This is a genomic window from Alkalinema sp. FACHB-956, from assembly GCF_014697025.1.
In the GTDB taxonomy this organism is placed as follows: Bacteria; Cyanobacteriota; Cyanobacteriia; order Leptolyngbyales; family Leptolyngbyaceae; genus Alkalinema.
Genome location: NZ_JACJRC010000019.1, coordinates 1 through 110,707 on the forward strand (window position 1 = coordinate 1; position 110,707 = coordinate 110,707).

At 50.2% G+C, this 110,707-nt stretch carries 93 protein-coding genes, 4 pseudogenes and 1 riboswitch; of the genes and pseudogenes, 48 read left to right on the plus strand and 49 right to left on the minus strand.

Features of this window, described 5'->3' with window-relative positions:
• The 8 genes and pseudogenes from H6G21_RS17950 to H6G21_RS17985 form a co-directional block, all read right to left on the minus strand.
• Nucleotides 1-114: pseudogene (locus H6G21_RS17950) on the minus strand (photosystem II q(b) protein); the annotation flags it as partial.
• Nucleotides 115-467: 353 nt separating this feature from the next.
• Complete coding sequence (locus tag H6G21_RS17955) at nucleotides 468-1,673, minus strand: pentapeptide repeat-containing protein (RefSeq protein ID WP_242041910.1); 1,206 nt, start codon at nucleotides 1,671-1,673, stop codon at nucleotides 468-470.
• Between the two features lie 252 nt (nucleotides 1,674-1,925).
• The gene (locus H6G21_RS17960; RefSeq protein ID WP_190574786.1) at nucleotides 1,926-2,120 is read right to left on the minus strand and encodes a DUF2949 domain-containing protein; all 195 of its coding nucleotides are present in this window, start codon (nucleotides 2,118-2,120) and stop codon (nucleotides 1,926-1,928) included.
• Between the two features lie 633 nt (nucleotides 2,121-2,753).
• Nucleotides 2,754-3,284 (minus strand): DUF192 domain-containing protein, encoded by a 531-nt coding sequence (locus H6G21_RS17965; RefSeq protein ID WP_190574787.1) that lies wholly within the window; start codon nucleotides 3,282-3,284, stop codon nucleotides 2,754-2,756.
• A 16-nt stretch (nucleotides 3,285-3,300) separates the two neighbouring features.
• Nucleotides 3,301-3,996, minus strand: a complete 696-nt coding sequence (gene nblR, locus H6G21_RS17970; protein WP_190574788.1) for a response regulator transcription factor NblR — start codon at nucleotides 3,994-3,996, stop codon at nucleotides 3,301-3,303.
• Nucleotides 3,997-4,287: 291 nt separating this feature from the next.
• Nucleotides 4,288-5,214 (minus strand): NAD(+) kinase, encoded by a 927-nt coding sequence (locus H6G21_RS17975; protein WP_190574876.1) that lies wholly within the window; start codon nucleotides 5,212-5,214, stop codon nucleotides 4,288-4,290.
• 128 nt (nucleotides 5,215-5,342) lie between these two features.
• The gene (locus tag H6G21_RS17980) at nucleotides 5,343-6,323 is read right to left on the minus strand and encodes an SDR family oxidoreductase (RefSeq protein WP_190574789.1); all 981 of its coding nucleotides are present in this window, start codon (nucleotides 6,321-6,323) and stop codon (nucleotides 5,343-5,345) included.
• Between the two features lie 180 nt (nucleotides 6,324-6,503).
• The gene (locus H6G21_RS17985) at nucleotides 6,504-6,605 is read right to left on the minus strand and encodes a PetM family cytochrome b6-f complex subunit 7 (RefSeq protein ID WP_190574790.1); all 102 of its coding nucleotides are present in this window, start codon (nucleotides 6,603-6,605) and stop codon (nucleotides 6,504-6,506) included.
• Nucleotides 6,606-6,719: 114 nt separating this feature from the next.
• Between H6G21_RS17985 and pdxA the strand changes: the two genes are divergently transcribed.
• Both pdxA and H6G21_RS17995 read left to right on the plus strand, forming a co-directional pair.
• On the plus strand, nucleotides 6,720-7,772 hold the full coding sequence (gene pdxA, locus H6G21_RS17990) for a 4-hydroxythreonine-4-phosphate dehydrogenase PdxA (protein ID WP_190574791.1): 1,053 nt from the start codon (nucleotides 6,720-6,722) through the stop codon (nucleotides 7,770-7,772).
• 66 nt (nucleotides 7,773-7,838) lie between these two features.
• Nucleotides 7,839-8,522: a tetratricopeptide repeat protein gene (locus H6G21_RS17995; RefSeq protein ID WP_190574792.1), complete on the plus strand. Its 684-nt coding sequence runs from the start codon at nucleotides 7,839-7,841 to the stop codon at nucleotides 8,520-8,522.
• A 59-nt stretch (nucleotides 8,523-8,581) separates the two neighbouring features.
• On the opposite strand, the gene H6G21_RS18000 is transcribed toward H6G21_RS17995, so the two are convergent.
• Genes H6G21_RS18000 through gpmI form a run of 3 tightly spaced genes read right to left on the minus strand, consistent with a single transcriptional unit; the run spans nucleotide 8,582 to nucleotide 11,300 of the window.
• Nucleotides 8,582-9,415, minus strand: a complete 834-nt coding sequence (locus H6G21_RS18000; RefSeq protein WP_199307297.1) for a peptidase — start codon at nucleotides 9,413-9,415, stop codon at nucleotides 8,582-8,584.
• Complete coding sequence (gene secG / locus H6G21_RS18005; RefSeq protein ID WP_190574793.1) at nucleotides 9,416-9,649, minus strand: preprotein translocase subunit SecG; 234 nt, start codon at nucleotides 9,647-9,649, stop codon at nucleotides 9,416-9,418.
• A 52-nt stretch (nucleotides 9,650-9,701) separates the two neighbouring features.
• The gene (gene gpmI, locus H6G21_RS18010) at nucleotides 9,702-11,300 is read right to left on the minus strand and encodes a 2,3-bisphosphoglycerate-independent phosphoglycerate mutase (RefSeq protein WP_190574794.1); all 1,599 of its coding nucleotides are present in this window, start codon (nucleotides 11,298-11,300) and stop codon (nucleotides 9,702-9,704) included.
• Between the two features lie 546 nt (nucleotides 11,301-11,846).
• Here gpmI and H6G21_RS18015 point away from each other — a divergent pair.
• Both H6G21_RS18015 and H6G21_RS18020 read left to right on the plus strand, forming a co-directional pair.
• Nucleotides 11,847-13,247 carry a potassium transporter TrkG gene (locus H6G21_RS18015; protein ID WP_190574795.1) on the plus strand — a complete coding sequence of 467 codons (1,401 nt, stop codon included), beginning with the start codon at nucleotides 11,847-11,849 and terminating at the stop codon, nucleotides 13,245-13,247.
• Nucleotides 13,248-13,535: 288 nt separating this feature from the next.
• Entirely contained in the window at nucleotides 13,536-14,237 is a 702-nt protein-coding gene (locus H6G21_RS18020) for an NAD-binding protein (RefSeq protein ID WP_190574796.1), read from the plus strand.
• Nucleotides 14,238-14,405: 168 nt separating this feature from the next.
• Here H6G21_RS18020 and H6G21_RS18025 read toward each other — a convergent pair whose 3' ends face one another.
• Entirely contained in the window at nucleotides 14,406-15,911 is a 1,506-nt protein-coding gene (locus H6G21_RS18025) for a glycosyltransferase family 2 protein (RefSeq protein ID WP_190574797.1), read from the minus strand.
• Nucleotides 15,912-16,459: 548 nt separating this feature from the next.
• On the opposite strand from H6G21_RS18025, the pseudogene H6G21_RS26295 reads away from it, so the two are divergent.
• The 4 genes and pseudogenes from H6G21_RS26295 to H6G21_RS18045 all read left to right on the plus strand — a co-directional run bounded on the left by H6G21_RS26295 (nucleotide 16,460) and on the right by H6G21_RS18045 (nucleotide 21,133).
• Nucleotides 16,460-17,967: pseudogene (locus tag H6G21_RS26295) on the plus strand (NAD(P)/FAD-dependent oxidoreductase).
• Between the two features lie 94 nt (nucleotides 17,968-18,061).
• On the plus strand, nucleotides 18,062-18,967 hold the full coding sequence (locus H6G21_RS18035) for a DMT family transporter (protein ID WP_190574798.1): 906 nt from the start codon (nucleotides 18,062-18,064) through the stop codon (nucleotides 18,965-18,967).
• Nucleotides 18,968-19,427: 460 nt separating this feature from the next.
• Nucleotides 19,428-19,697, plus strand: coding sequence for a hypothetical protein (locus H6G21_RS18040; RefSeq protein ID WP_190574799.1), 270 nt, complete (start codon nucleotides 19,428-19,430; stop codon nucleotides 19,695-19,697).
• 576 nt (nucleotides 19,698-20,273) lie between these two features.
• Nucleotides 20,274-20,403: riboswitch (cyclic di-AMP (ydaO/yuaA leader) on the plus strand.
• Between the two features lie 76 nt (nucleotides 20,404-20,479).
• The gene (locus H6G21_RS18045) at nucleotides 20,480-21,133 is read left to right on the plus strand and encodes a universal stress protein (RefSeq protein WP_190574800.1); all 654 of its coding nucleotides are present in this window, start codon (nucleotides 20,480-20,482) and stop codon (nucleotides 21,131-21,133) included.
• A gap of 250 nt (nucleotides 21,134-21,383) precedes the next feature.
• On the opposite strand, the gene H6G21_RS18050 is transcribed toward H6G21_RS18045, so the two are convergent.
• From H6G21_RS18050 to H6G21_RS18060, 3 genes are all read right to left on the minus strand, one after another.
• Entirely contained in the window at nucleotides 21,384-23,567 is a 2,184-nt protein-coding gene (locus H6G21_RS18050) for a hypothetical protein (RefSeq protein WP_190574801.1), read from the minus strand.
• A gap of 395 nt (nucleotides 23,568-23,962) precedes the next feature.
• Nucleotides 23,963-24,133: a ssl1498 family light-harvesting-like protein gene (locus H6G21_RS18055; protein ID WP_190574802.1), complete on the minus strand. Its 171-nt coding sequence runs from the start codon at nucleotides 24,131-24,133 to the stop codon at nucleotides 23,963-23,965.
• 301 nt (nucleotides 24,134-24,434) lie between these two features.
• Nucleotides 24,435-25,286, minus strand: coding sequence for a thiazole synthase (locus tag H6G21_RS18060; RefSeq protein WP_190574803.1), 852 nt, complete (start codon nucleotides 25,284-25,286; stop codon nucleotides 24,435-24,437).
• A 208-nt stretch (nucleotides 25,287-25,494) separates the two neighbouring features.
• On the opposite strand from H6G21_RS18060, the gene H6G21_RS18065 reads away from it, so the two are divergent.
• Entirely contained in the window at nucleotides 25,495-26,025 is a 531-nt protein-coding gene (locus H6G21_RS18065; RefSeq protein ID WP_190574804.1) for a GNAT family N-acetyltransferase, read from the plus strand.
• Here H6G21_RS18065 and thiO read toward each other — a convergent pair.
• The 6 genes from thiO to H6G21_RS18095 form a co-directional block, all read right to left on the minus strand.
• Complete coding sequence (thiO, locus tag H6G21_RS18070) at nucleotides 25,971-27,038, minus strand: glycine oxidase ThiO (RefSeq protein ID WP_190574805.1); 1,068 nt, start codon at nucleotides 27,036-27,038, stop codon at nucleotides 25,971-25,973. The genes H6G21_RS18065 and thiO overlap by 55 nt on opposite strands.
• A gap of 121 nt (nucleotides 27,039-27,159) precedes the next feature.
• A complete protein-coding gene (locus tag H6G21_RS18075) occupies nucleotides 27,160-27,585 on the minus strand; it encodes a hypothetical protein (RefSeq protein WP_190574806.1) in 426 nt (141 codons plus the stop codon).
• Nucleotides 27,586-27,888: 303 nt separating this feature from the next.
• Nucleotides 27,889-29,481 (minus strand): NAD(P)H-quinone oxidoreductase subunit 4, encoded by a 1,593-nt coding sequence (locus H6G21_RS18080; protein WP_190574807.1) that lies wholly within the window; start codon nucleotides 29,479-29,481, stop codon nucleotides 27,889-27,891.
• 637 nt (nucleotides 29,482-30,118) lie between these two features.
• Entirely contained in the window at nucleotides 30,119-31,612 is a 1,494-nt protein-coding gene (locus H6G21_RS18085) for a PilT/PilU family type 4a pilus ATPase (RefSeq protein WP_190574808.1), read from the minus strand.
• A gap of 331 nt (nucleotides 31,613-31,943) precedes the next feature.
• Nucleotides 31,944-32,930: a glycosyltransferase family 2 protein gene (locus tag H6G21_RS18090; protein WP_190574809.1), complete on the minus strand. Its 987-nt coding sequence runs from the start codon at nucleotides 32,928-32,930 to the stop codon at nucleotides 31,944-31,946.
• 104 nt (nucleotides 32,931-33,034) lie between these two features.
• Complete coding sequence (locus H6G21_RS18095) at nucleotides 33,035-34,060, minus strand: hypothetical protein (RefSeq protein ID WP_190574810.1); 1,026 nt, start codon at nucleotides 34,058-34,060, stop codon at nucleotides 33,035-33,037.
• Nucleotides 34,061-34,137: 77 nt separating this feature from the next.
• On the opposite strand from H6G21_RS18095, the gene cobU reads away from it, so the two are divergent.
• Complete coding sequence (cobU, locus tag H6G21_RS18100; protein WP_190574811.1) at nucleotides 34,138-34,701, plus strand: bifunctional adenosylcobinamide kinase/adenosylcobinamide-phosphate guanylyltransferase; 564 nt, start codon at nucleotides 34,138-34,140, stop codon at nucleotides 34,699-34,701.
• Nucleotides 34,702-34,916: 215 nt separating this feature from the next.
• A complete protein-coding gene (locus H6G21_RS18105) occupies nucleotides 34,917-35,357 on the plus strand; it encodes a hypothetical protein (protein WP_190574812.1) in 441 nt (146 codons plus the stop codon).
• A 96-nt stretch (nucleotides 35,358-35,453) separates the two neighbouring features.
• On the opposite strand, the gene H6G21_RS18110 is transcribed toward H6G21_RS18105, so the two are convergent.
• Nucleotides 35,454-36,494 carry a ribonuclease Z gene (locus H6G21_RS18110; protein ID WP_190574813.1) on the minus strand — a complete coding sequence of 347 codons (1,041 nt, stop codon included), beginning with the start codon at nucleotides 36,492-36,494 and terminating at the stop codon, nucleotides 35,454-35,456.
• 812 nt (nucleotides 36,495-37,306) lie between these two features.
• On the opposite strand from H6G21_RS18110, the gene H6G21_RS18115 reads away from it, so the two are divergent.
• The 3 genes and pseudogenes from H6G21_RS18115 (at nucleotide 37,307) to H6G21_RS18125 (ending at nucleotide 41,597) form a co-directional block, all read left to right on the plus strand.
• Nucleotides 37,307-38,491 carry a SpoIID/LytB domain-containing protein gene (locus tag H6G21_RS18115; RefSeq protein ID WP_190574814.1) on the plus strand — a complete coding sequence of 395 codons (1,185 nt, stop codon included), beginning with the start codon at nucleotides 37,307-37,309 and terminating at the stop codon, nucleotides 38,489-38,491.
• Nucleotides 38,492-38,511: 20 nt separating this feature from the next.
• A pseudogene (locus H6G21_RS26300) lies at nucleotides 38,512-38,937 on the plus strand (hypothetical protein); the annotation flags it as partial.
• Between the two features lie 464 nt (nucleotides 38,938-39,401).
• The gene (locus tag H6G21_RS18125; RefSeq protein WP_190574816.1) at nucleotides 39,402-41,597 is read left to right on the plus strand and encodes a hypothetical protein; all 2,196 of its coding nucleotides are present in this window, start codon (nucleotides 39,402-39,404) and stop codon (nucleotides 41,595-41,597) included.
• Here H6G21_RS18125 and H6G21_RS18130 read toward each other — a convergent pair.
• Nucleotides 41,594-45,913 (minus strand): PAS domain S-box protein, encoded by a 4,320-nt coding sequence (locus tag H6G21_RS18130; RefSeq protein WP_190574817.1) that lies wholly within the window; start codon nucleotides 45,911-45,913, stop codon nucleotides 41,594-41,596. The genes H6G21_RS18125 and H6G21_RS18130 overlap by 4 nt on opposite strands.
• Before the next feature lie 409 nt (nucleotides 45,914-46,322).
• Between H6G21_RS18130 and H6G21_RS18135 the strand changes: the two genes are divergently transcribed.
• From H6G21_RS18135 to H6G21_RS18150, 4 genes are all read left to right on the plus strand, one after another.
• A complete protein-coding gene (locus H6G21_RS18135) occupies nucleotides 46,323-46,886 on the plus strand; it encodes a PAS domain-containing protein (protein WP_190574818.1) in 564 nt (187 codons plus the stop codon).
• A 689-nt stretch (nucleotides 46,887-47,575) separates the two neighbouring features.
• Nucleotides 47,576-50,305 carry a cation-translocating P-type ATPase gene (locus tag H6G21_RS18140; protein ID WP_190574819.1) on the plus strand — a complete coding sequence of 910 codons (2,730 nt, stop codon included), beginning with the start codon at nucleotides 47,576-47,578 and terminating at the stop codon, nucleotides 50,303-50,305.
• A gap of 207 nt (nucleotides 50,306-50,512) precedes the next feature.
• Nucleotides 50,513-51,103, plus strand: coding sequence for a DnaJ domain-containing protein (locus tag H6G21_RS18145; RefSeq protein ID WP_190574820.1), 591 nt, complete (start codon nucleotides 50,513-50,515; stop codon nucleotides 51,101-51,103).
• A 2-nt stretch (nucleotides 51,104-51,105) separates the two neighbouring features.
• On the plus strand, nucleotides 51,106-52,152 hold the full coding sequence (locus H6G21_RS18150; protein WP_190574821.1) for a hypothetical protein: 1,047 nt from the start codon (nucleotides 51,106-51,108) through the stop codon (nucleotides 52,150-52,152).
• A 134-nt stretch (nucleotides 52,153-52,286) separates the two neighbouring features.
• Here H6G21_RS18150 and H6G21_RS18155 read toward each other — a convergent pair whose 3' ends face one another.
• Nucleotides 52,287-52,499: a hypothetical protein gene (locus tag H6G21_RS18155; protein WP_190574822.1), complete on the minus strand. Its 213-nt coding sequence runs from the start codon at nucleotides 52,497-52,499 to the stop codon at nucleotides 52,287-52,289.
• 750 nt (nucleotides 52,500-53,249) lie between these two features.
• On the opposite strand from H6G21_RS18155, the gene H6G21_RS18160 reads away from it, so the two are divergent.
• On the plus strand, nucleotides 53,250-54,668 hold the full coding sequence (locus H6G21_RS18160; protein WP_190574823.1) for a hypothetical protein: 1,419 nt from the start codon (nucleotides 53,250-53,252) through the stop codon (nucleotides 54,666-54,668).
• 94 nt (nucleotides 54,669-54,762) lie between these two features.
• Here H6G21_RS18160 and H6G21_RS18165 read toward each other — a convergent pair whose 3' ends face one another.
• Together H6G21_RS18165 and H6G21_RS18170 are read right to left on the minus strand one after the other, a co-directional pair.
• Nucleotides 54,763-55,983: a geranylgeranyl reductase family protein gene (locus tag H6G21_RS18165; RefSeq protein ID WP_190574824.1), complete on the minus strand. Its 1,221-nt coding sequence runs from the start codon at nucleotides 55,981-55,983 to the stop codon at nucleotides 54,763-54,765.
• Between the two features lie 165 nt (nucleotides 55,984-56,148).
• The gene (locus H6G21_RS18170; protein WP_190574825.1) at nucleotides 56,149-56,433 is read right to left on the minus strand and encodes a hypothetical protein; all 285 of its coding nucleotides are present in this window, start codon (nucleotides 56,431-56,433) and stop codon (nucleotides 56,149-56,151) included.
• Nucleotides 56,434-57,726: 1,293 nt separating this feature from the next.
• Between H6G21_RS18170 and H6G21_RS18175 the strand changes: the two genes are divergently transcribed.
• A complete protein-coding gene (locus tag H6G21_RS18175) occupies nucleotides 57,727-58,878 on the plus strand; it encodes a response regulator (protein WP_190574826.1) in 1,152 nt (383 codons plus the stop codon).
• Nucleotides 58,879-59,200: 322 nt separating this feature from the next.
• Nucleotides 59,201-61,723 carry a PAS domain S-box protein gene (locus tag H6G21_RS18180; RefSeq protein WP_190574827.1) on the plus strand — a complete coding sequence of 841 codons (2,523 nt, stop codon included), beginning with the start codon at nucleotides 59,201-59,203 and terminating at the stop codon, nucleotides 61,721-61,723.
• A 78-nt stretch (nucleotides 61,724-61,801) separates the two neighbouring features.
• Here the strand turns inward: H6G21_RS18180 and H6G21_RS18185 are convergent, their stop codons facing one another.
• The 4 genes from H6G21_RS18185 to H6G21_RS18200 all read right to left on the minus strand — a co-directional run bounded on the left by H6G21_RS18185 (nucleotide 61,802) and on the right by H6G21_RS18200 (nucleotide 66,767).
• Entirely contained in the window at nucleotides 61,802-62,248 is a 447-nt protein-coding gene (locus H6G21_RS18185; RefSeq protein ID WP_190574828.1) for a hypothetical protein, read from the minus strand.
• A 45-nt stretch (nucleotides 62,249-62,293) separates the two neighbouring features.
• On the minus strand, nucleotides 62,294-63,460 hold the full coding sequence (locus tag H6G21_RS18190) for an anhydro-N-acetylmuramic acid kinase (protein WP_190574829.1): 1,167 nt from the start codon (nucleotides 63,458-63,460) through the stop codon (nucleotides 62,294-62,296).
• A 49-nt stretch (nucleotides 63,461-63,509) separates the two neighbouring features.
• On the minus strand, nucleotides 63,510-65,312 hold the full coding sequence (thrS, locus tag H6G21_RS18195; protein ID WP_190574830.1) for a threonine--tRNA ligase: 1,803 nt from the start codon (nucleotides 65,310-65,312) through the stop codon (nucleotides 63,510-63,512).
• Nucleotides 65,313-65,633: 321 nt separating this feature from the next.
• Nucleotides 65,634-66,767 carry a Gfo/Idh/MocA family oxidoreductase gene (locus tag H6G21_RS18200; protein ID WP_242041913.1) on the minus strand — a complete coding sequence of 378 codons (1,134 nt, stop codon included), beginning with the start codon at nucleotides 66,765-66,767 and terminating at the stop codon, nucleotides 65,634-65,636.
• A gap of 304 nt (nucleotides 66,768-67,071) precedes the next feature.
• Between H6G21_RS18200 and H6G21_RS18205 the strand changes: the two genes are divergently transcribed.
• Together H6G21_RS18205 and H6G21_RS18210 are read left to right on the plus strand one after the other, a co-directional pair.
• A complete protein-coding gene (locus H6G21_RS18205; RefSeq protein WP_190574831.1) occupies nucleotides 67,072-68,106 on the plus strand; it encodes a ParM/StbA family protein in 1,035 nt (344 codons plus the stop codon).
• Entirely contained in the window at nucleotides 68,088-68,432 is a 345-nt protein-coding gene (locus H6G21_RS18210) for a hypothetical protein (RefSeq protein WP_190574880.1), read from the plus strand. Before H6G21_RS18205 ends, H6G21_RS18210 begins: the two co-directional genes overlap by 19 nt.
• A gap of 55 nt (nucleotides 68,433-68,487) precedes the next feature.
• On the opposite strand, the gene radC is transcribed toward H6G21_RS18210, so the two are convergent.
• Complete coding sequence (gene radC / locus H6G21_RS18215; RefSeq protein ID WP_190574832.1) at nucleotides 68,488-69,219, minus strand: DNA repair protein RadC; 732 nt, start codon at nucleotides 69,217-69,219, stop codon at nucleotides 68,488-68,490.
• A gap of 207 nt (nucleotides 69,220-69,426) precedes the next feature.
• Here radC and H6G21_RS18220 point away from each other — a divergent pair, with 207 nt between their 5' ends.
• Nucleotides 69,427-70,092 (plus strand): TIGR04282 family arsenosugar biosynthesis glycosyltransferase, encoded by a 666-nt coding sequence (locus H6G21_RS18220; protein WP_242041914.1) that lies wholly within the window; start codon nucleotides 69,427-69,429, stop codon nucleotides 70,090-70,092.
• Nucleotides 70,093-70,232: 140 nt separating this feature from the next.
• Here H6G21_RS18220 and H6G21_RS18225 read toward each other — a convergent pair whose 3' ends face one another.
• From H6G21_RS18225 to H6G21_RS18255, 7 genes and pseudogenes are all read right to left on the minus strand, one after another.
• Nucleotides 70,233-70,817 carry an SMI1/KNR4 family protein gene (locus H6G21_RS18225; protein ID WP_190574833.1) on the minus strand — a complete coding sequence of 195 codons (585 nt, stop codon included), beginning with the start codon at nucleotides 70,815-70,817 and terminating at the stop codon, nucleotides 70,233-70,235.
• 174 nt (nucleotides 70,818-70,991) lie between these two features.
• Nucleotides 70,992-71,201: pseudogene (locus H6G21_RS18230) on the minus strand (DUF3574 domain-containing protein); the annotation flags it as partial.
• Between the two features lie 467 nt (nucleotides 71,202-71,668).
• Entirely contained in the window at nucleotides 71,669-73,414 is a 1,746-nt protein-coding gene (gene mutL, locus H6G21_RS18235; protein WP_190574835.1) for a DNA mismatch repair endonuclease MutL, read from the minus strand.
• A gap of 82 nt (nucleotides 73,415-73,496) precedes the next feature.
• Nucleotides 73,497-74,921 carry a phosphoglucosamine mutase gene (glmM, locus tag H6G21_RS18240; protein WP_190574836.1) on the minus strand — a complete coding sequence of 475 codons (1,425 nt, stop codon included), beginning with the start codon at nucleotides 74,919-74,921 and terminating at the stop codon, nucleotides 73,497-73,499.
• A gap of 303 nt (nucleotides 74,922-75,224) precedes the next feature.
• Nucleotides 75,225-75,524, minus strand: coding sequence for a hypothetical protein (locus tag H6G21_RS18245; protein WP_190574837.1), 300 nt, complete (start codon nucleotides 75,522-75,524; stop codon nucleotides 75,225-75,227).
• 119 nt (nucleotides 75,525-75,643) lie between these two features.
• On the minus strand, nucleotides 75,644-76,249 hold the full coding sequence (locus H6G21_RS18250) for a DUF3177 family protein (RefSeq protein WP_190574838.1): 606 nt from the start codon (nucleotides 76,247-76,249) through the stop codon (nucleotides 75,644-75,646).
• Nucleotides 76,250-76,552: 303 nt separating this feature from the next.
• Nucleotides 76,553-76,774: a Calvin cycle protein CP12 gene (locus H6G21_RS18255; protein WP_190574839.1), complete on the minus strand. Its 222-nt coding sequence runs from the start codon at nucleotides 76,772-76,774 to the stop codon at nucleotides 76,553-76,555.
• A gap of 428 nt (nucleotides 76,775-77,202) precedes the next feature.
• On the opposite strand from H6G21_RS18255, the gene H6G21_RS18260 reads away from it, so the two are divergent.
• On the plus strand, nucleotides 77,203-78,423 hold the full coding sequence (locus H6G21_RS18260) for an FIST N-terminal domain-containing protein (protein ID WP_190574840.1): 1,221 nt from the start codon (nucleotides 77,203-77,205) through the stop codon (nucleotides 78,421-78,423).
• Between the two features lie 118 nt (nucleotides 78,424-78,541).
• Here H6G21_RS18260 and lepB read toward each other — a convergent pair whose 3' ends face one another.
• On the minus strand, nucleotides 78,542-79,195 hold the full coding sequence (lepB, locus tag H6G21_RS18265) for a signal peptidase I (protein ID WP_190574841.1): 654 nt from the start codon (nucleotides 79,193-79,195) through the stop codon (nucleotides 78,542-78,544).
• 407 nt (nucleotides 79,196-79,602) lie between these two features.
• Between lepB and H6G21_RS18270 the strand changes: the two genes are divergently transcribed.
• Nucleotides 79,603-80,226 carry a peptidoglycan-binding domain-containing protein gene (locus H6G21_RS18270; protein WP_190574842.1) on the plus strand — a complete coding sequence of 208 codons (624 nt, stop codon included), beginning with the start codon at nucleotides 79,603-79,605 and terminating at the stop codon, nucleotides 80,224-80,226.
• Nucleotides 80,227-80,366: 140 nt separating this feature from the next.
• Here the strand turns inward: H6G21_RS18270 and H6G21_RS18275 are convergent, their stop codons facing one another.
• On the minus strand, nucleotides 80,367-81,461 hold the full coding sequence (locus H6G21_RS18275) for a cysteine peptidase family C39 domain-containing protein (RefSeq protein WP_190574843.1): 1,095 nt from the start codon (nucleotides 81,459-81,461) through the stop codon (nucleotides 80,367-80,369).
• A gap of 172 nt (nucleotides 81,462-81,633) precedes the next feature.
• Between H6G21_RS18275 and H6G21_RS18280 the strand changes: the two genes are divergently transcribed.
• From H6G21_RS18280 to H6G21_RS18320, 9 genes are all read left to right on the plus strand, one after another.
• Nucleotides 81,634-82,692 carry a molybdopterin-dependent oxidoreductase gene (locus H6G21_RS18280; RefSeq protein ID WP_190574844.1) on the plus strand — a complete coding sequence of 353 codons (1,059 nt, stop codon included), beginning with the start codon at nucleotides 81,634-81,636 and terminating at the stop codon, nucleotides 82,690-82,692.
• A 401-nt stretch (nucleotides 82,693-83,093) separates the two neighbouring features.
• Entirely contained in the window at nucleotides 83,094-85,349 is a 2,256-nt protein-coding gene (locus tag H6G21_RS18285) for a transglycosylase SLT domain-containing protein (RefSeq protein WP_190574845.1), read from the plus strand.
• An 11-nt stretch (nucleotides 85,350-85,360) separates the two neighbouring features.
• Complete coding sequence (locus H6G21_RS18290; RefSeq protein ID WP_190574846.1) at nucleotides 85,361-86,551, plus strand: MFS transporter; 1,191 nt, start codon at nucleotides 85,361-85,363, stop codon at nucleotides 86,549-86,551.
• 173 nt (nucleotides 86,552-86,724) lie between these two features.
• On the plus strand, nucleotides 86,725-88,119 hold the full coding sequence (locus tag H6G21_RS18295; protein WP_190574847.1) for a tetratricopeptide repeat protein: 1,395 nt from the start codon (nucleotides 86,725-86,727) through the stop codon (nucleotides 88,117-88,119).
• Between the two features lie 49 nt (nucleotides 88,120-88,168).
• Entirely contained in the window at nucleotides 88,169-88,837 is a 669-nt protein-coding gene (locus H6G21_RS18300) for an ElyC/SanA/YdcF family protein (protein WP_190574848.1), read from the plus strand.
• 76 nt (nucleotides 88,838-88,913) lie between these two features.
• Nucleotides 88,914-89,255, plus strand: coding sequence for an element excision factor XisI family protein (locus tag H6G21_RS18305; RefSeq protein WP_190574849.1), 342 nt, complete (start codon nucleotides 88,914-88,916; stop codon nucleotides 89,253-89,255).
• Between the two features lie 87 nt (nucleotides 89,256-89,342).
• The gene (locus H6G21_RS18310; RefSeq protein WP_190574850.1) at nucleotides 89,343-89,825 is read left to right on the plus strand and encodes a hypothetical protein; all 483 of its coding nucleotides are present in this window, start codon (nucleotides 89,343-89,345) and stop codon (nucleotides 89,823-89,825) included.
• Between the two features lie 98 nt (nucleotides 89,826-89,923).
• Nucleotides 89,924-93,319 (plus strand): NB-ARC domain-containing protein, encoded by a 3,396-nt coding sequence (locus H6G21_RS18315; RefSeq protein ID WP_190574851.1) that lies wholly within the window; start codon nucleotides 89,924-89,926, stop codon nucleotides 93,317-93,319.
• A gap of 48 nt (nucleotides 93,320-93,367) precedes the next feature.
• Nucleotides 93,368-93,514: a hypothetical protein gene (locus tag H6G21_RS18320; protein WP_190574852.1), complete on the plus strand. Its 147-nt coding sequence runs from the start codon at nucleotides 93,368-93,370 to the stop codon at nucleotides 93,512-93,514.
• A 42-nt stretch (nucleotides 93,515-93,556) separates the two neighbouring features.
• Here the strand turns inward: H6G21_RS18320 and H6G21_RS18325 are convergent, their stop codons facing one another.
• From H6G21_RS18325 to H6G21_RS18335, 3 genes are all read right to left on the minus strand, one after another.
• Entirely contained in the window at nucleotides 93,557-93,892 is a 336-nt protein-coding gene (locus H6G21_RS18325; RefSeq protein WP_190574853.1) for a XisI protein, read from the minus strand.
• A complete protein-coding gene (locus tag H6G21_RS18330; RefSeq protein ID WP_190574854.1) occupies nucleotides 93,880-94,299 on the minus strand; it encodes a XisH family protein in 420 nt (139 codons plus the stop codon). Before H6G21_RS18330 ends, H6G21_RS18325 begins: the two co-directional genes overlap by 13 nt.
• 149 nt (nucleotides 94,300-94,448) lie before the next feature.
• Entirely contained in the window at nucleotides 94,449-94,676 is a 228-nt protein-coding gene (locus H6G21_RS18335) for a hypothetical protein (RefSeq protein WP_190574855.1), read from the minus strand.
• On the opposite strand from H6G21_RS18335, the gene H6G21_RS18340 reads away from it, so the two are divergent.
• From H6G21_RS18340 to H6G21_RS18360, 5 genes are all read left to right on the plus strand, one after another.
• Nucleotides 94,675-94,941, plus strand: a complete 267-nt coding sequence (locus H6G21_RS18340) for a DUF2281 domain-containing protein (RefSeq protein WP_190574856.1) — start codon at nucleotides 94,675-94,677, stop codon at nucleotides 94,939-94,941. The genes H6G21_RS18335 and H6G21_RS18340 overlap by 2 nt on opposite strands.
• A 2-nt stretch (nucleotides 94,942-94,943) precedes the next feature.
• Complete coding sequence (locus H6G21_RS18345; protein ID WP_190574857.1) at nucleotides 94,944-95,390, plus strand: type II toxin-antitoxin system VapC family toxin; 447 nt, start codon at nucleotides 94,944-94,946, stop codon at nucleotides 95,388-95,390.
• 139 nt (nucleotides 95,391-95,529) lie between these two features.
• On the plus strand, nucleotides 95,530-95,778 hold the full coding sequence (locus H6G21_RS18350; RefSeq protein WP_190574858.1) for a type II toxin-antitoxin system ParD family antitoxin: 249 nt from the start codon (nucleotides 95,530-95,532) through the stop codon (nucleotides 95,776-95,778).
• Entirely contained in the window at nucleotides 95,775-96,062 is a 288-nt protein-coding gene (locus tag H6G21_RS18355) for a type II toxin-antitoxin system RelE/ParE family toxin (protein ID WP_190574859.1), read from the plus strand. The genes H6G21_RS18350 and H6G21_RS18355 overlap by 4 nt, the downstream gene beginning before the upstream one ends.
• A gap of 143 nt (nucleotides 96,063-96,205) precedes the next feature.
• Nucleotides 96,206-96,463 (plus strand): hypothetical protein, encoded by a 258-nt coding sequence (locus H6G21_RS18360; protein ID WP_190574860.1) that lies wholly within the window; start codon nucleotides 96,206-96,208, stop codon nucleotides 96,461-96,463.
• 101 nt (nucleotides 96,464-96,564) lie between these two features.
• Here the strand turns inward: H6G21_RS18360 and H6G21_RS18365 are convergent, their stop codons facing one another.
• Nucleotides 96,565-96,918, minus strand: a complete 354-nt coding sequence (locus H6G21_RS18365) for a hypothetical protein (RefSeq protein ID WP_190574861.1) — start codon at nucleotides 96,916-96,918, stop codon at nucleotides 96,565-96,567.
• Complete coding sequence (locus H6G21_RS18370; RefSeq protein ID WP_190574862.1) at nucleotides 96,909-97,253, minus strand: DUF5674 family protein; 345 nt, start codon at nucleotides 97,251-97,253, stop codon at nucleotides 96,909-96,911. The genes H6G21_RS18365 and H6G21_RS18370 overlap by 10 nt, the downstream gene beginning before the upstream one ends.
• A 410-nt stretch (nucleotides 97,254-97,663) precedes the next feature.
• Between H6G21_RS18370 and H6G21_RS18375 the strand changes: the two genes are divergently transcribed.
• Entirely contained in the window at nucleotides 97,664-97,882 is a 219-nt protein-coding gene (locus H6G21_RS18375; RefSeq protein WP_190574863.1) for a hypothetical protein, read from the plus strand.
• Nucleotides 97,883-97,973: 91 nt separating this feature from the next.
• Here H6G21_RS18375 and H6G21_RS18380 read toward each other — a convergent pair whose 3' ends face one another.
• Both H6G21_RS18380 and glnA read right to left on the minus strand, forming a co-directional pair.
• Nucleotides 97,974-99,581 carry a radical SAM protein gene (locus H6G21_RS18380; protein WP_190574864.1) on the minus strand — a complete coding sequence of 536 codons (1,608 nt, stop codon included), beginning with the start codon at nucleotides 99,579-99,581 and terminating at the stop codon, nucleotides 97,974-97,976.
• 198 nt (nucleotides 99,582-99,779) lie between these two features.
• Nucleotides 99,780-101,198, minus strand: coding sequence for a type I glutamate--ammonia ligase (gene glnA / locus H6G21_RS18385; RefSeq protein ID WP_190574865.1), 1,419 nt, complete (start codon nucleotides 101,196-101,198; stop codon nucleotides 99,780-99,782).
• Between the two features lie 1,049 nt (nucleotides 101,199-102,247).
• Here glnA and apcB point away from each other — a divergent pair.
• Nucleotides 102,248-102,757, plus strand: coding sequence for an allophycocyanin subunit beta (gene apcB, locus H6G21_RS18390; protein ID WP_190574866.1), 510 nt, complete (start codon nucleotides 102,248-102,250; stop codon nucleotides 102,755-102,757).
• A gap of 256 nt (nucleotides 102,758-103,013) precedes the next feature.
• Here the strand turns inward: apcB and H6G21_RS18395 are convergent, their stop codons facing one another.
• Both H6G21_RS18395 and H6G21_RS18400 read right to left on the minus strand, forming a co-directional pair.
• Complete coding sequence (locus H6G21_RS18395; RefSeq protein ID WP_190574867.1) at nucleotides 103,014-103,613, minus strand: hypothetical protein; 600 nt, start codon at nucleotides 103,611-103,613, stop codon at nucleotides 103,014-103,016.
• Between the two features lie 81 nt (nucleotides 103,614-103,694).
• A complete protein-coding gene (locus H6G21_RS18400) occupies nucleotides 103,695-104,909 on the minus strand; it encodes a DUF2252 family protein (protein WP_190574868.1) in 1,215 nt (404 codons plus the stop codon).
• A 158-nt stretch (nucleotides 104,910-105,067) separates the two neighbouring features.
• On the opposite strand from H6G21_RS18400, the gene ffh reads away from it, so the two are divergent.
• The 6 genes from ffh (at nucleotide 105,068) to H6G21_RS18430 (ending at nucleotide 110,200) form a co-directional block, all read left to right on the plus strand.
• Nucleotides 105,068-106,540: a signal recognition particle protein gene (gene ffh / locus H6G21_RS18405; RefSeq protein ID WP_190574869.1), complete on the plus strand. Its 1,473-nt coding sequence runs from the start codon at nucleotides 105,068-105,070 to the stop codon at nucleotides 106,538-106,540.
• 181 nt (nucleotides 106,541-106,721) lie between these two features.
• Complete coding sequence (gene rpsP, locus H6G21_RS18410) at nucleotides 106,722-106,961, plus strand: 30S ribosomal protein S16 (RefSeq protein WP_190574870.1); 240 nt, start codon at nucleotides 106,722-106,724, stop codon at nucleotides 106,959-106,961.
• Between the two features lie 43 nt (nucleotides 106,962-107,004).
• Nucleotides 107,005-107,358 carry a KH domain-containing protein gene (locus H6G21_RS18415; RefSeq protein WP_190574871.1) on the plus strand — a complete coding sequence of 118 codons (354 nt, stop codon included), beginning with the start codon at nucleotides 107,005-107,007 and terminating at the stop codon, nucleotides 107,356-107,358.
• 198 nt (nucleotides 107,359-107,556) lie between these two features.
• Nucleotides 107,557-107,730 carry a 30S ribosomal protein S21 gene (rpsU, locus tag H6G21_RS18420; RefSeq protein ID WP_190574872.1) on the plus strand — a complete coding sequence of 58 codons (174 nt, stop codon included), beginning with the start codon at nucleotides 107,557-107,559 and terminating at the stop codon, nucleotides 107,728-107,730.
• A gap of 221 nt (nucleotides 107,731-107,951) precedes the next feature.
• Nucleotides 107,952-108,908: a PhoH family protein gene (locus tag H6G21_RS18425; RefSeq protein ID WP_190574873.1), complete on the plus strand. Its 957-nt coding sequence runs from the start codon at nucleotides 107,952-107,954 to the stop codon at nucleotides 108,906-108,908.
• Nucleotides 108,909-109,072: 164 nt separating this feature from the next.
• Nucleotides 109,073-110,200 carry a class I SAM-dependent methyltransferase gene (locus H6G21_RS18430; RefSeq protein WP_190574874.1) on the plus strand — a complete coding sequence of 376 codons (1,128 nt, stop codon included), beginning with the start codon at nucleotides 109,073-109,075 and terminating at the stop codon, nucleotides 110,198-110,200.
• Nucleotides 110,201-110,707: the final 507 nt, after the last annotated feature.

Consider the following 110,707-nt stretch of genomic DNA (forward strand, 5'->3'; position numbering starts at 1 on the left):
GATCATCAGGACGCCGAACCAACCGACATAAATCCGGTTGTTGGTGCTGGTCACCCAGTTGCAGAATTGCTCCCACAGATTCGCGCTTTCGCGACGCTGTAGTACTGTTGTCATGGTTCTGTAATGATTGCGGAAATCAAGTATGTATATGTGGTGTTAACCACACTTCATATAGTAGCGGATTAATTAAGGAATGTAAAGACTGTTAAGAAAGTTTTCTTAATTTGTTTCAAACCGCACCCAATCCGCCGCCAGCAAGTCTTTCACCCCTATCTAGGGCGTTGCTTCTGAAGAAGAGCGATCGTAATTCGCCCAAGCTAGCAACATATTTCTTAATAAATTAGTGCTTCTGTAATTGCCACAAAATATCCTGGAGCCCACTCTAGCAAGCACTTCAGCCCAAGGATAATGAATTAAAGGAGGAAGGAATATTACGCTTTGTAAACTTGTTGCTCTTTGTAAACTTGTTACCCTTCGTAAACTTTACCGTGGGGCATGGTGGCTCCTTGCAAGAGGGCTCCGGTCATCTTCACCATGACCCGATCGTCAAAGCCTACCTTCGCCCCTTCTAAATTCGCCCCTCGCAGATCGGATCCACTCAAATCCGCTCCAATGAGGTTGGCTCCCCGCAGATCAGCATTTCTCAAATTGGCTTCCAAGAGATTGGCTCGAAAGAGATTGGCATTCTGAAGACTGGCCCCCTCTAAATTCACCCGATGCAAAAAGGCATCACTTAGATTGGCTTGACTCAGATTCGCACGAGCTAAATTACGGTTGGACAAATCTTTTTCCCGCAAATCTCTTCCCCGCAGATCAACACCGGATAGATCAGGCCCATGGGTTTTATAGGGGGTTTGGGGACTGCGGTAGTCCCGAGGAGAACCATAGGCACGGGCTGTATTTCCCGGTGGCGTATAGGCATGGGGGGGCTTTGGCGTCGGATCGACCGATCGTGCCTCGGAAGACTTGGCTTCAGACTGACGTGGATCAGACGCAGGGCGTTGATGCGACTGGTTAGTGCCAGCTTGGGATTGAGTCGATCGGTGATACTCAGCCCGGTAACGGGACTGTGCATAATAGTCCTGAGCTCTCGTAGCGCTGTTATTTGCCTCTTGACCCGACTGTCGCCCCTGGCCTCCAGCCGATCCTGTTCCGTGACCATTAGCTCCGTGACCATTAGCTCCGTGACCATTTGCGCCATGACCATTAGCTCCGTGACCATTTGCGCCATAGCCGTTAGCGTGATGCCCATGGTGTTGTGCCCCTGTGCCATGACCGCCATGACTACCTGAGCTGTGGTGATGGGATTGGCCTTGACTGGATTTGCCGCTTTGGTAGTAGTAATAGGACTGATAGCCCGTATAGGACTGGTGATTCGGACGAGCTTGCCCTTCAGAACGATGGGCCTGGTGGGAGGTCGCCGATCCAGAATGATGTTGCCCCGATGACGCAGCTCCCGATCGACCGCTTTTAGCCTGTTCTCGCAAAATATCGCGAGCGTGGTTCAATTCCTTAATTTTCTCTTCTGCCATTTGCAGAAGGCGCTGATTATCCTTAGGGAGCCGATCGGGATGCCAAACTAAGGCCAAATCTTTATAGGCTCGATTAATTTCTGCCAGGGTCGCGCTCGGCTTGATGCCCAAAAGTTGATAGCAGTGTTCTAGGTCACTCATCCACTTCACCACTACTGCCAATGATCATTCCAAAAACGCGCTCATGACCTCCCCGCTTGGTGTTGAAGTAGAGGTTGAACTTTTCTCAGTTTAAACGGAACTCTGGCGAAATGGCTGATAGCTAAAGAGTTAATTAACCCCTGCCCTTGTAAACTTGGCCGATCGGCTGCCTAGGCTACAAAATCAGCACAACGATGGCCAAAACTTAGGTGGATGCAGAAACTTAGGTGGATGCAGAGCCAGACCCTCGTCTTAGGCAGCCGCTTCTAACCAGTCGTAAATGCGATCTAACTGCTCCAGCGTGATTAAACCGTATTGCCACAAAATCATCGGCAATGGGTCATAGTCGCCCTTGCGTTGCTTCAAGGCAAAGTCGATCGACGAGGCAGAGACCGACAAGTCTTCCTTTAAAAATTGAATCAAATCGGGATAGGTTGATGGAGACATTGTTTGAGATCACCCCCGGAGTGTTATTAGAAATTCATTTGATATAAACGAAAGTCCAAGCTAATCAGGCTCCGACTCTCGCAAGAGATATTGTTGACAAAGAACGCTCGAAACGCACAGGTGATACAGGACAGTATTCGATTTGGCCGCCGATCGCCCTGAATTTGTAGGAACCTGAATCGGTTTAGTCAAACTCACGAAATGAGCAGCATTTCCCGGAACTTTTACAAAATATTTTTGCAAAAGCGTTGAGTTCTAATGGTTGCAGCAATAGTAGCACATATGTTCTACTTTGGCTTGTTCTACTTTGTTGATTTAAATCAAGTTTCAAATAGGAGCGGATATTTGAAAAGGCGGACAAACAATGCTGACAAACAACTGAGTGTGAAGAAAATCAGGAAAAACGCTCAGAGCTTTAGGTCGCAGAGAACCGAAGACTCAATAGGACAACACACAACCGTTAAATTAATTACAATTTATCCGGATTGAGGAGAGAGTATAACATGGCCTCTGCAAACTAGATCTAGAATAGCTATTTTTTTTATAATTGCCCTGACCGGATTGGGCTTCCTGGCTCCAGGCCCCCAGCTCTAGGACATTCTTCCTAACAAATGCCAAACAGATGCCAAATATTTAGCCTTGTGGTTGTAAAAAGGTGACTGTGATCCGATCTCCCACTTGTAGGTTGAGCGTTTGGGCGCGGCCTGCCCGTAGTTCAATCACTTGGTCAACCAAATCGTTAGGACCATAGGTGGGGCAAGTCGATGCATCTGTCTCACAGGGGGGCACTTGATCCGCGATCGCAACCACTTTGCCCTGATACAAAAACACCATATCTAAGGGAACAGGGACGTTCTTCATCCAGAAATTCACGGTTCTAGCGGGCGAAAAGGGAAACAGCATCCCTTGGTCGTCGCTGAGTGCTGGACGATACATCAGTCCCATGGCCTGTTGTTGAGGGGTTGACGCCACCTCTAGCCGAATGATTTGATCGGCAATTTTGGCTTGGGCGGAGACTGGCAGATATTGCCCCACCTTGGCGGATGCAGCAACGGGGGCCGCAGAGGCAATGGGCACATTGACTGTAGACGAGGGAGCACAGCCTAGGAGAACCATGCTCAAGCCCAAACAGCTCAGACCGATCGTGGTTGAGCGTAGATTCATCCTGGCTGAGCGGAGACTAAACTTCCCGCAAAACATATCCCACACCCCGAACGGTTTGAATGAGTCGCTTTTCGCCCTCATCTTCAATTTTGAGCCGGAGGTAACGGATATAGACTTCAATAACATTGGACTCTCCCACAAAATCGTAGCCCCAGACATTTTCTAGGATTTGCTCACGAGTCAGGACTTCACGGGAGTTTTCCATGAGGAATTTCAAGAGATCGAATTCCTTCATGGTGAGATCAATGATGCGACCATTCCGAAAAGCCTGCCGTGTCCCTAAATCCAACATCAGGTTACTAAACCGCAACACCTCCTGCTGGGGAACGTCCGTGCGCAGGTAATGTTTGACCAGTCGCAAAAAGTCGTCACTGCGGTAGGGCTTCAAAAAATAATCATCAGCTCCAGACTCAAGACAGGCAACTCGATCGTCCACAGTATCTTTATTCATCAGCAACAAGACAGGCATTCGCAGCCCCTGCTGACGTAACGATCGACAGAAATCCAGACCCGAATCTCCCGTTAACATGCGATCGACAATCACAAGGGCAGGTTGAGCATCTAGGGTCGCTCGCAGTGCAGCGTGGGAATCATTCACCACGCGAGCATCATAGCCAGACTCCTGCAAATCAACCCTTACACTGTGGGCCAAGAGTTCATCGGGTTCCACGATCAGGACGCGGGGGGAAGAATCCAGAAGAGTACTACTCATAGGGCTTGTCCTAAGGGAGGGCCTCTGAGGTCACAGAGGAACTGGAAGAAATCACTAAGATCGCATGATTAAATACTGCATGACTAAACAACACATCACTAAAAGGATGCTCTGTTAAAGCAATTTTCAGAGCCCAAGAAAGCACGATCGCGGAACCTCACAACTCAACGGTTGCTGGGCTGGTGAAAAAGCTGCATTAGAAAAAATTGCATTGAATAAATGAACTCAATTTTTTCCTATTGTACGCAGTCTGCCTAATTTGTGTAGGTTTCCTTCCCCTCCCACCAGGACTTACCGCCCAGAGGACTGATCGGCATTGAAGGGCTTTGCGACATGGGCTAACCCCCAACCTAATTTGTCTCGTAATAAATTAAAAAATTCTGGATTTTGCAGCCGGACAAATCGCGCTGGGTAATGGGATTTTTGAATACAAACTCGATCCTCAGGCATCACGTAACAGCCAGCGTTGCCATCGGCTACCAGCACCAAGCGATTGGGCGTCGCCGGAAAAATCGTCACTGGCTCGGTGTTACTAAACACTAAGGCACGGGAAGCCAAGGAGTGCGGGCAAATGGGAATCATACACATGACCGGAATCCCCGGCGTAATCACTGGGCCGCCAGCAGATAGGGAATAGGCCGTGGAGCCCGTTGGTGTCGATAAAATGATCCCATCAGCGGGAATATCAACGCGACTATTGCTGCCAATTTGTACTTCAAAGTGGCACATGCTAGTGAGCGGCTCTCGGTGGATCACCATTTCATTCAAACAGAGGGCTTCCCACATCAGGCTATTCTGACGATAGACCTGAATTCGCAGCATGGTACGTTCTTCGACATGGTAGCGATTACCTAAAACCTCTGCGATCGCGGTATCTAAGTCTGTCGCCAACACCTCCGTCAAAAAGCCCAAATGCCCCGTATTCACTGCTAATAGGGGAATTCCACAGGGTGCAACCTGGCGAAACGCTGACAGAACGGTTCCATCTCCCCCCAACACCACTGCAAATTCCACGGCTTTGTCAAACCCCGGCGGCACTAGGCGATCGATCGGGGTATGACAAACGGGAGCACTGGGATCGGAATACCCTAAAATGCCACCTTCACCTGTGGCCGTCACCACTGTCCAACCCGCTTGGGTGAGCTTAGCCTGAAGCATATCTGCGGCTTGGCAGGCTGTTGGCTTTTGGTCGTTATAGATAATGCCAGCTTTCGGCACAGGGATACCCGCATGAAAGGCTAAATGAACGAAAGAGGCCAACCGAAAGGATGACCCTAGACAGTAATCATCCATTTTTGACTAATTTGGCAGCCTCAAGTTTTAAGTTCCGTTACTTTTTCAAGTGGTTAAAACCGAGGGTAGTTTTTTTTGTTGGCTTTTTTCTTTTTGGCCTGCTCTTGGGCGTACTCCACTTCCTTCAACTTCTTGAGAATACGGCTGAAGTACTCTTGCATGTACTCTTCCAAGGTGGACATCTCTTGGGGATCGAGACCAAAGACCTTATAGACTGCTTCCATGGAAGTGGTCAGGGCTTGGCCAGTCGCGACAACTTCTGTAAACGCGAGGCGATCGGAAATGTTCCAACTCCACTGGAAGAATTTGGTCATTTGTCGGGCTGCCCGCAGAACTTGAATCGGCACCTTGGTGACCTTGGCGTCCTTCCCCGAAAGTCGTTCACACAGCTTAATAATTTCGTAGCCGTCCCACGCCCGTGGCCCCACCACTGGGAAGGATTGACCTTCCGTTTCTGGGACTTTCAACGCCTGGACTGCGAACTTCGCAATGTCGATCGTATCCATGAACGCCAAGGGAGAGGTTTCACCCACCACCCAGACCGCTTGATTTTCCAAGATGGGAATCGCGTACTGGCCGATCAGCCCTTGCATGAAGCCACAGGGCCGCAGAATTGTATAGTTCAGCCCAGATTCCTGAATAAATTTTTCCGTGCAGGTTTTAATTTGCATCAACGGCACATCGGGGTACTTCTCGCAATCCAAGATGGAGAAGAAGATTAACCGATCGCAGTCCGACTTCTGCATGGCTTGGATCAAGTTGACTTTGCCGTCCCAATCCACCTGTTTGATGCTCAGAGAATCAGTGGCGCGTGCAGTCGATGCATCAATGACAGCAGTCACTCCCTCCAGGGCTGCGGGTAGGGTGTCCGGTTCGCAAAGATTGCCATAGACCAACTCTGCCCCCCACTCTTTCAGAAAAGCGGCTCGCTTAAAGCTCCGAACCATACAGCGAACTGAGTACCCTTCATCCAGGGCACGGCGAGTCACCTGTCTTCCGAGAGTGCCCGTAGCACCGATAACTAAAATGCTCATGGAGGGTTCGTGACAAAATGTTAACTTTTCGTCAAATTCTATCAGAAATCCTGGGAGCTGTCTGAGGGGATACAAAATCTCAGGGGATACAAAAAAGGGCAACGGCTCCAGAGCAGAAATTTCAAAGAAAGTTTCTACCGCCGATCGCCCTTGCCCCTTGAGATTGAGGATGAATTGAATTTATTCTTCGCCGCCTTGTAATTTCAGCAGGGCAAAACCCACTGCTAGCCCAACCAGAATCAATGAAAATGCCAAAAACGCAGTATTAAATAGTTCGCCCATTGCATGTTCTCCCAAGACCTACAAGTTCTCCCAAAACTAGGAGAGTGGCTTAGATAAACCAAGCCTGCATGAAGTATTTTAGACCAGTTGGGACTACGCAATGGGGAATTCGGTATGGGGCCAGGGGAAATTCGGCGACCAAGGTTAGTCATCAGTCTAGGGGATCCGGCAGGAATCGGCCCTGAAGTTGTCCTCAAAGCTTTAGCGGATCCTGAAATCGCAGCGGTGGCAGAAGTAACGATCGCGGGATCTCGATCGATTCTCGAAGCCACCTATCAGCGATTACAGCACCAGGGCGTGGCATTACCCGATTGGGCGGATTTGAATGACTGGGAAGTGCCGATCGATCCCACGACACTCACCCAGATTGAAATGGGCCTGGGCAATGCCGCCAGTGGAGCAGCTAGTTTTCGGTATTTAGACGCCGCGATCTCCGCAACCCTGGCAGGGCAATTTGACGGCGTGGTGACGGCTCCCATTGCCAAATCCGCGTGGAAAGCGGCGGGGCATTGCTATCCGGGGCAGACGGAGTTGCTGGCGGAACGGGCCGAGGTTGCACAATTTGCCATGGCGTTCGTCGGTCGATCGCCCCATACAGGTTGGATCCTCCGGGCCTTACTGGCCACAACCCATATTCCCTTAGCTGAAGTTCCCAATGCCCTCACCCCAGAGCTGTTGGATCACAAGCTGGCTTTACTAATTCAGTGTCTGCACCAGGATTTCGGGCTCTCTCAACCCAGAATCGCGATCGCGGGACTGAATCCCCACAGTGGCGAACAGGGGCAACTTGGCCGGGAAGAGGTCGATCGGTTGAACGCATGGTTCACCCAAGCGCAACAAAAATTTCCCCAAGCAACCTTAGAGGGGCTGCTCCCCCCGGATACGATGTGGGTCAAACCGGGACAGGCTTGGTTCAATCCTCAAGCAACGGTCAAGGCCCACGACGGTTACTTGGCGCTGTACCACGATCAGGGCTTGATTCCGGTGAAGCTGATGGCCTTCGATCGGGCCGTTAACACCACGATCGGGCTGCCCTTTGTGCGCACTTCCCCCGACCATGGAACGGCCTTTGATATTGCAGGCCAGGGAATTGCTGATGCCACTAGTATGAAGGAGGCTATCTGGTGGGGCGCGCAGCTCGCCCAAGCTCGATTTTTCAAGTCTTAGTTTAAGCACCAGGTCAGGTATTGGTTCAATCGTTAGTTCAAGCATCAATCGCTTTGGGGGCCAGGGATGAAAGGGGAATTTTACCTGTGGGGCAGCTTTGTTTTATTAACCATCGCGCTCTCGGCTTGGGTGTTTCCTGCGATCGCGAATTCGGCGAGTGAATTGCGGCAGCGGGGGTTAGCCCTACGCGCCCAAGGAGACTACGGCGGTGCGATCGGAGCCTTTGAGCAAGCGATACAACTGGAGCCCCAGAATTTAGACAATCAACTGCTGCTGGGCTGGACGGTGTATAAGGCAGGCGATCGCGAGCGGGCTGCCCAGGTGCTCTCCCAGGTGACGACTAAAAATCCCTTTGCGGTCAATGCGTGGAATGCGCTGGGAATTGTGGATTTGGTATCCGGCAATGTCCATAGTTCCGTGGGATCCCATCTTTGGGCGACGATGCTGAATCCCAAAAATGAAGTTGCTCATTACAATCTCAGTTTGGCCTTGACTCGTTTACAAGCCTTCGATCGGGCGATCGCCCATGGCGAAGTAGCCACCCGCTTGGAACCGGACAATCCCCACACCTGGCTTGCCCTGGCGATCGCCCTGGCGGCCACCGATTCTAACCAAGCCAAGCAACATTACCGTAAAGCCATGGCCTTAAACCCAGGGCTAGAGAATCCGGAAAATCGCGCGATCGACCTACAAGAGGCTGGTTTCAGTCCAGAACAAATTCAACAGGTTCAAGCCTTAACCCAGCGGTAATCCCTCACTAATCCTTCATTCCACTGTTCCTGGATCCCGCCCCCCTTACACAGAAGTCATCAGCCTTTGGGTAACGGGGCCGCCCACCCCAAACGAGTCGGCTGTTCATAAACACGCTTGAGGGTGTTGATGTCACGCGGGGAAATTTTGGGTGGCTGCTTGACCTGGGAGAAATACAGCACATCCGTTTCCTGGGGACTATGCCCCCAAATCCCCAATGCATGACCCAATTCATGGCGGGCAGCGGCGAGTAACGTCTCCTTGGGCTGGCCCGATCGAAGGGCGATCGTGCAGCGATGGCGCAGCTTCGGTTGATTAATCACTTGGCTAGAGGAAGATTGGCTAGACTCCGGTTGCTGCCAGTACAGCTCGTAGCGGGTTTCCGCCATGCGTACCCGAGGAATCTCACGGGTTCCCGGGGTCCATTTCAGCGGCAAGCTAGACCGTTGAATTTGAATATCTGCCTGGGTTCGATCGTCCGTCAACGCCAGCGGTAGATAGGCCGTCCAGTCGCGAATGGCTTGGTCAACCTGGTCTTGCCAAACCTGTTCAGCCTTTGATTGGGCGGACTCCACATAAACTTGCACGGGAAATCTAGACCAAATTAGAGCCCCCACAGGTAACGCCTGCACTTGATCAAAATAATCCCCCGATCGATCTTCCCACTGAGCCAAGGCAGGGGGTAATGGGTGAATTTGTAATTCCGGTAACGATTTAGGAGTCAATGCAGGCGTCGCGATCGAGTGAGATCCCGGAGACCCGACCATTGCAACACACAACAAAACGATCGTAGTGACAATCAACCACGATCGTTTTAGCCGTAGGACTTTTCTAGGCCAATTTTTTTGAGTCCAAAAGGTCTGTGGTTTCAGCGCTTCTCGTTGCCGAGCCATTTATGCTTTGAGCCACCCCGCGCTCAGCACGATCGTCAACCCCATAAACATAACGAATAGCGTCCAAGTCACCCGATTCAGGGTCACTTCAGCACTCTTGGTACTGGTGAACAGTTGAGCCTGTCCCCCAAGTCCGCCTAGCCCATCGCCCTTGGGGCTGTGAAGCAGCACTAAAACAGACAGTCCAACGGCGGAGAACATCCAAAGGACTTTGATGACATTGATAAGGTTCATGGAGATAACGCTGAAAAAATGAAACAGAAACTAAAGCGACTACTAACCGCTACTAACGGCTAATTTTAACCGGGGTTCGATTGGCACGCACATCAAAGTCAGCGGACTGAATCATCGATCGACCGGTCATTTCCTCCGGCTGGGGTAGCTTGAGGATTTCTAAAATGGTCGGTGCAATGTCAGACAAGCGACCATCCGATCGTAGGGACACATCGGTTCCATGGCCAGGAATCTTCAGACCTTCCCCTTCCACCAAAATAAAGGGCACCAGGTTACTAGTATGGGCCGTCCAAGGATTGCCCTCTTCATCCCACATCATTTCCGCATTCCCGTGGTCAGCAGTGATGATTGCAGTGCCTCCTGCCCCATTGACCGCTGACAGCAGGTGCCCCAGGTAGTGATCCACTGTTTCTAGGGCTTTTACCGTCGGTTCCATTTGGCCCGTATGCCCCACCATATCGGGGTTTGCATAATTGATCACAATCAGCGAATAGATTCGCTTTGCGATCGCCTGAATGGCCGTTTGGGTCACCGCATCGGCGGACATCGTAGGAGCCATATCGTAGGTCGGCACCATGGGACTCGGCACCAATTCCCGATCTTCCCCAGTGAAGGGTTGCTCTAAGCCACCGTTAAAGAAATAGGTGACGTGGGCGTACTTCTCAGTTTCTGCAGTACGGAACTGCTTCAGACCTTGTTTGGCAATGACTTCGCCCAGAATATTGGTCATACTCATGGGTTCAAAGGCCACTAGAACAGGCAAGGAGCCGTCGTACTGTGTCATCGTGGCAAAGGTCAGCGGCTGAATCAATTCCCGCTCAAACCCGTTAAACTTCGGATCCACGAAAGCTTGGGTCAACTGGCGGGCTCGATCGGGGCGGTAATTGAAGAAAATCACGCCATCACCCGGATCGACGGTGCCGGGGGCAACTCGGGTTGGCAGGATAAACTCATCGGTTTTGCCGTTGGCATAGGCCGCTTTCAGAATTTCCGAGGCCGATCGGCCATCAACTTCACTGGCCTGGGTCATCACATCGTAGGCCAACTGCACTCGATCCCAGCGCCGATCGCGATCCATGGCATAGTAGCGTCCACTGATCGTGACAATTTTGCCAATACCACATTCATCGATGTAGGACTGCAAGCGATTGATCGAAGCAATACCATCCGTTGGCAGCGTATCCCGGCCATCGGTAATGGCGTGGATACACACCTCAGAGATGCCTTGAGCTTTGGCCAAATCCAAGAGACCCAACAGGTGATCTAAATGGGAATGGACTCCCCCTTCAGAGCAAAGACCGACAAAATGCAACTTGCCTTGGCTCGCTTGAACCGCTTCACAAACTTTAACCAGTGCAGCATTGCGGAGGTGGGCACCCGTTTCAACCGCATCAGAAATTCTGACAAGTTCCTGGGGAACAACACGGCCTGCACCAATGTTAAGATGGCCTACCTCTGAGTTTCCCATTTGCCCATCAGGCAAGCCCACATCTTTCCCAGAAGTCCGAATGAGTGTATGTGGATAGACCTTCGTAAGACTGTCCATGACCGGGGTTTTTGCTGCGGCGACTGCGTTACCGTCCAAGGCTTCGCGATGCCCCCAGCCATCTAAGATGATCAGCACCACAGGAGAAACAGGCACCTGTGCCATATAATTTTCGCCCTTTTATCTACTATCCTCCGGCGATCATACCACTGGAACTTAATTGCACAGTCGGTTGAGTGGATTAGAAAATCAAGGGCAGAGTTTACAAAACTAAATATTTATCTTAAAAATTTCTAAACATTTTTCCGTTCAGTCGTGGCTTGCTCCTAGGCGAAAATCGTTGTGAGTTCCCACCACAGGGGGAACCCTAATTGTTAGTCGATCGCATGACTGCCCCACCTCAAGATGAATTATTGAAGTCAATCTATAGTTAACTTAAGAATTGATCAAGATTCACGGGGCCGTCGTCAATCAACGAGGATGCAGTCTGTTCAGCACGAGTTCATCCAGCAGGGCGATGGGTGTTCATCGGATGAAAGAGGTATCTTGATTAGACTGGCGGGGTTAGGCTGCAATCGTTAAGAACCGCAAGATTGGCGATTGGCTGCTCGTTCGTTGGTATCCGTTGTGGCCGAGATCGAGACTCTGCACAATTCCTGACGCCCGTTTGCCGTAATCTCAAATGGAGAACGCTTTCGCGATCGTGCACTGATGACTGTTGCTAGAACCGTTTGCTTAGGCTTTTTAGCGGTAATTTTTATCGGAGCCCTTTTGTTAGCCATGCCATTTTCCTTGGCAGGCGGATACCCAGAAGGTTGGCTCAAGGCATTTCACATTGGGTTATTCACATCGACGTCTGCTGTCTGTGTAACGGGGTTATCCGTTGTAGATGTGGGGAAATATTTCACGATTTTTGGTCAAATTATCCTGGCGCTCTTAGCTCAAATCGGCGGCCTTGGGTATATGACCGCCACAACGGTCTTACTGCTACTCCTGCGCAAGCGTTTAGGACTGCGAGACAAAATTGCGATTCAACAGTCCCTGGATGTCGCCGGACTCTCAGGTTTGCCAGCGTTAATTAAATCCATCATTGCCACTACCTTAGTCTTTGAGGTGGCAGGGACGCTATTGATGCTGCCCACCTTTTCGGATCCCAGCCAGTTACCCCCCAATCCGGCCATGTGGCCAACCTTTATTCAGCAGGGAGGCTTGACCCCCCTCAAGTCACTCTGGCTGGCCCTATTTCATAGTGTCAGTGCATTTAATAATGCGGGTTTTGGGCTGTTTGCCGATAACTTGATGGGCTATGTCCGTTCCGTTCCCATCAGTCTTGCGATTTCCGGTCTGATCATTTTCGGTGGGATTGGCTATCAGGTGATTATGGAAGCCTTCTTTTGGCTCCGCAATCGCACTAAAGGAGAATCCCGTAGAACGGTTTTTTCTTTGAACTTCAAAATTGCAATTAGCACTACAATCGCCCTTCTTGGGATTGGCACGATCGCCTTTTTACTCACGGAACTCACCAACAGCCAGACCCTTGCGCCCTTACCGCTCTGGGATAAAGTGCTGGCAGCTTGGTTCCAGTCGGTTACCCCTCGTACAGCGGGATTTAACACGATCGACATTGGCAAAATGACGGCGACGGGACTATTCATCACCATCATTTTGATGTTTATTGGAGCCAATCCTGGGGGAACCGGGGGAGGCATTAAAACGACAACCTTTCGCATTCTGGTCAGTTGTACCACAACGGTTTTGAAGGGCAAAGAGGAAGTCCTGTGCTTCCAACGCCAGATCCCGATCGCGCTGATTCTCAAGGCCGTGGCTGTTGCCCTTGGCTCCGCTCTGACTGTGGCCCTCTCTACAACATTGCTGACTCTCACCGACCCTCAGCAACCCTTTATGCATCTCTTTTTTGAAGCGATGTCTGCCTTCGGCACTGTGGGGTTGTCCGCCGTGGGAACGGCTAACTTAACGCTGCTGGGTCAACTGATCCTGATTCCCACGATGTACATCGGTCGTGTCGGGGTTCTACTTCTGATGAGTGCAATTTTGGGAGATCCCAAACCCAGTTTCGTGAAGTACCCTGAGGAAAATTTGTTAGTGGGCTAGGAATTTTATAGTGGGCTAGGAATAGTGGGCTAAGAATTTATAGTGGGCTAGGAATTGACCCGTTTTTTGGGCAATTATGCTAATTTCTGGGCTAATTTTGATGTTGCCTCTGCATATTGAATTATTTCTGGAATCCCCACCATTTGGAATCCCTACCCATTGCTGACATCCCCACCACTTGGAATCCCTACAATCTGGAATCCCTGCAACGTCGTTTGGCTCGATCGAGATTTTTCTGTTTCATTGATCCTACATTTACCCATCCCTAGATTCTTTTGAGGCTCACCTGTGGATCTTTCTTCTCTTGGTTTTTTTAATACCCTCCGCTTCGATCGCAAAAATCGTCAGTTCGCTGTGATTGGCCTCGGTCGGTTTGGCCGTGCTGTCTGTAGTACCCTCCATAGCCAGGGCTATGATGTTCTGGCGATCGACTCCGATGAAGGCCGAGTGTCCCAAGCGCTGAACGATCGCATTGTTGCCCATGCCCGCGCCATCGATTCCACCCAGCCCAGTGCCCTTGCTGAAGCCGGTATTTTTGAGCAGGATACGGTGATTGTTGCCATTGGCAACTACATCCAGGAAAGCATTATTACCACCCTGAATGTCAAAGAGGGGGGAGTGACCCATGTTGTGGCCAAGGCGTCCTCAGAAATTCATGTGACCCTGCTGAAAAAAGTGGGGGCTGATCATGTGATCTTTCCCGAACATGATGCCGGCTGCTCCCTGGCGCGATCGTTAACTAAACCTGGCATTTTGGAACGCTTTGAGCTGGATCCAGACAGCAGTATCGTGGAAGTAATTACGCCGGAAGAATTTGATGGTAAAACGATCGCCGAACTACAACTGCGATCGCGCTACGGAGTCAACCTAGTTGCTTTTAGCAAAGATAAGAAATTTGTGGTCAATCCCGACCCGACGACCCCCCTTCGGAAGGGAACCGCCATTGTTGTCATTGGGGCAAATAAGGATATCGATCGTTTGCCCATTTAGCTTAAAACCGGCAACCCAATCTCCGAAACACACCCAATCTCCGAAACAAAAAAGGGAGGAAATGTTGTACAGACATTTCCTCCCTTTCCAAGTTTTTGCTTCTAATAACTGAACGGTTCTAGTCACAACTAATGCGGTAGTAGCTGACCCGGCAAGAACTGGACAGGATTAGCTAGCCCGATCGCTTACCTTACCCGCATAGGATAGGGACTGCATAGTTGCAGGCAATGCCTCCCGTAGGCCGCGCTTAGTCACCACCCATTCCGTATTGCCAACCAGGTGGTCATAGATAGCAATGATGGCAATCATATTTTTAAACACGCAGTAGGCCGGAATAAAGAGACAGTAGGCGATGTAAGCCACAACCGATTGCCGACTCGATCGCGATCGCAGATGCCAAGCTGTCAAAGTTTGGAATGGGCCACTCATTAAGGTCAACAGCGTGGTTGACCAGAAAAAGACATCGGAAATCGGGGGGGCTTCGGTCTCGGCCAAGGAAAATCCCAGCAAAAGGGGAAAAATTTGGAGAGCCACAAAATGAAACGCCGCACTGTAAATCAAGAGCATGGTCCAGTAGGCTTTCTGCCAACCGTCCAACTTATTCGATCGCAGCAACGGCATTTGATAGCGCAAGGCAACTTCTAGCCAACCCTGGGCCCATCGTTTGCGTTGGAACCAAAACGATCGCAAATCCACCGGAGCCAACTCAGTCGTGATAATCCTTGGATCGTGAACCAGCTGATGACCACGAAGCAAGGTTCGCAAGGTGGCATCAATATCCTCGGTCATCATTTCCGGCTGAAACTTAGTCCGGCGCAGAACCGAAGTTCGCCAATACCCGTTGGATCCACAGAACATCCCCGTATCCACCAGCAGTGATTTAGCAGGATGGCTGACCCCATACATGCACTCAAACTCGACTGCAATCATCTGGGTCAGAAAATTGCTGCCGTAGTTGCGGATGACATTGCGGCCTTGAACCACAGAATATTCACCACTCTGCAACCAGCCCCAAGCACGCTCTAGGCAGTCGGGTTCCGGACGATGATCGGCATCCAAAATTCCTGTAATCTCGCCCTTCAAGGTTTTGATCACAGCGTTCAAATTCTCCGCCTTCGATCGACTGCCTTCGACAGACACAAGGCGCAATTCAGGATACTGATCTGCAAGACGCTCCAATTCATCTTCCACGGGCAAGCGAGTTGGCGTGTTGTAGGCCAAAACCAACTCCAAGCCACCGCCAGGACGATGCAAAGTCGCCAAAATATATTTCAGCGTATCTAGAATAATGTGTTGCTCATTCGGCAAATAGGCAACAACCACTAAAGAACAGCGTGGCATTTCCTGTAGGTTGACAGGAGTGGGTAATACGCCCTCTGGCCTTCGCCGACGAAATCTTAGAATCTGCTGAATAATGCCTAGTTTCGGCTTCCTTCTCGGAAGCTTTGCAGAATAGGCCACGGCGGTTGCGATCGCTTCACCAATCACCACCCCAGAGGTCAGCAAATACAACACTGGCATAACCCAATGGAGGGCTTGCAGGTTGCCTTCATTTTTCAAAACCCAGTAGTAAAAGACCGTTGGCAAACCAATCACTACCACATGGGTAAAGACGATTTTGTCAACAACGTCACCAAACAGTACAAACGGCTTTTGCAGCAGTCCCTTCCTCATAGTTTTATAAGCATCAAGGGTTCTTATAGAGAGAAACCATGCACAAGCGGCCCTGTCAAACCATAGTGAGCAGAAACCTATAGCGAAGGGAAAACTTAGCTGGTTAAGGCTTGCGCTTAACCCAACTGCTCCGAGGAGATGGGCACGGCAGCTAGCAGCCAAGGATCAAAATACTTAGACTTATCGATACGTTGCGATCGATGATCTAACACTTGTTTGACCAAGGCTCCCAAAAGCTTTGTGTAGCATACTCCATAACGCGATAGGTAAGATCACTCAGGCTAATAAAATCTTGGTACTCGTGGACGAGCAGGAAATTATTAGCGATGGTGAGGCCGTTGTACAAGGGAACGCTGTCGAGCGAAGACAGCGCGTGTGAGGAGGGAATGTGAGATGCAAGGGTGTGGTTCTGACAACCACCCCTGACGATACAAAAAACCAATCACTAAAACTACTAAAACAGTAACCAATAATTGGCAAGAAATATCTGTTAACAAGTAACTGAATTAACGGAATTTCTGAAATTGACCTCGATCGCCCCCAAAATAATGATGCAAACCGATGTTCTCGTGATTGGTAGTGGGATTGGGGGGTTGGTAGCAGCAGCCCTCTTGGCACGTTACGGCAAGCGTGTCGTCGTCTGTGAGAGCCATAGTACGCCCGGTGGAGCTGCCCATAGCTTCTCTCGACAGGGGTTTCACTTTGATTCAGGCCCCTCATTCTACTGTGGATTAGGGGAGCCTGCCTCTCTCAATCCGCTTCAGCAAGTGCTGAATCGCTTGGGAGAAGCGATTCCAACTACCCCCTATGATCCATTAGGACATTATCATTTTCCGGAAATGACGGTGCCAATTTACGGCAGTTGGGAGCGTTATCGATCGGAAATTGCTCAAATTACGCCTCAGGGCGCACAGGAACTCGATCGATTTCAGCAGCAATTACTCAAACTCTATGATGGACTCCGGAACATTCCAACCCTAGCCCTGCGATCGGACTGGCAACTATTTCCCACCTTGTTCACCCAGTATCCCAAGGGCTGTCTACAACTCCTGCATCGATTGCCACTGCTTGGCTTGTCCGCAGGACAAATCCTGGATCAAACGGTGCAAGATCCCTGGGTACGGCGTCTAGTGGATTTGGAATGCTTTCTGTTATCTGGCTTAAAAGCCCACGGTACGGTTGCTCCAGAAATGGCGTTTATGTTTGGCGAACGGGGACAATGGCCGATCGATTATCCCGTGGGGGCAGCCAAGCGATCGTGAACGCATTAGTCCGCGGTTTAACCAAGCATGGTGGCCAATTACGCCTGAATGCCCACGTGGAAAAAATTCTTGTGCAGAATCGCCAGGTGCAAGGGGTTCAACTACGCAATGGGGAACGCATCCAAGCGGCCACTGTCATTTCCAACGCCACCCGTTGGGACACCTTTGGTCAGCTATTACCGCCCGATCGTTTACCCGATCGTTTGCGGCAACCCATTTTGCGAACCCCGGCGATCGCGAGTTTTATGCACTTGCACCTCGGGATTCGGGCAGATGGCTTAGAGGAGCTAACAGGTCACCACGTGGTCGTTCATGATGATCGACAAGATATTACCGTTCCCGGCAATACCTGTATGATCTCCATTCCTTCCATCTGGGATCCGACCCTTGCACCACCGGGACACCACGGGATCCATGCCTATACGCTGGAATCCTACCCGCCTTGGCAGCAAACCGCAGATTATGTAACCCAAAAACGGCACAAAGCGGAAACCCTGTATCGTGCACTGGAACGGGTGATTCCTGACCTGCGATCGCGGGTGGTTCTTGAACTGATTGGCACCCCATTAACCCATGCCCGCTACCTGCGACGATATCAGGGAACCTATGGCCCTGCGATCGCAGCGGGTGTAGGTCAATTCCCCAGTTGTCACACACCGATCCAGGGGCTGTACTGTGTCGGCGACAGTACCATGCCCGGAATTGGTGTCCCTGCCGTCGCTGCATCGGGCATCCTCTGCGCCAATACGTTGGTCTCTCCTACTCAAACCATGGCGCTTCTGCGAGAGTGCTAGCGATAGGTCAATTGAACAGTAATTTGTCCAGTCTGGGCTTGCATCCTTGGGTCACCCTGGACAATGGGTTTGTCGTAACATTCTGGGTACGCTTATGGCGGCTATTTTGCTGGAATTTCGGGGGGAGTTAGCTGCTTTAGGCTCGGCGCTAATTTGGTCGATCGCCGCGATCGTCTATACCACCCTGGGACAACAGTTTTCTCCCTTGATCCTCAACTTTACGAAAGGCTGGCTAGCCTTGGGGATGCTCATTTTGACGCTGTTGCCTCAACTAATCCTGGGCCACACTCTACCGCCCCAAGCCATGACTTTGCTGATCTTCAGTGGAGCCATGGGCATTGGTTTAGGAGATACCGCCTATTTTGCAGCCCTGAACTGTATTGGCCCCCGCCGTAGTTTACTGATTACCAGTCTCTCTCCAGGGCTAACTGCGCTTTTATCCTGGCAATTTTTGCAGGAAGCCCTGTCCCTTGCTGCATGGCTGGGAATTGCTCTCACATTAGGCGGGGTTGTCTGGGTCACCCTAGAACGCAGCCAACCGGAGGAAACGCGCAACCTTCGGTATCGCCGTGGGGTGATTATGGCCATCCTGGCAGCCGTTGGACAGGCGATCGGGGCTGTACTCTCCCGCGCTGCACTGTTAAATAGCTCTGTTGACCCGCTGTGGAGCACCTTGCTCCGTTTAGGGGGTGGCACGATCGTTTTATTTGGGTGGATCCTGATCCAGCGACAGGCTCGGGAAATCACTAAACCGCTCCATCCCCGGCGCATCTTTGCAACGATCGCCATCACAGCCTTTTTCAGTACCTATATTGGGATCTGGCTCCAACAAGTTGCCTTTAAACACACCGCCGCAGGCATTGCGCAAGCACTCAATAGCACCAGTCCTCTCTTTATCCTACCGTTTGCGCTATTTTTGGGCGATCGTCTCTCCCTCCGGGCCATTTTAGGAGCGCTGACCGCTTGTGGGGGAGTTTGGCTCCTCTTCCAAGGCCGATGATTCACTTTACTTTTAAAAAATCAAACAGTAAGTTTTATACAATAAGGAGGATGCCAAAATAAACATCAACCTAATTTCTCGGTATCTAGTCGATCAGTTCTTACTCGAACAAAAATAAGTGCCGTTGAGGTTGAATTTTGGTCTAGTTGATGAAGTGGCACAGGGAAAACGAAGAACTCATTTAGCAAGCCTTAGGCTGAGAGCGATTACTTTTCCAGGTATACCACTCTGTGAATTTTCGGAAGCTACACAACCTATAGCTAGCAAAATTCCGTATTCATCCGAGGTCGTTATGGGTTAACCCTCAGCACAATAATGCCAAGGAGAGGTTATCTCCAGAGCACTCAGGATGATGATGGTTTATTGCCAGGAAAACCTAACATAGCAACTCTATTTGCTTTAGTTAAGGTTGCCTCTACCACTCAGTTGTTATTCATCCGCACTTCAGGAGACTGTATCCATGGAAATGTTGGCCTTTGCGATACTCACTTGCTACTTCCTGGTCATGCCAATCCTATTTCTGAAATGGTTAGGCTTCTTTATGCAGGATCAGAACATGTCCAAAACTGAGAGAAAATTATCCTGGGCTGTTCTGACCATTGCGACGCTATTTTGGCCACTGACACTCCCCCTCGCCTATTTGGAACTTTTAGACAAGGTCAAGCGCTACGAACGGAGAGCCAAAATGGTGGGCGTGTCTCTCAAAACCCTATCTGACCCAACATTTTAAGTTTGATAAGTTTGAAGAGGGTAACAAGATTTCTATTTAGACTGCAACTGTGTCTAAGTGCACCTTTGCAGTTTTTTTGTCAATTCCAACAGCCATAGGATGCCATACCTCTCGATATCACCCAGCCCTATCCTGTAATCCAAACCTCTCTCCAAATAGATGAATAATTGTAAACTACAGTTGCAAAGAAGTGTGAATTCAAACGTTAATTCGAACTTAAGTTATACTGATCAACGATAGTTAACGGTTATTCTCTGTAAGTACGATTTATTTTTGTTGTTCAGTTAGCAGATTTAAAAACCTAGTCTGCACTAAAGTGTCAGATATTATCGGTGTGTTTCGGAGTGGATGTCTTAAATTGCGTCACAGGCCACTGAATGCGTGATTTAGGATTGTTGGTTAAAATTGTTTGAGTTGGTATCAATTTAGCTGCTTGACTGAATCATCGGATTGATTTGGATTGATTTGACTACCAGGAACTCTAGAGAGCTGTCGCATTTTTTGTAGAGATTGTCGAAACTAGCAACTAAAGCTAGTGTGCAATTGTGGGTAGCCTAATTTGAATCGTTTTTCCGCATGGAGACCCCATCGCATCACGATTCGGAACGGAGGAACCATTTATCCTTGGGGCTAATTCCAAGCTGCTTGGAAGAGACACCTTCCCGTCTTAGCCCGTCAGCTAACTCCGTCGGCCAAGGGAGGAGTACTCAGGACTCATCTTTCGACCCACCTCTCATCAGTCTGAAAATTTCGGAGAGGTTTAAGCTGTGAATATTTTATCGATGCTCGCTCGCCTTCAAGGCACTCTGACGCAAACGGATGTAGAGCAAATGATTTTGCTGTCATCCGATCGCCGATCTAGCGTTGAAGGCAAGGATATCAACCTCGTGGTTGGTTATTCCAATTCACCTAAAAGTCAGGCTGCGCTTGATCTGACCCTGTGGATTGCCCACCAAACGCGCTTAGCAACTAGTCAGTTGGTAACGGTGCAAGTTGTCTATGTGGTTGAAGATACACTGACGACTCCTTTCACTTCAGCGTCCGACTGGCGAACCATCAGTCGTGTTGATGCTAGGCGTGGTCAGGGCCTGCGTACTTCTGAAGCGGTTTTGAGTACATTGGGGGGAGACTCATCTTCCAGCCAGCGCCGCAGTAATGTTGCTGTCCTCGAAGCCCCCACCGATCGCATCCATCAATTTGAGCAAGCCGACCATATCCTTTGGCAAGCTCGATGTCTTGCAGATGAGTGGCGCGGCTCCCTGAAGACCCATCTTCGCTTTGGTCAAGTGGCTCAAGAACTCCGTCATGTCGTAACTGACGAAGAAGCAACGCTACTAATTGTGGGGTGTCAATCTACAAAAGCACCGCTCATTCGCCAATTAGGTAAAACGTTCCCTTGTCCCGTTTTAGGGGTTCCTGAGCTTGAGAATGAGTAGCTTGAGAAGGAGTAATTAGCAAGTGAGCCCCCAGTGGATTGGAGCAACCCACTTCTACCATCCCGCTTCCAGCCAGCATCTCACTGCCATACTCACTACCCTTCCATACTCACTAACCTAAAGTGCTAGAGGCCGTAATCAGGCCCAGTTATTGGGCCGATTATGCCGCAATATTCAAACCACCTAGGCTCAAAAGACTCAGGCTTCAAGCGCCCTAGTATTTCAAGCGCCCTAGTATTTATTTTGCAATTTAAATTTGTTGCATCACCTGAGGCAGTAAGGTCGCAGGTAGTTTAGATATTGCTATGTTTTGCCCAGGTAAGCCCAGTTGTTCGTGATAGGTGCGAACGACTTGTACAATACCGTCCAGTGCGGCCTCTTGGAGGTCTGCGTTGCTTCGCCAGCCGCTCCATGCCTGGAGGTGGTGATGGAGTGCGGCAGCTAAATATTCCGATCGCGTTGCCGTTTCCAAAGGTGCACGGTATTGGGTTACTGCTTGGTGATAAGCCGATGCGAGGTTGTGATGGGTTGCCCAAGGATCAAAATTGAGGCTGGTGCCGCCGGATTGATTTAGGCTTTCAACGGTATCCAGAGCAGCTAAATAAGCCACGATCGCGTCTTGGAGATAGGTCATTACATGATCGGGATGGGTGGTCGGATCGTTGGCTAGATGCCAGTAGGCCGTTCCCAAATTGTTTTGTGTAGCTGCATAGCCTGTAGGAACTACATCCGGTGTCCGATAGAGCAGGGCAACCCGATAGGCAGAAATCGCTAACTGGAGCAAATTTTGGGAAGTTTGCTCGATCGTTGAATTAAGGTTTTCACATTGCGACAAATTCCAGTAAGCCGTCCCGAGATTGTTCTGAATCATGGCATAGGGCAATGGCTGTTGTTCTGGATCATAAAAAGGTAAAGCAGCACTGTAAGCTGCAATTGCCTGCTGAAGGTTCGCAATGGGCTGTTGACACTGGGCCAAGCTCCAGTAAGTAGTGCCTAAATTATTTTGAATGGCAGCATAGCGTTGGGGATCCTGGTCCGCAGTACGATGCTGAATGGCAGCTATATAGGCATAAATCGATCGCTGGAGATTTGCAGCGGGATCTCGGTATTGTGCTAAGTCTCCATAGGCTGCACCGAGGTTATTTTGCACCATGGCGTAGTGCAAGGGGGTGTCTACCGGGTTAATTAAGGCGATCGCGGATTCATAGGTTGCAATTGCTTGAACTAGGGGTTCCTCCGGTGAGACTGAGGCAGAACTCAAGCGGCTCAGTAACCAATATAGGTTGGCTTGATCATTCAGCACTTCTGAACTGGTCTGGGGATCCTCAGACAAATGTTCAAGGGCTTGGGCGTAGGCTTGAATGCCCAAGGTGAAGTGATCTAGGGACGGATCTTGGTCGGCTCGATCGCGATACCAATCCCCCAAATGGCGATAGGCAGCGGCTAGATCGGAATGCCTCAACGGCTGTTGGTGACGCAAATATTCGATTTGCTGGATCCAACAGTTGGGCTGTAGGGGGAGTTCTTCCTGGGAACTGACCTCCGTTTCGGTCTCGGTCTCGCCCGAGGGAGCTGTTAAGTAATCCGTTGTCGGTTCTCCCAGCCCATTGTCCGAACCTATTTCTTCCCTGGCGATGGCAGCACTCATGTCAGAGCTTTGCACAACGGCAGCAAGCACGTAATCCGCTAAATCGTTTTCTGCGCAGGTGAGCGAGGTCTGTGACGGGACTGCCGGGGTTCCTAGGCGGGGGGAATGGGTCGCGAAGGTGGCGGGGGGCGGTGGCGCAACCGTATCAACTGCGGAACCTGTTTCAGCCAGTTGGGGGAATGGATCCCCTTCAAATTCAAAAATCCCCGTATGCCAGCGCCAAAATTCGGGGGCAGATTGTTGAATCGATCGAATCCAGGGCCGAGAAACCCAGACCACTAGGCTCCAAGGCGTTTCGCCATAGCCACGACCAAAGGCCCGCAGATGGTTTAAAAACGCGCGCTGGATGTGGGCGGGTTGGCGCGTCAATTTTTCAATGCCCAGAATTTGGAAGACAGGATGGATCGGCCGAGTTGGCTGATGCTGTAACCATTGAGCGATTTGACCGCGTAAGTCGGGGTGGGCGGTTTTGAGGTTTAAGCTCACAAAAGAGATTGGCTCTACGGAAATCGCCAATTGACTAGTCGCAGCCAATTCAGAAGAGTCCGAATGGGTGGGAATACATAAAAACTGACTCCCTGCATGGCGGGATTCCTGCTCTAGGAGGGCTGCCGTGCGATCGCGCAATGCCATATCATCGCAAACGGCTATCAGAAGCTGACGACGCAAGCGTAACCCCAACGTCATCCGAAGACGCGCATACACCTGTCGATTGCGGCTGGATAGGGAATGGGCAATCTCAGTCACAGAAAGACCAGAATTAGAGTGGCGGTCAGCGAGTAGCATTCAAGATAACCTAAGAGAGAAGCGATTGATCCATTTTGGAGGCAGGATTACTCTATAGTTCAGAGAACCCCATGGATTCTCAGGATGAAACCTGACAAACGGTACAGCCATCAAACGGTACAGCTATCAAAGGCTACGGCTATCAAACACTACGGCTATCAAACACTACGGCTATCAAACACTACGGCTATCAAACGCTACGGCCATAAAAAACCAGGCTCTGAATCTGTCATGCAGTCTGTTCACACAGTCCGTCAATCCAGAATTCACCTGCCTGGTTTAATTTAGCCACACAAAAGCTTTTTGAGTGCATCGACCCTGGAGCCACCCCACCAGTGATTTGCAGAGATGGGGTGTGGGATCTCGGCTCCAGTCCTCCTAGGACTCTTCACCGATCAGGAGACGATCGCAGCAACGGCAATCAAGCCACCTACTAGAACTGCGGTACCAATCCCCAGGATGAGGTACGTCCGTTTTTGGCTATCCGTCATCGGATCCGCTTGATACATTTTGGGCTCACGCGCAAAATTATTCAAACGTCCGTCATCATCCTTAACGTAAGGCATGTATTCTCCTCAATCTTTTCGGTCAACTGTAACAAGTTAGTGGGAATTACCCAGAAGATTTTTGCAAAACTCAGTAGTTCTTCACAGAAGTTTAGAGAACTTGCTAAATCTTAAGATTTGACCAATCTTTTTGACTAATCTTGAGGCTTGATAAATTCTTAGACCTCTTTGTTCAGAAGATCTAACACCAATGGAACGGTGGGTCTTCAGCAGAATGACGATCGGTGATTTCCCGTTGCCTGCGCCAGTGAACGACTGAACAAAGCGATCTCCTGATTACAGTCACCGCCTAATCAGTTAGTTATCCAGTAATGGTTCCTGTCAAGGGAGAGCTAGCGCTGGCATAGGCTTTCACAGGAATACGACCGGCTTGGTAGGCGAGTCGTCCGGCTCGAGTGGCTAATCCCATCGCCGCACCCATGGCTGCGGGATCCTGCGCCTGAGCGATCGCGGTATTGATCAGCAACGCCGAAGCGCCCAGTTCCATGGCCTGCGCTGCTTCACTGGGGGTGCCAATGCCCGCATCGACGACCACGGGCACCTGCGCATTCTCGATAATGATTTGGATATTGGCCAGGTTCCGAATGCCTTGTCCAGAGCCGATCGGAGACCCCAGCGGCATCACCGTGGCACAGCCGACTTCTTCTAATCGTTTCGCGAGTAAGGGATCGGCATTGATGTAAGGCAGCACTGCAAACCCTTCTTTAACCAATTGTTCCGCCGCTTGTAGAGTTCCGATCGGATCCGGCAACAGGTATTTCGAGTCGGGGATGACTTCCAGCTTGACAAAATTATTATCCTCTTGACCAAGCAATTTTGCCATTTCGCGCCCCAAGCGAGCCACTCGAATCGCGTCTTCCGCCGTTTGGCACCCTGCGGTATTGGGTAACATCCAAATTTTTTGCCAGTCGATCGCCTCCGCTAACCCTTCATGGCCCGGTGCATTGGTTTGGACACGGCGGACGGCAACGGTCACAATTTCGCAACCACTGGCGGCAATACTGGCCCGCATTTCCTCAAAGTTGCGATATTTCCCCGTTCCCGTCATCAAGCGAGAGCGAAAGGTGCGCCCTGCGATCGTCAAAGAATCTTCCGTCGATGCGGCTGCCAAGGATTCTGGGGCAAATGAAATAGGCTGATCTACAGTCTGCATGGCCTCTGCCTCAATTCAAGATATCTCAAGTCCTTCAGGAGAACCCCAGGACTCAGGACTCTGATCATACTGCTGTGGCTGAACCGATCGTGGGATTAGACTAGAGTTTTCTAAGATTTTAGTGATCCAATCAGCATGGCTGAATTTCCAGGGAATCTGCGGTTCTTAGGATTTTCAGAACTCTGGCCTCAAGTTTTCAGGACGCTCTGTGATTGAAAGCCCCCGCTTAATTTTGCGCCCGTTGACGGAAGACGATTTCATTCCGCTTTGTGTGTTGTTTGCTGATCCGGAAGTCATGCAATATATCGGTGACGGGAAACCCCGATCGCCCCAATCCACTGCCACCTATTTACAATGGGTCATCGAGCACCAGCAGCGCTATGGCTTTAGCCTTTGGGCGGTGATTCGTAAAGCCGACGATCGTTGGATTGGGCAATGTGGTCTCTGGCATGTAGAACACACAGAAGAAATTGAGTTGGGCTATAAGTTGATGCAAGATTGCTGGGGACAGGGTTACGCCACGGAAGCTGGTTGGGCAACCCTCCGCTACGGCTTTGAAACCCTGGGATTAATGCGAATTTGCGCGATCGCCCAACCGGCGAATCGGGCCTCCCAACGGGTCATGGAAAAGGTTGGGATGCACTATGAGAAAACGGGGGAATTTGACGGCCAATCCTGTTTTTACTACGCCGTCAATCGCGACCAGTGGAATGCCTTCAGTAAGGCATCGGCTTCTTGATGCAGTACCCAGTTCGCAATGATGTGACCGGTAATGGGTGTGAGCAGAATGCCATTGCGGTAATGGCCGGTCGCTAACGTGAGATTTTCATAGGGACTAGCACCCAGGAATGGCAATTCATCGGGGGTAGCCGGACGATAGCCATACCAAAATTCTTCGATCGTATAGTTGGCGATCGCGGGCACAAGGCGAGTGGCCCGTCCCATCAACTGCTGCATTCCCGCTGGCGTATTCCCCGGCAGAAAGCCCACATTTTCGCTAGTCGCTCCAATGACAATCTGACCATTCCGGCGTGGCACAATATAGCTTTCGGATCCAAATAGTACTGTTTGCAACGGTAATTGCGTGGGATCGGGTACCCGCACCGCTAACATTTGACCTTTGCGCGGCACCACCGGAATTGGCAACAAGTCCTGACTCCAGGCCCCCGTCGCCAAAATATAATGCCCTGCTTGATACTCACCATCACTGGTACGCAGATGGGTCACCCGATCGGCCTGATGGACAACCTCCTGAACAGTTATGCCATGGTAGATCGGAACATCAAGTTCTTGAACAGCTAACCAGAGCGATCGAGCTAACTTCCGACTATCGACCTGAGCATCCTCGGGAAACCACCAGCCACCAATGACTTCATCACTTAAATTCGGTTGCCGTGCATGAATTTCAGAAGCCCTTTGCCATTGAGTCACTTCATGGGGAAAATCTGCTTGGCAATAGGCCGGAGCCATAATACCGCAGGCCCAGTAATCCGTGGATTGGCCAGAAATGGATTCCAGCTTTTGGATCCATTCAGGGTATAGATCGCGGCTCCGGATGCAAAGATCTCGCAGGGCTCCGGGGGGAATGCCCTCCGCCTGGGGAGCCAACATGCCTGCTGCTGCTTGACTGGCTGCTTCTTCAAATTGACGACAGAAAATCGCAACCGAAGCTCCTTGAAGCTTGAGTTCCAGCGCGATCGCGAGGCCAATGACACCGCCACCCAGAATTAAAATATCCGCTGTCGTTTTCATACTAAAAAATCGGAGCCAACCATAAAGCCAGCCCCGATCCTAACATCAACAATTTCCTGAAAAATATCCGATCCTATGTTGAGTCAGTGCTGATTCTGAAATCAATGCCCAGCAAATCAGGTTACCAGCCTGCCGGAACCGGCGTGGTAGCGGCTGGTTGGTTGGTTGCATTGCTTCCAGTTGTATTGCTTCCAGTTGCATTGCTTCCAGTCGCATTAGTTCCAGTTGCATTGCCTGACGTAGCAGTCTTACCCGCTGTTGTTCCTGTATTAGCAGATTGTTGCTTTTGCCCCGGTTGAGATTGTTGAGCATCCCGAGGATTCGCTTCCACTGTGGAAGTGTTGGCTGGAGCTTGTTTATTCGCTGGAGCGTTGGCAGTGGTGGTTCCAGTCCGAGTTTGACCTGCATTATTGGTCGAAACAGGAATAGCTTTGTTCGACTGTAATTGATTCGTTCCACTGAAGGGACGTATTCCTACGATCGAGGCTAACCAAGCAAAGGACAGCAGAATGAGGACGCCCCCCGCCACTCTACCGATAATATTCATACCCATAAAATCTAGATGAAATGAGTGAACAGCAAAATTTTCATGCTCTAACCCATTGTATTGGGGCTGCCCAAAATAGTGACATGATTTCACGAACTTTCAGGATCTGTGGAGATTTTGAGGCTTAGACGATCAACTCTAGAAGCCAAGTCTAGAGGCCAAGTCTAGAGGCCAAGTCTAGAGGTCAAGTCTACAGGCACCAAAAACAAGACACCTGAAGAAGCGAGTCCTCAAGTGTCTTGGTGCTTATCAGAATGGTCTCAATCGCTAGCGCAATGCTGGGAAACCGATGATGGAATCCATTTATTTCACGATCGAGACAAGTTTAGGTGCAGTCAGCTCAGGAGCGATGGAAACTTGGGGGAATTGCATCGGTTGGCCTGCTAGGGTGGGCAATGCATTCCGGGCATGACTCGCAATTTGCACCGTTTTTACATCGTAGGTCTGGGTCACCAGCTTGGGATACAGACCAATCCCGATGATGGGGAGCAAAAAGCTGGCAGCAATAAACAACTCGCGGGGCTTCACATCCAAGAAAATCTGCCCTTCCACAGCTTTGCCTTCCTTGCCGTAGAACATTTCCCGCAGCATCGAGAGTAGGTAAATCGGCGTGATGATTAAACCGACCGCCGCAAGAACCACCACAACGGTTTTGAATTCCGTGCTGTAAATATCACTGTTGCTGAAGCCCAGGAAGACCATCAATTCTCCTACGAAGCCGCTCATTCCCGGCAGGGCGAGGGAGGCCATCGACGCAGTCGTAAACAGGGCAAATGCTGAAGGCATTTTCTTGCCCAAACCGCCCATTTCATCCAAGTTCAAGGTGTGGGTGCGATCGTAGGTGACCCCCGCTAGGAAGAAGAGCGCTGCGGCAATCAAACCGTGGGAAACCATTTGCAGAACTGCGCCACTCATGCCCAATTCCGTGTAGGACGCAACACCGAGCAACACAAACCCCATGTGGGAAATGGAGGAATAGGCCATCCGCCGCTTGAGATTGCGCTGGGCAAAGGAAGCTAGCGATCCGTAGACAATGTTGACCACACCCAGCACTGCTAGCACCGGAGCAAAGTAAACATGGGCATGGGGCAGCATTTCCACGTTCATGCGGATCAGGGCATAGCCACCCATTTTCAGAAGCACCCCGGCCAAAATCATGGAAACTGGCGCAGAGGCTTCCCCGTGGGCATCGGGCAACCAAGTGTGCAGGGGAAATACGGAAAGCTTGACACCATAGGCAATCAGCAATCCTGCATAAACCAAGAGTTCAAATCCCAGCTTGTAATCTTTGAGGCCCAGTTCCGTCAGATTAAAGGTGACATTGCCGCCGTAGAAGGCCATGGCCAGCGCGGCGACTAGAATGAAAATCGACGCGATTGCGGTGTAGAGAATAAACTTAGTCGCAGCATAACGGCGTTTGGGGCCACCCCAAATCGCGATGAGGATGTAAACCGGAACCAGTTCCAGTTCCCAAATGCAGAAGAATTGCAACAAATCCTGAGCACAAAACACCCCAATCTGGGCGCTATACATCAACAGCATCAGGAAATAAAAAAGCCGGGGCTTTTCCTTCACTTGCCAGCCGGCCAGGATCGACAGCGTGGTTACCAGTCCCGTCAGAACCACCAATGGCATGGAGATGCCATCGATCGCGAGGGACCAATTCAGCCCCAGTTGCGGAATCCAGGAATAGTTTTCAACGAGTTGGTAGGCGGACTGAGTGAAGTCGTAGTGCTTCCACAGCGCATAGATAATGAGTGCAAAATTAGTCAGACCCACACCGAGGGCATAGGAACGGACGGTTTTACCTTCTTTGTCGGGTAGGAAAGGGATGAGAAGCGACGCCACGATCGGCAGGAGGATAATGGCGCTTAGCCAAGGAAATGCAGTGCTCACGACGAGAACCTGTAGAGAATCATCAGTGAAGTGGACAGTGGGCTATCACCGGAATTAACCGAACCCAGAGATTCAATCCGCAAAGAAAAGTCATCAACTTTGGAGAGATCAAACTCACTGTTTGGGTGGGTTTGCAAACGTTGCAGGACTGTGACCGGATCGGAGTCTCATAGGTGAGGCGCTGACCATCCACGCATCCCACGGGAGTTTATTAGCTATCTTTGCGAATCAAATTGGTGCATCGAATGGTTTAGTAACCGTGATGAGAGTAATTACCTACCTAATTATAGTGCCCATATGTAAAGTTAGATAAACTTCATCAAAACAATATGACGGTTTGTAAATCGTCTTCGACTTAGGTGAAGGCCAAGCAGACAGGCTGCGCTTTATGGGCTTTTTGACTCACCCAGGGAAGACAGCTTAAAAAAGACGTACAGAAGGGTTCAACACAAAGCACCTTGAATATTCAAGATGTTCGTAACATATGTTTACAATTCTAGGCGGATGACTCCGTGTTTTTCAAAAACTTAATAATTGAGTCAAATTGGTGTAAAACTTGACAATTTAAATTGATGCGGATCCAAAAGAGCTGCTCTGCAAGGATTTTGCATCTAGGATTCTGTATGCCGCCCAAGCCTTAACTCAAAATTTGCTCACGGTAGTCCTTGCTATGCAAGCCCGATCGACTCGATCGACGGGTCACGTTCTTCAGCATGTAGTGCAGATCATCGGGGTTCATGGATGCAGCTAGGGCCTCTTCCTCGGTAATGTGTCCCTGATGGTGAAGGTCATACAGGGCTTGGTTCAGTGTTTGGGCTCCATCTTTGCCCTCTTCCATAACCCGGCTGACCGCTTCGAGATCTCCCTTTTGCAGGTAATCGCGGATGGTTTCTGTATTCAACATGATTTCCAACGCAGCGATTCTTGCCCCAGAGGGTGTCGGTACCAGCACTTGGGAAAGCACCGCCTGCATGGCTTCGACAATCTGGTGGCGAACCGTTTCCTGTTCCTCCGGCGTATAGAAATTGAGAATTCGCTTCAGGGCATTGACCGTCCCCTTAGTGTGCAGAGTCCCCAGAACTAAATGTCCGGTTAGGGCTGCTCGAATCGCGGTATCCACCGTTTCCCGATCGCGCATTTCTCCAACCAGCAAAATATCCGGATCCTGGCGCAGGGCAGATCGCAGGGCTTCTTTAAATTCATGGGTGTGCAGTCCCACTTCCCGCTGGGTAATCAGGGATTGATTGGAGGTGTGGATATATTCGATCGGGTCTTCGATCGTGACAATTTTTCTACAAAAAGAATCATTTACATGGCGTAACATGGCCGCCAAAGTTGTTGATTTACCCGTATTGACTGGCCCGGTCACCAGAACTAAGCCCTGGCGCTCTTCCGCAAGGCGGCCTAGGATTTCAGGGAGACTCAGATCGGCGATCGTGGGTACATGGAGGGAAATCAACCGCAACACCATCACCCCACCCATAATCGATTGGGCACAGTTCAGCCGACACCGCACTAGGTTCGGGTAATAGATCGCGGTATCCAGTTCCCAATGCTGGTGGAAGTAGGTGCGCTGTTCTGGAGATAGGACTTCCTCCAAAAACGTATCAAATTGGCGCGCAGTAATGATGCCATAGCTGGGTTGGGGCTGAATTTGGCCTTGAATTCGAAAGCGCGGTAACTCTCCCACTTGCAAATGTATATCAGATGCCCCTTGTTGGTGGGCATCCTGTACCAAGCTTAAAACGGTCGTGGGCTGATGTTCCGGCGCAGTTTCCAGTTGGATGTTACTAATACTCAGGGATTGGATCCCTTGCGTAGTCGGGCCACAGTTAATCCGAGCGGTCACAAACCCAGGAATCGTGAGTAACGTATCTAATTTTTGTTGAGTGCGATAAATCTGAACGCAATCCGGAGGTAGCAGATCCTGAACATATTGGCTAAAGCGTTCCGGTGTCACGATCGGCAGTTGTGCCTGGGGCATGAGCTTGCCATGGAGGCGATAGAACGGCGATCGACCAATTTGGATATACAGTGCCGTTGCGCCCTGGTGATAAGCCGTATAGATCAGTTGCCGAAATTCGGAGGGCTGATCCGTTGCCGAACGAGAATTGGCTTGGATGGCAGTCATGGCGAATGTGACAGCAAATGTGACGATTTGTGGGGTCGGGAATTTTTAGTAACTGAGCTTGTAGCAATTGAGCTTGTAGCAATTGAGCTTGTAGCAATTGAGCTTGTAGCAACTGAGCTTGTAACAACTGAGCTTGTAGCAGCTGATGTAGTCACTGAACTTATAGTCACTGAACTTATAGTCACTGAAAAAGACCATCAGTCTAGCTAGGACTTTTGCAAGGGCTTTGACGACCAGCGATCTGACGACCAGCGATCCGACGACAAGCGGTCTGAGGACAAAGAATGAACACACAGAAAATGAACAGACAGGGTGCTTTTGGGGCAGGGGATTAATGGACAGGGGGCTTTTGGGCAGTCCCTAACGGGGACGCTTCTAACCAACCTTGAACCGCTTTACTGAGATAACCAATTTGGCCATAACTATAAACCCAATTTTCAAAGGATTCTGCTGGTTTCCGCCAAAATTTGATCGCTTTATAACAACCGCGCAGCAGCCGCTCGCCACCCCGCACCAACTGGCCCAGTCCCGCTTCTCCCACCAATTGCTCTCGATAGCATTCACTAATCCCCTGCCACCAACCGCGTTCCAGGAACCAACGCCGCTGTACCCGTTCCGGAGCGACATGGTGCGCAACGATCGCTGTGGGTAAATAGGCCACCCGCCAGCCCGTTTGCAGTGCCAAGTTGGTCATGTGTAACTCTTCATTGGAGAGCAAGTTTTTGCCCACCCGTCCTAGGTTGAGGTCAAAGCCCCCCACTTGGTCAAGAAATGTACGACGCAAAGAATAATTGAGTCCCCGAGGGGTGAGTCCCGGTACTTGAATCTCAACCACTTGATCACCCAAGTCGTAGGCTCCTAAATTCCCTGCCAAACCCGCCGAAAGCCAGCGTGGAGCCGTCAGTCCATCCGTCCAGAGCAGGGTGACCTTGCCCCCCGCGATCGCCAATTTGGGATCCTCTGCATAGGCATCCACTAAAATTTGTAGCCATTCTGGGCTGGCGATCGCATCATCATCAAGGTAGGCCAAAATCTCCGCTTGCGCCAATTTGGCTCCGGTATTCCGAGCAACCGACAGACCCACTTGGGGTTCGTACACATAGCGGATGCGAGGGCGGATGTGAGGATCGACCAAGTATGGCTCCACAACCTCTCTTGTGCGATCGGTGGAGGCATTATCCACCACAATCACTTCAAAGGCGGCACAGGTCTGATTGAGCAGACTCTCGATCGATTTACCGAGGTAGCGATCGCGATTGTGGGTGCAAATGATCGCCGAAATTTGTGGGCTCGGTGGATTAGGACAGGGTGAACTCATAGAAAGAAAAGGAAAAGCCGTTGTTGTCTGGGTTAAAACTGTCAACCAAGTTAAAACTATCAACAAGTTAAAACTATCAACCAACGGGGGATAACGCCACTATGCTATTGCTTCAGGCGGCTATGTAGCATCACGAGATCCTCGGATAGTTGCCCTAACCGACTTTCTAACTCCTGTTGGCGACTGAGCAATTGGCGGAGACGGTGGTGACGGGCGATCGCGAGACTCACCGTGGGCACTTGGTCAGCGGGACAGGGACAAGACCAAACCCGACCATCGGCATTCAAGCCACACAGCCGATAGCCCGCACCGTTGACTAAGACTCGCTCCGGCTGAATTTCCCCAGACTGTAACTTTTCAACAAATTGAATCAATTGGGAAATTTCTGCATGTTTGAAGGCCACGGTTTCTGCATGGGGCAGATCGCCGGTGGATTCTAGCCAGCCATCCACGATCGGCCCTTCGATGTAGAGATCTTGAATATGTCGTACCACTTGGGCGAGTTCCGCCTGCCAACCTTCAGCAATGCCTAACATTTCTCGGAGCAGGCTAGCCGCCAAACCTGGATTCGCACCATTGCGGTGGCTGGAAAAGTGCACCGATTTCATTTTGGGCAGGTGCAGTGCCTTGGACGTTGGGATTGTTTGAGTCGCGTCGGACACCGTAGAAGCGGGCATCTCTGGCGTGGCCAACTGGAACGATGCAGAGAGGGGAGCCGGTGGATTCGCAGGCAGATCGATCGAGGTGAGATCCGCAATGGGGGGCACCCGGTGGGGCGTCGGTAAATGCAACCCACTTAATGGCGTGATCGGTTCAGACTTGTCCGATAGCTCGGGCTTATCCAATAGCTCGGGCTTATCCGATAGCTCAGATGTTTCGGGTTGGGCGATCGGCTGAGATTGACCAGGATTTGCCGTAGGGATTGCCGCAGATAAGTTTATCGAAGAGGGGGACGAAACACTAACCGCAGAGGATAGCCCAGACTTGGAACTGACTTCAAAGGACACCGATCGGCCTGACGAATTTGGCTGACGCACCGTACTGGCATTGGCGGAACCGGACGCGATCGCAGTGGGCTGCTCAAGGCGATGCAGGGTTTGCTCAATGCGTTTGAGGTTTGCTTTCATCATGTCCAACTCGGAGGTGATTGGCCCAATTCCCGATCTGGCGGGCTTTGGAATGACCTATTGTATACGTCGATATCTAAATGGTGCAGATTTTAAAGATGATTATTTTAGTGACTGGCCCTGCCCGATCGGGCAAAAGTGAATGGGCAGAACAGCTCGCTCAGCAGTCGGGACAAGCAGTGGTGTACCTGGCCACCGCCCAAACTGACCCCACGGATCAGGAATGGCAGGCCCGGATTATCCAACATCAACAGCGCCGTCCAGATGACTGGCAAACCTGGGCAGAACCGATCGCTCTGGCCGATCGCCTGCGCCAGTTAACGCCGGGGCATTGTTGCTTGGTGGATTCCCTCGGGACTTGGCTGGCCAATCTGTTGGAGCAGGATGAAACCACTTGGCAGCATACCGTTGATGACTTACTGCAAGTCCTGCAAACTCTACCCATTACCGTGATTTTCGTCAGTGAGGAAACCGGCTGGGGTGTGGTTCCGGCCTATCCCATAGGACGCCTATTTCGCGATCGCCTCGGTAGCCTCACCCGCCAAATTGCCGCGATCGCTGATGTAACCTATCTTGTCACGGGAGGCCATGTGCTGAATCTGAGTCAGATCGGCCAGAAACTTAATCTAGATAGGGTTACCTGAGTTTTCCACTGCGATCGCAGCGCAAACTTCAGACTTTATTTACATTTCTCATTAGGTGACCACACTAGCATGGAGGTAAGACATGCCTCTCCATAAATTCTTTCTGTTTAATACCTGCACTTAATAGCTCCACAGAGATCCACAATTTTTTGCTTGCATCCGACCCAAGCCTGCCATCTTTTCACTTCGGTTAAAACCCTAGAGTTTTGTCACTTATGGCTTCCGCATCCCATGTCAAACACTACATTGCCTACTGGTTACAGTTGGGTAAGTCATTGGTGATTCATTCCCATCGCAACGTTCTTAAAAGTCCTCTTATTATTAGTGGCGAGAACTATAGTGCAGAATTTGAGGCTTACTGGCAACAAGCCTTAACCCATGCGAGGACAAGTTACCTAGAAGGAACCTCCCAAACGATCGAGGAACTGCTCACCCCGGAGTGGGAGGTTGTTATGTGTGCCCGCTGTCCCATGCCGATCCCCCTCAAAGTGGCAGGAATTTCCGCAAATAACTGTCCCTGTCAAGATCTCAACATTTGGCCCAATGCGGAAACCCTCCCCCCTCGTGCTCCCGTTGTTTCCCAAGCCGTTTTGCTAGATATTTGTGAAAACTTAAAACGGAATGAGCACAATTACCCGCGATCGGCCCCTGCCTAGGATTCTATGCTGGGTGGATCAGAAAAGAGCACTAACCAGAGAGAACAAGCAGATTTGGATCCCTACGGTAGCCTGATTCCTAGGATGACTTGCCCCCTAGGATGACTTGGGAGATGACTTGGGGGTGGTTTTTCGAGAAACGCTGCGACTTTTTTTCGGAGGCTGCATCTCCGTGGGTTGTACAACAGGCGCACTAGATGCTGTGTCACGCCGTCGAGGCACTTCATAGGTCCAGAAATCGTGAGCCATTTCTGTTTTTGGAAAAATCGCCCGAGCTTCTGCCAACAAATCCTTCAATTCAATGTCATTTCCAGGGGCATAGCGGGGACTGAAGTGGGTCATGATCAGCGTTTTGACCTGTGCCGCTAGGGCCACCTGGGCTGCCATGGTGGTAGTGGAGTGCAGCCGTTGGAAGGCCATCTCCGCCTCTTGATGGGCAAAGGTCGCCTCGTGAATTAACACATCCGCATCCTGGGACAGTTCGATCGCGGATTCGCAAAAGACCGTGTCAGTACAGTAAACCACCTTACGCCCCAGTTCCGTCGGGCCCACAAAATCGTGGCCATTGAAGGTGCGCCCATCCTCTAAAGTGACGGTTTCCCCCCGTTTGAGACGCCCATAGACTGGCCCAAAGGGGATGCCCAACTCTTGGGCCTTGGCAACGTTGAATTCCCCCGATCGATCGTGCTCAATGATGCGATAGCCGTAGGCTGGAACCCGGTGTTTCAGTAATGTACATTGCACCGAAAAGGTTTCATCTTGAAACACCATCCCAGGCCGCACCGTATGCACGCGAACAGGATAGGAAAAATGGGTCTGGGAATAGCGCCGACAGGCTCTGATGTACTCGTCCAAATCCGGAGGGCCATAGATATCGATTTCCTGGGCATTTCCGGCGAGGCCACAACTGGCCAACAGTCCCATGAGGCCAAAGATATGATCCCCATGCATATGGGTGATGAAAATGCGACGGATCTGACTCACCCGGAGATCGCTGCGGAGAAATTGGTGCTGGGTGCCTTCACCGCAGTCAAACAGCCAAATTTCCGATCGTTGGGGCAGCTTGAGAGCAACCCCCGACACATTACGGGCGCGGGTGGGGACGCCAGAACTGGTTCCAAGAAATGTAATCTGCAAGGCTGTCTTTGCTCAATACACAGAATTTTGCAAGCCAAGTTCTATAGTGACACAGGAACTTCATACCCTGGTCAAAGTTCGTTAAAACTGGCCAGGTAAGTTGATAAAGAATTTTATTCTGTAGTTCTGAAAATGTAGCTTTGAAAGCGCTGCCCCAAGAATCCAAGGGGTTACACTGGGCTTTGCTCACTAGAGCATTGCAAGGTTTGGCTCAAAAGATTAGCTCAAAGGATTGGCTAGGATGATGAGTCCGCAGCAGGATAGTTAGCTCGCTATAGGTTGAGGCAAAAATTAGGTTTAGGAAAACTTTATGTTCTATCTGGAAAATTTAGAAACACTTAATGACGCTATGCCTGATGCTACCTGCTGAAGATTCCCCACTCTGCCTCCATTGGTGGAGTGATCCGTCGCAAAATCAGACGGACGATCGCCCATATTTTTGAACTGGCCTCGATCGTCTATGGCCCGAACTTAGCCAAATTCGTCTATCCTAGCAACGAGATTGGGTGCCGATAACGAATAATGCATCCGGATGAATCCATAGACAGCGTGCTATAGGAAACGATGGCAACCTGAAGCATGGCTTACCTTGGGTAAACTTCCTCAGTGTCACTCCTGAAATTCCTAAACTCACACTTAAAAGATTGATCGATAAGATTGATCGATTCTGAGGGATAGTGGTGAATCCTGTTGGAATTCTCCCGCGCAATTTCCAGCTCAGTTTCCAGCTCAGTTGCTCAATGTTGACCGTTCCTCGTTAACCGTTCCTCCCATTTATCTTGTTCCTCACACCCCAAAGGAGACCTGAAATCATGACCCCGCGAACCGCCCTTCCTTTCCTAGCCTCAGCGCTGAAAATGGCAGGACGGCACGGGTGGCTGACTGCCCTACTGTGGTTAGTCGTCATTGCCCCGGCCCAAGCAGCCCTCGAACTCCGTGTCGCGATCGAAGAAAACGTCCCCAGTGTGAAGGTCGGCAGTTCCGTGGATGCCGTTGTTCGTGACGCCGCCTCTGGCCAAGTCCTAGGGAATATCCAAGGCATGAACGGCTTTGAAGCCCAGCGAGGCGGACGGGGCATTGCGCTGGATAAGTGGACAGGCAATAGCATCTCGATCGAACCCAAGGATCCCAACGGTGTTGTCTGGATTGGCTCCCGTTGGTACCGGGGCAAAGCGGTCTTGGTGCCCACAGGGTCGGGTCTGACCGCAGTCAATCGGGTGGATTTGGAACAATATCTGTACAGCGTCCTCGGTGGCGAAATGAACGGAAATTGGAACCAGGAAGCACTCAAAGCCCAGGCGGTGGCCGCTCGCTCCTATGCCCTTTACCGTCGTAACCGGGATGGCAATGGCGTCTTTGACCTGTGTGATACAGCCCAGTGTCAGGTGTATCGCGGGGTACAGGATGAATCTGCGGGTACCCAAGCAGCGGTGAATGCAACGGCAGGACAAGTCTTGACCTATAAAGGCAAAATTATTGAAGCGCTCTTTCACTCCTCCTCTGGTGGTGCAACGGAAAATGTGGAGGATGTTTGGGGTTCCTATGTGCCCTACCTGCGGGCCGTCACAGATTACGATGAAACCGCTCCCGTCTTTCAGTGGAGCAAAACCTATAGCCAGAATGAGCTGAGCAATTTAATTAGCGGCGTCGGTCAAGTGCGGGATGTGCAACCCGTGGGTAAGCCAACGGCAGGTGGACGCTATCGCAAAATGCGCATTGTGGGCGATCGGGGCCAGCGAGACATCAGCACGGAAGATCTGCGGGATGCGTTGAGCCTGCGGAGTTCCAAATTCACGATCGTTTCTCAGTTCAATCAAACCAAGAGCAATAGCAAGCAGTCCAATCCCACTTTTGTGATTCAGGGGCGGGGGTTTGGTCACGGTCTCGGCATGAGCCAGTATGGGGCCCTGGGATTAGCCAATCGCGGATTAAACTACCAACAAATTGTTTTGCATTACTACCAAGGCACCCAGCTCGCCAAAATTGACGTGCGTTAATTGACGGGTGTTATCCGTATGGGGTGGCGGGTCAAACCAGCGATGGCGGCACCTTCAACTGCGATCGTACGAACGAAGCAACAGCCCTGCCTGCATACCGGAATCAAACCCTAGCGAACTTCTACAGTTCCCAAGGGAGGATCCTGTGCGATGCCTTTCTCGCCGCCCATTGAGTCGGTAGAACCCCAACCGCTCGGCCATCGGCCAGAGGATAGGGCAACATCTAGGGCGTCACTGACATGTCCACAGGTCTTCACAACGGGTTCGAAGTGGGGGCTGCGGGCAAAGTGACCGAGATTAGCCACGCCCAGGCGGGGAACGTGTCCAATTACGTCGGCATTTTCGGCAATAACTAGCTGTTCTATAGTCCCCTCAAGGGCCCATATGCCGCTCAAGTGGTGCGCTTTGCCTATGGGCCACCCCGTTGCGAGATAACTGGCCCAACCTTAACCTTCCGTCATTGGGGTGCGGCCTAAAAAGCCACGGGCGAAATTTATCTAGACGAAATTCATCTAGACGAAATTCATCTAGACGAAATTTATCTACTCGGAGAGACCACCCCGATCGGATTCCGCCAAACGACTGAACTTTGGTCGATCGGCGGAATTGCCTCTACTTTTGGCTTAACTTGGGCAACTTAAACTTAAGACTCCTGCAAGTGGGGTTGCCATCACAACCATTGCACGGGGTTCATATCACTTGCTCAATCACATGGGATGGGTGCCAGTGGCACTTATCCCTCTTTTTTTGCGTCTGGGGGCACGGAAGGAAAGCGCGATTGTAGAATATTAGCGACTGTATCGTTACAATCATCCCAATCATCTCAGGATTCTCTGAATCAATTTTCTACAGACTGGTTAAATTATTGGTGAAGTTTTAAATTATTGGTGAAATTATTGGTGGAATTTTTGTGGAATTCCCCACAATTTGGATTGAAGGTAAGAGTAAGTATTGCGAGCCGAAGCAGGATGTAATGGGTGTGTGGTCAAGCGTGGGTGCGGGTGAATGGGCAGTCGTCTTATCACAGATAAGCGTCCATTTGCTGGCGAGTACAGAAAATTCTTTACCCGCTTGGTTGGAGCAACTGTTACAAAACTCTCCGTTGGGATCCTTGGTGGGAACCTTTGTGGCGCTGGCGGGCGCACTCACCTTTATCTCAACTCAGACAGAAACCATCCAAAAGCTCATTGAGTCCTGGCGCACGATCGCGGGATTTTTTCGATCGCCCACACAAACCACCACCCCGATCGACACGACGGAAAATCGTCGCCGTTTTCTGCGGGTGCTGAAAAGTGAGATTGCCCGTCGTCGCCAAGACTCACTCCATAAATTGGTCGTGATTGACTTGATGTTGCAGGATCAGCCGGAGCAGGTGGGTCGTCTTCAACTGCCGGAATTATCGGTTCCCCAAGAATCTCAGGTGGAGCGGACGTTACAGATCGGGAATCAACCCGCTGTCGCGATCGCCAATGTGCGGACGTTATTTGATGTGTTTAATCAGGTCGATATCGATGGGAAATTGCTCATTCTAGGCAAACCCGGTGCTGGCAAAACCACGGAGATTCTCAAGTTTGCAGCGGAATTGATCGATCGGGCCGAAGCCGATGGCAATGCTGCGATTCCTGTCATCCTAGAACTCTCTTCCTGGCGTGATGATGGCAAACCGATCGCCCACTGGGTCATTGGCCAACTGAAAAAACAATATAACGTCCCCCTACCCGTTGCCCAGCAATGGTTACAAGACGAGCAATTGGTTTTGTTGCTCGATGGGCTGAATGAATTGGGACTCGGACAGCAAGTTAAATGTATCCGAGCCATTAATCAATTTTTGTCTGAAACAGCCTATCCCCATTTTATTGTTTGCTGCCGGGAGGAGGAATATCAAGCCGGGGATGTGAAACTCTCTCGCTTAAACGGTGCCATTTATTTACAGCCATTAACCGATCTGCAAATTTATCAATATTTACAGCAGGTCAATCGTCTGACGTTGTGGGGAAACATTCAAAATTCCCAGGAATTAAAGGAACTCGCCAGAATTCCCTTATTGCTAACCATGATGGTGGCAGTATACCAAGGACGCATGATTCATAAACCCCAGGAGTTATTTGATTTATATATTGAACAACGGTTTAGTCAAGCCCTGGAGGAATCCCAATACCCACTGGGAAAGGAGCCATCCCGCGCCCAAACTCGACAATATTTAATTTGGCTAGCACGGCAACTCAAAGCCCAGGCAAAACCGGAATTATTAATTGAGCGAATTCAGCCCAGTTGGTTGGGCAATCCCCGCGCACGGTTATTCTATCGATTAGGCTGTGGTGCGATCATTGGGCTGCTCTATTTGCTGATTACTTGGCTGGTACTGTGGCAGTTGGGATTCGGCTCCACAAGTCGAGTTTTTGGGGTGCTGGTTTCCGGGATGGTTGGATTTCTATATGGGGTGTATAGCCGTGAAGATCTGAGCCATTGGTTACTACGGTTTCAGGCTTTGCAACCCCTGATAGAGTTGTTGGACAACGAAGAAATTGAACCGATTCAACTGGGCTGGTCATGGGAGCGGGCAAAGTCAGGCGCGATCGCGGGCTCGATGATCGGTTTATTATTAGGCGCGATCGTCATTGGGTTCTTTTCCCATCAGGGCGTCCTGATCCAAGGCTTAGTTTGGGGACTTTCCTTTGCCTTGAGTTATGGGTTACTGATTGGCCTGGTTTCCGGTTTGCAAGCGGGTATTCACACCAGTAACGAACCCAATCAGGGAATGCGCGAATCGGCCAGAAACGCCCTGATGATGTTTGCGATCGGCACTCCGATGGGCATAATTTTAGCCACGATCGGATTATTTTTGCCCACGTCGCGAGTCGATTTCTACCTGAACTTTTGGTTAGGGATAGGCTGTGGACTGTTCTCAGCGGTTCTGACGGGGGGATTACCCTGTATTCAACATTTTGTGTTGCGAGTGCTGCTGTGGCGTGGTGGCGGGATCCCGTGGAACTATGCTCGCTTCCTCAACTATGCCCACGATTTACGATTAATGCAGCGGGTTGGAGGACGTTATCGATTTATCCATGAACTGTTACGAGAACACTTTGCCCAAATGAACTCCTAATGACTCTCCTGGACAAGATGATACACGCTGTACAATAGGCTTTCTAAGGTATAAGGCTTTTCTAAAAATAGCCGAGCACCTGCTGCTAATGCAGCTTCTCGGTGGGCTGACAATCCGCTTACAGCAATGATGACAGCCTGTGGGTTCATGCTTTTCAGAACTCGAATCGTTGTGATTCCGTCCACATCCGGCATCATGATGTCAATAATAATAACTTTTACTTCATTACGATGTTGCGTATAAAGTTCGATCGCAGCTATTCCGTTGTTAGCGACTAATGTTGTGTATTGATAATGTTCTAGTGAAACTCGAGTGGCTTGCTGTACGGGAATATCGTCTTCTACAATTAGCACCCATTCTCCCTCGCCTTGTGGGCAAACTTCCAAGGGAGCCTGGGGTTCCAGGGTAAATTCAATGGCAGGCAGATACAGCTTAAACTGACTTCCTTGGCCAACTTGACTGGTCAGTTGCAAAAAACCACCATGGTTTTTGATAATTCCCAACACGGTTGACAGACCCAGACCCGTACCCGATCCCGGCTCTTTGGTTGTAAAAAAAGGATCAAAGATTCGATCGCGAATTTCAGACGGAATCCCCATTCCCGTATCTGTTACTGTGAACAGAACATAATTCCCTACCTGACTCTCCAAGGTCATCCGAGCAAAGATTTCATCCACATAAAAATTTTCCACGGATAGGGTAAGCACACCGCCCTGAGACATGGCATCCCGCGCATTAACGCACAAATTCAGCAAGACCTGATGCAGTTGGGTCGCATTGGCAGAAATAAGCGCTAACGGTGTATCGGGAATCTGCTGGTAAATCTCGATCGATTTTGGGAAGGTCGGTCGGATCACATTAATCACATCCTGCACAAGCGACGTAACTTCAACGGGACTCTGTTCTCCGCTCGTGCTGCGGGTAAAGGCCAGAATTTGTTGAATCATGTCGGCTCCCCGCTTCGCACTGTTTTCAATAATCTTTAGCATTTGCTGCGATTTTTCTTCCTGAAGTTTTAACGGTTTCAACTGCAAAAGCTTAGAAATGGCTAGCACTGGCGTGAGTACATTATTTAAATCGTGGGCAATCCCACTCGCCAGCGTGCCTAAACTTTCTAGTCGTTGAGTTTGATAAAACTGTGCTTCTAGCAATTTCTTTTCAGTAATATCTGTGTTTACTGCAAGAATTGATTGTGGTTGTCCTAAATCATCTCGGATGAGTGTCCAGCGCGCTTCAATCATAACTTGCTTACCCTGTTTAGTCATGTTGAAAATCTCTCCCTGCCAATGACCTGTATCCATTAGCCGCTGCATGATGATTTCAATTGAAGCCTCATAGTTTTGGAGAAGCCGATCGGCGGGCTGCCCAATCGCCTCTGCCTTAGTCCAGCCATACAGTTGCTCCGCTGCCGGGTTCCAATAGAGAATACAGTTATTTAAATCACGGACAAAAATAGCATCGGATGCAATCTCCAATAATGCTGCCTGTTCCCGGATTGTTTGTTCAGCTAACTTACGATCGGTAATGTCCGTATGGGTACCCATCACTCGCAATGGTTTCCCATCGGCAGCCCATTCAATGACCTTACCGCGATCGAGAATCCATTTATAGCTACCATCTTTGCAACGCATACGATGCTCATTTTTATAAATGGGAGTTTCGCCCCGAAAATGCTGGTTCAGATCGGCATAGCATTGTTCTCGATCCTCCGGATGCACCCGACTATCCCACTCATCCAGGGTATTGCCAATTTCAGAGTCCGCATAGCCGATCATCGCTTTCCATTGAGGGGAAAAGAAAACGAGATTGGTCTGAGCATTCCAATCCCAGATACCATCCCCCGATCCTTCTAGGGCAAATTGCCAACGGGCTTCACTTTCTCGCAGGGCCTCTTCCGCCAGTTTACGATCGGTGATGTCGATCGCAGTTCCCACAATTCGCACAATTTCGCCTTGGTCATTGCGAATGGGTGAGAGGGTTGTCAAGGTCCAGATCATCCGCCCATCAAAGAACAGTTGTTCTTCATAGGACATGCTGGCATCGGCTTGTAGACAACGTTGATAGTTCTGACGAAAGAATGATCCAATTTGACTGCCATAGGCGTCTTCTGGCGTTTTTCCCTGGGAGTCCTGGCTACTCACACCCCCATACTGTTCTGCTAAATGATTAAAGCCAGCGTAGTAAAAATTATTGTCCCGTACATCAATGGCAAAGATTGCTTCATTCGCACCATTGTAAACACTGCTGAGAAAAGCTTCCCGCTGTTGCAGTTCAATTTCTATCTGTTTGCGATCGGTAATATTGCGGCTAAGGGTTGCAAGGGCGATCGGTTCTTCTTTTTCATCTCGAATACAAACCACGTTGTAAATCATCCACAGCGCTTCGCCGGTTTGGAAGTGACGAAATCGAATTTCCGTCTCTGCCCGTCCATCCCGCAAGACCTGGGGAAACAATTCATTAATAATAAAATCTTGATCTTCAGGAAAAAAGCAGTCTCGCACAGAGATGTTAGCAAGGAAGGCATCATCAGGAATTCCAATCATTTGTTTGGCTGCGGTATTGACATAAAACGGAACCCCATCCATTCTGCAGATGCCAATAAATTCTGAACTGTTTTCAGCCAGCGCCACGAATTTGCGGATTTCAAGCTCCGCTTGTTTTCGATCGGTGATATCTTCAGCAATGCCACCGTAGAGGTAAACTTCTCCCAAGTCATTGCGAATCGCAAAGCCCCAGTCCCAAATCCAGCGAACTGCACCATTGGGCTGAACAATGCGATATTCCACAGCGCTAGAGGCTCCTTGGCGCTGCTGTTGCAGTTTCGATTGAACTCGATCGCGATCGTCGGGATGGATGGATTCCAACCAGGAATCAGGCTGATCGATGAGGCTTTGGCGCGATCGGCCCCAAACCATTTCGTAGGATGGACTCACGTAGAGATTGTCGAGGGTGGTGGAATGGGCAATCCAGATCACCGCATGGCTATTTTCAGCAAACTGGCGAAATATTTCCTCACTTTTTTGGAGTTCTGTCTCCATCCGTTTACAATCGCTCACATCTCGCAAAATTGACAGATAGCGACCGGGAATAAAATTCGCGATCGCATTAAATTCTGTATCTCGGGTTGTACCATCTGGACGGTGCAAGCGAAAGTGTCCCGATAGTTGTCCAACTTGCAAAAACTGTTGCCAAACTTGAGCAATATCCAAGGTGGGATCGGCAAAGTTAGCAATACTGGAGCATAACAATTCGTCCTTAGGAACCCCAAATAATTGACAAGCCGCTGGATTGGCATCCAGATATTGTCCTTCATCATTAGCAATGACAATTGCATTCAAGGCATGATTAAACAATGCTTGCCATTGATCCCGTTGTTGTTGCAGCGATCGATTCACTTCAATCAGTTTGGTGGTTCGTTCAACGACTTTTTTGTCCAAATCATCACGGGCAATTTGCAATTTTTGTCTTTCCTGTTCGATCGTCTGATAAGCCCTTTCTAATTCTTGTTTTTTTTGATGTAGTTCAGCTTCTATCGATCGTAATTGTTCTAAGGTTATCTGAAGTTCTGCATTAACGGCCTTCAACTCGGCAATTTGAGGCATTGTCAATTGCTCGATCGGTTGAGATTCCAAGGCCGATGCATAGAGTGGATTGAACTGATAGCCCTCTCTAGGTTTTGTTTTAATAAAATCCTTCGGTGCCCCCACAGCACCCAACTTTTTGCGCAGATCCTTAATATGCACCCGCACCGCTTCTTCCCCCGGAGAATCTACCGAATTCCAAGCATGATCTAAAATTGATCTTGAATGAAAGATTTTCTCCGGTTCCCGCAGTAAGAGTTCTAGAATGGAATATTCCTTGGGAGTGACTGACAGAAGCTGAGTTCCATAGGCAACCCGGCGACTGCTAGGGTCAAGGGATAATTTCCCAAAGACGAGAATAGGTTGATTCGTTACGTTACCTCGTCGCAGTAAGGCTTGAATCCGTGCAATCAATTCTGCAACATCAAAGGGCTTAACAACATAGTCATCCGCTCCGGCATTGAGGGCGATCGCTTTCTGTTGCACATCCGTTTGGCCAGTCAGCAACAAAATCGGCTGCTGAAATCCCTTAGCCCGGAGCTGCTGGCACACACTCACACCATCCAACCGAGGCAGCCCCACATCCAGCAGGATTAAATCGTATTCAAAGGCATCAGCCATCGCTAAGGCAGCTTCACCATCGGTGGCCAAATCGACTGCATAATGATGACTTGCCAATAGTAGGTTTAAAGCTTGGGCAATGGTGTATTCATCTTCAACCACTAGAATTTTCATAATCCACTCCAGACCCAATACTCTAGAGCATTTGTTCTATAAAGCTTTTCCCTGATACCGTCGTAATTGCTCCCGCTCAAATTCTTTTCTGAAGCCCTTATTTTTAGAATAACTTAGTTTTTCTAGATTATTGTGTAGGTTGATTTTCGCGCTCCTCACAGTTTCTTTACAACTCATCTTCCATACTACTGAAGAAAGTTCAGTCTGAATTTGGAATTCTGAGCCTTCTGGAAAACCAGATGTTGGCTGAATTTGACTCCCCTAGCTCCAGAGCTTCTCCTAGATTGGTAAAAGTCTCACTTGATCTAATTATGCTCTTGCGAATTAGGAGAAGTTTATTCTTGTAGGAATCGTTAGGGTATTCCCCTCATTTGGTAAATAGTTATAGTGAAATCAAGGGATTCAAACAATGGTCAATACTTGCAAGAAATTTTTCTCACAAAATTTCATACCATTGCCCAAGCATATCCTCGAAATTCTTAGAGGACTGCAACCGAGTCAACCTGAATCTATTCCAAGCAGTTTTTACATTTATGACCTCGTTGAGCAACGCACTCTCTGCTCAAGTTCTTCGATCGCAGTACTCTTAGGCTACACTGCCGAGGAAATTGATGCCATGGGTCATACTGGGTTAGCACACCTGATTCATTCTGATGATTTGCAGCACGTTGCCAAACACTATCAACGCTTTACATCACTACATTGTGGAGACGTGATTTACAGTGAGTATCGTATGAAACATTCAAACGGTTCATGGTGTTGGATACGATCGCAGGAAACACCTTTAGTGACGGCCAGCGATGGCTATCCATTACAAATTTTGGGCCTGATTCAAGCGCCAATACACCCTGTCACCTCACCTGTCACCTCACCTGTCACCTCACCTGTCACCTCACCTGTCACCTCACCTGTCACAAAATATTCAGAAATCAAGAAAGTGGTGTTAGTAGATAACCAGGGCTTTGTTGCATAAATAGTCCGACTTCCGCCTGAAAGTCTTGCTAGAGAAGTTTTTCTCAATAAGAGTACCCAATTAACGATCCTTGCTGCGCTAGGGTTTGAGGTATTCATGCAACAAAGCCGATAACCAGATGAATTTCAATGAACCGTCTATGGTTGAAGCCTGCTTAACCCAGTAGGGGATTGAGAGACGGTTGTCACCTCTGTAGGGAAAAATGCTGTAGTAATCTCTTCAGCTATCCCTGTCTTGTTGAAAATTTAATAGCTTGCCTTTAATGAACGGTTGAATTTATTTTTAAAAGTGAGTTTGCTATGAACTATTGTCCTTGTTGTACAAATCCAGTACTCCTCCATATTCGCGATCGTCAATCTTACTGGTTTTGTCGGCATTGCTGGCAGGAAGTTTTCATACTGCAACGGGATTTTCCAACCTTAGGCAGCTCTCCCGACATCAATCAGAGCCACAATCCGCTTCGTCAGAATTTGATGCATCAGAGATCGCTTGACTGGATGCCTCAGCAGTCCTCTCTATCGGCATAACTCAAACCCAGGTTTGTTAAGAATTGTTGCTGCCGATCGCCCCAGACCGTGATCTCACCTTTGGGCGAGTTTGGGCCATGCTCCTGAGTTCAGGCTACTTCCTAAAAACGGTATGCTGGATAACAGGAATCCCCGCAGGTCAGTTACAACAGGACAAACACTTTGGGCCACTGGTACCAATTAGATACCATTGACGTTTTGCAGCAACTGGACACGGATGCCACCAAGGGGTTAAGCCGTGAAGCCGTAAACCGTCGGCGAGAACAGTGGGGCAGCAACGAACTCGCAGACCACCGCAGCAAAAGTCCCTGGCTGATCCTCTGGGAACAACTCACCGCTTCCACGATCGTTGTCCTGTTGTTGGCGGCACTGGCAGCGATCGCCCTGGGGGATTCTAAAGATGCGATCGCGATCGTAGCGATCGTGGCGCTGACAGTCCTCCTCGGTTGGAGCCAGGAATATCGTGCAGAAAAGGCATTAGTCGCCCTTAAGCAACTCGCCGTTCCCAGTGTGCGCGTCTATCGGGCAGGCACCTGGATGGATATTTCTGCTCGGGACTTGGTGCCGGGGGATATCGTGCATCTGGAAGCCGGAAATCGGATCCCTGCCGATGGCCGTCTTCTGGAAACGGCGCATCTGCAAGTCCAGGAAGCGGCTTTGACCGGGGAATCGGCTCCCGTGGAAAAATCCAGTCCCGCCCTCACGGATGAGGCGATTCTGGCGGAGTCTGCGTTTTATCCCAATATGGTCTATATGGGGACGACGGTGACCGCTGGCCGGGGCAAGGCTGTGATTACCGCCACGGGGATGCAGACGGAACTGGGGAATGTGGCAAATCTGATGCAGCGGGTGGGCTGGGAAGCTACTCCTTTGCAACAACGCTTGGATCAACTGAGCCAGAAGTTGGTACTCGCGATTTTGGCACTCGTTGCAATTATTTTTGCGTTGGGCGTTTTGCGAGGAGAATCCCTACCGTTAATGTTCCTCACGGCGGTGAGTGTAGCCGTGGGGTTAATTCCAGAGGGGTTACCCGCGATCGTGACGATTTCCCTAGCCTTGGGATCCCAGCGAATGCTGAAACAGCAGGCCCTCATCCGCAGACTGCCCGCAGTGGAAACGTTAGGGTCTGTGACGGTCATCTGTTCGGATAAAACGGGAACGCTAACGGAAAATCGGATGACGGTAACGACGCTGGAAGTTGCAGAACAACGGGTTTCGTTGCCATCAGCTTCAGAATCCCCTTTCGCTTCAGAGTCTCCTTTAGCGCCTAGTTTGCAATTCCTATTACTCGGTGCCGCCCTTTGCAATGATGCGATCGTGCCGATGGGTCAGGAATCCGTTGTGCAGAATGAAGCAAATCCTTTGGGCGATCCGACTGAGGTTGCTTTAGTCATTGCCGCGAGTCTTGCTGGTTTATCCAAATCTGATTTAGATATGCAATATCCCCGTATTGCTGAAATTGGATTTGAGGCCGATCGCCGTTGCATGACAACTATTCATAAGTGGAATGGCGATGGTAATTCCTTTAGTGATGATTTTAAGGGTACTCCTTATATTGCCTTTACCAAGGGAGCGGTGACTCAGTTGCTGGATGTAACGAGTCATATTTGGGTGAAGGATCACATTCAGGTATTCGATGCAACCTGGCGCGATCGGGTGTTGAAGGCGCAGCAGGAGCTGGCGCAAACGGGCGCACGGGTGTTGGGGGTGGCGTTTCGCCTGTGGAACGATCGACCGGATGTCCGTGATGCGCAAACCGTGGAGCAGAACCTGGTTTTGGTGGGCTGGGTGGGGCTGCGTGACCCAGCGCGTCCGGAAGTCAAGCAGGCGGTACAGGATTGTCAGAGGGCGGGCATTCGGCCTGTGATGATTACGGGGGATCATCCGTTGACGGCCTTGCATTTGGCGCGGGAATTAGGTATTGCAGATAACGATCGCTATCTGACGGGCCATGACCTGAATCAGCTCTCGCTGGCGGAGTTGATGGAGAAAGTGGAGTCGATCGCGGTGTATGCGCGGGTGTCCCCGGAGCAAAAGCTGAAAATTGTGCAGGCGTTCCAGCAACGTCAACACATTGTTGCGATGACGGGGGATGGGATTAATGATGCCCCAGCGCTGCGGAAGGCAGACATTGGGGTGGCCATGGGAAAATCGGGAACGGATGTGGCCAAGGAAGCGGCGGATATGGTGCTGCTGGATGATCATTTTGCGACGATCGTGGCGGCGGTGCAGGAAGGTCGGGTGATTTATGACAATATTCGCAAGTCGATTAAGTATTTGCTGAGTGGCAATTCCGGTGAGATTTGGGTGATGTTTCTTGCGCCGTTTTTGGGTATGCCGTTGCCACTGCTACCGATCCAAATTCTTTGGATTAATTTGATGTCGGATGGGTTGCCAGCCTTGGCGCTGAGCGTGGAGCCGGCGGAGCGGGATACAATGCAGCGTCCCCCGCATCAGTCCCATGGGCCAATTTTTAGCCGGGGGATGGGGTGGGATATTGTCTGGATTGGGTTGCTGACGGGGCTGGCGAGTTTGGGGACGGGCTATGTTTACTGGCAGGGCGATCGACTTAGCCATTGGCAAACGATGTTATTTACGATTCTGACGTTTTCGGAAACGGTGATTGCGTTGGCGGTGCGATCGGAGCGGTATTCGCTATTTCAAATTGGCTTATTGTCCAATAAACCGTTGCTGGGCGCGATCGTGTTGACGCTGGGGTTTCATTTGGCGATCTTGTATGTTCCACTGTTGCAAACGTTGTTCCAAACGACGGCATTATCGATCTCTGAGCTGGTGTTTTGTTTAGGGATGAGTAGTTTGGTCTTTTGGGCGATCGAGTTACAAAAATGGCTGCGGCGAAAACAGTCTCCTATCCATACTCATAAGCCATAAAGTCTTCAGTCTAGGGTAAGGCTAACTAGGGAAAGAACTGGAAATTCCATGCACCCTAGATGGCAACAGGGTGTGAGATTTAGACAAAAATATTACAGAATTTTTACGAACTCTTCTTATTTGCTTGGTTGACAATAAGCTACCTTGAACATTATTAGGTGAGAAAAGACAATCCTCACGCATTAACGCACTCATAAGGATTGAACCATGGCTACTGCTACCCAGTCTCGCAAGAAAAAAGCACCTAGCAAAACCGAGAAATCTCTCAATAGCTTGATCCAGAATGAGATTGCTCGTCTCTCAGAAATGCACGGCATTAGCCAATCTGAGCTAGAAAGTTTTGCACAGTTTGTCATTGCCAACTATCGCAAGATCGACAAGCGACCAAAGCCGTTAAAAATGACAGAGCTTAAGCAGGCTATTTTCAACCAGTTCAGTGTCACTAATTTAACGGAACTCCGAAAATCAGGGTCTTTTCAACTGGCAACCAGTAGTTTAGGTAAACTGGATCTCTCTAAAATTGCAGGCTGGGAAATCTTATATCGGAAACTCATTGGTGTGCTCCCCCATGAAGTGAATGAACAGGGTTATGGGTGCATCAACGGAATCAATATTTTCAACTATGACATGCCCTGGCAAGCCTTTGGTTTAAATCCCCAAACAGCCACTACGGAACAAATCAAATCTGCATATCGAGATCTCAGCAGAATTTACCATCCTGATAATCGGGAAACGGGGGATGCCAAGATTTTCGATAGACTCACTATTTTCTATAAGAGCCTCACGGAGACTTTCTAGACATGGCAGAAGTTTATATTACCGCTCAAGAACTCCTCAAAGCGCTTCAAGAGATCTCACCTAAGTTCAGTAGTCAAGACTTGATTGCACTTGAGGAATTTATTGATTCCGATCCTGATGACGAATGGGAGTTAAAGGAAGGCAAGGATTATCGAATTGTCATACAAGCAACTGGTAAACGGGAATATACTGCATCAGGAGCTTACACGATCGCACGGTGCTTAGAAGCTCGGCAAAAACCAGGATTTTGGGCAAGGATTAAGGAACTGGTTTTGCATACTAAACGCAAAGTTCGCAGGGCATTTATCAATAAAAAAATTCTGGATAATTGTTCTTCTCTCGTCAAACGCAGAAGCCATTTTTGGATTTCCCGTGCTGACTTAGTTTCCATTTTGGGTACTAACTCCCAGACATTGACTCGAATGCTCGACAAGGCTCAACAAATGCAATCTCCTCTGATTCAAGGGCAAGATTATGAAGATTTTGCAGATGGATCAGGGATCTATTTTTCTTTAGGTGGGATCTACAAAATTTCTCAAGTCTTCGGCAAAAGCTTGACACAGAAAAATCGTCGAGAATGGTGTGAAGAAGTTGGTAATACAATTCAGCCACAGGTGAACGACATTGTTGATACCATCAAAAATCGTGAAAACGAAATAGAAAGAGCGATGAGATACGTTCGAGAAAAGCGGGATAAGAAAACCTGTCAAGTGACCAAGACGAAGCAAGATAAAATTAATGGTCTGAAATTAGCTGTTCATCACTTGTATTCTCGGAATGCTTATCCTGCGATCGCGAGTAACCATGCAAACTTGATTACTATTTCCTGTGACGTTCATGATCAGTTTCATCAGGACTACATGGGTGGAACCAATAAACCTTGCACAATTGACGATTTTATTGATTTTGTGCAGCGTTACTATCCAGACAATACCTCTCTCGTGAATCAGCTGACCAGTTGGCGTGTCAGCTTGAATAATCCTCAACCGATCGATCTCTCAAAGCCTCCCCATGTTTTATACCTCCCAGCCTCTCGACTAACTGGCTGATTTCTAGCATTTTCAGCTGATTTCTACCATTTTCAATCACCAACTTCATGGGATGTTCTAGCCCCAAGCGTTCCGCCGATCGGGTAATGACTGGCCAACCTGCGGAACACCCACACTGGCGGATACTTGAGCGGTTACCAACGGCGATTCAGGATGCTCACCCATTCGCCTTCGGTGCCCGGAACCGGCGTGGGACGGCCCCAGTAAATCCGATCGATCATCCCGATCGCATGTAATTGGTCAATAAATGCCTGCACCGTTTCCTTTGTGCCAAAAAGCTGTAACCGAATGTAGGGTCGAAACCGTTCGATCGAGAAATCGCGATCGTTGCCAGAATCTTGAGCCATTTTGAGCTTCTCCTAGTTGTAGTGACTCCCCACCCGCATTCCCCCCTTTTTCCACAGGAAAAGGAACGATGCAGGCAAGTACCCTCTCCCAACTTGGGAGAGGGAGAGGTTGGAAAGAAGCCCAAAAACTTAGAGCCACCCCCGTTTGACATCACAAACAAGGGTGGCTCGATCGAATGTTAAAATCCAATGCAAGCCTCCTCGCTGTGCACGCAGCTTGGGGGAATAGCTGCTCAGGCTTGGTTCCAACAACCCTGAGTAGCGCGCTAAATTTTTGGGAATCTAGCCGCTCCATGTTCCATGCCCGATCGTCAACCGTCAAGTTAACCCAGGGATGTCCCACAGAAACTGCTATGAGAAACAAGCCTACGGACAAACCTAGCGCTAGTCAACTATCTAGCGTCAATAAATATAAAGCTTCCTCTGTTGGCGGAAAAATCGTCTTAAAATTTGCATCGTAGAAAATCCTCGATCGCCCCATCTATCGCCCCACTCCCAGTCACCCACCCCCCTCCGCCACGTCCCAAAAACCGGAGGTTTAAAATTTTATGACAACTATGTCAAATCCAGGGCGTTGCGTGTAGATCCCATGAAGCTTCAGCAATTTCACCCGATCTTTTAAGAACCGTTCGGTAAGATCGGCAACAAGATACGCGATCGATAAAATTTCCCCGCTCAACTAGCTCAATAGCCAGCCTAGTCGAGCAATTTGTCAGCATATTGTGACTGTTTAGAAGAGATTGAATTACCATGTCAGGCCGCAAAATCGTTCTGTTTGAGTTGAATGAAGTCCCCTACAAACTGGTCGATCATTTTTGCCAAACCCATCCCCAATCCCATTTGGCAAAAATGTTGGGTAAGTCCCAGCAATATAAGACCTACGCAGCCGACTCCGGAGAACTTTCACCAACCAAAACTTGGCCCACAGTGCACCGTGGCGTCAACAACGATCTGCATGGCTTAACCAACTTTGGGCAAGAATTGGATGAAGTCAACCAAGCCTATCCCCCCCTGTGGCAAATCCTCGCATCCCAGGGCGTCAAAGTGGGGGTATGCGGTTCCTTCTTCACCTTCCCTGTAACTGACAAAATTCAAGACTACGCTTTTTATCTGCCCGATGTCTTCGCGGCTGAAAGCACCGCCCATCCCCAACCCCTCGAAGCGTTCCAGTCGTTTAACCTAGCCATGTCCCGCGCATCGGCCCGCAACGTCTCGAAAAAAATTGATGTATCCGGTGCCCTCAAGTTACTCCCTGCATTACCCCAACTGGGCCTGACCTCCACCACGATCGGGCAAATTGGGCAACAACTGCTAGCCGAACGGCAAGATCCCACCGTCAAAACCCGCCGTCGCACCTACCAAACCCTGCTCAGCTTCGATATTTTCATGAAGCAATTGCAGAAGACCAAGCCAGACTTCGCCACCTTTTTCACCAACCACGTAGCTGCAAACATGCACCGTTACTGGGCTGCAGCCTTTCCCGACGACTATAAGGTCTTCAACCTTAAGGACGAATGGGTCAATCAATTTCGTGGTGAAATTGACTTTGCGATGCAAAAAGCCGATGAACTGCTGGGACGCTTAATTGCCTTCGTCGATCGTAATCCCGAATACGTTCTATTGGTCGTTTCCAGCATGGGACAAGCGGCTTTCAAAGCAGAACATGTTTCCTCCTGCGTGGGCATTGTGAACTTTGAGCGCTTCATGGGGCAGCTTGGCATTGCCGCCGGGGACTACGAAGAACGACCCGCAATGGCTCCCATTTTTAACGTGATGGTGAACCCTGATAAACAAGATTGTCTGCGGCAAAAGATTGGAACCTTAGAGATCAACGGCCAACCCTTTGCCCAGGAATTAGAAGAAGGCTTCTTTGAATTCTGCTTCAAGTATTTCCAAAACTACAGTGGCCCGGAAGTGATTCATGTAGAAGGTCAGGCACGCTCCTTTGTAGAGATGGGATTAGCCAGCGTCCCCCACGAAGATGGCGTTTACCTCACCGGCGATCATATTCCTGAAGGAATCCTGTTCAACTACGATCCCCAAAAGGCATCCCCCAGCAATGCCCAGCGGACTAAGATTTCCACCCTAGACATTGCACCCAGCATTTTGGAAAACTACTCCGTATCCATTCCAACTTACATGAATTCTCCATTCCAACTTGTGGCCTAGGGCGTTATCTAACGCCATTCTTCCGAGGTTATTCTAAAGTTGAGTGACAATTGTTCCCTGAAGGTGCCCCTGCCAATTGACAGGGGCATTGGTTTTAGGACTCATTCCAAGCTGGGAAAAAGTGATTGCCCACCGATCGCTTCAGACGGTTCATAGCCCGTTCTGTCATTTCTGTGAAGTGCAGATCATCACAGAGCAGTTGCGTTGCAAGGCGCGTACTGCGTTCATATTTCACGCCATACTTATAGCAAATTCCTGGCCATTGATAAAAGACCTTAGCCAAGGCCAAGGCCGCATCAAAATTCCCCGCAAATTCTCGATGGATGCGCTGGGTATACGCTTGTGCCGCATCTTCGGCCAAACATTGACCCGCAATATGTCCACTTTTGACCGCGTGCAAAATGCCATCCCCAAAGAGGGGATTCACCAAACCTGCGGCATCGCCCACCAAGAGAATCCGGCCTTCATGCAGTGGCTCCTTGCCTGACCAAGTGGGCAACGGATGACCGTGGAAGCGCAATTGGGATCGATCGTAGGCAACCCCCATCGTGGTTAGATAGTCACAAATCGTCTGCTGCAATTCTGCCCGGACTGTGGGGTCTTTGCGAGGATCCAGCTTACCCGGTCGAAATAACCCCGCCCCTACATTGAGGTGATCTCCCTTCGGAAAAATCCAGGCATAGCCCTGTTTCACCGCCCCATATTCCAAATGCACCACCTCAGGCCGCAGATCGGCATGACCAGTGCCCCACGTGTGGGGATGCTCGACCTCTAGGGCGATCGCGATCGATCGTTTTTGGCGCAGTTGGGTGGCTTTGACCACAACGCCATTGGCTCCATCGGCTCCAATCACATAGCGGGCCTTGGCTGTAAATTCCGCCCCCGTTTTAATCCCCTGGGCTCGAACCACGACGCCATCGGCCTCTGGAATCAGCGATCGTACCGCCAAGCCATCGCGCAGCTCCGCCCCAGCCCGCACAGCCCGTTGCGCCAAAGCCTGGTCAAAAATCGATCGTTGCACCATCCAGAGCGATAGTTGGTGGGAAACGCCTTCTGGATTGATAGCCCCCAGGTAGGGATCATCAAACTCCCAGGTGTGGCGCATATGGGTCACATTTGATTCCACAAACGCTTCCGGTGCCAGATCCCACAGAAACTGTTGGATCGTCATCGGCATTCCGCCCCCACAGGTTTTGTGACGCGGTAAGACTTGTTTTTCCAGCAGAGCCACCTTGAGACCCGATCGGGCCGCTTCCGCTGCGGCCATGGCCCCCGCAGGCCCAGCACCACACACCACCACGTCATAGGTTTGCATGTTTATCTCCATCAAATGATCTAGGTCAGCCAGTGATTCAGGTCAGCCAGTATCCAGGTCAGACCCTAGTTTCGACCGTCAGTTCCAGCGAGCCAGTTCAATAATTTCCTGACAAGCCAATATTCCCTGACAAGGGCGAGGACTTTCCTAGGAAATTAGCCCATCTTATGAATTTTGTAACAATTTTTGAATACTTGTCTGTTGCCGCCAGTCTTGCCCTTGCACAGCGGTCCCGACAATATAGTTGTCTTTTGTTTTAACAATTACAACTGAGTACTCTTGATCTGACAATTCGCTACCTAATTCATAGGCTTGGTCTTTTCTTTGACTTGAAAAGACTTGTAGCTGGACAAAAATTTCCCCTTGACAGTTAACGCCGTCATACGCGCGATCGTCCAGCCAAAACTGAAAAAATATGCAATCCGAATCGTTTGCTAATCTCAAAGCCATAATCTTAATGGGCGAATTCTCAAATCTTGACAAAACACAGTTACTTTCACTTTTTCCGAAACAGAGAAAATTAGGCTTTCAGCCCAGCCTGCTAAGTGCTAGGTGCCCCCCTTGACCTAAACCCAAGAAATTCCCTAGGCTGAACGCCTCAAACCACGCTTAGGCCACTAATCCTTGCTGATCCTTAGGAACTTATTTGTAGAAACTTACCTTAAGAAGCTGACCTTAAGAAACTTACCCTTAGAAACTTACCTTCTAGAATAGACACAGTTTCCCCTGAATTACCATTGGATTAACACAGAAAAAAGGACGTACCCAAAGATTTGACACAAACCCTATGGTTACTCCCACTTTTACCAACCTTAAAGAAACTGTTAAGTTGTCAACTTCATTCAGAAGAGATTGATGCAATCCCCAGTTTGCCCTGTACCAGACCTTCACGATCGAGTCCTCGCTCCCCACGATCGAACAATCCCTAATCCTACTGTTTCCTCAATATCATTTCATCCACTAGAGTACTCCCTAGCCAAACTTCATCCACTAACTCCACTAATATCGATAAACCATACATGAATCCACAATGGATTAGATAAACGAATTTACTCTCAAAAAATGTATTCTATGTAATATTTGCAGCGACCAAAAGTGGATTAGACCTTACACATTTCTTACAATGAGCCGAAGAATCTTAGTGCTTTCCCTACAAGTTAACTTCTATTTCCATTTATAATTTAATGAGTATTGAATGAAAGGTTAACTCAAAAGAATTGCTAGGTGATTTGGGCAGCCATTTATATAGTGGTTAACAAGCTAATAGTTAAGGAGCTAATGGTTGACAAGGTAATACTTGAATAAGGTAATACTCGAGAAAACCATGGCGTAGCATTTAACGCCAAGCCCTTAAAGTTTATTCCATTCAATATTCCTAGAATTCTTATTGAGATGCAACGACTGTCTTGATTCAATCCTTCCATTTTAGTTAGCCTGTCTAAAAATATGTCATAACCTAAGAAATGCATAACTATGTTTATTTGTTGCAAAGATATAAATATCTGCGAGACCTTAAGTTGTGCCTCCACAATTTTAGCGTTGCTTGTAGGGGGTAATTAGAAAGATATTGATGAATAGGTGGTCGGGAAATTACGATCGTTGAGGATCCTAACATCACTCTCCTTGCAACCCTATCCCGGATGGGCAGCAAGCTAATCACTAGAGTGCTAGAAGCTACTTAGGATCGCCAGCAATGAGAGGGAGCAACGTCACAAGGTCTGGAATCATAGGTTTGGAATCATTATGCGGATTGTAGTAATTGAAGACGAAGAAGATGTGCGATCGAATATCGTAGAGATTCTCGACTCCGGGGGATTTGAATCGATCGATGCCAATAATGGTGCGACAGGACTACAAATGATTCGCCAATACCACCCAGACTTAGTTCTGTGTGATATCAAAATGGGGAATGGCGATGGGTATGCCGTTTTACAGGAAATTCGTCGCGATCCCTCCACCGCTGCCATCCCTTTTGTTTTTCTGAGCGCTAAGACCGATCATTCCGACGTGCGTCATGGGATGAATCTCGGCGCAGACGACTACCTCACCAAACCCTTTCGGCGCGTTGAGCTATTGGAAACCATCACCGCACGACTGAAAAAGCACCAAGCTTGTAGCCAATCTTCACTGGTTGAATCCGCGTCCGGTGAATCTGCTAGCTGCGAAAACACCGATATGGCTGCTTCAGCCCCCCAGGAATGGGTTAGCGCCATTAGTCATGACCTGCGTGCACCTCTCACCACGATTCGCATGGCGCTGCGCATGATGGAAATGATTCCCGATCGCTGGCGGCAGTATCTCAGCGTGGCGCAGTTGGCCTGTGAACAGGGCGATCGTTTGATTGAACAGTTGCTAGATCAGTATGTTTCCAGCACTGCCGAAACAGATTCCTCGACCACGATTCTGGACTTACAGCCCTGGGTTGAACAAAGAATTGCCGCGTTTGAAGTCCAAGCCCAAGTCAATCAACAATCTCTCACCTTCGAGCTATCAACCTCCATCGATCGCATTGAAGTGAGTGAGATTACACTCCATCGGGTCCTGGTAGAACTGCTACACAATGCCTGCAAATATACCCCCCCAGGAGGAGCTATCCGGCTGACACTGGAGATTCCCGCAACCAAACCGACCACCCTGCGCATCACGTTGCGGAACTCTGCGGAAATTCCAACCGCCGATCTGACTAGGATTTTCGATCGCTTCTACCGGGCTGCACCTGCCACCGTGGGTCTTCATAGCCCCCACAATGACTATGCCCCTAAAGGCTCTGGACTAGGATTGGCCTTAGTGCAATCACTGGTTAAACAGGCCCAGGGAGAAATTTCAGTCCAGAGCAACCAAGGATGGACAACTTTTTACGTCAGTTTACCCTGCACCATTGTGGCAAACCCATAAACCCTGCACAATAGAGCCAGGTTCTATCTTTGCCAGGTTCTATCTTTGATAGTCTCGATACTGTCAAAAGAGGCATGGTTCTCTAAGGTAGACCAGTTGGAACAATTAATCCCTAGGTGAAGTAATTCTTAGGTGAAGTAATCCCTAGGTGAAGTGGCTCGATCGGCTAGCTTGGCCTAGCTGTATCCTTCCTACTTGTATCCTTCTAAGTGTGGTGACTCTGGTTCCACGATATCCGCACCCTTGTTGTTGCACTCTAGCTTTCGCACCCTAGCTTTTGCACCTTACCAGTCAGCCTTTTGATGAAATTGTTGCTCTCCCTATGATGCAAGATGAGGTTAGGCTTGTTTCCCCATCCAATACGCCATTGCAGAATACATCACAGGTGGATGCAGCGCGCTACCAAGCTTTCGTCCATAACAGTCCTGACTTGGTCGGGTGTTGTCTGCCAGATGGGACTCTAACCTTTGTCAACCCTGCTTTAGGGACTTTCCTACAGGTTGCCCCAGAAGCGGTCATCGGCCACAACCTACCACTGCTATTACAGCAAGCCAACAAACCGACCTTAGCCGAGCGGTTTCAAGCCATCCTAGCCCAGCTGGGGCCTCAATGTTGGATTGTAGAAACAGAATGGACTGATCCGATTCAGCTTGATCCGATTCAGCCTGATCCGATGCATGGCGAGGCCGTCACCGACGAGCAATCAATGGCCCTCACTGACCTGCACCAGCCATTGCAACATTCAGGGTTGCCCCCTCAGAGCGGCTTATCACCGCAGACTTGGCATTGGAGAATCCAAGGCATTCGAGACCCCTTAGGCACGATCGCAGAAATTCAATGGGTAGGTAGGCTAATCACTGTTCAGAATACCCAGAATGTCCAGAATACCCAGACTTCGACCGATCGACTCACCCAGAGGATGCAACGACGGCCCTTAGGGGCTCCCTCGCCTCAGACCTCAAATATCCTTCCTGAACTCCCGCAGGGTCAAATTACTCACTTTTTGCAGAGTATTACGGATGGCGTGGTGACCCTCGATCGGCAGTGGCAGCTGACCTATCTCAACCCAGCAGCCCTGGGGATTTTGGGGCAGCCAGCTTCGCTAGTGGTTGGGCAAGTCCTTTGGACAGTCTGTCCTGCCATGGATCAAACGCCGGTGGGCGCTTGTTTGCGGCGGGCCATGGAGACGGGAATCCCCCAGTATGGTGTTGAGTATGCAATCGACGATCGCTGCTATACGGTACAGGTTTATCCTTCCGAGCTAGGATTATCTGTCTATTTCCGCAATATGACAGAGATGGCAAAAACCGTGCAAGCCCGCAACCAAGCCGAAGCCGGTTTGCGAGAAAGCGAAGAACGGTTCCGCCAACTGGCAGAAAACATTCAACAATTATTTTGGATGTACTCCATTGAAGACAAGCGGCTGATTTACATCAGTCCCACCTGTGAGTCAGTCCTGGGGGAAACGAGTCAAGCGTGCTATCGCAAACAGTGGCATGATTGGTTAGACCATGTGGCATTACCCGATCGGGCGGCAGTCCTACAGGCCAGTAAGCAATCCCGTCGAGGTCAAATCACGGAGGTGGTTTGTCGGATCCTGCGGCCCGATGGCACGGAGCGAGACTTGCTAACTCGGGCCTTTCCCGTCCGCAATGCAGCGGGTAAAGTCTATCGCGTGGCAGGAATTGCTGAAGACATTACCGATCGTCAGAAACAGGAAAGCTGGCTGCGTCTGTTGGAGTCGGTAATTGTCAACGCGAACGATGCGGTGGTGATCACAGAAGCAGAACCTGTACAACTCCCCGGCCCCCACATCATCTACGTCAATCGGGCCTTTACCCGCATGATGGGTTACGAACCGGAAGATGTGATTGGCAAAACACCCCGCATTCTCCAAGGCCCGAAAACGGATCTGCACACGCTGGAACATATTCGATCGGCATTGCACCAGTGGAAGTCTGTGCTGGTGGAAGTGATCAACTATCGCAAAGATGGATCGGAAATTTGGGTAGAGTTAAGCATTTTCCCCGTGGCGGATCAAACCGGGCGTTACCACTACTGGGTCGGGATCCAACGGGATATTACTGAACGAAAACGGGCTGAGGCGGACATGAAGATCGCCCTCGTGAAGGAACGGGAACTCAGCGAATTGAAATCTCGCTTTGTATCCACCACCTCCCACGAATTTCGCACGCCCTTAAGCACCATTCTCTCGTCGGCGGATTTGCTGGAATACTATGCCGCTGATGGGTCGCCCAAAAAACAACTGGAACACATTAACCGAATTCAAAATGCTGCGCTTAACATGAATCATTTGCTCAATGACATTTTGATTATTGAGCGAGCGGAAGCCAAAAAATTGAAATTTGATCCGATCGAATTGGAACTCCGCAGTTTCTGCCAAGCCCTGATCGAAGAAACCCAATTGAACGATCGCCATCAGCATCCCCTACGATTTATGGTCACCCCCGATGCTGCCACGCTCCCTGCCTATATGGATGAGCGACTCTTCAGTCAAATCCTGAATAACCTGCTATCCAATGCACTGAAGTATTCCCCTGCCAATCAACCAGTGTCTGTTAACCTGGGTTGGACGACCAGCCAGATTATCTTGCGCATCCAAGACGAAGGCATTGGCATTCCGCTAGAAGATCAAGGTCGGTTATTTGAGCCGTTTCACCGAGCAACCAACGTTGGATCCGTTTCAGGGAATGGTTTGGGGTTGGCGATCGTCAAGCAATCCGTAGACATTCACCGAGGCCAGATTCAAATTCACAGCCAGGTCAACGTTGGCACAACAATTCAAGTCACCTTGCCACGCTTTGCGCCCCGATCGTCTCCCTAGGGAACAGTGTACAAATAAAATTCCAACTGAATAGATGGGTCGGTGGGTGGATGGGTCGGTGGGTGACTGAATCAGGGACTAGCTGACTTGGCGTTCTAGGACAGCTTCCATGGAGCTGGTCATGTAATGGCCCGACAGAATACCGCTGGACATATAGTACTGGGTGTCCCCAAACCGATACATCGTTTCAAAGCCACTGCGTCGTTGCTTGTCGCCGATCGCCCGGTAATGCTGCACGATCGATTCTGGAGCCAGCCAACCTTCGCCTTCGACGTGACCCATATCGCTATGTTGCAGGACGAAGGTATAGCGCCGATCGCCCATGTCAAAGCGGCCTCGATACTGAAAATCGATGGGTTCGCGATCGCTATCCACAAAGATCAGTCTCATCACCATGTTGAACCACTCATCCCGGCTCCAACTGACAAGAACCTTTCCTTTAACTGTAATGGGGAGGCTATTCCGCTCTGTCCAGCTACCCTGCAACAGCCAGACCCCAGGCTCCATAAGAAATGTGTGGTTCACAATGACAAATTTGCTATAAGGATGAATTGATCTCCCAATGGGAACCTATGCTATCACGCAAATTTTCTCAGTAACTTGGTGAATTTCCCCTAAAAGCACAGGGTACTTGGCTCCCGTCACCTCCGGAAGATTACCAGGAAGCTTCAGAACATGCCAGTAGGCTAACACCGCAAAGGCGATCGCTTCCTTGGCATCTCCATTCAGGCCCACGTCATCGGTGGTCATGACCTGACTCTCCGGTAGGTGTACTTGAATACGAGCCTTCAGGTAAGTATTCCGGCTCCCCCCTCCACAGAGTAAAACTTCCTGGGGAACGCTGGGCAGGAATGTCCGGTAATTGAGGGCGATCGAGGCGGCAGTCAGCTCCGTCAGACTGGCCAAAAAGTCGGCATCGGATAGGTGGGCTAACTGGGCATCGGCCCAACACTGCTGGAAATACTCGGGGCCAAACAGTTCTCGACCTGTCGATTTGGGCGGCGGTTCGCAGAAAAACGGTTGGGTCAGCCAGCGATCGACCAATTCCTGGCAAGGCGTTCCCTGGGCGGCCCAGGATCCGTTGCGATCGTAGGTTTGTTGACCTTGAGATAACTGCGTCACCGCTAGGTCGATCAGCACGTTCGCAGGCCCCGTATCCCAGCCCTGGAGTTTCAGGTTGGGATGCTGCACCTTGGACTGCACCGAGGGCAAATAGGTGACGTTCCCGATCCCCCCGAGGTTTTGCACCGCTCGATCGCGGGTGGGATGGGTCAGCAATGCGGCATCCACGGGGGGCACCACCGGCGCACCTTGGCCCCCCACCGCAATATCCGCCGCCCGAAAGTTGCTGACCGTCGGCACTCCCGTTTTGTGGGCAATCACTTCACCCCGCCCCAGTTGCAAGCTGTAACCGAGGCGATCGGGGGTGGGAGGACGATGGAACACCGTTTGACCATGGGAGCCAATCAGTTGGGCCGGTGGGTGATCCTGGTTGATGGCGATCGCTGCTTCGGCAAAACAGGTGGCGATCGCATCGTCCAGTTCCGCCAGTTCGGCCATGGATAGGGGTGACCCAGCGCATACTGCCAGGATGCGATCGCGCAGATCCACTGGATAGGGATAGGTGGCAAAGGATAGCAGTTCCGCTTGCAGGTCATCCTGTTGGCCGGACAAGTTGACCAATGCTGCATCAATGCCATCAACCGATGTTCCACTGATCAACCCAATGACTCGCATGGTAGCCCCCTTACTCAGTCCTCAAAGTTGCCCTTAAAAATTGCCATGGTTAAAAATTGCCATGGTCTGCGTTGGCGGCCTGTAGACGATCGCAGACTTCAGCCACTGGAATGGATCCCAATTCCCCAGCGGCACGGGTGCGGATGCTCAAGGCGTTGGATTCCACTTCCTTAGCTCCCACCACCGCCATGACCGGAATTTTCTCCTTCTCGGCATTGCGGATGAGTTTGCCCAGGCGATCGCCACTGAGATCCACCTCCGCCCGGATACCCAGCATCTGCATCTTCGCCACCGTTTCCTTGGCAAAGGGGACAAAATCATCCCCTACGGGCAGCAGACGAATTTGCACTGGCGCTAACCAGGTGGGGAAATCCCCTGCATACTCCTCGATCAGAATGCCAATCAACCGTTCCAGGGAACCAAAGGGAGCCCGGTGCAGCATCACAGGTCGTTTGCGCGTCCCATCTTCCGCCACGTATTCCAAATCAAACCGCTCCGGCAAGTTGTAGTCCACCTGCACAGTCCCTAACTGCCACTCCCGCTCCAGGGCATCCTGGAAAATGAAGTCCAGTTTAGGGCCATAGAAGGCTGCTTCACCAATCCCTTCAAAATGCTCCATCCCCAATTTTTCCACAGCATTCCGAATAGCTCCCTGGGCTTTTTCCCAAGCGTCATCGGAACCGATGTATTTGCCTGGATTTTCCGGATCGCGGAAGCTGAGACGGGCTTTGAAATTCTTGAGTTGCAAGCTCTTGAACACACTCAAAATCAAGTCCACCACATTCATGAACTCATCGCTGAGCTGCTCCGGTGTCACAAAAAGGTGGGAATCATCAACAGTGAAGCCCCGTACCCGAGTCAGACCGCCTAGTTCGCCCGATTGCTCGTAGCGGTAGACCGTGCCAAATTCCGCTAACCGCATGGGCAGTTCACGATAGGAGCGCAATTCACTCTTGTAGATCTGAATGTGGAAGGGACAGTTCATCGGCTTCATCACAAAACCGATTTCTTTGTCCTTCTCTTCTTCATTGTCCGCCATCATCGGGAACATGTCTTCTTTGTATTTCTGCCAATGTCCCGAAATTTTAAACAGATCAACACGGGCAATGTGGGGCGTGACGACGGGAAGATAGCCGCGCTTGGTTTGTTCCTGTTTGAGGTAGTCTTCCAAAATCGATCGCAGCAGGGTGCCCTTCGGCGTCCACAGGGGCAGACCGGGGCCAACGGGATCGGCAAAGATAAACAATCCCAATTCTTTCCCCAATTTCCGGTGATCCCGCTTTTGGGCTTCTTCCTTGCGGCGTTTGTACTCGTCCAATTGCTCTGCGGATTGCCAAGCGGTGCCGTAGATCCGTTGCAGTTGGGCTTTGGTTTCATCCCCGCGCCAGTAGGCTCCAGCGACGCTTTCCAGTTCGATCGCCTTGGGATCCAACTCGCTGGTATTGTCCACGTGCGGCCCCGCACAGAGATCCCACCACTGATCGCCGAGGTGATAAAGCGTAATGGGCTCAGTTTTAATATCTGCCAGAATTTCCAGTTTGTAGGGCTCGCCGAGGGCTTTGATGCGTTGTTCAGCTTCTTCCCGACTGACCTCTTCGCGAATCACAGGCAGTTTTTTGTTGATGATTTTAATCATCTCTTTTTTGATTGCCTTGAGATCCTTATCAGTAAAGGGTTCCGGGCTATCAAAGTCGTAGTAAAAGCCGTTCTCAATCCAAGGCCCGATCGTCACTTGGGCTTTGGGAAAGAGCTTTTGCACGGCCATCGCCATGACATGGGACGTGGTGTGGCGGATTTTTTTGAGGTCTTCTGACTCGCTGGTTTTGGGGAGATGAATTTTGTCTTCGGACATGGTGTGACTCCAAATACGGAAGGCCAAGGGATGGCCTAGGGATGGGGAAAAACGCTAGAGATTGGGGACTCGTTAACGTCCCACAGTAGTTCGGGTTCCCCGATCGCCCCAATCGAGAATGGCGTTCCAGTTTTGGAGGTTCCAAAAATCCATAATAATTGTCTGCAATTTTGACTGTACGACTGCCAAAGCACTAGTCTAACGTATCCGATCGCCCCTGAACGGACTCTTTCCAAGTGATTTCATCAGCTCGCAAAAATCTTGGTTCTGGTGGATCTGGGAATCAGAAACCACAATTGATCAGATCCTGATGATTAGACCCTAGATCTCATCATTTAGAAACGGATCGAGCTCTGGCACTTCCACCCACTGATGCATTTCGTTGGATTGGTGGCAGCAGTCCATGATGAGTTGAGAGTAGACCCCTTCTCGCAGGGAGGGCGCGATCGCGGTTTGCTGATCGATACTGTTGACCCATTCGTTAACAACGCGCACGATCGGGGCAATGCGGCCATCGTCAAACACGCGGGGAAAGGCCAAGCGATCGGGCACGGGCAGTTCTGCCAGGGGTTGACCGCCCTGACCGCCCCAGACCTGGAACCCGTGGACGTAATCCTTCTGGTTGCTGCTACCCACCACCAGGGTGCCGCGATCGCCATAGACCTCTAGGAAATGTCCCCGCCCCTGCATCGTGACGGAACTGAGACAGACTTGAATGGGCGTCCCGTCCATCAGTTCGAGGGTAATGTTACTGGTGTCGTCGGCGGTGACGGGTTTGAGGGTGCCCGTAGCGGGATCGGGCCGTTCCAGAATCGAGGTACTGAGGCGAACGGAGACACCCCGCACCGCACCGAAGAGCCAAGTGAGGTAGTCAAAGGCATGGGATCCGATCGCGCCCAAAACTCCACCCCCTTGCTCCTTTTGGGCGTACCAGTTCCAGGGGCGCGAAGCATCAGCGCGGCTGGACACGAGCCAATCGACTTTGATGTAGCGGGGTTGGCCAATGTATCCTTGCTGGATCAATTCCGCAAAAAATTGCCAAGTGGGAATGTAGCGAAACTCAAAGTTCATTGTGGCCGCAAGGGATTTTTCGGCAGCTAAATGGTAAAGTTCCCGAGCTTCGATCGCATTCAGGGCGGTTGGTTTTTCCAGCAGGATATGTTTTCCCGCTGTCAGGGCTGCATTAGCGATGTCGTAATGCGTAAAGGGGGGCGTGGAAATGCTGACAGCCTGCACCTCAGGAAGCGCCAGGATTTCGTCGATCGTGGTGCAAGCGTGGGGAATCTGGTGTGCTTGGGCGATCGCTTGGGCTTTGTCTGGATCCCGATGATAGACGGCCACAACTTGAGTGCGGTGGTGGGTTTGCAGGGCGGGCAAATGAACTTTCTGGCCAAATCCAGTGCCCACGAGGGCCACACCGATCGTTGATGATTCCATTGCAGAGCCAGCCACCATAACTTTCCCCGAATTTCCCGAAAAACCCTTCCCATTCTACCGGAGGCGGGGGATGGCTCCATGGCAACTCGTCAGGATTGTCGCACTGGTTGTAGCCCCAGTTGCTGTGATGAGCAATCTTACTCTGGATAAATAGTACTTATGTATTGACAAGTTCTGCCGGATCAACTAACGTACTAGTGTACTATTTGGGTCGAGATGAATGCAACTGGGGACACCCGATCCCTAGAACCCTGGAGACACCATTTAACACCACCGCCACTGGAGTCCTAAATCCATTGGAGTACAAGATAAGGAGAATCCCATGACGGCGACCTCAACACGTCCCCCTCGCGCCAAGAAGGAAGCCCCCCCGGTTATTGCACCGACGCTCACCAAAACCCTCGCCCTAGATGCGGGGAATTACGAACTGAAATATTGGGATGGCCTGGGCAATCCTAAAGCCATTCGATCAATGCGCTTTCAACTGCCCAAGGGTCGGGATCCCGTGCGCTATTCTGATAGTTCACCGTTAGTCGAGTTACCCAATGGCCTGCGCTTTCACTTCGGAACCCAGGCGTACAAATACCGCCGTCAACAACAGACGGTGATTGAGAATAAAGTAGATTTGGCCAAGCTGCACCTCTATGCCTGTGTGGAACCGGGCGCGATCGTGGATGATGTTTGCCAGATGTCCTTAAACCTGTTTGTCTCCACACCGGAACCGGAGAAACACCGCGATGCCATTAAGTCTCAGCTTTTGGGAATCCATGAGTTCAAGCGTAATGATACGCAGTTTCAAATCACGGTTGAGAAAGTGGAAGTCGAACGGGAAGGCTTAGGTTCCTATCGCTGTGCCCAACGCATGGGTATCATTCACGAGACGGGTTACACGATCGTCATCGATATTGGGGGCGGAACTTGGCTCAGTCGCTTAATTGATGCTGAAGGTGAAGTGATTGACGAAAATGTTATGGATCGCGGAGGAGCCTACGAATTGGCCACGGCGATTAGTTTTGACAAGCGGCTAACCAATGTTTTAGGAACCACAGCAGATCCCGGTGTAATCATGGATGGATTTCGCCATGATCACGCCTATGCAGATACCGGACAATCTTGGAAGGAATGGTTAGAGGAATACTTAGATCCTTGGTATAAGAACATTTTCCGCACAGTGAAATCGCAATATACGCCGTTTATGCCGCGCGTTACACGGTTTTTGATCACAGGGGGGAGTTCCCATTTGATTGCCGATCGCTTGCAGGGCTTTAAACTGTTTGCGGTCATGCCGGAACCCCAATTTGCCAACGTTCGTGGTTTATTTCCTGGAGACACCCAACTATGCATGACAACAAACTAAGACTCAGTGCCGATGTCCTGGAAAAGGCTGAGCAAATTGCGGAGGAATGGGGCTTGAAAAATGCCCGTGCTGCGGTAGAAGCGGTCTTTCGCAAATATGCCGATGAGTACCTGTATGGGCGGCAACAGCCAGCCTACGGCCAGCCGCAGATGTCTGGGCAGTACGTTCAGCCCGCTAGTCCGCTAAACTATCACCCACCGCACTCCCCCTCTCAAATTTCGATGCCTGCCTACGTTCCTTCTACGCCCAGCTTACTTCCCTCACCGACATTTGCGTCGTCGAGTTGTGAAGCGGTGGATGAATTGGATGGGTTACTGAGCTTGTAATGTTTCAGTTAACGTTAAGACAACTGCTGAGTCAGTATTCGATCGCTCAATTGCGCTAATCACCCTGGGGGATTTCGTTCCACAGTGACGTTTGTTCTCGTAGACTAACGAAATCTCCATTCCCCAAAATTAAGTGATCGAGTAAGGGAATACTGAGAACCTGGGCCGCTTTCAACAGTTGTCGGGTGAGGGAAATGTCTTCTGCACTGGGTTCCAGGCTGCCGGAGGGGTGATTATGGGCAACGATCAGCCGTGTCGCCCCTTGCTTAATCACTTCGCGGAAAATTTCCCGAGGGTGGGCCAGGGTTTCCGTCGCCGTCCCGATCGTCACAATTTGAGTCCCCAGCAAACGATTTTTCACATCCAGCAACAGCACCGCAAAGTGTTCTTGACTCTGCCACATCAACTGATGGCTCAGGGCAGCGGCGGCCACGGCGGGATCATCGATCAACGTTTTCTCCGGTGGGCGGGATTGGTAAACCCGTTTGCCCAGCTCGATCGCCGCCAGAATGGTGGTTGCTTTGGCAGGGCCAACGCCGTGGATTTGGGTGAGTTCTGGGATATTGACTTGGCGCAGAACGCTGAGGGGATCCTGTTGATGCTGACTCAGCTCCTGCAAAATTAAATGCCCCAGTCCCACAGCGGACAGTTTCCCTGGCCCTTGTCCTGTCCCGAGCAAAATCGCCAATAATTCCGCCGTCGCCAATGTTTGGGAACCATAGGTCATCAAGCGCTCCCGAGGGCGCTCCGTGGCGGGCATGTCAGTGATTCGAAGGGAATAAGTCATGGAGATGCAGGTCGATCGCGCTTCCCTTTAGTAATCCCCAAGCGATTTTAGGTATATCAGAATTGGGCAGAGAAAAAGCTGAGCAGACTCAGTTATTCTGGCTAACTTCGTGGTGTAATCAAGTCAGGGGTGTAATCAAGTCAGGAGCGGAATCACCAGCTCAGGAATGTAATCAATCATTGGGCAACCGGTTTGGAGGAATGGCAGTTGGAAAGTCGGCGGGGCCGTTTGGTGGTGTTTACGAAGTATCCGACAGCGGGAATGGTCAAAACTCGATTGATTCCAGCCCTGGGTGCAGAGGGAGCCGCCCAATTACATCGGCGATTGGCGGAATACACGATCGCTCAAGCTGCGGATTTTCTTCAGAGCCGGTCGGCAAGGGAGCAGGCGCTGGATATTAATGTAGAAATTCGGTTTGCGGGGGCCGATCAGCCAGCGATGGCTGATTGGTTGGGGACGGAATACACCTATGTGCACCAAGGGGAGGGTGATTTGGGCGATCGGATGGCGCGATCGATCTCCGATGGTTTTGCTCAGGGTTATTCAGCCGTGATTCTGATTGGAACCGATTGCCCTGAGGTGACGCCAGATCTGTTATCAGAGGCATTTTCTCATCTATCAACATCAGATATGGTAATTGGCCCTGCTCTGGATGGTGGCTATTATCTCATTGGAGTTTGCAATAATCCAGGAATTGAATTCTCAAAGTTATTTGAAAATATTCACTGGAGTACCCATGAGGTGTTAGCTAAAACGTTAAATAATGCAAATAGTTTATCGTTAAAAATCAAACAGTTAAAAGTTCTTTCTGACATTGACACACCTGAGGATTTAAAAAATCTTGATTTATACCAATTCAACTCAAATATGTGATTTTTCAAGAAAATATCTATGAAATGTATCTGCATTTTTACTTGCAAACTGGCACGCTCACAAATTCTTGATGAACTTCACCAGTCACCGATCGTACAGTCATCGATCTTAACTTTGTTACGTGACCTGGTTTCATGACTTCAAATTTCATCCAACGTCACAATTGCATTATATTCCTCAGAATAGATATACTCACCAGCCTCCAACCCATTGGCAAACTGTTCCAAAAAATCAGTAAAACTGTTAGCCAATAACCTTCGATCGGCATCATCATGCCACATAGTAATGATCTGACCCATCGTCCCTTGAGGGCCAGGGGCTAAGTCCAGGCATTGATGGTTACCGCCACCCGGATCAGAAGTCAAGGGAATCCATTTAGGATGCCACCAATCCTTGCGAAAGATTTGGCCATCGCCGTCATTTTCAATATCATCGATCGCGCCATCCTCTAAGACTTCATTCCAACTCGTCCACTCCTCCTGAATGCGTTCGATCGAATGCCATTCCCAACCTGCAAAAATCCAGGGCGCTTGACTATCTTGGCCATTGTGCCGCAAGTAGCTATCTCTGACATCGTCAGGCAATCGAATATTTAATGCCTGCTCTAACGCTATAATCGCTTCCTCAGTCGCCGGTGGATTTAGGCCCTCCCAGGCCGAGGGGATATTCTCCTGTAAGCAATCTTCAATTCGTTGCCAAATACGATGTAAAACTTGATTCATCATCCTTTCTAAGCAATTTGATTTTTCCAAGTATTAGGGGCAGATTACTAGGCAGCCGCTTCTAGCCCAGAATATGTTTGAGTCCACTGGGGCATTCCCCGCTAGAGTACCCCAAGGAAGCCAGTCGATCGCTAACGGATGGACTGGTTACACTGACTTGAAGTGAATGGCTGGGATTTAATCAAATGCAAGGTAGACACAACTGGTCAAACGTAAAACAGCTTCTTGCTGGAAGTTACGCTTATACGCTTGAGTAATTTCTACGATCGCTTGCTGTTTATCGGCGCTATTGTCGTGTAGGAGCAGCAGCACTTTACTCGGTTCGCGGATCAGCTTGCCCGATCGATCGAGATATTGCCCAAACCCGTCTACCACGGTCAGTCCCTCCCGAAACCAAGGGGGTTACCGTCGTTTGTAGAAATTGATGCCAGTCGTTTGTAGAAATTGATGCTAGTCGATTAATGAAATTCGATCGCCCTTGGGTTTAGATAATCCAAAAAACAATTCTGTTTTGGTCATTTGTCCTGCTGGACAAGCAACGGATTGGGATGGTGATGATTCAGCTAGGCTGCGATCGACTATCAAAATGACGCTGCCACTAACACCAATAGTCACTCCCAAAGCAATCCATTGGAGACAAGTCATAGAACATAAAATATTTGATTTTATGTGCCACAGAGATTTCTTCCTTGACTGCATAATGATACCTATAACTACGATCGAGGGATTGTTAGGATCCTTATAAAAATAACTTGAGTAACTTCTTAAATACTGTGCCCGTCATATAAGACTTACAAGGTTTCGATAGTGCAATTTAAATTTGTAAGGATCCTTAAATCAAAACGCGATGTAACTTATAACCCATGACTTTTACCAATCACCCAATGGCGACGGAAAAAACGCGATAATGCTGACTCTTCCAACGAAAGGTAAATGGGACGACCGTGGGGACAAGTGTTGGGATTGCGAGTTTGTTGCCACTGATTAATTAGCATTTGCATTTCCACTAATGTTAGCGGCATTCCATTGCGAATCGCCGATCGACAGGCGGTGGCCACCTGCGCCGTTTCTAAGCTACTACCCAAACTCAGTTCCCAGAGGGCATCGGCTAGGTCATCCCGCTCCGACAGCAGCGCCGGGGCATGGCGCACCGCCCAGAGATCTTCCCCAAATTCCTCCACCATCATTCCAATGTGCTGAAGTTGTTCCACCTGACCGATCGTTAACTGTTTGAGAATCACAGGCGGTTCCAAATCCACCAACTGCCAGCGATCGCACAATTGTTCAAACAACACCCGCTCATGGGCAATATGCTGTTCAATCAACCAGAGTCCTGTTGCATGTTCTGCCAGAATATACATGTTATGCACTTGCGCAATCGCTTTTAAGTTGAGCGTATTGGGCCCTGATTCCGTTAGATTGACGCGACGATTCACCGCATAATTTCCAGCGAGTTCCGCTGCTTTCATCACGCCTTGAGTTCGACTGGAAGCACTGGTATTTTCACCATCCAGTTTCAACACCTGTTCGATCGCTTGATTCACCCATTGCTGACACTGTTCTAAATGCTGTAAATAAATTTCTTCTTTAGCAGGGTGACGGTTCCAATCAATCCACTGTGCGGGGACGTGGAGATGCACTAAGCAAATGGGATAGCGATCGCGGGGAACCGTTCGCCGTAGACTGGCAAACAAGGTATTTTCTAATTCAGGAGATTTGACAAACCTTCCATTAATGGCAACCTTCATCCAGTCGGGGCGATGGCGATGGCAACGATCGGGCAATCCCAGTAGCAGTTCAACGGAAATGACTTTAGGGGACGAATCCGGCAACTCAGGAGCCAACGCTACAGCGTCCCGATCGCCTACCGTCAGAGAATCACTAGCGTTATCATCTTCGGGCAACTCGGTAATCTGTTGGCAAGTATAGCGCAGATCCTCTGGACGAATTTGCGGCAGAATTTGCGGTAGCATCGTTTGAAAATTCTTACCGCTCCACAACGTGATCCATTCCCGATCGCCTTGATACACTTGCCAAGTGATGTGCGGATGGCTAAGGGCAATGTGATAAATCGTTTGTTGAATCGTGCGGAGCTGTTGGCTGAGAATCGGTAAACTTTGACGACGAGCGGGCCAATTACCAAATAAATCCTCGATCGTCACGATCGTTCCCGGAGCGATCGCGATCGCCTCCCCCTGCTGCACCTGCCCCAGCCCATCGTACAGCACCCGATGACCTTGACTGGTGTCTTGATTCGTCTCTGCTGGGCAACTGAGAATTTCCAAGCGGGACAACTGGGCCAAACTATGGAGCGCCTCCCCCCGAAATCCGAGGGTTTGGATCTGGCCTAAGTCATCCCGATCGTGAATTTTGCTAGTACTGTGGGGCGCAGCGGCTTGCTGCAAATCCGCCAAGGCCATACCCCGCCCATTGTCCGCCACCCGCACCCGCCATTGTTCCGGCCAGAGCGTAATCGTAATCCGCGTCGCCCCCGCATCGATGGCATTTTCCGCCAATTCCCGCACCACCGCCGCCAGGGAATCAATCACTTCCCCAGCGGCAATCAGGTTAATCACATCGGATGGTAACGATCGAATCACAGCCGAATCACAGCGCCCATATCCCCAGTCTAGAAGGGATTGGCGTTTTTGACTGGTTAATTCGGCGGGGTTATCCAGCGAACTAATCTGCCAGGTGAGTTTCCACCGCAGCCACCAGGTAAGTCGTCCAGGACTCGACTAGATCCACCGTTTCCGCTTCTACCATCACCCGGATCACCGGCTCCGTCCCCGAAGCCCGCACTAAAATCCGACCCCGATCGCCCATGGCCGCCTCAGCTTTAGCGATCGCGGTCTGCACCGGTTCGCAATCCTGCCAATTTAACCGGCGATCGCGATTTTCCACCCGCACATTGCGCAGCACCTGGGGATAGGTCTGGAAACTGGTGTCGATCAAATCCGCCAAAGTACCCCCCGATTGCTGGATCAAGCTAGCTAAATGCAAAGCCGTCATCAGTCCATCGCCGCTCACCCCGTAGTGGGGACACAGGATATGGCCGGATTGCTCCCCGCCCAGCATCGCTCCCGTTTTCACCATTTCCGCATGGACATACTGATCACCCACCGCTGCCCGAATCAACTGGCCACCCAGTTTTTGCCAAGCTCGCTCAAAGCCTAGGTTGGACATCACCGTTGCCACGATCGTCTGGTCTGGCAATTGCCCCAACGCCATCAGATCCTTGCCCCAGAGGTAGAGAATGTAATCCCCATCCACCGTGCGCCCCTGGCCATCCACCGCCAACACCCGATCGGCATCCCCATCAAAGGCAAAGCCCACACAAGCTTGATGTTGTTGGACGGCTTCCCGTAGCGTGGCCAAATGGGTCGAACCGCAATTGACATTAATGCGATTCCCATCCGGCTGTTCATGGAGACAAATGACCTCCGCTCCCAGTTGCCGAAAGGCGATCGCGGCGGTTCGAGTGGCAGCGCCCCAGGCCAAATCCAGCACAATTTTCAAGCCTGTCAGAGGATGGTGCGCTTGATTGAGGAGCGGCATTTGGAGATCTTGCAGATAGCGATCGACCAGCTCAGGGCGATAGGAATGCTGGCCCCACTGATGCGGCGTTGTTTCTATGTGACATAGCCGCCCCCGCAGCGCTGCTTCCACGGTTTGCTGCAATTCTGGAGCCAACTTACTGCCGGAAGCCCCAAAAAACTTAATGCCATTGTCCTCCGGGGGATTGTGGCTGGCGGAAATCATCACCCCACCGATCGCCCCGGTGCCCTGGGTCGAGTGAGCCACCACCGGGGTTGGGCACATCCCCAAGTCCCAGACATCCAAGCCCGCTGAAGTTAACCCTGCCGAGAGCGCCGTCGCTAACATATCACTGGAGTTGCGCGAGTCCCGCCCGAGGACGATCGGGGCATGATCCCCAGCCACATCCCGCAGGACTTGACCGGCCCAGTAGCCCACCTGCATCGCCAAAGGAGCCGTCAGCAGTTCACCCGCCTTGCCGCGAATACCATCGGTTCCAAACAATGCGCCGTCTGGCAAACGCACCATGCCCCAAGACTGACTTTCCCGCTGATTCAAGGACGCAACCATACTCTTTAACTCCTCACTGATACGGACTCAGAATACAGACCCAGAACTTGTTTAGGCTGAGATTTTCACTTTGTCAAGCTGATTTGGATTAAGCTTAGGTCGATCGGGGATCAGCTTTTACTCTCTGCACTTTAACTAACACGATTCCATGGCCCACAATGACCAATCCTAGTAATTATCATCAAAGCAACGAATTGTGGCGTTTTAGGGGCACGGCTCCGGTGAAAAACCTACTCCCTCGATCGAAAACCCCCGGAGATGCTATCCCCAGGGGTTATTGGCTCAGTAAAACAATTTGCTGGTCTACACGCCAGCTTCCGCCATCACCGCTTCAAAGACATCCCAAGACAACCCCTGCGCGATATAACGTGGCGCTTTGGGATTGTAAGGACTTTCCAACCGATCGATCTTGTGAATTCGCGTATCATCCGAAATGATAGGAACATCGGGATCGAAGGCAGTCGGACACATCAACGAGCTGGAAAACCCTTTAAAGATCGCAATTTGGTCTGGTTGACCATTCAGATCTACGCTGACTAGCAAAACTTCTCCTGGACGCTTAACTGTGTACTGCTCCAGGCGACGTGCGATAGAAGCTGTCATGCCGATTCCTTTCTAGTGTGCCTAAAAATCAATCACAGCGGGAAAGATTCTAATAGCCCTAAAAACTCAATTTGTGAAGATGCTATGACGCCTTAGCTGAGCTACCCCAATGGGTTGAGCTAACCAATCGCCGAGCGTTTCCGCTTGTTAAGTCGAAAGAAAATAAAATACCCGAGATAAACAACGTAAATCCCTAAACCAATTAAGCCCAGAATACCCAAAAACCATTCCCGTGTGGTGGGATGGAGCAGAGCTTTGTAGGCGATCGGCGGTTGCAGCCATGCAAGACAGAGAGACTGCCCGACTGAGCCTGCCACAATCGCGTCGCTGGACATGAACGCACATTGTACAACAGGCAATTGCAAGACTGCACCTACCAGGCAGTAAACCGACACAGCCCATCGCCAAGCCGTAAATCCTAACTTCAAGACATTGTTGGGCTGATCCCGCACTTCATCATTCAAATCCACCCAAAACCACAGCGAAATGGGGATCAAAATGCGTGCAAACCAGCCCGAAATGAAGCCTAGAGGGATCACGCCAATGAGTAAATAGGTACTAATCAGCAAGAGGCTCGCCACTCGCCAATAGATCACCATCAGACGCTGAATCGCATCCGCTTGTTGGATGAATGCCCCAATCAACAAAACTAATGGAATCACCACTGCAAACAAGACAGCAAGGCGATAGTCCATCCAGATCAGTGAAGTAACCCAAGGTGCCATAATCTACCGACGTGATATCAACTCCCTACGATAACACCATCCCAAGGCGAGGGAGGGAGCAGGCAAGCAAATTCTGCTGAACGCTTCTAGGCGAGCCTTCAAAATTACTTATCGATCGCTGAACCAAGGGGCAACCTCGCGACCGATCACAGACCCCTTAGAAACACAGACCCCTTAGAAACACAGACCCCTTAGAAATGATCTATCGATACAATAGACAGCACCCACGGATTTAACAAACAAAAATGTAGAACCCATGGGCGCTGCTAAGTTTAGAGGATCTTTTCCGAGGGAACGAGTCCCTTAGTCCTCGTAAATCCGGCATTCTGCGGCTTCCGGATTTTCATCACAGTACTTTTCAAACGTGGTTTGAGGTTTGACTTGGCGCTGGTGAGAAGCTTCAGCTTGCAGTTCTTCAACCGCATCCCAAGCGGCGGCACATTCTTTGGAATTCGCGCCACTGACATCACAGACCGTGCGAGCATTATCGCGCTCTTGCTCAATTTGTTGTTGAATGTCGCTCATAGTTTTTTCCGTCACTCTTCTATAAAGTTGGCTTCGACAATGGTATTTTCGACGATCGCGGACGATCACCGAGGTAAATCATTGGGAGAGAGTAGGGACAGCAGAAGGAACTCGCTCCATAGTTGTTCAGCATTCACAGCGGTTAAACTGGGTGATTAAACAAAATCTGTGGAACGCCTTGACTGAACCTGCCCCTATTGTAACTTGCTTCATTCCCGCAGCAAGGCAAGCCTCGGTTCATGGGGTTGGGTTATCCCCTAGGCTTGAGCATTCTGACCCTAGCTCAACGCCCTTCAGAATGTTTTTAAAGAACGGTAATCTTCCCCTCAGGAATCGAATTCTCTCCAGCGGTCATGTTAGGGTGGGTACATTCAAGCCCATGGAATCTGCTGAGGGATCTGCTGAGAGTGGAAACGAATGTTCGCGCTATGAAATGGTCTAGTGCCTTGTCAACTCGCCCTTCACTGGAAGCGGCGATCGCTGAAGTTGTTGAACAAGCCCAAGCCCAGCTAGGCGTGCCGGCAGATGTCGGTTTCTTGTTTGTTTCATCGGCCTTTACCAGCGAGTACGCTCGGATTTTGCCGCTGCTTCAGCCCCAACTGCCCAACGTCCCAGTGATCGGATGCAACGGGAGTGGCATTATTGGCATCAACAGCCGTGGCACGGTGCGGGAAGTGGAAGATGAGGTGGCGATTAGCTTGATCCTCGGGAGCTTACCAGGAGTCGAGGTTCACCCCTTTTACATCAGCATGGAAACCTTGCCAGACTTGGACAGCGCGCCCAGTGCCTGGGCTGAGTTAGTGGGTTTACCGGAGGCAGCGCAGCCGCAGTTTGTCCTACTCGCGGATCCGTTTTCGACGGGGATTAACGATTTCTTAGCGGGATTAGACTATGCATTTCCCCAATCGCCCAAGGTGGGTGGCATTGCGAGTTCAGGCATTACCAATGGCAGCAGTGGCCTCTTTTGTGTCGATCGCTTCCACCGCAGTGGTCTGGTGGGGATCGCACTGACGGGCAATATTGTGATTGATACGATCGTGGCCCAGGGCTGTCGTCCGATCGGTCAGCCCTACTGTGTGGTAGAAAGCGAGCGCAACATTATCCTCAAAATGGAATCTGAGGCAGAGAATAGCACGATTCAAGGTAGTCCCCTGGAAATGTTGCGGGATTTGATCCAAACCCTCAGTGAGGAAGACAAAGTTTTAGCGCAGTCGGCCCTGTTTGTGGGGGTGGCGCAAACGGAATTTAAGCAGTGTTTAGAGTCCGGCGACTTTTTGATTCGCAACCTGCTGGGATTTGATCCCCGTGAGGGCGCATTGGCGATCGGCGATCGGATTCGCCCCGGTCAGCGCATCCAGTTCCATCTACGGGATGCGGCCACCTCGGAAGAAGACCTAGAAACCCTCCTGCGCAAGTATCAACTCAACGCCATGAACCATTCCAAGGCGCAGGGAGCACTGATGTTTGCCTGTCTGGGACGCGGGGAATCCCTCTACGGTGAGCCGAACTTTGATTCTCAACTGTTCAGCCGCTATGTGGACCATGTCCCGATCGGGGGCTTCTTCTGCAACGGCGAAATTGGCCCCGTTGGTACGACCAGCTATCTGCACGGTTTCACTTCGGTATTCGGAATTTTTCGGGAGAAGTAAGCCATTCTTCTAGGAAGGCAGATAGGAAGCCAGGTAGAAAACCAGGTAGGAAGCCAGGGTTCGCACAGTAGAGGTTGCCACCCATCTACTTTCCCACCCATCCACTCTCCCACCCCCTCTACTTGCTGCTGTAAATGTCCCCCAGCCGATTGAAGGGGAAAAAGCGCACCCAAGCTCGCCCGATAATGTTCTGCCGGGGCAAAAATCCCCAGGCATGGGAATCGTTGCTGTTATTACGGTTATCCCCCATGACGAAGTAATAGTTGTCTGGCACTTGGAAACTCTCGCCTTCCTTCAGTCCTTTGGAAAATAAGAAGGAACAAAAATCCTGGCCGCGCGGAACTAAGGGAACTTGACTCGGACAGTTATAGGCGGGAGGTTCAGCAATGTAGGGTTCCGCGATCGGCTGACCATCGATCGACACTTTGCCTTGATAAACGCCCACGCGATTGCCCGGTTGGCCGATGATGCGTTTGATCAGGGCTTGATCTTTACCATAGCCCTGGCGCTGTAAGGGTTCGGGGGCACTAAAGACCACAATATCCCCAGTTTGAGGGGGATGGAACCAATAGGAAACCTTCTCAACAATCAAGCGATCGTCGGTCAACAAGGTTGGCACCATGGAATCGGAGGGAATGAATCGCGGTTCTGCAATAAAGGTGCGAACCAATAACGCCACAATCAGCGCGATCACGACAATCTGAATATTTTCCCAAACGGACTTCCAACGGTCAGTCCGGTCTGAATTGGATGAATTGGGGTTATTCGCCATAGTTCAACCTAACAACTACTGTCGGATTTCTGAGTCTGGGGTTTCTGCCGCTTCTAGATCGCCAGACTGAAGCCACTGAAGCCAAACAGTCAACTTACCAACAGCCACAATCTATATCAGAAGAATTCAATCATCTGCCATTATCCCGTGCCTTGCCGAATATTCCGCGAAAAAGACCGTCGATCGAGGGTGAACAAAATTTACGGTTGCGAAGATTTTCTGAGTTTCTCGGCCCATCCCAGAAACTGCGTTGCAAAATGGTACGTAAATCAGGAGTCACAAGAATTGGGTGGGTAGTTAGCCCTCACAGAGGATCTCCTGGGAGACTTCCGATCGTCTCTAGTCGTCCTCTCACCATCGTCATTACTGTATCTACTTTTAAGCCATAGGAAATTAGGGAAGAAACGATGACTTTTACCGCAGACCAGCTCACAAGACTTCGCGATAATCTAGACGGCTTAGGCTATCCCATGGGGCCTCGCGGTCTGTTTGGCATTGGCAATGAGCAAAATGCCTTTGATGCGGCGGCCTTAGGGGGCGGCAGCATTACTGCCAATAATTCCATGCGGAGTATCAAGGTTCTGGATGCCTATACCCGATCGGCGATCTATCAATTCCAGCGCGATCGGCAACTGACCGCCGATGGTAAGTTCAGTGCGGATCTCTTGACGCAGGTGGATGGCATAGTCCGCAACTTACAAAACAACTTGAAACTAGTCCTGAAAAAAAGTGACTTACCGCTAACGGGCTATTACGGGATCCAAACCTTCCAGGGCGTCAAGGAATACCAAAAAGCCAAGGGTTTACCCATCACTGGAATTGCCACCCCAGCGATTCAACGGCAACTGAATGACGAAGCCAGAAAGTTGGCTGGGAAACCCACAACCGGCGGATCGACCACACCCCCAGCCGTGGCTCCCAATGACGCAGTAACAAAACTGGCAGCGCTGTCCAGCATCAAGCGCCGCTACCAAAACGGGGATATTCTCACCGACGATTTTGTTAAAGAAGTGATTCAAGCGATTCCCTAGAACCCAATCAACTTGTGATTGCAATCCATCGCGATCCCTCTCAATCCCCCTATCTCCTTCGGAGAGGCTACGTCAAGGAAAAGGGGGATTTTGCAAGAATTTACGTAAATTCTCTACTTTTTTCCAGCACAGCGATCGGCTTACCAGGGACAGGTTGACGGATCGGCGCTACATCCCATGCGCTGAATGGTATTCTGCTCAAATTGGTCAATGGCTAGGGTCGGCGTGTCATTGTTCAGAAAACGTCCGGTGAGGAGTAGGACGGTTAAAGGATCCGCCAGTCCTGTTGCTTTGAGTTTGACGGTGCTTTGGAAGCTGCGAATGCCGTCAGCATCGGGGCTAAATCCTAGTTTCTTCAGAGAGCGATCGATCTGGGACTGGGTTAGTACAACTTCATTGGGCCGAAAGATGGGGACATACTCCTGTCGCCAGCGCGATTGGAGTTCCTCCTGCGTCCAACTGTAATAGCGGCCTTGGGCGGGATCGGCAACAACGACATGATCCTGATCCATTGCCATCAGGGCAACGGCATGGGGTAATCTGCGCCACCCTGCCCCTAGCCAGACGGATAACAAACCGGGGCGATTAATCTTCCAGAGCTGCTCCCAGGTGGCTTGGGTGACTTCCAATCCCGTTAGCCCAAAGCCTTGGGCGGCTTTGATCACCTGCGGATTGGACGTTCCCATACGACTGGTTCCGGCCAGTTGCGCCACTTTGGATTCCGTGGCTTGGGTCATCCCCCAGCGTTGCAGCAAGGTGGCCAAGGCAGAGGGAGCACAGCTACTGGCAGAGGTTTGCTTAAAAACCTGATTGGGCCGCAGGTTGTTTTTCAGTTCGCCATAGATCGGTGACAGGTAGTAGGATTCCACCACGGTAAAACTGATTAAGCCGATTAAGCTCACAGCAACGATCGCGCCCAATTGGACCCGTGCGGTTTTCCAGCTAATGGCGATCGCAAAGCCACAGGCTCCGATTAACAAAACTCGGATCATCAGCCAAGTAATCCGCATTCCCACCACGCGCCAATCCAACGGGAAAAATTGCATCTGCGGCAAATTCACTGCCAGAAATAGCAACAACCCATAGATCAGAATAATGATCCAGGTTTGCCATTCCTGTCCCTTGAGCAAGTCGTTAGCCGTTGCCCCACGACGCAACATCAACTGGCCGAGGCGCGTGCCCCCATAAAAAAATACGGCTCCCAACGCTAGCGTGGCCGGAACAATCCACAGCATGAACTCTTTTTCCTAGATTTGCACCATTCCTGTCTTAGCCTGAGAGTTCCCCAGTTGCCCATAGGAGATGACATCCTTTGGTTTGCGGCTCTCGATCGATCTCAACGAAACCTGCTGCTATCTGGTGAACTTGCTATTCTGAATGAGGTGAATCCATCGATCGGTATCTCCTGTGCAACGGCGTCAATTTCTTCAACAACTTTTACAAACTTCTGGGGGCTTGATTGGAGCGAGCTTGCTCACGGGCTGTCAATCCCAAAGCATTGATCCGCTCTTTTTAATGGATTTGCTTGATCCCAAAATGCCCTTACCGGATCATCTGATTACCCCGATCGGTGAGTTTTATGTGCAATCCTATGCACTGCCCTCCCAGGTGAAGTTGGAAAACTGGGAACTCAAAATTGATGGAGCGGTCAAGCAACCCTTGACGTTGAAATTTGACGATATTTTAAACGCACCCCAGGAAGAGTTCTATCTCACGATGGAATGCATTGGCAATCCGGCGGGGGGTAACTTGATCGGCAATGCCCGGTGGACGGGGACACCGCTGCTACCGTTTTTGGAAAAAGCGGGCGTGCAACCGGAGGCGGTGGAGTTCAAAATGCGGGGCAATGACTGGTACGAAACCACGTTGCCTGTGGCGGAGTTGCTGCGGCCTGAGGTGCGGTTGGTGCATCGCATGAATGGCGAACCGTTGACCAAGGAGCATGGCTTTCCGTTGCGCATTATCATTCCGGGCCACTTTGGCCAGAAGCAACCGAAATGGCTGGTGGGCATTAAGGCGATCGCGAAGCCAGAAACGGGCTATTGGGAAAATCAAGGCTGGTCGAATACGGCGGAAATTCCGACCCATGCGTTGCTGCGGCAAGTACAGGAGCAGCGGGTGTGGAATGGCCATCACAGCGTGACGTTTAAAGACGAGCTAACGAACCTAACGAATCATTGGCGCGATGGCATTTTGCTGGCGGGAGTGGCCCTCGATCGATCGACGCCCATTACCCAAGTCCAAGTCAGTGTCGATAACGGTCAAACCTGGCAAGTTGCAGAACACAATCAGCCCAGTTCTCCCCATGAATGGACATTGTGGCGTTACCGTTGGTTACCCGATCGTCCGGGGAAATATACCGTTCTGGCACGGGCGCAGTCGGGGCGGGAAATGCAAGAGATTACCCGATCGGATAAAAAGCAAGGTAGACCCGGTATTTTAAAAATCGATGTCACACTTGCATAATTCCGATTAGTCGCCAATTGGTCGCCAATTGGTCGCCAGATTGATTATCTGAAGTTCATTTAAGCGATCCTCTAGTATTCCGGTATTAATCATGAATTTATTCTAATTAATGCCTTCACTAGCACTATTTTGAGTACATTAAAGTCTCATCTAAACATAGCAAAATTAATCATTGAGATTGTTGCAACTTTACTTTGAATTCAATTTATTCTGATGTCAGAATGATCCATTACTCAAAACCGAAAATTTACGACTGCTCCGCGCTTCGATCGTCCCTTCGATCGTTAGCAGAGGATTCCACCCCCTCGTCCCTAACTTTTCCTCTCAAAATCTGCCAAAAGTCTGTTATAAGAGAGTCCTAAGGTAATGGCATCCAAGCATGGCAGCAGAGGAGCACGGCAATGGACTGGAAGGAGTGGCCGCAGCGCAAATTAGTCGGAACCATCATCGTCGGGCTGGGGATTGCCTCCTTTGGAGTGGGTGCCCTGGTTTCTACAACCGTCAAAACGGATCCGAATGGTCGTTTTCAATTCATGGGGATCACCAGTCCTTTCCCCAACGGCAGTCATTCAGGTTCTAGCAACGCCATTGGTGCACCCAGTGCAGTCAGCCCGCTGATCACCAATCGACCCTCCCCGCAACGCACCGAAGCACTCCAAAAATTTGCCAACGCCGCTCAACCCTCCCTCGATCGCAACCGTGCCCGCTACCTCCTCGCCCATACGGCCCTCGAAGCGGGGCAAGCCCAAGCCGCGATCGACCTCCTGAAAGATCTAGAAACCCACTACCGTCCCATGGCTGCCTCCGTCCTTTTGCAGCAGGGTCGCGCCCAGGAAGCGGCTGGGCAGAAAGAACCGGCGATCGCGGCCTATCAATCCATCCTGCAACAATTTCCCAAAGATCCGGCGGCGGCGGAAGCCCTGTTTAACTTAGGTAAAATTCTCGGAAAATCTGGCGAACAACATTGGAATCAGGCGATCGCCCAATTTCCCAGCCATCCCCGCGCGATCGACATTGCCAAACTGCGGTTACAGGAGAACCCCAAACAGGACAGCCCCAAACTGTTTCCCATGCAGTTGCATCTCGCCAAGTACGACTACGAAACGCGGGACTACGCCAGCCGGACGGAAAAATTCCTGCAAACCTATAGTAAACAACTGAAACCGGAGGATTGGGCCGCGATCGCCTTTGGCCTCTGGGAAAATCAGAAATACGACCTCGCCGCTGCGGCCTATGCCCGCGCCCCGGAAACGGCTTTAACGGCTTACCGGGCTGCACGGGGCTTGCATTTGACCGGACAATCGGGCAGTCAGCAACGCTATCAAGCCGTTGTGCAGAAATACCCCAAGACGCCCGAAGCGGGACTGGCACTGACCCGACTGGCCCAACTGGCGGAAAAACCCCAGGACGCGATCGCCTATCTCGATCAAGTGATTGGCCATTATCCAGATAAAACCCCAGAGGCGATCGCCAGTAAGGCCGATGCCTTGGAGAAACTCAACAGTCTCCAATCCGCCAGTCAACTGCGGCAATTGCTCCTGCAACAGCATTCCAATAGTGAAGCTGCTGCCGAACTGCGCTGGAAAATTGCCCAAGACCAAGCCAAAGGCGGCAAACTTCCTGCGGCGCAGCAGTGGATCGAAGCCATTTTGAAGGACAACCCCACGAGCCCGATCGCGGCCAAGGCGGGCTTTTGGGGCGGGAAATGGGCGCAACAATCCGGCCAAAGCCAGCAGGCATCCAATCATTACCAAGCCGTGATTAAACTGCATCCGGAATCCTATTACGCTTGGCGATCGGCGTCGCGGCTGGGTTGGGATGTGGGCGATTTCGATAACGTACGTCAGTTACAACCGGCGATCGTGCGGCCAAAGGTGCGCGATTCCCTGCCAGCGGGGTCAGACACGCTCCGGGAACTGCACCACCTGGGCTTCGATCGGGACGCTTGGAGCTATTGGCAAGTGGAATTCCAAAACCGGCAACAGCCCAGCGTGGCGGAACAGTTTACCGATGGAGTGATGCGTCTGGGCGTGGGCGATAACCTGGATGGAATGTTTATGATATCCAACTTGAACGATCGGGAAGCCGCCAACGATCGGCAACAGGTGGCCACTTTGCGGAAAGATGCCAGCTATTGGCAAGCGCTCTATCCCTTCCCCTACATGGCGCAGATCGAGTCTTGGTCGCGGCAACGGCAACTGAACCCGATGTTAGTCACGGCCCTAATCCGCCAGGAATCCCGCTTTGAGCCGCAGATTAAATCGTCGGTGGGTGCAACGGGGTTAATGCAGGTCATGCCCGAGACGGCCAGTTACATCGCCAGCCAAATCAAGTTAAAGGAATACAAACTCGATCGACCGGAGGACAACATCAAGCTAGGCACTTGGTATCTGAACTACACCCACCAGGAATATTCCGGGAATTCCATGTTGGCAGTCGCGAGTTATAACGCAGGCCCCGGTGCGGTGGGAGGCTGGCTAGCGAAAAGTAAGACCCAGGATGCTGATGAATTTGTGGAAGCGATTCCCTACGCAGAGACGAAGGGCTATGTGAAGTCCGTCTTTGAGAATTACTGGAACTATTTACGATTGTATAACCCCACCATTGCCCAAAAGGTTGCACAAGTTTCACCGAACCATCCCCGTGAATTATTTTAGAGAAGTGAGGTGTGGCATTGTCCCGATCGTCGCTCGTTGCCTGGAAATCCGTGTTTGGCCTTGCCGCTGTGCAGGGAGCCATTACGCTAACTTGGGTGATTTATAACCTGTATGTTCCCAACCTACTGGAACAGGTTGGTTTACCGAAAATTGTTGGACTCTATTTACTAGCCTTTGAAAATTTCCTGGCGATCGGGTTGGAACCGCTGATGGGAAGTTTATCCGATCGGCAAAGAACCTGGTTGGGCGTTCGGTTTCCCTTTGTGTTTCTGGGCATGATTGCCGCAGCGGTGTGCTTCATTGCGATTCCCGCTTGGGCGTTTTTAGGCAGTGCTACGACGGTATTGCAATGGCTAGTACCGATCGGGTTGTTGGCTTGGGCGATCGCGATGGCGATTTTTCGCAGCCCTGTGTTGGGGTTACTGGGGCAGTATGCGATGACCAGTGGACTCCCCCAGGCAGCTAGTATTCTAACCTTAGCAGGGCTCATTTCAGGACTCTTCACATTGCCAGCCTATCGCAAGATTTTGCTGAATTTGGGGCCATTGGGAGCCTTTGGCTTGGGGTCCCTGTCGTTGCTCCTCACCGCCTTTGTGCTGAATCAAGCCCAGCCAGAAACCCAGGTGAATCCAGCGGAGATCGCGGGCTCCAGCCATCGATCGATGTCCTACAAACGCTTAGGGCTCCTTGTAGCTGTAGGGTTGGGTTTGGGATTGGGGACGGTGGGAATGCGCAGGGTGATTCAACCCAGTCCTGATAGTGTGTTTCTGTTAAATCTCTTCACGTTGACTCAACTGATCAGCGTTTTACCTACGGGCTATTTGGCTTCTCGATGGGGAAATCGTCGATCGATGGTATTGGCGCTAGCAACTATTCCCCTGTGGATTGCAGGTTTACTCATTCCCTACTTGGGTATACAGGTGTTGTCTGTGATTGCATTGGGCTGTGTGTTCGGGGTGCTGTTAAACGGAGCGATTCCCTTTGCACTGGCCCAAGTACCTGTCGCCAAAGCGGGATTGGGGGTTGGCCTCTATTTTGCAGGTCGTTCCGCTGCCGATAGCTTATTTAACTTCCTCCTCGCACAGATAGGTAGTTTCCCGACGGAAATCAACGCGATCGGGAGTATTCTGGCTTTTGCGGGGGCAGGATTTTGCATTCTGTTAACCCGCGATCGGCGGAATCTTGGATCGGCAGAATCATGAGCGGGGAGCCATAATAAGATGACGGGGCTGAGTTATGGGGCTGAGTTATGGGGCTGAGTTATGGGGCTGAGCTACAGGCAAGAACAGGCCAGCTCACGGAGGGAGAGTCCGTCATGCCGAACGATCGCCGATTTGGGTAGGATGGTTGAGAGACATTTGCATGGTTGAACGGTATGGCTGATCTATCTTTAGACGCAATTCGGACAGAAGCCCTTGAACACATCGCTGCCGGAGCCTACGATCGCGCCATTACGCTCCTCTCAGAGACGATCGCCCATCAACCACCCAACAGCCAAATCTATCTCACCCGAGGTTCCGCCTACTGCGACCTAGGCCGCTACGACGACGCGATCGCTGATTTTACCCATGTCCTACAAATCGGTGACGAACCCGCCTTCGCCCACCGGGGTCTAGGCATTGCCTACTACAAATTAGGCCGATTCCACGATGCGATCGCGGCCCAAACCGAGGCCATTCGCCATAACCCCAACTACGCCGATGCCTATAGTGATCGGGGCCTTGTCCATTCTGACCTAGGCGAATTTGATACGGCGATCGCTGACCTCAGCCAAGCGATCGTCTGCGATCCCAACTTTGATATTGCTTACGTAAACCGAGGCCGTGCCTATGCCAGCGTAGGCGATTTACAACGGGCGTTACTCGATTTCAACCAAGCCATTCTCCTCAACAATCAATTTGCTGTTGCCTATTACAATCGCGGTCGTGTTTATCGGGATATGCGCGAATTTAGCAAAGCTCTCACCGATTTCGACCAAGCCCTTACCCTGCAAAACAACCTCGCCCCCGCCCACCTAGAGCGCGGAAAACTCTACGAACATCGCCGCGACACCGCCAAAGCCTTCCAGGACTACACCGCCGCTTTGACTCTCAGCCCCACCTTCGCGGAAGCATATCTCTGTCGAGGCAACCTCTACGCCAAATCGGGAGATCTCTCTGCCGCGATCGCTGATTACACCCAAGGGCTCATCCATCAACCGCAATCGGCAGCACTCTATTTTAATCGCGGATTGGCTTATCACTATCTCAGAAACTGGAATGAAGCCCTGCAAGATTACAACCAAGCGATCACGATCGACGCAGATAATGCAATGGTTTATTTAAATCTAGGAATTACCCAAGCGGCTCAAGGCAATCATCATGGCGCAATCGCATCGTTCAATCAAACCATTCAACTCGACCCCGGTCTGGCAGAAGCTTACTATTGTCGAGGACTGGCCCAGGGTCAACATCAAAATTTTCAAGCGGAAATCGACGACTACACCCAAACCTTACAGCTCGAACCCACCTATTTACCCGCTTGGATTAATCGCGGCAATGCCCACTTTCGGCAGGCACGCTACGAAGTGGCCCTCGCGGACTATCAACAGGCCAGTCGGCTAGCCCCCAACGATGCCCTTGCCTATGCCAACCAAGGCCGTGCCCTAACGCAATTGGGCGATCGCGCCACCGCAAAAGATCAATTCCAACTCGCCGCCCAACTGGCTTTTAAACAAAATAATTTGGCGCTCCACCGTCAAATTCTCCAGGAACTCCAGCAACTGTCGTGAAAGTCTCACTGTTCCAAGCACTCAGGCTCAAGCCAAGGAGATCTCGATCGTGGCCAGTTTGCAATTCAAGTTGAAGTTATTTCGACGACGGGAAATTTGGTGTCCGACCTGGCGAGGTTGGCTCTTGCTGGGAGTGCTCTTGCTGGGGTTAGGGCTGGGGGTTGTGCCGCGAATTCATCCGTTTTTTGCTGTGACTGCGCCGATTTCAGCGGAGGCGTTGGTCGTGGAGGGGTGGATGGATGATGAGGCCGTTATCCAGGCGATCGCGGAATTCAAATCCCATCCCTACCAATTGTTGATTACAACGGGTTCTCCACTGCCGAAAGGCTTTTATTTAGCGCAATATCAAAACTTTGCGGAATTATCGAAGGCTACCTTAATTCAAAGGGGATTTCCGGTCGATCGTATTGTTGCAGTTCCTGCGCCTTTTGTGATCAAAAATCGTACCTATACTGCTGCTCTCTCCGTTAAACAATGGTTGGAAAGAACTCAATCTTCCATTCGTGCAATCAACATTTTTACAACGGGAGCCCATGCGCGTCGCAGTTGGATGCTCTATCGCAGGGCGCTGGAACCGCAGTTTCAAGTGGGGGTGATTGCAACGCCACCACAAACCTATGAAGTCGATCGATGGTGGGCCAGTAGTGAAGGGGTGAAAATGGTGATCTTTGAGGCTTTAGGGTGGTTCTATGTCCAGGTGTTTAATCGGTTGGATTAGGTGGTGGGAGACGGGATGTGGAGCGGGAGAAGGTGAATTTGTTGGTCTTTGATGCAAAACAGGAGGTTGTGGTGCAGTGGATCGAGTCAATGAGTATCGAACCATAATTCAGCGGGTGATGGCTGATTATTACCAGCTTTATTCCCGATCGAAGAATCCAGATTTAGAGACGTTGTTGTTGTGTGATGGGTCGCAGGATCAGTATTTGTTGATGCGGTTGGGCTGGGAGGGCGATCGGCGGGTGAATCGGAATGTGATTCATTTGCGGTTGCGGGATGGCAAGGTGTGGGTGGAGGAGGATTGGACGGAGCAGGGGGTGGCGACGGATCTGTTGGCGGCAGGGGTGGAGCGAGAGGCGATCGTGCTGGGGTTTCAGCCTCCTCATGTGAGAGAGTTTACGGAGTTTGCGGCGGTTTAAGGTTCGATCATTTTGGTGGGTGGAAGGTTTTGGGATTCAGGTGTTAAACTCTAGCAGATAATGCTTCTCTGCTGGAGTTTTTAGGCCATGGTGGTCGATCGTTTGGCGGATATTCATGCTGCGTTGACGGATCTTTATGAGCAGCTTGCGGGTGAGGAACGCGCATGGCGGTTGGCAGAGGAGGCGGAGAAATCTAGGCTTCAGCAGAAGATTCGGTTAACTTGGCAGAGAATTCGTGAGTACGATCGCGAATATGTTTTAACTTTGAGCAAGCGGGTGAAACGGGCGGATTTGCCGGAGCCGATCGCGGAGGCGGTGATGGCTGAGTTTGTGGATGAGCTGGAAGTTCTGGCTCCCATGGAGAAGCGGGATGAGACGAAGCAGCTTTTGTTGGAGATTTTAGCGGAGTTGAGGAAGCCGGGGGTGCCTGCTTCGGCGAAATTAAAGGTGGCGATTCCGATTATCCCGAATGTGGTGAGTTATGAGCTGGAGGGGGATACGGAGAGTGTGGTGCGGCGGCTGTTTCCGACGTTTGTGAAGGTGTACGAGGCGATCGCGGCAAAAAAGTAGCGGCTCTTGGTGCAGGGAGTTCTGAGCCAGGAGCGCCATCAAAGTCAAGTCTGAAGCCGAGTGCGCTGAGGCTACCAGTACAATTGCCGGAGAATTTTGTGAAGCGGCCTGAGGCGCTGGCGGCAGTGAAGGAACTGCTGCTACGGGAGAGTGAGCGGACGTTGGTGGTGAGCGCGATCGCGGGGTTGGGTGGCCTTGGAAAGTCGGTGTTGGCGACGGCGATCGTGTGGGATGACGAGGTGCAGGCGCGGTTTGCGGATGGGATTTTGTGGGTGACGTTGGGGCAGCAGCCGGATTTGTTATGGGAGCTTGGGGAGTGGATTCGGGCGTTGGATAAGTCGCGGGAGAGTTGGAGTGCGACGACGCTGGAGTCGGCGAGGAGGTATTTGCATAGTCTGCTAGTGGATAAGCGGGTATTGCTGGTGGTGGATGATGTATGGAATGCGGCTCATGCCAAGTGGTTTTGGGTGGGTGGGCCTGAGTGTCGGGTGTTGGTGACGACGCGGGGGGTTCCAATTATTGGGGCGGAGCGATATGACTTAGATGTGATGTCGCCAGAGGATTCACTGACATTGATTCGGAAGACGTTAGCGGATAAATGGCAGGTGGAGATGGAGCAGCCTGCGTTAGAGTTTGCAGAGATGCTGGGACACTTACCTTTGGCGTTACGGTTGATGGCGCTTCAGATTAGTCGTGGGAAAAGGTGGGAGTCGCTAAAGCAGGCATTTTTGAAGGAACGGTTGCGGTGTTTGTATGAGGCTGGGGTACGGTTGTCAGATTTGTCTGAACAGGAACAGCGCCAATGCAGTTTAGCGGCTTGTTTTGAGGTGAGTTTGGCAAGGTTACGGGAGGACGATCCGGCGCTATATGAGCAATTTGTGTGGTTGGGGGTGTTACCGGAGGATGTGACGATTCAAGAACAGATGGCAGTGACGTTGTGGGGTGTGGAAGATTGGGAGGCAGAGGAGTCGCTGTTGAGTTTGTATGAGCAGGCGTTTCTGATGAGAGCGGGGGAGTCAGTTGAGGGATATGCACTGTATCGGATGCATGATTTGATGCATGCTACGGCGCAGGGGTTGATTGAGTCAGGATGTTTAGCGGGTGTAGAGAGTTTGGCTGCGGCGCATCGATCGTTTGTGGGACGGTATGGCAAATTGAATGCGGAAGCTTATTTGTTTGGGTTGCCGAAGGATGGTTATATTCATCGGCATCTGACGTGGCATTTGGTGATGGCGGGGCGGGAGGATACGGTTCATCGATTGCTGCAACGGAGTAATCGATTGGGGCGAAATGCTTGGTTTGAGGCTTGTGAGGAGATTGGGGAGCCTGCGATTTTTGTGCAGGATGTGCAGCGGGGTTGGGAGTTGGCGGAGGCGTTGTATGAGCGGGATAATGCAAAAGCAATTATTTTACAGATAAGATATGTACTAATTTTTACAACCCTAAACAGTCTACTAAATCACATTCCGGATGAATTAATTGCCGCCCTAGTAAAGCATGGCTATTGGCAAGTGGAAAAAGGATTAGCCTACGCAGAGAATATTCCGGAAAACTGGCATCGTGGTAATACCATTATTGAATTAGTTCCTTATTTATCTCAGACTCTTGCCATCAAGTCGATCAATATTGCTCAGGAAATTGATGATGATTCCATTCGAGAAAATGTTCTTCAGGCTATAGCCCGAAAGTTCCCCGAATTGCTTCCTAATATTCAGCTTAATAAAAGTGATTTTCCTGACAAAGAAGTAAACATTTTAGAACATCTTCAAATAGATACATCTGATGGTAGTCAATTAGCAGCTTTAGAGAAAATCCAAATAATAGTAGATGAAGAGGATAAGTGCAAAGCAATATGTGAAATAGCGCCTAAGTTAAAGGAAGAATTTCTTGAAAAAGCAGTTAGTATTGCATATTCAATCGAGCATTTGGAATTACACATCAAAGCTCTATGCCGTATAGGAAAACATATCCCAAAAATTTATCCCGATCTATATAGTAGAATATTATCACTAGAGCCAGAGGATCCATCTCTTGGCAGTGGAGAGGATTTTGCATTGATTCTTTGCCACGCAATTTCAATTTTTCCTGAACTAGCTCAAAAGGCTTTAGAGTGGTCATCCAACTATCTAACTGATGAATTTATGCCATGGGCTGTACGCAAAATAGCACCTCATATCGATGAGGATGATTTATTGTATGAAGCCTTAGACTATATATTTTCTGAACGGGATGAATATTATTATTCAGATGGTCTTGCAGCACTCTCCCCATACCTTTCTCCTGAATATATTACTATTGCCTTTAATAGAGCACAATTGATTCATGATCCTGGCAGTCGTATAGCAGCACTTAATGCTTTAGTATCCTATTTACCTTTTGAGAAGCTTGAAAGCTTTCTTTCCACTTCAAAACAGATCAGTGATCAATATGAATATTGTTATGCAATCGCCTATTTCTCTCGAAAATATCCTGTGCTACACAATCACATGATTGAGATATTAAAGACTATAGAAAATGAATTAGATTGTATAAATACACTATTTTTACTTGCAAAATATCTCCCTATTCAATACTTGTCGCAGATTCGTGGATTCATTGAAAAAGTCCATGAAGAATACGAATACTTTTCTCTTTTAATCCTGCTAGCAGCAAAAGATTCTTCACTATTGCAAGACATTATAAGAGAGTCAAAATATCTCGACAATGATGATTATGCAGGCATTATGGTTCAACTAGCAGAGTTAATGCCTGAAAAAAACAATGAAGCACTTAAGGCTGTTAAAAAAATAAAAAATGGTTATAGGAAGAAACTTCTTTTAAAAAGATTGCTCCCCTGCTTGAGTAGAAAACAGCTTTTATCTTTATATAACCGAACGAAAAAAGGTGTTGTTGATGAAGATGATATAGAGATGCTCATTGAGATTGTCAACTTTTTACCAGAAAAGGCAGAAGATTTATTGGAAAAAATACGAATGAGTTTCGGGCAGAAAACTGAATGGAATTGGTTGGTTGAGCTAGCTAAATTTCTTCCAGATTTGTGTTTAGAAACCTTAGAAAAATGTGCCGAACCTTCAGAAATTCTTTCGCAAAGCGATACTTTGATAATTTATATGACTGCCTTTCCTGATTCTCTACCTTATGTAATGGAAAAATTTCCACAAGTTCGATGGGATAAGCTCAATATGTTTAATTTAATAGCTTTAGCGAAATCTCTTAAAGCTGAATTCCTGCCAGATGCTATAACCGCCATCAAGAAACTGAGTAATCCACAAGAGAGAGCAGATGCTTACAGCAACTATCTCTCTCGCCTATCTTGGCAGAGTATGTCTTATGAAGAGTGGAAAGATATATTAAAAATATTGTCATCGAGCGAACGTGCATCCTTCCTAAAAGCCTTGCCAGATCTTACACCTGGTATTAAGACTTTTGGTGGAGAACACGTAGTAGAGGATGTGATATTGACCTTGCGTGAAGTTTATAGCCAATGGCCTTAAAGAAGAATTCTTTTTCTTAATAAAATTTTGTTCGAATGCTTCTGCCTCATGCTCTACAGACTAGCCCACTGCAAACGGTCAGACCTGATGGGGGATTTGACGACACTTTATCCAGCGATTTTGCACCTAGGCGGTGAAGGCGCAATGCAGGGGATTGTGGAAGAGATGAAGCGGATTTGTGGGCAATGGCCGTAGGGGGAAGGCGGAAGTAGGAACGCTGAAGGCGGAAAAAGCATTCTAGGCGACACTGTAGCCTGTATCTGCCCTGGCATACTCCGGCTGTAATCCCAACACAATATCCTCCTTCCTCACTCCCCGCTCCACCAACGCCTGCGCAATCAATCGATCGGTTTCATTCCGCTGAATCCAAACCTTCCCATTCTTAATATCCAAATGCATCAACACACTATAAAACCGTCGATTCCCTTGCCATCCTAAACTCACTAGCTGATAGTGATCACGATCGCGATCGTAAATAGTCTGAATTTCTGAATCAGCCTGTACCACTTCACCCCCAGCATATTCAGCCAAAAGCGCTGTAATAATATCTCGATATTGCTCTAGTCCTTCCATAGGACAATTTCCTCCTCAATTGGGTTGTAAATGAGCAGCTTCACCCCATAAGTTTGCACTGAGGCTTTCGCTAATGGACGTTGGAAAAACATCTCATAGGCAATCAGTGGCACTGCTAAATATAGTTTGCGATCGGGTTCCACACTTTGCAACACCAACCGATAATTCAAAAACTGTCCTAAGGCTGCATGGTAATCAAACAAAGCAGACTCACTCAAAAAGCTCTTGATTTCAACAGCGATTTTTTCATTGTCACGTTCCGCTGCAAGTAGTCTTTCTGCTCCCAAGTCAATTCTCACTTCATCTTCATCCTCGAACTTCAACCTCAGAGGATCGGCAGTAATATTCCATGCCTCCTTCAACAAAGCTGTCTTCACTGCGTCATGGTATCGGTCTTTTGCAGACATTTTATCGATCGGGATTGACTGGGCTTTTGTTTTCTATCATACCTCCCCCGCCTCCCCCTCGCTTCCCTTCCGCGCACCGACTGGCAAGCCTACCTGCACCTGCTAGCCCACCGCACAAGGGCAGCCCTGCTGGGTGATTTAGTGACGCTTTATCCCGCAATTTTACACCTAGGCGGTGAAGGCGCAATGAGGGGAATTGTGGAAGAGATGAAGCGGATTTGTGGGCAATGGCCGTAGGGGGAAGGCGGAAGTAGGAACGCTGAAGGCGGAATAGGGGGATGGGAAGTCCGGGGGAGGCGATTCTTGGGGTAGAGGTTAGGCACGGGAGGATGCGCTAGACTGGAGACATCTAGCCGATCGATTCGGGTAAGCCCCATGACTCTGAAAGAAACCTTACTGCAAGAACTCGAAACCGCTGATGAAGAATTGATCACAGCAGCGATCGAATGGGTACGATCGCGCAAACATCAAACCGCACTGCCACCTGCCAGTGGTGTCCCAATTCAGCGTGGGGCAAAACTGGGTGACTTACTTGAATTTGCGGGCACTTGGGCGGGTGAAGATTTAGCCGATTGTTTAGAAAACGTCTATGCCACCCGCAGTAAAACCGATTTTAGCGCTGCTCCCCAACCCTTCGAGTAACGATGTATCTGCTTGACACCAACCATTGCAGCCAGATTATTGCAGGCGATCGGCAAGTGATTCAGGAAATTCTCAGCCGTCGTAATGAAGGCGTTGCAATTAGTGTTATTGTCCAAGGTGAGCTGCGTTTCATGGCCGAACATTCCGCTCAAAGAACTGAAAATCTAAATCAGATTCAAGGCTTTCTGGAACGATTTGATCTGTATCCGATTAGTGCGGATATCAGTAATACCTATGCCTCACTCAAAGCTTCACTGCTCAGGACGTTTGGGCCAAAAGATCAAGCTCAGCGCCGTAAAACACGAATTCAAACAATTGGTTTTGATGATAACGATCTGTGGATTGCGGCTACAGCGATTCAGCATCAGCTTATTTTGGTTTCGGCGGACAGTGATTTCGATCGAATGCAGCAAGTCTCAACACTACGGGTTGAATCCTGGATAATGTAAGTTCTTAAGGCTCCACCTGCTAGCCCAGCGCACACAGGCAGCCCTGATGGGGGATTTGGCAACACTTTACGCAGCGATTTTACACCTAGATGGAGAAGTTAGAATAGAGGCAGGCTAACGTGATTTATAAGAGACTGAGATGAATATTACCTTGAGACCCGAACAACAAGCATTTCTTCAGACACAGCTCGAATCCGGTGCATACATCAACCCAGACGATCTCATTAACGATGCGATCGCCCTTCTCGCAGCCAAGCACCAAAAACTACGCGAACTCCAACAAATGATTGAGATTGGGACTGAACAAATTCAACGCGGAGAAGTCACTGACGGGGAACAAGTCTTTGATCGGTTACAAACTCAGTATGGCTTTTCCACGGAATCATGAATACCTATTCATTCTCCGCAGAAGCCATTCGGGACTTAGAGTCTATTTGCCAGTATATTTCTCAAAACAACGACTGGGCCGCCAGCAAAACGTTTGATGCAATCCGAAAAAAGGCAAAGCTCCTCGCTCAATTTCCTAGTATGGGTAAGGCATACAATCAACTCGCTCCCAATCTCAGAGGTGCCCCTGTAGAAGACTACCTGATTTTTTATTATCCCAGGCCAGACGGTATTGATATTGTGAGAATCATAAGTGGCTATCGAGATCTAGAACAACTTTTCTAGAAGAAATTGAATCTAGAAAAAACGAAGTACCAGGCAGCAATCATAGTCCTGAAGCAAAACCGTCTTCAGAAAATCAACAAAATAGATGACGCATTTTAGCAGAGGTTAGAATAGAGCAGTCGATCGCTTGAGGGAGAATCATTATGACGATTCAGGAACTAGAGCAAGAACTGCTTATGCTCGATCGTAACGAACGGATTCGACTCATTCAGGTCATTGCCCAAAGCTTAGCTCTCCCATCTCAAGACGTTGACGAAGCCTCCACCCAAAAAATGACCATCGTAGACGCGATCGACGAAGTTCGTCGAAATATATCGCCGGAAGAACTCGACCCCAACGCCGAGGATATTTGGGCAACCATCCGAGATCAAACCCCAGTAAACCAAGAACCTCGGTGGTAAATCATGCACTATCTTCTCTATACCAATATTCTGGCGGAACCCAGCAAACTCCAACCTAATCAAAACGTACTCGATCGATAACGTTGAGTACTACCTGGATATTACATTGCATAAACCTGTAATCGATCGCACCACTGTTGCGCTTTCGTAGCCAAAGAAATCCGATCTTCAGCACTTGTCCAACGCTTTTCCCAATCTAATTTCCAATCACTCAGTTCCCGCTGAAGATTAACTAATTCTGTCGCAATACTAATCTCCGTTTCAAGGTCGATCGTTGGTACTGTCCATTCAATAAAAAACTGACTTTCTCTGACCAAATGCTTTGCAACCTGCCCATCATCAATACTATTCGCCAAAGTCTGAATACGAGTTAAATTCAGCGTAATACTTTCTAATTGCGCAGCGCGATCGGATTGGAGATAGCGTTGTTTTAAGGTGTCCCAATTTATTGCCATTGCACACCACCCAAAAAACGATAAATAATATCATTCACTTTAGATCGAATGATTGGATCTTGAATTTCCATCGATCGATTATTGGCACTGGGTCGAATGTTGATAATTGATTCATGCCCAACGGTCTGGTTAAACGGATACCAATCAGCACCCCAAAGGTCAGTCTGACGGCTACCATTTTTTAGCAAGACTTGTTCACAGTCTGCATGTAGCTCTCCACCTCCCGCCAAAATATTGCGATCGATGTCCGCTACCAACTTAACATAAACCCCCAAGACTTCGAGCATCGCCCGCATTTGTTCAGGGGTGGCACGACTATGCAGGATGAGAATCATACCGTTCACGACTGATCAAAATTTTTATCCTAACCCAGCCATGACCCTTCCGCATCCTGCTCACGCACCTCACCTCGCCGTTGCCAGATGCCACATTACTAAACATCACAACCTTGCAAACAATCGCAAAATAGTTGACAGCGCCTCAGTTTACCCCTAGGCTTAGTTTTCATAGCTGAATGCAACCGTGTGCATCAAGTCCCGATTGAATCAGCTACGACCCCAAAAATTAAGGCGCTGCCCCAGTTGCTTGCAACAACGTAAGGCAGCTAAACCCCGAAGCTGATAACGGCAGCTAGGCGGTCTGACACGGATTGTAACATTCGATCGGGCCACCCTACTTGTCCTGCGCAAAAGGGTGGCTTTAATTTTTGGGATTTCCTCCCATCACCCCACTTAGGAGAAATCCCATGTTCATTGGCATGAGCGACCACGATCGCCCGATCGACGACGCCCGCAGACCGCTCCAGTTCTACCTTCTCGGCACCCGCGAAGAAATCCAAGCCACCATCAATCAACTGCAAGTCCTGCACTTTTGCGAACGCATTCGCTGGAGTCCCCCCATCCCCGTCCTCGGCTCCGATTGGAAATACATCAGCATGATGGAACGAGATCGGATCTTGGAGTAAAGACGATCGACGCTAAAAACCGGGATTTTTTGAAAATCCCGGTTTTTGAAGTGGTGGATGGATTGCAGAACCTAACTTTTGGGCATCGGCATTAAAAATACGATCGCGCCATTTCCAAATGCTTCTGCAACGTCCCGATCGGCAACGGCCCCTGCAAATGACTCCAAGGCAACACCCGATCGATCGGCCACTGGTCGTACACATAAAAATCCAAATCCGGCAACTGACCTTTCAACTCCTTAAAAGCCCGCCGATAACTGCCCAACGTATCCCCATAATGCCGCACCAACGCCAAAAGCTGCGACAACCGTCGATCGCCCCGTGACAACAACGTTTGAATTACCGACCAATTGAAACTCTCAGGCCGAAACTCAATGCCCTGGGGTCGCAATTGCTTCTGCAAAAACTGTAAACGCTTCTCCGCCTGCTTATTGACCCCATACCACTGAAACGGCGTATGGGCCTTGGGCACAAACGTGCTACAACCCCAAGTCAGCCGTAATCCCGGAGCCGCTTTTTTCAACGCCTTCAGCATTGCAACCGTTTGTTCCACATCATCCAATTCTTCACTGGGAATTCCCACCATTCCATAGAGCTTAATGTTACTTAAACCACCCGCTTTAGCATTGATGCCCGCATTGATAATTTCATCATTCGTCAGCTTTTTATTCACCACATTACGAATGCGATCGCTGCCACTTTCCACCGCGATCGTGATCGATCGGGTATCATGCTTCACCAACGTTTCTGCCAACTTTTCCGTAACCGTATTCGTCCTCACAGACGCAATACTTAGCCGAACATCATCGTACTGGGACTGATTCAAATAATCCAACAGCAAATCAAACTCTGGATGTTGCGTCACCGATGCACCCAGCAATCCTAAACGATTCGTAACCGCCAATCCTTGCTGAATCGCTGGAATCAACGACTCTTCTAAACTGGCAGGCCGAAACGGCAACGTCAGATAACTGGCAAGGCAGAAGCGACACATCTCTGGACAACTGCGCACCACCTCCACCATAAAGATGTTTTCCCAGGCCGCCTTCTCCGTCACGACACTGGACACCGATAATGTATTGCCCCGATAGGTCTGCTTTTGCACCTGCGCCGGCACGATCGCCTCGATCGGTGCAATCCCTAAAACCGCACCATCCGCACCATCGTAGGTCACCTCATACAAACTCGGCACATAAATTCCCGGTACCTGCGCCAAATACTTCAGTTGCGTCGCCCGATCGGCATGGCGCACTTCTTGATAAGCGTTAATAAACGCATCCAACAAAATCTCCCCATCGCCCAACAGCACCACATCAAAAAAGTCCGCAAAGGGTTCCGGATTAGCCGTCAGAACCGGCCCCCCCCCAAAGACGATCGGATGGGAATCGGTGCGATCGCGACTCCAAATGGGAATCTGCAACTGCTCCAGCATCGCCAGAATATTGACATAGTCCAATTCCCAGGACACCGAAAATCCCAAAATCTCCGGCTGCGTCGGTAATGCCTCATGCAGATCCGTAAACAGCCGACTCACCGCCAAGTCCGATCGGGCCGCCAGCGTTGCCCACACCACCTGGTAACCCAAGCTCGTAATCCCAATCGTGTACTCATTGGGAAACGCAAAAATTAACGGAATAGCATCGGCAGTGGAAGTAGCAGGCGTAAATAATAAACGCTCAGCAGCGAAGGGAGACACCACAGGACAACGGCAGAAAAAACGGCTTATCCAGCGTAACACTTCTGGTCTAAGGCAACGCGCTTTCCCCTAACAACCCATGACAACTAGCGCCAACAATCCATACAACAAGGGCAGGTAAATCTAGGATCTACCTGCCCTTGCTTAATTAATCAATTCCGATCGCAACGATGCAGCGATCGTTAAATTGCCATCTACTGCTTAGCAATCGTAGTAGAGCATGAACTCATAGGGGTGAGGCCGGATTTGAACCGGAATCACTTCCCGATCGAGCTTGTAGCTGATCCAGGATTGGATGAAGTCTTCTGTAAACACGCCACCCGCCGTCAGGTACTCGTGGTCGTTTTCCAGATTCTTCAGCGCTTCTGCCAAGGAACCCGGCGTGGAAGGAACCTTCGCCAATTCTTCCGGAGACAGTTCGTAGATGTCCACATCCAACGGTTCGCCCGGATCGATTTGGTTCTTGATCCCATCAATCCCTGCGCAAACCATCGCAGCAAAGGCCAGGTAGGGGTTGGAGGTTGCGTCGGGGCAACGGAACTCCAAGCGCTTCGCCTTGGGATTGTCACCGGAGAGGGGAATCCGCACGGAAGCAGAACGGTTCCCTTGGGAGTAGGCTAGGTTCACCGGCGCTTCAAACCCAGGCACCAAACGCTTGTAGGAGTTGGTGGTGGGGTTGGTGAAGGCCAGCAAGGAAGGTGCGTGCTTCAGGATACCGCCGATGTACCACAGCGCGTTTTGGCTCAGCCCTGCATACTGGTCACCCGCGAAGGTGTTTTGTCCATCTTTCCAGATGGACTGGTGGCAGTGCATCCCAGAACCGTTGTCGCCAAAGACCGGCTTGGGCATGAAGGTCACGGTCTTGCCGTACTTGCGTGCCACATTCTTAATGACGTACTTGTAGGTCATCAACCAGTCAGCCGCTTGGATCAGGGTACCGAACCGGAAGCCCAATTCGCACTGGCCGCCCGTTGCCACTTCGTGGTGGTGTTTTTCGATCGGCACACCCAGCTTCTTCATCAGCAACAGCATCTCAGACCGCATGTCTTGAGAGGTGTCGGTGGGCGCAACGGGGAAGTAACCTTCTTTGTTCCGAGGCTTGTACGCCAAGTTACCGCCGGGCTCCTGGCGACCAGAGTTCCAAATCCCTTCAGAGCTATCTACGTGGTAGTAGCCTTCATGCTGGTTTTGGTCGTAACGGACATCATCAAAAATGAAGAATTCAGCTTCTGGCCCGAAGAAAATCGTATCGCCGAAACCAGCTGCTTGCACGTAATCTACAGCCTTTTGCGCGATCGATCGTGGGTCACGGCTATAGGCTTGGCCAGTCCGGGGCTCCTTAATCGAGCAGATCAGGCTGAGGGTGGGCACTTCCATGAACGGATCGATCCACGCAGTGCTGGGATCGGGCACCATCATCATGTCCGACTCGTTGATGGACTTCCAACCCCGAATACTAGAACCATCGAAGGGCACGCCCAGTGTAAAGCTGCTCTCATCAATTTGGTCGTAGTGCAGGGTAAGGTGCTGCCAAATCCCTGGGGTGTCGATAAATTTCAGATCGACTAATTCGATTTTCCCTTCGCCCAGTTGCGCCAGGATCTCCTGCGGGGTGGCCATGAAATACTCCTTGAAATCGTTCGTATCTTGCTCAATTTAGCGATGACGTGCGTCTTCGAAATGCATCGACCTCTGGAACGCACAGACAAATTCAGCCCAGCTAGCTATCACCCGTTCCACCATCGCAGTGAGTGAGTAACAACGCTTGGGGAACTTGGGTAGAACTTTTCGCCCCAATCGGACAGAGTGACTAACTTTTTAGGAAGTTTAAACATCAGACCCTACAAGAGATTCGTAAGTCTTCGGATTTAAACAACCGCATCATGAATCTCTAAAGGAAGAAAAATTTGCAGCTGCGACTCTTCCTGAAGATAGACGCTTTTAATCACCTGCATCATCCTATGGACTTGACTCCCTGTATTTTGTAGCAAAGTATACCAAATACAAGATTCTCTCTAAATTTAAGACAAGCTTTGGGATTCCCTTAAAAAGCCGGGTCTTTTTCAAGATTTTGTCTGGATCTACATTTTTCGCAACTTCATTTTTCGCAACTTAAATCTTTCACAACTTAAGGCGAGATGCGATTCAAGGGCGATCGATCTTAAGGCTCGATTCTTGCAGGGAGCAATTCTGTCTAGGAAGGCCCCTTGCGCTCTGGCCCTTTGGCGCTCTGCCCCCAACACTCTGCCCCCCAACACTCTGCCCCCCAACGCTCTGACCCCCAACGCTCTGACCAATAACGCTCCTGCATCCCGAAGGCTAGCAGAGGTGGCCACAGCCGTGACAATCTAGCTTAATATAATTAAATCTTATAGCCATGTCTAGCGCATCTTATAACTCAACCTTAAACTGTCAGGGCTAACCTGCCCTCCAACCGCAGAGGTCGTGAATCGTAAAAAAGCAGCGGCCTGAATCGTAACGTTTAGTAAACAGTATTAGGAGGGGGCTCCCCTTACCTCCAACCTCACGTGATAAACTGACCCTTAATTACTTGCTGATTAGTAGCTCAGCTTCTTGCTGTGGGTTGAGCTGAGGGTTCTCAACCACCTTCTTAAAGAAAGGTTGCAATCGATAAATCTGTATTTGGGATCATTCGGGAGAAGAGTTTCATGCGGGACGCAGTAACAAGCCTGATTAGAAACTACGACATTACAGGGCGATATTTCGATCGAACCGCGATCGAAAGCCTCAAGGCTTATTTCGATACGGGTATGGCGCGGGTTCAGGCTGCTGCCGTCATCAACTCCAATCCATCGGCGATCGTCAAACAGGCGGCCTCTCAACTGTTTGAAGAAGTGCCTGAACTGATTCGCCCCAGCGGGAATGCCTACACCACCCGCCGCTATGCTGCCTGCCTGCGGGATATGGACTACTACCTGCGCTATGCCAGCTATGCCTTGGTTGCGGGGGACAGCGATGTCCTAGATGAACGGGTTCTGGAAGGGCTCCGGGAAACCTATAACTCCCTAGATGTCCCCGTCGGCCCCACGGTACGCGGCATCCAGATCATGAAGGACATCGTGCGGGAACAAGTGGCTGCGGCTGGGATCAGCCCCGCTAGCATTGTGGACGAGCCCTTCGAATACATGGCCCGTTCCCTGGCTGAGAAAAATATCTAGGGAAGAACAATACTAGGTGGAAAGACGATCTCAGGGAGAACAACAGCACCATTGCTCCCCAAGGCTCACCACCTAGGCATCCCACAGGAAAAGCTGGATCTAGAACTAGATCCAGCTTTTTGCGTCATGGTTGTGTCATGGTTGCATCATGATTGACGGTGCTATGCCGTTACCGTCCGGGGTGATCGTCTCTATTGGCCGTCCTGCAACCTCACACCACGATCGAAGTCACCTCCCATTCACCCTAGGCGTGCAACTAGGTGAGCACCTGGGCATCCGGTTCCCAAACCCAAACGGAATAACCATAGGAATTTTCAGTAATCAATGCCTGGTTCCCTCGTGAAATCAATCGCTGGGCCAGGGACTGCGCTTGGGCCATATCCCGTACCATGCGTAGGAGACTGTAGTACTGATTCGCGTAAACCAGTCCTGTCAAAGGCTTGTCTAAATCCGGCACTTGGATTTGGCAGGGGCGATAGTTCCCATTCACACCCAGAACGGCGACTGGATCAGAAGAAACACGATCGCCCCTCCGCTTAGGCTGACGCAGCACCGGCTGAGCATCCAGTTCATGGATCCAAAGGGAAACACCTCGGGGAATTTCCACCATAACCAGCGAATTTCCCTTATTCAGCAACTTCGCAGCTAATTGCTCGGCCCGGGAACGATCGGCCACGGTTTTGAAAAAGCTGAAGTAGGCATCTTGATACTCGATCGCCGCGATCGGTTTCGCTTCGTCGGCCAGCGTAACGTAGCAGCTACGGTATTGTTGCCGATTTTGCAGGATGTAGCACTTAGGTTGGTTGGGATTGAGCAAGGGGGAAACGTCGGTTAGGGGGCGCATCTGAAGAGACATGGTAGATGAAAGCAATGTTAAGTTTCTTTACCTTGTCTCCATTGTCTGGATGTAGCCATGGGGGCATAACCGTAGATTTGCTTATCTTGTTAGAGCTCCGGCAGCATACCCATCGCGAAAAACTCCGTAATCCTGCTCAACCTGGGTGGCGTATTGTTCCGCATAGTGCAGAATCTGGGGCTGCCAGTCCGCAGCAGATTGGGCAAACTGGATGAGATCATCGGCGATCGCGCTGCCTTGACGCCCTCCACTCCGCAGTTGGCCCCAGGCAGTCACTTCGGCCATGGTGCGAATCACCTTGGTCAGTTTTTTGACCTTGCCCTGGCTGGCAGTGAGATCAACCTTGTCAGCCGTGGGTTGCAGTTCCCGCAGCGTATAGGATTGCTTGCCATCACTCAGCGCATTGAGCAGGGCTGGGGGGGATTCTTGAAAGCGGGTCTGGAGTGCTACAACGCGCTCAGCTTCAGTAGTCCACTGAGGCTGAAGGGGATTGACGTAGGATTGCAAACTCGACGATCGAGCCGCTTTGAGATCCAAGAGATAACGAGTTTTGGCTGACCCTTGTCCTGCCACCAGAATTAAGTAGCGCTCTACCCCCAAACTGCCGTTGCCTGCAATGCGATGGGCCACGTCCAACACTTCAAAAAACTCGGGATTCGTTTGCGTGGCAGCCCAGGTCTGAATCAAATTACGGATCCGATCGCAGGTTTCCGGGGACACAGGGGTCACTTTATTGGGAATCAAACGGAGACTTTTGCCTTTTTCAGTACGATCGCGCAGAAAATCGGCTCGTTTGCGTTTTCTCAAGCTTTCTAACAGGTCGTCCACCAAGCCCGTTGCTGTTTCGCGGTGAATCGTGCGTGCCTTGCCTGCGGAGATCGCAGCGGTATAGGCGGTGAGAAACGCCTGACAGAGGCAGACGATATCCGGCAGATCTAGCCCCAGGATCTGACCCGCAACCCGAATACTTGTGACAAAGCGGACTAAATCCCAGGTACAGGGAGCCAATATCCCTTCATCAAAGTCGTTGATATCGAAATAAACTAAGCGATCGTCGCCCTTAAAGCTGCCAAAGTTTTGCAGGTGCAGATCGCCGCAAATCCAAACCAGGGGCGCTGCATTGAGTTCGGCGAGAGGAGATGCCGCTGTAGTCGTCAGATCTTCATAGAACAAATGGCAGGTTCCCCGCAGAAAAGCCAACGGATCTTCTGCCATCGCTGCATATTTGCGCTGGACGAGTTCGGGAATCCGTCCCTGGTTGAAGGCTTGAATTCGGGCAATGACCTCGCGCACCATGGGAAGCATTGATAGACGTTTGGTGCCCAGTGTACCCTAGAGTACTAGCCTCTGGAGAATCGCCCCCTGGCTAAGTTGCGCGATCGCCAGATTCTCACAATCAACCTCGATCCAAGACACCCCTAGATCCAAAACACCACTAGATTCAACACACCACTATGTTTGATGCACTTTCCGATCGCTTGGAAGAAGCCTGGAGAAAACTCCGAGGCCAAGACAAAATTTCCGAGGCCAACATTAAAGACGCGCTTCGGGAAGTGCGACGGGCACTGCTAGAGGCGGATGTTAACCTGCAAGTCATTAAAGACTTCGTCGCCGAAGTGGAAGAAAAAGCCCTGGGTGCAGAAGTCATCATGGGGGTACGGCCCGACCAGCAGTTTATTGAAATCGTCTACAACGAACTGCTAGCGGTCATGGGGGAGGCCAATGTCCCCCTCGCTGAAGCTGAGAGCAAACCGACGATCGTCCTCATGGCAGGGCTACAGGGGACGGGGAAAACCACCGCAACGGCCAAGCTGGCTCTACATTTGCGCAAGGAAAATCGCAGTTGCTTACTGGTCGCCACAGATATCTACCGACCAGCGGCGATCGACCAGTTAAAAGCCCTGGGTAAACAAATCAGCGTGCCCGTCTTTGAACTGGGGACGGACGCGAATCCTGTGGAAATTGCCCGCCAAGGGGTGGAAAAAGCCAAGGCCGACGGCGTTGACACCGTGATTATCGACACGGCAGGTCGGTTACAAATTGATGAAACCCTGATGGGCGAGCTGGCCCAAATTAAAGCCACGGTACAGCCCCATGAAGTGCTGTTGGTGGTCGATGCCATGACCGGGCAAGAAGCCGCCAGCTTGACCAAATCTTTCCATGACCAGATTGGGGTTACCGGCGCAATTCTGACCAAAATGGATGGGGATACGCGCGGGGGGGCCGCCCTGTCCGTGCGGCGAATTTCCGGCCAGCCGATCAAATTTATCGGCGTCGGCGAAAAGGTAGAAGCCCTACAACCCTTCTACCCCGATCGCATGGCCTCCCGCATCCTGGGCATGGGGGACGTGCTGACCTTGGTGGAAAAGGCGCGGGAAGAAATTGATCTCTCCGAAGCCGAAAAACTCCAGGAAAAAATCCTCGAAGCCAAGTTCGACTTTAGCGACTTCCTCAAACAAACCCGGCTGTTGAAAAACATGGGTTCCCTCGGGGGGGTCATGAAGCTGATCCCAGGGCTGAACAAAATGGTCAACGAAGACCAACTGCGCCAGGGCGAACAGCAGTTGAAAAAGGCTGAGGCCATGATTGGCTCCATGACCCTAGAGGAACGACGCGATCCCGACCTGTTGGCCAATAACCCCAGCCGCCGCAAACGCATTGCCAAGGGCTCCGGCCATACGGAAAAGGATGTTTCCGACCTGGTGGCCAACTTCCAAAAAATGCGGGCCTTGATGCAGCAGATGGGCCGGGGTGGGATGCCCGGAATGGGGGGATTCCCCGGAATGGGGATGCCCGGAATGACCGGGGGAATGCCTACGGGGAATCCCTACCGCCCCCAACCCGGTTTCCGTGGCTACCAGGGCGGCTACCAGCAGCCTAAAAAAGGCAAAAAGGACAAGAAGAAAAAAGGCTTTGGCACACTGTAGTCCGATCGGAAATGCCTGCCCCCCGTGACGAATGCTCAGGAATGGTCTAGAATCATAGACTGGCGATGAGCTATTCCCTACGAGCTGTTGATGTTGAGTCCGGCGATCGGTTGGGTTTGCTCGATTCTTCGCTGATTGCTTGTTTTTCGATGAACCATCACAGGAGTCAACTTTTCTAGACATGCTCAAACTGCGATTAAAGCGCTTTGGTAAGAAGCGTGGGGCTAGCTATCGTATCGTTGTGGCCCCCAGCACCTCCCGTCGGGATGGCCGTCCCATTGCTGAAGTGGGCTTCTATGATCCCCGCGCCAACGAAACCCGGCTGAACGAAGAAGCCATTTCCGATTGGTTGAAGAAAGGGGTACAACCCACGGATACCGTGCGGGGCATCCTCACGAAAGCGAATCTTTTGAGTAAGTAACCCCATCGCTGTTACCGAATCACCTAGTCACCGGATTATCTTGATGGCACAGGCTGCTACGCTTCCTCAAACCCCATCCGTTGCGCCGGATTATGCAGAACTCACCCGGTTTCTGTTGAAGCCGTTTTTAGATCACCCCGATTTGCTTCGAGTTGATTGTGAAATTTCTGCGGCAAAGGCGAGGGTTTGGGTGCGGGTTGCTTTCCATGAAGACGATCGGGGACGAGCTTTTGGTCGTGGGGGACGCAATGTCCAAGCGATTCGAAGGGTTTTGGATGGCATTGCCCAAGCTGCAAACCAAACGATTCGGTTTGAGGTGTATGGTGGCCAGCCTCAGGAAAATGAGCGATCGATGCCTCAACGACGTTCTTCAAAGCCTTACCGGGACAAGTCATGATGCTGACCGGCCTTAAGATGCGGGTCAGTTAGGTTGACAAACAAATTTCAGTTCCATCTCAATGTTAAAAATTGCAACAGATGCGCTCGTAAAGTGATCAAGTTTCAATTTTTCATTTTGAATTCTTAATTGGTCTGAAACCGTTTTGCTTAGCTATTCATGGTTTTTCTTTGAAAGACTTTAAGGAGGTGAAACAGTATGGCTGAAATTCGTTTAGGTGAAAACGAGTCCATCGAATCTGCTCTGCGCCGCTTTAAGAAAAAAATTCAACGAGCTGGCATTTTGTCTGAGGTCAAGCGTCGTGAGCGCTACGAGAAGCCTAGCCTCCGTCGCAAGCGTAAGTTGGAAGCCTCCCGTAAGCATCGTCCCTAGAGTCATCTCTAGCGTGCTTTGTGATTTACCAACGCCTGCTTGGATTGAAATTGCATAAGATAAAAGAACACCCAGAAGGTTCACTTCGGGTGTTTTTTACTTAGCCCTAGTTAGAGCCACCTCGGTTAGAGCCACCTCGGTTAGAGCTACCTCGGTTACAGTTGCCTTGATGGCATTCACTTGAGTCGCATTACTCTACAGAGACATCACCCCCCGATCCTATGCCCGAAATCTTGACCTTTCCCCTGCCCAGTATTGAAAGCGCGATCGCCTTGGCTGGCGATCAAGAGAGCAATTTGAAACTGATTGGACGGCAAACGGGCACAACCCTGGTTTTACGAGGGCAGGAAATCATGATTTCTGGAACAGCCAGTCAAATTACACGGGTTCAGAAAATTTTTAGTGCCCTAGAATTTGGTTGGAAAGTTGGCCAATCCATTTCTGAAGTGGATATTAAAACAGCAATTCATGCCCTCGATACCCACCAGGAAGAAGCCTTTCAAGCGATCCAAGCGGATGGGCTGGCCCGCAATCGTCGGGGGGATGTGATTCGTGCCAAGACCTTTAAGCAACGCCAATACGTGGAAGCGGTGCGGAAGCATAGTTTAACCTTTGGCATTGGGCCTGCGGGAACCGGAAAAACCTATCTGGCAGCGGTTTTAGCAATCCAAGCTTTGTTGAATAACGAATATGAGCGGTTAATCCTAACCCGGCCAGCGGTGGAAGCGGGGGAAAAGTTGGGCTTCCTGCCAGGAGATTTGCAACAGAAGGTCAATCCCTATCTGCGTCCCCTGTACGATGCCCTGTATGAATTTGTCGATCCTGAGAAAATTACCAACTTGATGGAACGGCAGGTGATCGAAATTGCCCCGATCGCCTATATGCGGGGACGTACGCTGAGCAATGCCTTTGTGATTGTGGACGAGGCGCAAAACACAACGCCAGCACAAATGAAAATGCTACTGACGCGGCTAGGGTTCAAGTCGAAGATGGTGGTTACGGGCGATTTAACCCAAACGGATCTGCCGCCAAACCAGGCATCGGGGCTCCAAATTGCTGAGAAAATTCTACGATCGGTGGAAGGCATTGAGTTCTGCTATTTCTCCAAAGCCGATGTAATCCGCCATCCCCTTGTCCAGCGGATTGTGGAAGCCTACGAAATTTATGAGCATCAATAGTGCTGGAATAGTGTTTGATTTATGAGTACCAATAGTGCTGAGATGAGCGCTAAAGTGCGCGGTTAGAGAGATTTGCAGAGACTATCACCTTAATTTTTGCGATAAATTATGAAGATTCGTTACGCTAGGTAACAGTTGATTGCGATTTGTCGCGACGGTGAACGATGTCTACTCCTTTAACCCCATCTGATCCCCTAACCAAACTGGCTTACCAAGCACTGCAACAGACTAAAAGTGTGTTTGGACTGACCCACAAAACCCTCAGTACCCGAGTTTTGAACGCGATCTCGCCCACTGGGATCATTGCACCCAAGCGGGACTCCGCCGCCAAACCCCTGAGCCCTGAGTTATTTGCCAAGATCAAGCAACGGGTTGATCAATTGCAGGCGATCGACTGGCAGGATGCGGAAGAAGGCATTTATCCCAAGGAACTGCTCTTCGATCATCCCTGGGGCGATTTTCTGCGGTTCTATCCCTTGGTCTGTTTGGATTCAGTACAGATTTGGAATCGCGCCAATCAACAGCAATTTCAAGACTTTTCACCCAGCGTCGATACCAGCGGCTATCCCCAGTACTACGTGCGCAATTTCCATCATCAAACCGATGGGTATTTCAGTGATTTCTCCGCCAATGTTTACGACTTACAAGTCGAACTGCTGTTTAACGGCTCTGCCGATGCCATGCGTCGCCGGATTCTTGCGCCATTACGCACCAGTTTGCAAGCCTTGAGTGATGTTGCGCCGAAGGCCGTCAAAATCCTGGATGTGGCCTGCGGGACGGGACGAACTCTGCGCATGATGAGGGGAATGTTGCCTCAGGCTTCGCTCTACGGCACGGATCTTTCTCCTGCCTATCTACGCAAGGCCAATCAGGTGTTATCCGAGTTGCCGGGAGAGTTGCCGCAACTTACCCAGAGTAATGCGGAGGAATTGCCCTATGTGGAGAATTACTTCCATGCCGTTACCTGTGTGTTTCTTTTCCATGAATTGCCTGCGCCAGTGCGCCAGAAGGTAATTGACCAGTGTTTTCGAGTCGTAAAGCCCGGTGGATCTTTCATCATTTGTGATTCCATTCAAATGAGTGATTCTCCAGAATTGGTTCCTGTGATGGAGAATTTTGCAGAGAATTTCCATGAGCCTTTCTACAGGAATTATATTCAGGATGACATCAGCGATCGCCTACATAGTGCCGGATTTGTAGAGATTACTGAACAAGTTCATTTTATGAGTAAGTATTGGATTGCTAAGAAACCGATGACGCCAATGCCAGCTTCTAGCCATACCAGCTTCTAACATTGTTGATACTGAAGGCTGAGCGATCGCCGATCGCGCTGCTGTATGTGGATAGGAATGTGGATAGGATTTATTGGATCAGCCGATGAAATTATGATTTCAACAGGCCATACATTCACATATTAAGTCGAGATCGGCCGCGGCAGTCGTAAAAGCGTAGGTGCCCCACAGGTTGCTTGGGTAAGGTTGCAACCTGTAGGAGCCTCACTCAAATTAGAACCCCAATCAAGGGAGGTATATGAATATCGATCATTGCACTACTCCCATGCCGACCGATCTTGAGTCAAGAGAAGGGGCATTGATCTCATTGTTTTTTTGAGATTAGGCAGGGAGCATTGTCAGATTTCATGAAAATATACTTTTTGTGATTGGGCTATGTCTACGGTGGACCCCAAAAACTGGACAGGTAGTTAAGCTCTGAAAACTCAAACTGTGATAGGAGTATTTCATGGGCAATAAACGCAAACAATACAGCGCCGACTTCAAAGCCAAAGTAGCCTTAGCGGC

Excerpts from the sequence above, each read along its gene's own strand:
- H6G21_RS17955 (WP_242041910.1), bottom strand. The coding sequence starts at position 1,673 with ATGAGTGACCTAGAACACTGCTATCAACTTTTGGGCATCAAGCCGAGC.
- H6G21_RS17960 (WP_190574786.1), bottom strand. The coding sequence starts at position 2,120 with ATGTCTCCATCAACCTATCCCGATTTGATTCAATTTTTAAAGGAAGAC.
- H6G21_RS17965 (WP_190574787.1), bottom strand. The coding sequence starts at position 3,284 with ATGAATCTACGCTCAACCACGATCGGTCTGAGCTGTTTGGGCTTGAGC.
- nblR (WP_190574788.1), bottom strand. The coding sequence starts at position 3,996 with ATGAGTAGTACTCTTCTGGATTCTTCCCCCCGCGTCCTGATCGTGGAA.
- H6G21_RS17980 (WP_190574789.1), bottom strand. The coding sequence starts at position 6,323 with ATGAGCATTTTAGTTATCGGTGCTACGGGCACTCTCGGAAGACAGGTG.
- H6G21_RS17985 (WP_190574790.1), bottom strand. The coding sequence starts at position 6,605 with ATGGGCGAACTATTTAATACTGCGTTTTTGGCATTTTCATTGATTCTG.
- pdxA (WP_190574791.1), top strand. The coding sequence starts at position 6,720 with ATGGGGCCAGGGGAAATTCGGCGACCAAGGTTAGTCATCAGTCTAGGG.
- H6G21_RS17995 (WP_190574792.1), top strand. The coding sequence starts at position 7,839 with ATGAAAGGGGAATTTTACCTGTGGGGCAGCTTTGTTTTATTAACCATC.
- H6G21_RS18000 (WP_199307297.1), bottom strand. The coding sequence starts at position 9,415 with ATGGCTCGGCAACGAGAAGCGCTGAAACCACAGACCTTTTGGACTCAA.
- secG (WP_190574793.1), bottom strand. The coding sequence starts at position 9,649 with ATGAACCTTATCAATGTCATCAAAGTCCTTTGGATGTTCTCCGCCGTT.
- gpmI (WP_190574794.1), bottom strand. The coding sequence starts at position 11,300 with ATGGCACAGGTGCCTGTTTCTCCTGTGGTGCTGATCATCTTAGATGGC.
- H6G21_RS18015 (WP_190574795.1), top strand. The coding sequence starts at position 11,847 with ATGACTGTTGCTAGAACCGTTTGCTTAGGCTTTTTAGCGGTAATTTTT.
- H6G21_RS18025 (WP_190574797.1), bottom strand. The coding sequence starts at position 15,911 with ATGAGGAAGGGACTGCTGCAAAAGCCGTTTGTACTGTTTGGTGACGTT.
- H6G21_RS18035 (WP_190574798.1), top strand. The coding sequence starts at position 18,062 with ATGGCGGCTATTTTGCTGGAATTTCGGGGGGAGTTAGCTGCTTTAGGC.
- H6G21_RS18040 (WP_190574799.1), top strand. The coding sequence starts at position 19,428 with ATGGAAATGTTGGCCTTTGCGATACTCACTTGCTACTTCCTGGTCATG.
- H6G21_RS18045 (WP_190574800.1), top strand. The coding sequence starts at position 20,480 with ATGCTCGCTCGCCTTCAAGGCACTCTGACGCAAACGGATGTAGAGCAA.
- H6G21_RS18050 (WP_190574801.1), bottom strand. The coding sequence starts at position 23,567 with ATGCTACTCGCTGACCGCCACTCTAATTCTGGTCTTTCTGTGACTGAG.
- H6G21_RS18055 (WP_190574802.1), bottom strand. The coding sequence starts at position 24,133 with ATGCCTTACGTTAAGGATGATGACGGACGTTTGAATAATTTTGCGCGT.
- H6G21_RS18060 (WP_190574803.1), bottom strand. The coding sequence starts at position 25,286 with ATGCAGACTGTAGATCAGCCTATTTCATTTGCCCCAGAATCCTTGGCA.
- thiO (WP_190574805.1), bottom strand. The coding sequence starts at position 27,038 with ATGAAAACGACAGCGGATATTTTAATTCTGGGTGGCGGTGTCATTGGC.
- H6G21_RS18075 (WP_190574806.1), bottom strand. The coding sequence starts at position 27,585 with ATGAATATTATCGGTAGAGTGGCGGGGGGCGTCCTCATTCTGCTGTCC.
- H6G21_RS18085 (WP_190574808.1), bottom strand. The coding sequence starts at position 31,612 with ATGACTGCCATCCAAGCCAATTCTCGTTCGGCAACGGATCAGCCCTCC.
- H6G21_RS18090 (WP_190574809.1), bottom strand. The coding sequence starts at position 32,930 with ATGAGTTCACCCTGTCCTAATCCACCGAGCCCACAAATTTCGGCGATC.
- H6G21_RS18095 (WP_190574810.1), bottom strand. The coding sequence starts at position 34,060 with ATGATGAAAGCAAACCTCAAACGCATTGAGCAAACCCTGCATCGCCTT.
- cobU (WP_190574811.1), top strand. The coding sequence starts at position 34,138 with ATGGTGCAGATTTTAAAGATGATTATTTTAGTGACTGGCCCTGCCCGA.
- H6G21_RS18105 (WP_190574812.1), top strand. The coding sequence starts at position 34,917 with ATGGCTTCCGCATCCCATGTCAAACACTACATTGCCTACTGGTTACAG.
- H6G21_RS18115 (WP_190574814.1), top strand. The coding sequence starts at position 37,307 with ATGACCCCGCGAACCGCCCTTCCTTTCCTAGCCTCAGCGCTGAAAATG.
- H6G21_RS18130 (WP_190574817.1), bottom strand. The coding sequence starts at position 45,913 with ATGAAAATTCTAGTGGTTGAAGATGAATACACCATTGCCCAAGCTTTA.
- H6G21_RS18135 (WP_190574818.1), top strand. The coding sequence starts at position 46,323 with ATGGTCAATACTTGCAAGAAATTTTTCTCACAAAATTTCATACCATTG.
- H6G21_RS18145 (WP_190574820.1), top strand. The coding sequence starts at position 50,513 with ATGGCTACTGCTACCCAGTCTCGCAAGAAAAAAGCACCTAGCAAAACC.
- H6G21_RS18150 (WP_190574821.1), top strand. The coding sequence starts at position 51,106 with ATGGCAGAAGTTTATATTACCGCTCAAGAACTCCTCAAAGCGCTTCAA.
- H6G21_RS18155 (WP_190574822.1), bottom strand. The coding sequence starts at position 52,499 with ATGGCTCAAGATTCTGGCAACGATCGCGATTTCTCGATCGAACGGTTT.
- H6G21_RS18160 (WP_190574823.1), top strand. The coding sequence starts at position 53,250 with ATGTCAGGCCGCAAAATCGTTCTGTTTGAGTTGAATGAAGTCCCCTAC.
- H6G21_RS18165 (WP_190574824.1), bottom strand. The coding sequence starts at position 55,983 with ATGCAAACCTATGACGTGGTGGTGTGTGGTGCTGGGCCTGCGGGGGCC.
- H6G21_RS18170 (WP_190574825.1), bottom strand. The coding sequence starts at position 56,433 with ATGGCTTTGAGATTAGCAAACGATTCGGATTGCATATTTTTTCAGTTT.
- H6G21_RS18175 (WP_190574826.1), top strand. The coding sequence starts at position 57,727 with ATGCGGATTGTAGTAATTGAAGACGAAGAAGATGTGCGATCGAATATC.
- H6G21_RS18180 (WP_190574827.1), top strand. The coding sequence starts at position 59,201 with ATGATGCAAGATGAGGTTAGGCTTGTTTCCCCATCCAATACGCCATTG.
- H6G21_RS18190 (WP_190574829.1), bottom strand. The coding sequence starts at position 63,460 with ATGCGAGTCATTGGGTTGATCAGTGGAACATCGGTTGATGGCATTGAT.
- thrS (WP_190574830.1), bottom strand. The coding sequence starts at position 65,312 with ATGTCCGAAGACAAAATTCATCTCCCCAAAACCAGCGAGTCAGAAGAC.
- H6G21_RS18200 (WP_242041913.1), bottom strand. The coding sequence starts at position 66,767 with ATGGTGGCTGGCTCTGCAATGGAATCATCAACGATCGGTGTGGCCCTC.
- H6G21_RS18205 (WP_190574831.1), top strand. The coding sequence starts at position 67,072 with ATGACGGCGACCTCAACACGTCCCCCTCGCGCCAAGAAGGAAGCCCCC.
- H6G21_RS18210 (WP_190574880.1), top strand. The coding sequence starts at position 68,088 with ATGCATGACAACAAACTAAGACTCAGTGCCGATGTCCTGGAAAAGGCT.
- radC (WP_190574832.1), bottom strand. The coding sequence starts at position 69,219 with ATGACTTATTCCCTTCGAATCACTGACATGCCCGCCACGGAGCGCCCT.
- H6G21_RS18225 (WP_190574833.1), bottom strand. The coding sequence starts at position 70,817 with ATGATGAATCAAGTTTTACATCGTATTTGGCAACGAATTGAAGATTGC.
- glmM (WP_190574836.1), bottom strand. The coding sequence starts at position 74,921 with ATGGTTGCGTCCTTGAATCAGCGGGAAAGTCAGTCTTGGGGCATGGTG.
- H6G21_RS18245 (WP_190574837.1), bottom strand. The coding sequence starts at position 75,524 with ATGACAGCTTCTATCGCACGTCGCCTGGAGCAGTACACAGTTAAGCGT.
- H6G21_RS18250 (WP_190574838.1), bottom strand. The coding sequence starts at position 76,249 with ATGGCACCTTGGGTTACTTCACTGATCTGGATGGACTATCGCCTTGCT.
- H6G21_RS18255 (WP_190574839.1), bottom strand. The coding sequence starts at position 76,774 with ATGAGCGACATTCAACAACAAATTGAGCAAGAGCGCGATAATGCTCGC.
- H6G21_RS18260 (WP_190574840.1), top strand. The coding sequence starts at position 77,203 with ATGAAATGGTCTAGTGCCTTGTCAACTCGCCCTTCACTGGAAGCGGCG.
- lepB (WP_190574841.1), bottom strand. The coding sequence starts at position 79,195 with ATGGCGAATAACCCCAATTCATCCAATTCAGACCGGACTGACCGTTGG.
- H6G21_RS18270 (WP_190574842.1), top strand. The coding sequence starts at position 79,603 with ATGACTTTTACCGCAGACCAGCTCACAAGACTTCGCGATAATCTAGAC.
- H6G21_RS18275 (WP_190574843.1), bottom strand. The coding sequence starts at position 81,461 with ATGCTGTGGATTGTTCCGGCCACGCTAGCGTTGGGAGCCGTATTTTTT.
- H6G21_RS18285 (WP_190574845.1), top strand. The coding sequence starts at position 83,094 with ATGGACTGGAAGGAGTGGCCGCAGCGCAAATTAGTCGGAACCATCATC.
- H6G21_RS18295 (WP_190574847.1), top strand. The coding sequence starts at position 86,725 with ATGGCTGATCTATCTTTAGACGCAATTCGGACAGAAGCCCTTGAACAC.
- H6G21_RS18310 (WP_190574850.1), top strand. The coding sequence starts at position 89,343 with ATGGTGGTCGATCGTTTGGCGGATATTCATGCTGCGTTGACGGATCTT.
- H6G21_RS18320 (WP_190574852.1), top strand. The coding sequence starts at position 93,368 with ATGCTCTACAGACTAGCCCACTGCAAACGGTCAGACCTGATGGGGGAT.
- H6G21_RS18325 (WP_190574853.1), bottom strand. The coding sequence starts at position 93,892 with ATGGAAGGACTAGAGCAATATCGAGATATTATTACAGCGCTTTTGGCT.
- H6G21_RS18330 (WP_190574854.1), bottom strand. The coding sequence starts at position 94,299 with ATGTCTGCAAAAGACCGATACCATGACGCAGTGAAGACAGCTTTGTTG.
- H6G21_RS18340 (WP_190574856.1), top strand. The coding sequence starts at position 94,675 with ATGACTCTGAAAGAAACCTTACTGCAAGAACTCGAAACCGCTGATGAA.
- H6G21_RS18335 (WP_190574855.1), bottom strand. The coding sequence starts at position 94,676 with ATGGGGCTTACCCGAATCGATCGGCTAGATGTCTCCAGTCTAGCGCAT.
- H6G21_RS18345 (WP_190574857.1), top strand. The coding sequence starts at position 94,944 with ATGTATCTGCTTGACACCAACCATTGCAGCCAGATTATTGCAGGCGAT.
- H6G21_RS18350 (WP_190574858.1), top strand. The coding sequence starts at position 95,530 with ATGAATATTACCTTGAGACCCGAACAACAAGCATTTCTTCAGACACAG.
- H6G21_RS18355 (WP_190574859.1), top strand. The coding sequence starts at position 95,775 with ATGAATACCTATTCATTCTCCGCAGAAGCCATTCGGGACTTAGAGTCT.
- H6G21_RS18360 (WP_190574860.1), top strand. The coding sequence starts at position 96,206 with ATGACGATTCAGGAACTAGAGCAAGAACTGCTTATGCTCGATCGTAAC.
- H6G21_RS18365 (WP_190574861.1), bottom strand. The coding sequence starts at position 96,918 with ATGGCAATAAATTGGGACACCTTAAAACAACGCTATCTCCAATCCGAT.
- H6G21_RS18370 (WP_190574862.1), bottom strand. The coding sequence starts at position 97,253 with ATGATTCTCATCCTGCATAGTCGTGCCACCCCTGAACAAATGCGGGCG.
- H6G21_RS18375 (WP_190574863.1), top strand. The coding sequence starts at position 97,664 with ATGTTCATTGGCATGAGCGACCACGATCGCCCGATCGACGACGCCCGC.
- glnA (WP_190574865.1), bottom strand. The coding sequence starts at position 101,198 with ATGGCCACCCCGCAGGAGATCCTGGCGCAACTGGGCGAAGGGAAAATC.
- apcB (WP_190574866.1), top strand. The coding sequence starts at position 102,248 with ATGCGGGACGCAGTAACAAGCCTGATTAGAAACTACGACATTACAGGG.
- H6G21_RS18395 (WP_190574867.1), bottom strand. The coding sequence starts at position 103,613 with ATGTCTCTTCAGATGCGCCCCCTAACCGACGTTTCCCCCTTGCTCAAT.
- H6G21_RS18400 (WP_190574868.1), bottom strand. The coding sequence starts at position 104,909 with ATGGTGCGCGAGGTCATTGCCCGAATTCAAGCCTTCAACCAGGGACGG.
- ffh (WP_190574869.1), top strand. The coding sequence starts at position 105,068 with ATGTTTGATGCACTTTCCGATCGCTTGGAAGAAGCCTGGAGAAAACTC.
- rpsP (WP_190574870.1), top strand. The coding sequence starts at position 106,722 with ATGCTCAAACTGCGATTAAAGCGCTTTGGTAAGAAGCGTGGGGCTAGC.
- H6G21_RS18415 (WP_190574871.1), top strand. The coding sequence starts at position 107,005 with ATGGCACAGGCTGCTACGCTTCCTCAAACCCCATCCGTTGCGCCGGAT.
- rpsU (WP_190574872.1), top strand. The coding sequence starts at position 107,557 with ATGGCTGAAATTCGTTTAGGTGAAAACGAGTCCATCGAATCTGCTCTG.
- H6G21_RS18425 (WP_190574873.1), top strand. The coding sequence starts at position 107,952 with ATGCCCGAAATCTTGACCTTTCCCCTGCCCAGTATTGAAAGCGCGATC.
- H6G21_RS18430 (WP_190574874.1), top strand. The coding sequence starts at position 109,073 with ATGTCTACTCCTTTAACCCCATCTGATCCCCTAACCAAACTGGCTTAC.